The sequence below is a fragment of the Streptomyces sp. NPDC012935 genome (genome assembly GCF_042900345.1).
GTDB lineage: Bacteria > Actinomycetota > Actinomycetes > Streptomycetales > Streptomycetaceae > Streptomyces.
Genome location: NZ_JBIBBC010000014.1, coordinates 54,802 through 166,793, shown reverse-complemented (window position 1 = coordinate 166,793; position 111,992 = coordinate 54,802). Strand labels below are relative to the sequence as shown.

The following is a 111,992-nucleotide window of genomic DNA, read 5'->3' as shown; positions in this document are numbered from 1 at the left end:
TCTCACGGTCGTCGAAGGCCCCGTCGACCATCTCGACCATGCCTCCTACCAGCAGTTCTGGGGCGGCAAGGCGGGCATCGACGCGACGAAGAAGTGGCCCGAGGAGGGCTACACGCGCGACGGCGGCTGGCCCGACATGGTGGAGTCCGACCCCGAGACGGCGGCGAAGGTCGACCGCCGCTGGAAGGAGTACGGACTGTGAGCAGCGCCTCCGCCGCGATTCCGCAGCCAGGACGCACGAAGGCGTTCCTCCGCCTCGTGATGATCGAGCACTCGGTGTTCGCGCTGCCGTTCGCGTACATCGCCGCGCTCACCGCGATGTTCCAGTGGGACAAGAACATCCACTGGGGGCGGCTGCTCCTGGTGACGATCTGCATGGTGGGTCTGCGGACCTTCGCCATGGCGGTGAACCGGATCATCGACCGCGAGATCGACGCCCGTAATCCGCGCACTGCCCAGCGCGAGCTGGTGACGGGCGCGATGTCGGTCCGGCACGCCTGGACCGGCGCCCTGATCGCCCTGGTGATCTTCCTGGGCTCGGCGGCCCTGCTGAACCCGCTGTGCCTGGCCCTCGCCCCCATCGCGGTGATCCCGATGGTGGTCTACCCCTACGGCAAACGCTTCACGAACTTCCCCCAGGCCATCCTGGGTCTTGCCCAGGCGATGGGCCCGGTCGGCGGCTGGCTGGCGGTCACCGGCACCTGGTCCTGGGACGCGGTGATCCTGGGCCTCGCGGTGGGCATCTGGATCGGCGGCTTCGACCTGATCTACGCCTGCCAGGACGTCGACACCGACCGCGAGATCGGCGTCATGTCGGTCCCGGCCCGCTTCGGCATCCCGGCGGCGATCTGGGGCGCCCGCGCCTGCCACACGGTGACGACGGCGCTGTTCGTCTGGTACGCCCTCGCCACGGACGCGGGCACCTTCTTCTGGCTGGGCCTGCTGATCGTCGCCGGCGCGTTCGTCTACGAGCACTCGATCGTCCGCCCGCACGACTTGTCCCGCCTGAACCGGGCGTTCTTCAGCGTCAACGGGTTCATCGGGATCGCCCTGTTCGTGTGTGCGCTGCTGGATCTGTTGGTCCGGGGTCTGACGGTCTGAGTAGTCTCCGGCCATGTGAACAGCCTGCACGCTCAGCTCGCCCGGCTCGAGGACGCCTTCCCGGGCTTCCGGACGGAGATCGTTGAGGGCAACGTCGTGGCGTATCCGGTCAGGCCGTTCGACGGCGGCACCGTTCGCGCCATCTGGGCCGCCGTAGAGCCGCAGGTGGCCCCGGACTGGGCGCTGGTGAGCGATGTGGTGTTCCCTTTCGACGAAGGGAACGAGTTCTGCCCCGACCTCGCGGCGATCCCGGCCGCGGCGGCGGCCCGGAACCGGAGCGCCTACTCGCCCGACCTGATCGAGTTCGTCGCCGAAGTGGTGTCTCCGGAAAGCAGCCGTCGCGACTACGAGCTCAAACCCGCTGGTACGCCGACCGAGGCATCGCCAACTACCTGGTCCTCGACCCGATGAGAGGCCACGCCGTGACGATGTGGAACCCCGGCCCGGACGGCTACCGCGGCCGCGACACCATCCCCTACGGCCCCGACCTGACCATCGACTCCGCACTCGGCAAGCTGAAGATCCCCACCGCGAGCCTCCCTGCCGACCCTAAAGCGCGCCCCCGGCCCTGAGCCCGGCCCCATCCGCCCGCCGCCGCAGCACGAACGCCGCCGCGACCCCCGCCACCAGCCCCACCAGATGCCCCTGCCAGCTGACGCCGGACTGGGTCGGGGCGAGGCCCGCCAGTATCGAGGTGCCCCAGATCGCGGCCACCAGCAGGCCGGTCAGGATGCCGAGCGGGCGGCGCTCCACGAATCCGGTGACCAGGAGGTAGCCGAAGAGGCCGAAGATCAGGCCGGAGGCTCCCGCGGTGTTGGTGCCGGACGGGGATATCAGCCAGACACCGAGGCCGTCGGCGACGATGATCAGGGCGCAGACGGCGGCGAAACGGCGGATGCCGCCGAGGGCGGCCAGGAAGCCGAGGACCAGCAACGGCACGCTGTTCGCGGCGACGTGGGCGAAGCCGAAGTGGATGAAGGCGGCCGGGGCGACGTCGACCAGCTCGGACGGGGTGCGGGGGACGACGCCGAAGCCGTCCAGCGCGTGCCCGCTGAGCACGTCGGCCACTTCCAGCAGCCACAGCAGCGCCACCCAGACCAGCATCAGCTTGGCCGCGGTCCGCGCGCGGTTACCCCGCGACCACTCGCGTCGCTCCGCACCCCACGTGCCCGCCATACCCGACGTACCCGCCATGGCCACCCCACCGCCCAACTCGTCCCCTTGGGGAACGCCCGGCCCCCCTTGGTCGGTTCCCACCCCGTACGGCCGGATAGGCTCGGTGTCGTGAACCCAGTCAAGCCAGGAGAGACGCCGCGTACGCCTTGGATCGTAGGGGTGTCCGGCGCTTCCGGCACCCCATACGCCGCCGCGGTGCTGCGCGCGCTCCTCGCCGCGGGGGAGAGCGTCGACCTGGTCGTCAGCAGGGCGTCCCGGCTCACGCTCCTCGACGAGACCGGGATCTCCTTCCGCGACGCCCACTGGCAGGACGACCTGCGCGAGTGGCTCGCGCGCGGCGCCGACGGCAAGCCCGGGACCTTCGAGACGGACATCGAGGGCGTGCGGTACTGGAACGCCGGGGACCTCGCCGCAGGCCCGTCCTCGGGGTCGTACCCCACGAAGGGCATGCTGATCGTGCCCGCCTCCACCGCCTGCGTCGCCGGCGTCGCGCTGGGCCTGTCGAAGGACCTGCTCCAACGCGCGGCGGCCGTGGCCCTCAAGGAGGGGCGCAAGCTGGTCGTGGCCGTCAGGGAGACCCCGCTGAACGGCCAGACGCTGAGGCACCTGGTGACCCTGGACGACGTGGGCGCCACCGTCGTACCCGCCTCGCCCGCCTTCTACGCGGGGGCCACCCACATCCAGGACCTGGTCGATTTCGTCGCCGGACGCGTGCTCGACGCGGCGGGCGTCGAGCACCGGCTCTACCGCCGCTGGAAGGGCGAACTCGGCGGCGGAACCCGCACGACATGAACGCCATCTGAGCAAGTCGCAGTAACTCTCATCACTTCGGAACTCTTCACCGGAAGGCTTCGATCGCATGGACGCGGTGGACAGGCAGCTCATCCAGGCCCTGAGGGAGAACGGCCGGGCCTCCTACGCGGAGCTGGGACGCCTCGTCGGCCTGTCGGGACCCAGCGTCACCGACCGGATCAACCGGCTGGAGGCGGCCGGCGTCATCACCGGCTACCGCGCCACCGTCGACGCCGCCTCGCTCGGCCTCGGCGTCACCGCGCTGATCGGCATCTCGCTGTCCGACGCCACCGACCACGAGGACGTCGCGAGCCGATTGCGGGACCTCGGTGAGATCGAGGACTGCTGGTTCATCGCGGGCGACGACTCGTACATGCTCAAGGTCCGCGCGGCCGACGTGGACGGGCTGGAGAAGATCATCCGCCGGCTCAGCGGCACCAAGGGCGTCTCCCGGACCCGTACGACGATCGTGCTCTCCACCAAGTGGGAGAACCGGGTCGGACAGCTGCCCGAGGAAGAGGACGCGTAGCGCCTGATGGCGGTCACCCTGCCCGAAGGGGCGGGGAGTACGGTTTACGGAGTCTTTCCGAGAGAGGTGCACGCATGGACGTCGGGCTCAAGCGCGAGCTGGAGGAGAAGGTCCGCTCCGGCGAGCGGCTGTCCCGCGAGGACGGCATCGCGCTGTACGAGTCGGACGACCTGGCGTGGCTCGGCGGCCTCGCGCACGAGGTGCGCACGCGCAAGAACGGCGACGTCGTCCACTTCAACGTCAACCGTCACCTCAACATGACCAACGTCTGTACGGCCTCCTGCGCGTACTGCTCCTTCCAGCGCAAGCCGGGGGAGAAGGACGCGTACACGATGCGCATCGAGGAGGCCGTGAAGCTGGCCAAGTCGATGGAGGCGGAGAACCTCACGGAACTCCACATCGTCAACGGCCTGCACCCGAACCTCCCCTGGCGCTACTACCCGCGTTCCCTGCGCGAGCTGAAGGCCGCCCTGCCGAACGTCTCGCTGAAGGCCTTCACGGCCACGGAGATCCACCACTTCGAGACGATCAGCGGTCTGTCGGCGTCGGAGATCCTCGACGAGCTCATCGACGCCGGGCTGGAATCCCTCACCGGTGGTGGCGCGGAGATCTTCGACTGGGAGGTCCGGCAGCACATCGTGGACCACCGCACCCACTGGGAGGACTGGTCCCGGATCCACCGCCTGGCGCACGAGAAGGGTCTGAAGACCCCGAGCACCATGCTGTACGGCCACATCGAGGAGCCGCGGCACCGGGTGGACCACGTCCTGCGCCTGCGTGAGCTGCAGGACGAGACGGGCGGCTTCCAGGTCTTCATCCCCCTGCGCTACCAGCACGACTTCGTCGACATGAAGGACGGCAAGGTACGCAACCGCCTCCAGGCCAGGACCCAGATGGCGACCGGCGCGGAGGCCCTGAAGACCTTCGCGGTGTCCCGTCTGCTGTTCGACAACGTTCCGCACGTCAAGGTCTTCTGGGTCATGCACGGCGTCCAGACCGCCCAGCTGGCCCTCCAGCACGGCGCCGACGACATGGACGGCTCGGTCGTCGAGTACAAGATCACTCACGACGCGGACAACTACGGCACGCCGAACAAGCTGACCCGCGAGGACCTGCTGGACCTCATCCGGGACGCGGGCTTCCGCCCGGTCGAGCGGAACACTCGCTACGAGATCATCCGTGAGTACGACGGTCCGGACCCGGTGCGCCGCGAGTCCCCCCAGCCGATGCGGGTGTGATTCCGAGGGGCGGGGCCGTGGTACCCGTCCGCCATGGTGAGCACCAAGGCGCCCGAGGACGCCTACACCGCTGAACCCTTCCTCCCCGACCGTGGCGGCCTGCCCGCCCTGCGCCGCGCCGCCGCCGAATGCCGGGGCTGCCCGCTCCACCGGGACGCCACTCAGACCGTCTTCGGCGTCGGCGACCGGAACGCCCGCGTCATGCTCGTCGGCGAACAGCCCGGTGACCAGGAGGACCGGCAGGGCAAGCCCTTCGTCGGTCCCGCCGGGCGCCTGCTCGACAGGGCGCTGCAGGAAGCCGGCCTGGACCCGGCGGACGCGTACGTCACCAACGCGGTGAAGCACTTCAAGTTCACCCAGGCCGAACCCCGCAAGCGCCGGATCCACAAGGCGCCGACCCTGCGCGAGATGACCGCGTGCGGTCCCTGGCTGGCGGCCGAACTGGCCGTCGTGGAGCCCGAGCTGATCGTGCTGCTGGGCGCGAGTGCGGGCAAGGCGCTGCTGGGGTCGTCGTTCCGGGTCGGGGAGGTGCGCGGGACGCTGCTGGAGCGCGAGATCCACGGCCGCCCGGAGAAGCTGGTGGCGACGGTGCATCCGTCGTCGGTGCTGCGGGCCCAGGACGGCGCGGACCGGGAGGCGGCGTACGCGGGGCTGGTCTCGGACCTGAAAGTGGCGGCGCGGGCGTTGTCGTAATGGCTTTCGCCGCGCTCCGTGTAATGGCTACGATTGCGCCGTGTCCCTTACTTTCACGCTCGACCCGGCCGTCACGCCCGACCTCCGTGACGGCATCCTCGACCTGTGGACCGACGTCTCCAACGCGGGCGGAGCCGTGGGCTTCGTGCCGCCGGTGACACGGGAGGAGGTCCGGCCGGAGCTGGTGCGCCAGTTCGCCGGGATGGCCGACCGGAGCAGGCGGCTGCTCGTCGGACACGACGAGGACGGGCGGGTCGCCGCGACCGCATCCCTCACCTTCAACTCGCACCGGCTGATGACCCACTGGATCTGGCTCTACACGGTGATGGTGCACCCCCGCCACCAGGGCAAGGGCTACGGCCGCGACCTGCTGACCGCCGCAGAGCAGGCCGCCCGTACCTTCGACGGCATCGAGGCGATCCGCCTCACCTGCCGCGGCGGGCTCGGCCTGGAACACTTCTACGGCTCCTGCGGCTACAAGGAGGTCGGCCGGATCCCGGACGCCATCCGGGTCGCACCGGGCGACGACCGGGAAGACGTGATCATGCTGCTGCCGCTCGAGTGACCCACCCCGGCGACCCCCCTGCAAGATCGGCCCACCCGCGTGCTTCACTGGACAGTGGCCCTTTTTGGAATCGGAAGAGTGGATTGAGATGCTCCGCTACACACTGATGCGCCTCGGGATCTTCGCGGGCTGCCTCGTGGTCGTCTGGGGCCTCGTCTACTCCGGCCTCGTCCCGCGTGGCCTGGGCGACTCCAACGGCATGTGGATCGTCCTGCTCGCGCTGCTGCTCTCGGCGCCCATCAGCTTCGTCGTCCTGCGCAAGGAGCGCGACCGCGCCTCCGTCCAGATCGTGCAGAAGGTCGACCGCGTGAAGGCCAACCTGGAGGCGAACCGCAACCAGGAGGACGACGTGGTCGACGAGGCGGCTCGGACGCAGGGCCAGACCTCCTAGCTTGCCGCTTCCCGGCAGCGATACCGCTCGGTAGCTGCGCGGGCCCCGCCCTTACGCTTGTCCGGATCCATGGTGTGGGACGGCCGGATCCACGTCGGTGGAACGGCTGTTCGCACCGGAATTCGTGAACGTAAGGGGGAACCGTGGCACGAGCGCGCGCGCAGGCGAAGAAGAGCGCACGACGCGTTGCCGACGCCGTCGTCTCCGGAACCGATCCGAGGACGGCCGCGCAGGACGAACTGCGGCGGCAGATCGGCGGGCGGGGGACACGGGGAGACGGTGGCGAGGAGTACGACGCCCAGGGCCAGGGCATCGACCCGGCCGACTTCCCGGCCGCCCGGGAACAGGGCGGGTCCACCGCTACCGTGATGCGGCAGAAGACGGTGCCGCTGGACGAGGCCGGCGAGGCGCTCGGCCGCAGCGAGCAGGTGCGCGAGGGCACCGAGACGGTGCACGCCATCTGCCCGATGGTGATCCCCAAGGGCCGCTCGCTGATCTCCATGCTGCCCGTGCTGACGCTGCTCGTGCTGGGCGCGGTGGGTGCGGGAATCGTGGGCGCGTCCGGCGCCGACGTCCTGACCAACCCGCTGTTCGGCGTGCACTACTGGGTCATCTCGCTGTGCGCCGTCGCCTTCGTGTGGTGGCGCCAGGGCATGGTCATGGTGCCGGACGGATGCCAGGCGATGATCACCCGCTTCGGCAAGCTGGAGAGGGTCGTCGGCCCGGGCCGGATCGTGCTGCTGAGCCCGTGGAAGCGGGTGTCGTACATCGTCAACACCACGATCGAGTACCCCTTCAACGCTCCGGTGCGCGAGGCACCGACCAAGGGCGGCGTGAAGGCGTCGATCGACCTGTTCATCCAGTTCCGGATCAGCGATCCGACCGAGTTCGTCTACACGCTGGGCGCGGTGCGCGGCTTCGAGGAGAAGCTGAGCAACGCGGTGAGCGAGACGATCCGCACCCTCGTCTACGAACAGGAAGCCGCCGGTATCTACGACATGGTCGGCGAGGACACCGGCCGGCTGCTGGACCTGCTCAACCAGCAGTTCCGCCCGGCCGTCGAGCTGACCAACGCCAACATCACCCACGCCGAACCGTCCGACCAGCGCTACCGCATGGACCTGGCGGCCCCCGAGATGGTGCGGGTGGCCAAGGAGGCGTACACGCACGAGTACGCGCTCCAGCTCCGCAAGGAGCAGGACGAGGGCGACCTCACCCGCGAACTCGCCTCCAGCCACGAGACGCTCTCCGCGATCCAGGCCGACATCGCCCAGTACCAGGCGCAGATGGACACCGCCGTGGAGCGCGAGACCAACCGCGCCGAGGCGCTCGCCCGGCAGCGCTACGTCCAGGCCGAGTCCGAGGCGAAGGCCAACGCGGCCCTGCTGGAGGCGCAGGCCCTCGACATCCGCGCGGTGACCGCGGCGGAGGCGCCGGAGATCCTGGAGTACCGCTACCAGCAGCAGGTGCTGGACACGCTGGAACAGGTCGCCGACCACCTGCCCCGGCTGGTGCGCATCGGCGGCGCGACGGACGGCGGCGCCGGCATCGACTTCCTGGAGCTCGCCCGCGAGCTGGTCGGCGAGCGCGGCACGGAACTGTTCACCGACGAGGACATGGCAGCCGTACGGTCGCGTCTCGCCGAGGTGTCCGCGCGGATCGCCGCGCGCGAGACCGAGATCGGCGCGCTGCTGGCGGCCGAGCGGCCGACGGTGCCGCAGGTTCCCGAACAGCCCGAACCGACCGACCGTTACGAGAGCTCCGGGAGCTCCGAGAGCTCCGTCAGCTCTGACGTCTCCGAGGGGGCCGACCAGTGAGCACCGCCCGTTCCTCCCACCGCCGGTCGGTCATCTCCGAGAAGGTCGCCCCCTGGAGCGACATCGCGCGGCTGCTGCGCGGCGGCGAGGCCGACACCCTGATCCCGGTCATCATCCCCCGCCACCGGCGTCGCCTGTGGTGGATGCTGCCGCTGTGGCTCGGCGTCTACGCCCTGCTCATGGGCGTGATGCTGTCCCTGCAGGAGGCGGACTCCGAGTCCGTCGCCGGGGACCTCGCCTACGGCACCCTCGCCACCCTCTCCTACGTCGGCGGCGTCGTCCTGCTGCTGATCGGCGTGCTGTGGTGGTGGCGCTCCTCGATCGTCGAGATCGAGCAGGGCACCAACGGCGTGCTGACCCGCTACGGCGCCGTCATCCGCACCCTGGATGCCGGACGCCACTACCTGTGGCACCCGTGGTCCCGGGTCGACTTCGTCGTCGACACCGCCACCGAGATCCCCTACTCCGCGCCGGTGATGGCCTGCCCGACGCAGGAGAACGTGCCGCTGCGCTCCATCGAGTTCTTCCTGAAGTTCCGCATCACCGACGCCGTGCTGTTCGTCCGCACGATCGGCGCGGGCAACTTCGACCTGGTGCTCTCCAGCGCCGTACAGGACGCGATCCGGCAGCGGGCGCGCAAGATGCGCACAGAGCGGGCGTACGACCTGCGCGGTTCGGACGTGGCCGACATGCAGGAGCTGCTCAACCGTCAGCTGTCCGGCTACGGCGTGCGCATCACCGGCTCCAACATCCCGGACGTGCAGCTGCCGGCGCAGTACCAGCAGCACCTGGCCACCCGGGAGCGGGTCGCCAAGGAGCGCACGGCGTACGACCAGGAGTGGGGGCTGATCCGCAAGCGCCGCATCGACCAGCTGGGCATGGACATCGAGCGTGCCAAGAAGGTACGCGACGCCCGGATTGTCGAGGTCAAGGCCGCGCTGAACCGGGCCCGTGAAGAGGTCGCCCAGCTGCTGGAGGAGCAGGAGACCAACGCCCAGCGCGTGCGGTTCGAGATCGAGACGCGGGGCCGCAGCGGCCTGATCGCCGCCGAGAACGAGGCACGCGCCCAGCGCGCTCTGGCCAAGGCCTACCGCGACAACCGCGCGGTCCTGCAGTACGAACTCGCCCGGCGTCGCCTGGAGGTGGGCGCGAAGCTCGCCGGCAGGGCCCCGCAGCCGGTGGTCGTACGGACCGACGGCACCAGCGCCGACACCTCGGCCCTGTCCACCCTGCTCGCCGCGCAGTTGCTGCCGCGGCTGACGGCTCTGCCGCCCGTCGACGGGCAGTTGCTCACGGACCGGGTGGCACGCTTCGCCGACGAGCTGAACGACGACAAGTAGGACAGCTGTTCACAGCGGGCCGGGTGGGATCTCCCTCCCGGCCCGTACGCTAACGGCCATGGGTGCCGTGAAGACCAAACGGATGCCGCGGGCCGTCCGTGAGCAGCAGATGCTGGACGCCGCCGTGCGGACCTTCGGCAGGCGCGGGTACATGGCCGCGTCGATGGACGAGATAGCCGAACTGGCGGGTGTCTCGAAGCCGTTGGTCTATCTGTATCTGAACTCGAAGGAAGACCTCTTCACCGCCTGCATCCGGCGCGAGGCCGCCGCGCTCGTCGTCGCGGTGCGCTCCGGCGTACGGACCGAGCTGCCCGCCGACCGTCAGCTCTGGGACGGGCTGCGGGCGTTCTTCGCCCACACCTCGCACTACCCGGACGCCTGGTCCGTCCTGCACCTCCAGGCCCGCACCCATGGCGAACCCTTCGCCTCCGAGGTCGCCGCGATGCGCGCGGAGATCGTCGAGTTCGTGACGCAGCTGATCCTCGTGGCGGCGCGCGAGGCCCACCGCGACCCCGACCTCCCCGAGAGCGAGGTCGGCGGTCTCGCCGAGGCCCTGGTCGGCGCCGCCGAGTCCCTCGCGGACTGGGCCAACGCCACGCCGACCGTCACGGCACGGGAGGCGGCGGCCACGCTGATGAACTTCGCGTGGGCCGGCCTCGGCAACCTCATGGACGGGCGGCCCTGGTCGCCGCCGGACGCCCCTCACGAGGCGAGCGGGTAGACCTCCCCGGCCAGGTGGACGCGGTCCTCGCCGCCCCGCAGCTCGAACAGCCCGCCCTGCGCGGCGTACGTCACCGTCCCCGGCAGCAGCACCGGCGCCCGGAAGCCGGCCCGCACCCGCACCGCCTCCGGAGTGCCGTGCGCGGCGAGGCAGCGGGCCACCGTCCACATGCCGTGCGCGATGGCGCGCGGGAAGCCGAACAGGCGGGCGGTGAGGGGGTGGAGATGGATGGGGTTGCGGTCGCCGGAGGCGGAGCCGTAGCGGCGTCCGACGTCGGCGGCGAGCCGCCACTCGGCGACGGCGGGCAGCGGCTCGTGCTCCGGCACGTCCAGCGCGTCCAAGCCGTCCCGCACGCTCCGCTCATGTGCTGCCGCCCCACCGTCGGCGGGGCGGTGCCTGGCCAGATAGGTGCTCCGCGACTCCCACACGACCTCGTCGCCGGCCCGCAACTCGGTGATCACGGCCGCCTCCGTCCCGCGCCGGTGGGGCATCAATCCGTCGACGCGCACGGAGAGTTCGTACGCACCGGTGGCGGTGAGAGCACGGTGTCGGGTCACGGTGATCGACGTGTGGACGAGACCGAGCAGCGGCAGCGGGAAGTCCCGGCCGCTCATCAGCCGCATCGCCAGCGGGAAGCCGAGCACATGCGGATACGTCACCGGCAGGGCGTCGTCCCCGGTGGGGAACCCGCACACCCTCTCGTAGGCGGCCAGCCGGGCGAGGTCGACGCGAAGGTCCGGCAGGACGAGCCTCGTGCGCGGGAACTCCGCCTGCGGGTCCGGGCGTTTGAAGGGTGACAGCAGGGCGCCCCGGGCGAGCAGGGGCGCAAGCGAAGGAGGAGCGGTGAGGACCAGGGACATCACGCCCCCAGCAGGCTCTGGCCGCATACCCGGACGACCTGGCCGTTGACGCCTGAGGATCCCGGATCCGCCAGCCAGGCGGTCGTCTCGGCGACATCGATCGGCAGTCCACCCTGCGCGAGGGAGTTCATCCGGCGCCCCGCCTCCCGGATGAACAGGGGAATCGCGGCGGTCATCTTCGTCTCGACGAACCCGGGCGCGACCGCGTTCACCGTCACCCCGTGCTCGGCGAGGGCGCGTGGCGCGAGGGCTCGGACCAGCCCGACGACGCCCGCCTTGCTCGCGCCGTAGTTGGTCTGCCCGGCGTTCCCGGCCAGCCCCGCGATCGACGCCGTCGCCACGATCCGCCCGCCCCGCTTCAGCGTCCCGCTCTCCAGCAAGGCGTCCGTCGTGCGCAGCACGCTCGCGAGATTGACGTCGAGTACCGAACTCCAGCGTTCGGCGGGCATGTTGACCAGTCGCCGGTCGCGCGTGATCCCGGCGTTGTGCACCAGGACGTCCAGCCCGTCGGGCAGTGCGTCGGCGATGCGCGCGCCCGCGTCGGGGGCGGTGATGTCGAGCGCGAGCGCGGTGCCGCCGAGCCGGTCGGCCACGCGCCGGGCGTCCTGTTCGGCCTGCGGGACGTCCAGGACGACGACCCGGGCGCCGTCCCTGGCCAGCGTCTCGGCGACCGCCTCGCCGATGCCGCGCGCGGCGCCCGTGACCAGCGCGGTGCGGCCGGTGAGGGGGCGGTCGGGGTCGTGGGGTGCGGTGACGTCCGGCGGAGCCGAACCCACCTCGATCACCTGGCCGCTGATGTACGCCGACTTGGGGGAGAGGAGGAAGCGCAGGGTCGACTCGGCCGCACGCGTGTCCGTCAGCCGGACGAGGTTCACCGTCCTGCCCCGCCCGATCTCCTTGCCGAGCGAGCGCGTGAAGCCCTCCAGGGCCTGCTGCACGGCGGCCTGGTGATGGTCGGTGGGGTCGAGGGGCGCGCCGAGCACCACGACCCGGCCGCTCTCGGCGACCGACCGCACGACGGGGTGCAGAGCCGCGTGCACCTCGGCGAGCGTCTCGACGTCCCGCACGCCCGTGGCGTCCAGGACGACGGCGGCGGGCTTCCCGGAGGGGGCGGTCGTCAGGTCGAGGCCCAGGGCGGTACGGGCGCTGGCATCGGTACCGGCACCGGTACCGGCACCGGTACCGGCATCGGCGAGGCCGAGGTCCGACTTGCCGGCCGTCAGGAGCAGCCGGTCGCCCTTCAGCAAGGGCCGCTCCGGTGACCAGCGCTGGAGCGCGGCGGGCTGCGGCAGTCCGAGCCGGCGGGTGAGGAAGCGGCCGGGGGCCGTGCCGGTGAAGCTCAGATAGCGGTCGGCCATGTCCCACTCCCAGTGCGCGCTCCGGTGCTGACTCCGGAGTAAGGTTACCCGAGGTAAGTCGGTGGTGGACATGAGGAGTGGGTGGAGATGAGCTCTCTGTTGGCACCGGCGGTCCGGCGTGTGGCGATCATCGGCGGCACCCGTATCCCGTTCGCCCGCTCGGACGGCCCGTACGCCACGGCGTCCAACCAGGACATGCTCACGGCCGTGGTCGACGGTCTGGTCGAGCGCTACGAGCTGGGCGGCCCGGGCGCGGTCGGCGAGCTCGTCGCCGGGGCTGTCCTCAAGCACAGCCGGGACTTCAATCTCGCCCGCGAGACCGTCCTCGGCTCGAAGCTGGACGCGCGCACACCCGCGTACGACATCCAGCAGGCCTGCGGTACCGGTCTCCAGGCCGTCATCGCCGCCGCCAACAAGATCGCCCTCGGCCAGACCGAGTCGGCGATCGCCGGCGGCGCGGACACGGCGAGCGACGCGCCCCTCGGCGTCAACGACGAGCTGCGCCGCATCCTGCTGCAGGCCCGGCGGGCCAAGTCGCTCGGCGGCCGGCTCAGGGCACTGGCCGGTGTGCGGCCGTCCCACCTCGTACCCGACATCCCCCGCAATGCCGAACCTCGCACGAAGCTGTCCATGGGCGAGCACGCCGCCGTCACGGCACGAGCCTGGGGCATCTCCCGCGCGGCCCAGGACGAATGGGCGGCGACCAGTCACCAGCGGCTGGCTGCGGCGTACGAGCGGGGCTTCTTCGAGGATCTGGTCGTGCCCTTCCGGGGCCTGGACCGGGACCAGAACCTGCGCCCCGGTTCGACGCCGGAGAAACTCGCCGCGCTCAAGCCGGTGTTCGGCCTCGACCGGCCCGACCCGACGATGACGGCGGGCAATTCGACTCCGCTGACGGACGGTGCGGCGGTCGTGCTGCTGGCGAGCGAGGAGTGGGCCGAGCGCAGAGGGCTGGAACCGCTGGCGTACCTCACCGCTTATGAGACGGCGGCCGTGGACTTCGTGCGGGGCGATGTCGCGGGTGGCGAGGACGGGCTGCTGATGGCACCGGCGTACGCCGTCCCGCGGATGCTGGAGCGGGCCGGACTGTCCCTCCCCGACTTCGACCTCGTCGAGATCCACGAGGCCTTCGCGTCCCAGGTGCTGGCCACGCTGGCGGCGTGGGAGAAGCGGGGCCTCGCGCCCGTGGACCGGTCCCGGCTGAACGTGACCGGGTCCTCCCTGGCCACCGGTCACCCCTTCGCGGCGACCGGGGCGCGGATCGTGGCGACGCTGGCCAAGTCGCTCGCGCAGAAGGGCGGTTCGGGGCGTGGGCTGATCTCGGTGTGCGCGGCGGGCGGGCAGGGGGTGACGGCTGTCCTGGAGCGTAGGTAAGGGGACGGTGAGACGAAGCTGAGTGCCCCTCACATAACCCTCGACGTTGCACATACCCGGCTCCGGACCACCCCCGAACCCGCACAACCCCCACACGCCCGCGCCGTACGATCTCCTGCCTAACCAGCGGTAACCCGTTTCCGCAGGCCTCGGCAGGTGAACGCCACGGTGCGCGAGGCACGTACGTCATGCAGCAAGCAGTTTCATCGCTGCACGCCCGCCGCAGGAGCCGCCCGTGTCCACCCCCCTTCCCTCCTTCGCCGCCTCGGCCGCCTTCGACGACGCTCCGGGCCCGACCCTGGTGCAGCCCGAGACGCGACGACTGGACGGTGCCGTGCGGGAGGCGTACGTACCGCCGTTCGCGCCGCCGGTGACCCATGGGTCGCTCGGGGACCTGCCCTTCGACAACGCGGCCGCGGCGCCGGACGCGGTCGTTCTCAGCCGCAGGGGCGAGGACGGGCGGTGGTCCGACGTGACGGCCGCGCAGTTCGCCGAGCAGGTGCAGGCGGTGGCGAAGGGGCTGATCGCCGAGGGGCTGGAGCCGGGCGACCGGATCGCGATCATGGCGCGGACCACGTACGAGTGGACGCTCCTCGACTTCGGAGCGTGGGCGGCCGGCCTGGTCACGGTCCCCGTCTACCCCACCTCGTCCGTGTTCCAGACCCGCTGGATCCTCCAGGACTCGGGTGCGGTGGCCCTCGTCACGGAGACCGCCGCGCAGGCGGCCGCCCTGGGCCCCGAACTGGACCGGGTGCCCGATCTGCACCGCATGTGGGTGATGGAGAAGGGCCACGTGGAGCGGCTGGCCGAGCTGGGCGCGCAGCAACCGGACGGCGAAGTGGGCGTACGGCGGGGCATGCTGGTGCCGGACACGCTGGCGACGCTCATCTACACCTCGGGCACGACGGGCCGCCCCAAGGGCTGCGCCCTGACGCACGGCAATTTCTTCGCCGAGGTGGACAACGCGATCGAGCTGCTCTACCCGATCTTCAAGGCGCGCACGAGCGAAGAGGCGTCGGTGCTGCTCTTCCTCCCCATGTCGCACGTCTTCGGCCGCATGGTCGCGGTGGCCTGCATCCGGGCCAGGGTGCGCCTCGGCCACGCGCCGAGCCTGAAGGCGGAGGACCTGCTGCCGGACCTGGCGGCCTTCCGCCCGACGTGCCTGCTGACCATCCCCTACATGCTGGAGAAGATCTTCAACTCCGCCCGCGCCAAGGCCGAGGCGGGCGGCCGGGCGTCGTCCTTCGACCGCGCGGCGTCGGTGGCCGAGCGCTACGGCGAGGCGATGGAGGCCAGGGCCTCGGGGAAGGGCGGGGGCCCGGGCACGGCGCTCAAGACGGCCCGCGCCTTCTACGACCCCCTGGTCTACCGCCGTATCCGCAACGCGATGGGCGGCCGGGTGCGGTACGCGATCTGCGGCGGCTCACCGCTCGGCCGCCGCCTGGCCGCCTTCTATTCCGGCGCCGGCATCGAGATCTACGAGGGCTACGGCCTGACGGAGGTGACGGGCGCCGCGACCGTGACCCCGCCCTCCAAGCCCCGGCTGGGAACGGTGGGCTGGCCTCTGCCCGGCACCCGCATCCGTATCGCCGCTGACGGCGAGATTCTCATCTCCGGCGACCAGGTGCTGCGCGGCTACTGGGACCCGTCCGCGGGCGGCGTCGTCCCGGCTGCCGCCGACGGCTGGCTGACGACGGGGGACATCGGCGCACTGGACGACGAGGGCTATCTGACGATCACCGGCCGCAAGAAGGAACTCCTGATCACGGCGGGCGGCAAGAGCGTGGCCCCGGCGCCCCTGGAGAACTGGCTGCGCTCCCACCCCCTGATCTCCCAGTGCATGGTCGTGGGCGATCGGCGGCCTTTCGTGTCCGCCCTGATCACCCTGGACATGGACGGCGTGAGCCACTGGCGACGCATGAACGGCAAGCACCCCGTCCCCGCGGAACTCCTCGTCGACGACGCCGAGCTGAGGGCGATCCTGCAACGCGCGATCGACGAGGCCAACAAGCTGGTGTCACGCCCGGAGTCCATCCGCCGTTTCACGATCCTGCCGACGGACTTCACGGAGCTGGACGGCCACCTCACGCCGTCGATGAAGCTGCGACGGGATGCTGTCATGCGGGACTTCGCGGCGGAGGTCGAGGAGCTGTACACGAAATAGCGGCGGTTCGGGGCAACCCGCCAGGACCCGACATCACGACAAACGGTTGCCGTCTCGTTACGACAATTGCTTGACGTGACATGCCGTGGCCACGTTGGCTACCGCCACCGGGTAGCAAAGCCGCTCATCCGCTCGGAAGGCACCAGTAGTGAATGCTCGTACCCCCCACACGCCCGCTGCACGCCGCTTCGCCATAGCCCTCGCCGCGTCCGCCTCGGCGCTCTCGCTCGCCGCGTGCGGTGTGGTCGACGGCATCGGGGGCGGTGACAGCTCCGAGTCCCCGAACAAGGGCGACGACGTCACGGTGGGGCTCTTGCTGCCCGACACGGCCACGGCCCGTTTCGAGAAGTTCGACTACCCGCTCATCAAGAAGGAAGTCGCCTCCCTCACCCACGACAAGGGCAAGGTCGTCTACGCCAACGCCGAGTCGAGCACCGCCAAGCAGAGTCGGCAGTTCCAGCAGATGATCGCCGACGCCGTGGACGTGATCCTCGTGGACGCGCTGGACTCCAAGGGCATCGCGCCGGACGTGCAGAAGGCGAAGGACGCCGGAATCCCCGTCATCGCCTACGACCGGCTCGCCGAGGGGCCGATCGACGCGTACGTCTCCCACGACAACGAGCTCGTCGGCGAGGTGCAGGGCCGCGCTCTCGTCGAGGAACTCGGCGCGAAGGCCGCGACCAGCAAGGTCGTCATGATGAACGGCGACCCCGCCGACCCGAACACGGCCCGGTTCAAGAAGGGCGCGCTCGACGAGCTCGAGGGCGAGGTGAACATCGTCAAGCGATACGACACCGACAAGTGGGCGCCGGAGACGGCCAAGGCGAACATGCAGAAGGCGATCTCCGCGGTCGGGCTGGACAACATCGCCGCCGTCTACTCGGCGAACGACGGCATGGCGGGCGCCGTCATCGACGCGCTGAAGGAGTCCGGCGCGAGCAGGATCCCGCCGGTGACGGGGCAGGACGCCAACCTGGACGCGGTGCAGCGGATCGTCGCGGGCGAGCAGTACATGTCGGTGTACAAGTCGTTCCTGACGGAGGCGACCAACGCCGCGAAGATGGCCGTGTACAAGGCCCAGGGACGCGCGATCCAGTTCGACGCCCTGACCCAGGACTCGGTCGACAGCCCGACCCAGGACGACATCCCGGCCCAACTGGTATCGGTGGTCCCCCTGACGAAGAGCAACATCAAGCAGACGGTGATCCAGGACGGTGTCTACACCGTCAAGGAGATCTGCACCGCCGAGTACAAGGCGGACTGCGCGGCCATCGGACTGGAGTAGACGCCGAGGGGGCCTTGGGAGTGCCCGTCAGGCCCGGGTGGCCCGGCGGTGCGACTCCACCAGGTCAGCGAACGCCCGGGCCGGCGGGCTGAGCGAGTCCCAGCGGCGCACCGCCCAGCCCACGGGCAGGGGGCGCAGCTCGGGGAGGGGAATCAGGCGCAGTTCGCCCTCGCCGGGTACCGGCAGTCCCGGCAGTGCGGGCAGGACCGCCCGTCCGACCCCCAGCTCGGCCAGCAGCAGCGCGGTGTCCCAGTCGGCGACGCTCGTGTCGTGCGCGAACCGGATGCCCAGCTCGGCGCAGGCGGCGTCCAGATGGGCCGCCGAGGCGGAGTTCGGCGGCAGCCGGATCAGCCGTACGTCCCGCAGGTCGGTGCCGGCATCGACGTACGGCCGCGCCGCGAGCGGATCGTCGGACCGCACCGCCAGCACCCACGGCAGCTCCACCACGGGCCGCTGCTCGATACCGCGCACCTGCGGGCCGAGGGTGATCCAGGCCAGGTCGAGGGTGCCGTCGGCCAGCGCGTCGAAGCTGCCCCGGCCCGAACTGACCGTCCGGAACTCCAGGTTGACCCGAGGATGCCGCTGCCGGTACGCGACAACGGCCTCAGCCATGAAGTGCCGTACGGTCGTCGCGCCTGTCGCCACCCGGACGTACCCGCTCTCGCCGTCGACGAGATCCCGCAGTTGCCGTACGGCGAGGTCCAGCCCCGATATCCCCTCGGCGGCGGCCGCCTCCAGCACCCGGCCGGCCTGCGTCGGCACGACACCCCGGGGCTGGCGCTCCAGCAACGCGACCCCGGTCTCCCGCTCCAGCCGCTTCACATGCTGGCTCACCGCCGACTGGGTGCACCCCAGCTCCCGGGCCACCGAGCTGAGACTCCCGGCACGGCAGACGGCCACGAACACACGTAGGTCATCGAGGGTCATGACCTCCAAGTTAATGCTTGGGGGCAGCCACAAATCCCAAGGATTGACTGGGCTTTGCCCGATGGACGACGATCCTCGAAGGGCCCGGGCGGCAACCCGCTCCGCACCCTCGCCGGCGTCCGGACCAAGGCGGGGGAGGGAGCGGGTGCCGACCCAAAAGCACGACCGGACGGCAGTTTCAACGCTCCTGCGGTGCCCTTGACTTCACGAGGCATCCGCGTCACATTCGCATTCCTGACACACCCTCAGAAACGCGGTCGTCCAGGGCGGGAGCGGCTTCCATGACCAGCAGCGTGAACCCTTCGCGAAGACGCGTACTGGCCGCAGGTGCTGTCGGTGCCGCAGGCACGGCCCTCGGGGCCGCCGCCGTGGCGCAGCCCGCCGCCCACGCCGCCGACCTGCCCCTCCTGGGCACCTACGACGTCGTCGTCATCGGCTCCGGAGCCGCCGGCATGACCGCCGCGCTGACTGCCGCCAAGCACGGGCTGAGCTGTGTGGTCGTGGAGAAGGCGCCCACGTTCGGCGGGTCCGCCGCGCGGTCCGGGGCCGGGATCTGGATTCCGAACAACTCGGTGATCCTCGCGGCCGGTGTGCCGGACACGCCGGCGAAGGCGGCCGAGTATCTGGCCGCCGTCGTCGGGCCGGACGTTCCCGTCGAGCGGCAGCGGGCCTTTCTGGCGCACGGCCCGGCGATGCTGTCCTTCGTCATGGCCAACAGCCCGCTGCGATTCCGCTGGATGGAGGGGTACGCCGACTATTACCCCGAACTCCCCGGCGGCCTCCCGAACGGCCGCTCCATCGAGCCCGACCAGCTCGACGGCAACCTGCTGGGCCCAGAGCTCGCGCGGCTGAACCCGCCCTACATGGACGTGCCCCCCGGCATGGTCGTCTTCAGCGCGGACTACAAGTGGCTGGCCCTGGCGGCGGTGAACGTCAAGGGCGCCGCCGTGGCCGCGGCGTGTCTCGCGCGCGGTACGGCCGCGGCGCTGCGGGGTGAGAAGCCGCTGACCATGGGACAGTCACTGGCGGCCGGCCTGCGCCTGGGACTGCGGTCGGCCGGGGTCCCGGTGTGGCTCGATACCCCCCTCACCGACCTGTACGTCGAGAACGGCGCCGTGAGCGGCGCGGCCGTCACCCGGGACGGCGCCCCGGGCCTGGTGCGCGCCCGCCGTGGCGTGATCGTCGGCTCGGGCGGCTTCGAGCACAACGCGGCAATGCGCGAGCACTACCAGCGGCAGCCCATCGGCACGGACTGGACGGTCGGCGCGAAGGAGAACACCGGCGACGGCATCCGGGCCGGACACCGGCTCGGCGCCGCGCTCGGCCTCATGGACGACGCATGGTGGGGCCCGGCGATCCCGCTCCCCGGCCAGCCGTACTTCTGCCTCGCCGAACGCACCCTCCCCGGCGGCCTGCTGATCAACGCCGCCGGCGCCCGCTTCGTCAACGAGGCCGCCCCCTACAGCGACGTCGTCCACACGATGTACGACGTCCACGACTCGAGCCCGGCGATCCCGGCCTGGCTGATCGTCGACCAGAACTACCGCAACCGGTACCTCTTCAAGGACGTCCTCCCGGCCCTGCCCTTCCCTGCTGACTGGTACAGCTCGGGAGCCGCGCACAAGGCCTGGACCCTGGACGCGCTCGCGCGATCGATCGGCGTCCCGGCGCCGGCCCTGCGGACCACGGTCGACCGCTTCAACTCGCAGGCCCGGCAGGGCAGGGACCCCGACTTCAAGCGGGGCGACAGCGCCTACGACCACTACTACACGGACCCGTCCGTCCTGCCCAACTCCTGCCTCGCGCCCCTGTGGCTGCCCCCGTTCCACGCCTTCCGCATCGTCCCCGGCGACCTGGGCACCAAGGGCGGCCTCCTCACCGACGCCCGCGCCCGCGTGCTGCGCGAGGACGGCTCGGTGATCCGGGGGCTGTACGCCGCCGGCAACGCGAGCTCGGCCGTCATGGGGCACAGCTACGCGGGCGCGGGCTCGACGATCGGCCCGGCGATGACGTTCGGGTACATCGCGGCGCGGGACATCGCCGGGGGCCTCTAGCGCTCGGGCTTGCGGGCGATCAGGAACGCCTGCGGGGACGTCTCGTCCAGCGCCGGGTCGGCTTCGCGGACCGTGCGGGAGACGAGGGTGAAGCCGGCCGCCGTCAGCAGGTCGGCCATGTCCTCGGGCCGGCGGCGCTGGAAGGTCAGCGAGACCGGGTGACCGAAGGGCCGGTCGTGGTGCCGGTGTTCGTCACCGGCCTGGAACGCGACGAGCAGGGGCGCGCCGTGCGCCAGCACACGGTGGAACTCGGCGAAGAGGTCCGGGAGCCGGTCCACGGGCGTGTGGATGGAGGAGTAGAAGGACAGCGCACCGGCCAGAGCGCCGTCCGGCAGATCCAGCTCCAGCATCGAGCCCTGCTCGAACCGCAGCTCCGGGTTCTCGCGACGCGCGATCGCCAGCATCGACTCCGACAGGTCGAGCCCGAACACGGACAGCCCGAGTGAGGCGAGGCGGGCGGTGGTCCGGCCCGGTCCGCATCCCAGGTCGGCCACCGGCCCGTTTCCCTCGACGAGTTCGGCGAACACCCCCAGCAGGGCCCGCTCCAAGGGCCTGCCCGCGAGCTCGTCCCGGAAGAGGTCCGCGTAGTCCTCGGCGATGGCGTCGTAGAAGGTGCGGGTGGTGGTCAGGAAGTCGGAGTCGGTCATGGGCGGGGACCCTAGCGAACGCGACCGCTACTCGGCTCCGTCCGGTGCCTGCCCCGTTCCCATCCGGCCACTGCCGATCGCGACGCCGAGCGCGGTGCCGACGGCGAGGCCGAACCCGATCCCCAGAGCCAGCCCGAGCCCGAGGTTGTCGAAGGCGGTCAGGCCGAGCACGATGCCGATGCCCGTGCCGAAGGAGACACCGAGCGAAAGGCCCATCGCCAGCTTGTTGTTGGCGGCAGTGCCGCCGTCGTCCCCGTGGTTGTTCTCGTCCCCGTTGTTCACCCGGCGATTCTCCCACGGCCCGCTCAGGGCACCCCCGCCGCCCGCAGCACCGCGGTGGCGACCGCCGCTCCCAGCACCACCGCCGGGAACGGCGCCCGCTGCCATGCCAGTACGCCGCCCACCAGCACCCCGATCGGCCGCGCCCACCCCGCGAAGCCCCCGCCCTCCGTCAACGTCCCCGTCGCCAGCAGCGCCACGAGCAGCACCATCGCACCCGCCGCCAGCAGCTCCTGGACCCGCGCGGGCAGCGCGACCCGCCCGTGCAGCGCCGGGCCGACCAGACGGAAGGCGTACGTCCCCACCGCCAGCGCAAGGATCATGGCGACCGTTCCCGACGTGCCGGTCATGACGCGTCTTCCTTCCTGCCGGACGGGCGGTACGTGGCGAGTCCCGCCAGCGCCAGCAGCACGGGCACCCCCGCCGGGACGACCGGTACCGCGGCCAGCGCGAGGGCGGCGCCGAGGAGCGCGGCACGGCGTACGGCGGAGTCCTTGCGCAGGGTGGGCAGGACCAGTGCGACCAGTACGGCGGGGAAGGCGGCGTCCAGGCCGTACGTCGCCGTGTCGCCCAGTGCGGTTCCGGCGAGCGCGCCGGCGACGACGCCGCTGTTCCAGGCGACGAACAGGCCGAGCCCGTTCACCCAGAACGCCACCCGGCGCCGTACCCGATCAGGCTGGGCGAGGGCGAAGGCCACCGTCTCGTCGGAGACGAGGTGGGCGCCGAGGAGCCGGGCGAGGCGGCCCCGGCCGAGGATGTCCGCGACGGCCAGGCTGAAGGCGGCCGTGCGGGTGTTGAGGAGCAGCCCGGTGGCCGCCGCGGCGAACGGCCCGCCCCCGGCCAGCAGCACGCCGACCGCGCTGAACTGGGCCGAGCCCGCGTAGACGATCAGCGACATCACCACCGGCACCCACACCGGCAGCCCGCCGGCCACCGCGATCGCGCCGAAGGAGACGCCCACGACACCGCCGGCCAGCCAGATGAGGGCGCTGTCGCGTACCAGGGCTGTCATCGCGGGCGGCGGAAGAGGTGACATCATCGGTGTTCGGAGTAGCGAACGCATGTTTTCCAGAATGAACAGACCGACGCCTGTTCGTCAAGGCGAACGAGTGGACCGACACAGCGAACGACGGGAAGTGAACCGATGAGCGAGCCCCTGACGTGGATCGCCGCTTCGCTGCGGCGCGAGCGCACCCGGGCCGGGCTGTCCCTGTCCGAGCTGGCCAAACGGGCGGGGATCGCGAAGTCCACGCTCTCCCAGCTGGAGGCCGGTGGCGGTAATCCCAGCGTGGAGACGCTGTGGGCGCTGGGGGTCGCGCTCGGTGTGCCGTTCAGCGCACTGGTGGAACCGCCGTCGCCGGCGGTGCAGGTGATCCGGGCGGGGGAGGGGCCCACGGTCGCCTCCGAGCGGGCGGACTACGTGGCCACGCTGCTCTCGGCCAGTCCGCCCGGTGCTCGCCGCGACATCTATCACCTGCGCGCGGAACCCGGCCCGGCCCGGGAGTCGGAGCCGCACATTCCGGGGTCGGTGGAGCACCTGATCGTGAGTACGGGGCGGGTGAAGGCGGGGCCGCGGGGGGACGAGGCCGAGCTGGAGCCCGGCGACTACATGTCGTATCGCGGGGATGTGCCCCACTCGTACGAGGCGCTCGTCCCCGGGACGACGTTCGTGCTGGTCATGCAGCACATCTAGCCCTCGAAGGGGGAGGGGAGGTCAGGGGGGCGCGAAAGGCAGGAGCCCCGTTGCCTTGCGGCACGGGGCTCCTTGGGTACTGCTATCTGTTCCGGATCAAAGCACCAGGCTCCGAGACCGAATGATCAGACTGATCGGACTGATCAGACGGGGGTGACGTTCTCCGCCTGCGGGCCCTTCGGACCCTGGGTCACGTCGAAGGAGACCTGCTGGTTCTCCTCCAGCGAACGGAAGCCGCTCGCATTGATCGCGGAGTAGTGAACGAAGACGTCGGGGCCGCCGCCTTCCTGGGCGATGAAGCCAAAGCCCTTTTCGGCGTTGAACCACTTCACGGTTCCGGTAGCCATAAGCCCTCCTTGGGCCCAAAGGGTTGCCCTGCTCCAGAACCCTGCAAGTGTGAAAACAAAATGCCGCACAACTGCATACGTCTGAAAACGACGAGAGCCCGCGGTCACATGCTCCGCAGGCTCTGTACTGCAAGGGAAACCAAACTGCAACTTGCGGCGAGCCTAGCATGTGGGCAGCCGAAAGCAATAGAGGTCAAGATCACGTCACCCGGACGTTTGAACGCTCGTGTCGGGTTGACGGAGGCGCTGGTGATCTGAGCGTCACCGGGGAGTCGCCACCCTGAAGGGTGCACGCTACCCCATGGGGTCTAGTCTCGCGATGTGGACAATTCTCGCACCAGGCCGCGCGTAGGCCACATCCAGTTCCTGAACTGCCTGCCCCTGTACTGGGGGCTCGCGAGAACGGGCACACTCCTCGACTTCGAGCTGACCAAGGACACTCCCGAGAAGCTCAGCGAGCAGCTGGTGCGGGGCGACCTCGACATCGGGCCGATCACCCTCGTGGAGTTCCTGCGCAACGCCGACGACCTGGTCGCCTTCCCCGACATCGCGGTCGGCTGCGACGGCCCGGTGATGTCCTGCGTGATCGTCTCGCAGGTCCCCCTCGACCGGCTTGACGGTGCCCGGGTCGCCCTCGGCTCGACCTCGCGCACCTCGGTCCGGCTGGCCCAGCTGCTGCTCGCCGAGCGCTACGGCGTGCAGCCCGCCTACTACACGTGCCCGCCCGACCTCAGCCTGATGATGCAGGAGGCGGAGGCGGCCGTACTCATCGGAGACGCGGCGCTGCGGGCCAACCTCCTCGACGGCCCGCGCTACGGCCTCGAGGTGCACGACCTCGGCTCGCTCTGGAAGGAGTGGACCGGCCTGCCCTTCGTCTTCGCGGTGTGGGCGGCGCGCCGGGACTACCTGGAGCGCGAGCCGGCCATCACCCGCCAGGTCCACGAGGCCTTCCTGTCCTCCCGCAACCTCTCCCTGGACGAGGTCGGCAAGGTCGCCGAGCAGGCGGCCCGCTGGGAGGCCTTCGACGAGCGGGTCCTGGAGCAGTACTTCACGACCCTCGACTTCCGATTCGGCGGCCCGCAGCTGGAGGCGGTCGCGGAGTTCGCGCGGCGGGTGGGACCGACGACGGGCTTCGCCGCGGATGTGAAGGTGGATCTGCTTCAGCCGTGAGGGGCGGGGTCCGCGCGCACTAATCTTCTGGAAGTTCCAAGGGCGCAATGGGCCGTACGGGGGAGGGGTGGACGCCGATGCAGCCGCTCGGAGTTGACGAGCCCACGGTCGTCGGACCGTACCGGCTGCTCGGCCGGCTCGGCTCCGGCGGCATGGGGCGGGTGTATCTCGGCCGCAGCGCGGGCGGCCGTACGGTCGCCGTCAAGATCGTGCATCCGCACTTCGCGCTGGACGAGGAGTTCCGCGCCCGCTTCCGCCGGGAAGTGGACGCGGCGCGTCGGGTGGGCGGTGCGTGGACGGCGCCCGTGCTGGACGCGGATCCGCAGGCGGCGGTGCCCTGGGTGGCCACGGCCTATGCGGCGGGTCCGTCGCTGTCGGCCGCGGTCGCGGACTCGGGCGCGCTGCCCGCGCATTCGGTACGAGCGCTGGGCGCAGGGCTGGCCGAGGCGCTGGCGGCCGTACACGAACTGGGGCTGGTGCACCGGGACGTGAAGCCGTCGAACGTCCTGCTGACACTGGACGGCCCCCTGCTGATCGACTTCGGCATCGCGAGGGCCATGGACGGCACGGCGTCCCTGACGTCCACCGGCGTATCGATCGGCTCCCCCGGATACATGTCCCCCGAACAGATCGTGGGCAACGGCGCCACAGGGGCGGCGGACGTCTTCTCGCTGGGCGCGGTGCTGGCGTACGCGGCGACCGGGGCGCCCCCCTTCTCCGGGGACTCGTCGGCGGCGCTGCTCTACAAGGTCGTGCACGAGGAGCCCGAACTCGGCCCGCTGGACGGCGAGGTGCGGGAGCTGGTGGAGGCCTGCCTGGCCAAGGAACCGGGTGCCCGGCCCACGCCGGGTGAGGTGGCCCGGCGACTGGCGCCGGACGGGGCGGCCCGGCTGGTGACGGGCGGGTGGCTGCCGGGCGGGCTGGTCGAGCAGGTCAGCCGGAGTGCCGTGCGGCTGCTGAATCTGGAGCCGGGGGAGATCGGCGCGCCGGGGGAGACCCGCGCGCCGGGAGAGATCGGCGCGCCGGGAGGTGATGTCCCGTCGGGGCCAGTGGGATTCAGCCGGCGGGCGACGGTGGGGGAGTTCGGGCCGCCGCCGGTCATGCCCGGGCTGGGGGGCGCGGGCGCGTCCATGCCGTCCGCTTCCGCCTCCGTCCCCGAACCCCGCGATGCCCCGCCGCAGGACGCGACGCCCGCGTCCGACAGCCGCCCGGGCAAGCTCTCCCTCTCCGTCGCGGCTGCCTCGGCGCCGGGGGAGGGTGGTCGCGGCCGGAGGCTGAGCTGCACCGTCGCGCTCGCGGTGGCAGGGGCGTTGGCCGCGGTGACAGTGGGGTCCGTGGTCGTGTTCGACCTGCTGCCGGGCGGGGAGCGGGACCACAACGCGGGTTCGGACGCCGCCTCGTCCGCATCGCCGGGCAAGAGCACCCCCACCCGGGGCGAGGGCTCCGTGCCCGAACGCTATCTCGGCACCTGGGAGGGCCAGGCCACCGCCCTCGACGGCGCCCTGCCGTCGGGCACGTACCGGCTCACCGTGCACAAGGCCGACGTGGGCGAGGAGTTGGGCATACTCCGGCAGACGGACGTGCTCGGCCTCGTCTGCAACGACGTACTGACCCTGAAGAAGGTGACGGCGAAGGAGCTCGTCGTCACGTCCGTGGGCAGGAAGACCAACCACGGCGGCTGCAACCCGGCACCGCACACCGTCCGTATCTCACCTGCGGGCGACGACCTGGTGTTCCGCTCGGAGAGCGAAGCGGAGGGCAAGCCCGAGGCGCGGCTGTCGAAGGTCGAGCAGGGCTGAACACGTTGGGGCTGAACACGTGGGGGTGAGCACGCTCGTCCTGGTCGTCGCGGCCGCACTGTGGGGTGCCGCGGCGGGCACGCTGCTGCCCCGGCCCGCCCACCGGTTCTCCGTCACGGAGGAGCAGGGCTGGCGGGAGGGGTGTCCGGGCGGGCACCCGATCGGGGGGTGGTTCGGGTGGGCTCGGTGCCGGGAGTGCACCGACGCGCGGTCGTACGGGCCCAGTACACCCCTCATGGTCACCGTCACCGCCCTCGTCTGCGCCGCCCTCGCCGCCGCCACCGGCACCCGGCCCGAGCTGGGCGTCTGGCTGCTGCTGGCGCCCGTCGGCGTGCTGCTCACGGTCGTCGACCTGCGGGTGCGGCGGCTGCCCGACGTCCTGACCCTGCCGCTCGCGGGCGCCGCGCTGCTGCTGCTCGGTCTGGTCGCCCTCGTCCCCGAGCACGCCGGTGACTGGCCGACCGCCCTGTGGGCCGCCCTCGCGCTCGGCGCCGGCTACTTCGTGCTGTGGCTCATCAACCCCGGCGGCATGGGCTTCGGCGATGTGAAGCTCGCGCTCGGGGTGGGGGCCGCGCTGGGGTGGTACGGCTGGCCGACGGTCATGCTCGGCACCTTCGCCGGGTTCCTGTTCGGGGCTCTGTACGGCGGTGCGCTGGTCGTTCTGCGGCGGGCCGGCCGCAGGACGGCGATCCCGTTCGGGCCGTTCCTGCTCGGCGGGGCGCTCGTGGGCTTGCTGATCGGGGCGTACGCGGCCTGACGTCGGTCCCGTGAAGGGCCTGGCGTACGCTGGTTCGGTCCGTCCCCAACCGGACGGATCCGCCCACAACCCTTGACGAAAGGGACGCCCCGGTGACCGAGAAGGCCGACCTCCAGTCTGTGCTCGACCGTGCCGCAGCGGGCGGGCGGATCACCCCAGAGGAGGCGCTCGACCTCTACCGCGACGCCCCGCTGCACGCGCTGGGTGCCGCCGCCGACGCCGTACGCCGCCGCAGGTACGCGGGCACCGAGCACATCGCGACGTACATCATCGAGCGCAACATCAACTACACGAACGTGTGCGTCACGGCGTGCAAGTTCTGCGCCTTCTACGCCGCTCCCAAGGACACGGCCAAGGGCTGGACCCGCGACCTCGACGACATCCTGCGGCGCTGCGCCGAGACCGTCGAGCTCGGCGGTACGCAGATCATGTTCCAGGGCGGTCACCACCCGGACTACGGCGTGGAGTACTACGAGAAGCACTTCGCGGCCATCAAGAAGGAGTTCCCGCAGCTCGTCATCCACAGCCTGGGGGCGAGCGAGGTCGAGCACATGGCCCGGATCTCCAAGGTGAGCATCGAAGAGGCCATCACCCGCATCCACGAGGCCGGCCTCGACTCCTTCGCCGGTGCCGGTGCCGAGCTGCTGCCCGCCCGGCCGCGCAAGGCCATCGCCCCGCTGAAGGAGAGCGGTGAGCGCTGGCTGGAGATCATGGAGGCCGCGCACCGGCTGGGCGTCGAGTCCACGTCGACCATGCTGATGGGCACGGGCGAGACGAACGCCGAGCGCATCGAGCACCTGCGGATGATCCGTGACGTGCAGGACCGTACGGGCGGCTTCCGGGCCTTCATCCCGTACACCTACCAGCCGGAGAACAACCACCTGAAGGGCCGCACGCAGGCCACGATCTTCGAGTATCTGCGGATGATCGCCATCGGGCGGCTGTTCATGGACAACATCGCCCACATCCAGGGCTCCTGGCTGACCACCGGCAAGGAGATCGGTCAGCTGTCGCTGCACTACGGCGCCGACGACCTCGGCTCGATCATGCTGGAGGAGAACGTCGTCTCCTCCGCCGGTGCCAAGCACCGCTCCAACCGGATGGAGATCATCGACCTGATCCGCAAGGCGGGACGGGTTCCGGCCCAGCGGGCGACCACGTACGAGCACCTCGTCGTGCACGACGACCCGGCGAACGACCCCGTCGACGAGCGGGTGGCCTCGCACATCTCGTCCACGGCGATCGCGGGCGGCACCGCGCATCCCGAGCTGAAGATCCTCGCGTCCAACTAGGCCTGGCCGGGGCTCTCGTGCTGACGATCCACGCCGACTCCAGAGGCCATGCACTCGTCGTCAAGGGCGAGTTGATCGCTGACGCCGGGCAGCTGGCGGACCTGACCGCCGCCCATCCGCGGGCGCGGGTGCGACAGTGGCCGGGCATCCTGACGCCCGGACTGATCAATCTGCACGGCAATGAACTGCTGGAACAGGCGTACCACCCCGATCCGCGCGAGGCGGACCTGCTGGGCACCGCACCGCTGACCGGGACGGCGCTCGCGGCGCTGGACATGGACGACGCCCGCTGGGGTGCGAGCGCCCGGCGTGGCCTGCAGCGCATGCTGGCCCACGGCACGGTCCGGGTGGCCTGCGAGGAACTGCGCAACCCGGCGGTGCGGGACGCCCTGCACCGCTCCCGCCTGGCCATGGGCCGGCTCGGGCGCCCCGGTGGCACCCCGGCGCTCGACCCCTACGCCTCCGGGCTGCCGGTGGAGTTCGCGGAAACGAGGGAGCAGCACTCCGCCGCCCGGTTCGCCTTCTTCGACGTGCGGGACGAGGCCGAGCTCGCGGCGCGCGGCGCGGGCACGTGTGTGGCCACGGTCGTGGACGGGCGGCTGGTGTACCGGCGGCGGTAGCTCCCCCCCCGTACCGGATCAGCCCGTGAACGCCTTTGCGAACGCCCCGTCCTCCTGGTCGACCCCGCTGCAGTTCGTCAGCGGGTCGTCGGAGGAGGATCCGTCGGCACACTGCCGGTCCCGGAACGTCGCCCACATCGACACCCACCCGATCCCCTTCTCCTCGGCGAAGTCCCGCACCTGCGCCGCGTCGTCGAGCGTGAACGTCTCGTTGTCGACGTCGTTGACGCCGAGCATCGAGGTGAGTGCCATGGCCCGCCAGGCGGTCGCGTCGGACGTGCCGAAGAGCTCCTTTAGTTGCGTGTGGGCGGCTTTGGCGGAGGTGAGGGCGTAGTCGCCCATGTCGCCGGTGTACGACTCGCCGTAGTTCATCGTCATGAGGTTGACCGTGGAGACCTGTACGTCGTGCTGGTTGGCGGACTCCAGCAGCGCCACACCGTCGTCGTCGAGGCCGGACGGCATCACCGGCAGCGTGAAGGAGACGCGGAGGTCGCCGCGCTCCTGCTGCAGCAGTGCGATCGCCTGCGAACGCAGGTCCACCGAGTCGGAGTCGGTCAGCTCGTCGCCCTCGATGTCGAAGTCGGCCTGGGTGGAACCCGCCGCGTCCAGCGCCTTCCCGTACGCCGCCGCCAGGTCGGAGGCGTTGTCGCAACTCGCCGCCATTTCCTTGCCGGAGGCGCCGCCGAAGGAGACCCGGACGGTGGCGCCGCCCTGTTTGAGTTTCGCGATACGGGCCTTGACGGCCGAGTCGGAAATGGCGGTGGTGCCGTTCCATTTCGGGGTGCAGTTGCTGCCGTCCGAGATGACGAAAGCCAGGTTGTACGTCGCCGGGGAGCCGGCGGAGTCACCTTCGGAGGCTTCGGTGGCGCTGACGTAGGGGGCGTACGACGTGCTCGCGGCGGCCGTCCCGGTGGCCGACGGGGAGGCCGTTGCCGAGGACGAGGGGCTGGGCCGCTGGGGGTTCGGCGGAGCCGCGTCCGCCGCGCCGCCGGAGCCCGCGGAGCACCCCGTGGTCAGCGCGAGCAGGCAGGTGAGTCCGGCCGCCGATTTCCCTGAGTACGTTTGCATGCCGGAAATCTCTCATCCCTGAGGGGCCGTTGCCGAAAACTCTCAGGGAACGTACAGGTCAAGGTGTTTCTCATATGTGCCTCACATGGAGAGCGAGTTTGTGGCACATAAAGCCTCCGTAATCTCCGGGGAATGCATTCCGAGCCTGCCATCGAAAACCGCGCGGACGTCCCCCGGCGCAGTGACGCCCGCGGTCGCCGCCGCAAACGCGGCAACGGGTCCGCCGAAGGGCCCGTGTTCGTTGACAACTCCGGACGCCGCTCCAAGCTGCTGCGTCGCCTCGGCCTCCTGGTCGGCGTCGGCTGCCTCGGGTACGCGGTCGTCCTGGGCATGGCCTTCATGGACGTCGGCACCTCACTCACGCCGTCCCAACTGCTGCCCTTCGGGGGCGGCGGCCCTGCCGGTGCCCCGAACTCCGGTCCCGGCGGCGGCGCCCAGCCGCAGGGCGGCACCGGCACCCCGCCCGTGAAGCCCACCGGTGCCCCGCCGACAGGCACCGCGACCGGCGAGCCGCCCAGCGCCGCCCCGACCGTGTCCGCCTCCCCGGCCGCCGCCGACTGACCGGAACGCACCCGCACCCATGACCACGACGACTCCCTCACGCGGCCGCCGCCGCGCCCCCACACGGATCCAGCGGGCGGCGGGCAGGGCCGCGGCGCTGCAGAAACCGCGCGTCATCCTCGCCGGACTGCTCCTGCTCGCGCTGACCAGCGTCATGCTGCTGGACGGCTATCTGCGCGCCGAGGTCGGCGGCGACCAGCGCGTGCGTACCGGGGCCAGCTCCAGCAAGGTCCCCGACAAGGTCCTCGACGGCGGGCCGATCCTCACCTTCCGGGGCGGTCAGGCCACCACCGTCTCCGTCCCGGACAAGACGATCGCGCTCACCTTCGACGACGGTCCGAACCCCACCTGGACGCCCCAGATCCTGGCGATCCTGAAGAAGTACGACGTCCCCGCCACGTTCTTCCTGGTCGGCTCGATGGTCTCGCGTTACCCGGGGATCGTCGCGGACATGGTCGAGCAGGGCAACGAGGTGGGCATCCACACCTTCACCCACGTCGACCTCTCCTACCAGAGCGACGCCCGCGTCAACCGCGAGATGCAGCAGACCCAACTGGCCCTCGCGGGCGCGGCCGGCATCACGACGACACTGTTCCGGGCGCCGTACTCCTCGGAGACGGACGCCATCGACAACTACAGCTGGCCCGTCTACAAGAAGCTCGGCGAGCAGGGTTACACCAGCGTCTTCGTCGACACCGACAGCGACGACTGGAAGCGGCCCGGCGTCTCGAAGATCATCAAGTGGGCGACGCCGGACGACGGCGAGGGCGCGTCCGTCCTCTTCCACGACGCGGGCGGCGAGCGGTCACAGACGATCAAGGCGCTGCCGACGTACATCGAGAAGATGACGGCGAAGGGCTACACCTTCACGACGATCAGCGGCGCGATCCAGGAGGAGGAGTCGGCGGGCGGTCAGCAGGCGGCCGGTGCGGCGGGGTCCGGCTCCGCGGACTCCGGCCGGCAGGCCGGTGGCGCCGAGACGAGCGGTGAGCAGGCGGGTGGCGCTCAGACCGGCGGGCAGCAGCCCGCTGGTCAGGCGGCGCAGCAGGGGCCGAACGAGCAGGCCGGTGCGGGGGCTTCGCGCCTCCAGGCCGCCCACCGTGAGGCCACCGGCGCGACGCTGTACGAGGGCAGGGCCCTGATCGGGGCCGTGGCCGTCGCCGAATGGACGGTGCCTGTGCTGTCGGTCGGCCTCCTCGTCGTCGGCGTCGCCGTCATGGGCCGGTTCGGCATGATGCTGATCCTCGCCCGCCGCCACTACCGGCAGCGCAACAAACGCCGGTTCAGCTGGGGGCCCGCTGTCCATCAGCCGGTGAGCGTGATCGTCCCGGCGTACAACGAGAAGGAGTGCATCGCCAACACCCTCGAGTCGCTGGCGAAGAGCACCCACCCGATCGAGATCATCGTGGTCGACGACGGCTCGACGGACGGCACCTCGGAGATCGCCCGGAACGCGGCCCTCGAACTCGGCATGACCAACGTCCGCGTCATCCGCCAGGAGAACGCGGGCAAGCCGGCAGCGCTGAACAACGGTGTGCGCAGCGCCAGTTACGACATCGTCGTGATGATGGACGGCGACACGGTCTTCGAGCCGGACACCGTACGGCAGCTGGTGCAGCCCTTCGCCGACCCCGAGGTCGGCGCGGTCGCCGGCAACGCCAAGGTCGGCAACCGCAACACCGTCATCGGCGCCTGGCAGCACATCGAGTACGTGATGGGCTTCAACCTGGACCGCCGTATGTACGACCTGCTGCGCTGCATGCCCACCATCCCCGGCGCGATCGGCGCGTTCCGGCGGGAGGCGGTCCTCGAGGTCGGCGGCATGAGCGAGGACACCCTCGCCGAGGACACGGACATCACCATCGCCATGCACCGCGCGGGCTGGCGGGTCGTCTACCAGGAGCACGCGCGGGCGTGGACGGAGGCGCCGGGCTCCCTGAAGCAGCTGTGGTCGCAGCGCTACCGCTGGTCCTACGGCACCATGCAGGCGCTGTGGAAGCACCGCAGGTCCCTGACGGACAAGGGGCCTTCGGGCCGCTTCGGCCGGGTCGGCATGCCTCTCGTCGTCATCTTCCAGATCGTCACGCCGGTCTTCGCGCCGCTCATCGACGTCTTCACCGTCTACTCGATGATCTTCGTCGACTTCAAGGCGGCCCTGCTGGCCTGGCTGGCGGTGCTCGCCGTGCAGCTGGTCTGCGCCGCGTACGCCTTCCGCCTGGACCGCGAGCAGTACCGCTACCTGCTGATGATGCCCCTCCAGCAACTCGCCTACCGGCAGATGATGTACCTGGTCCTCATCCACTCCTGCATCACCGCCATGACGGGTGGCCGCCTGCGCTGGCAGAAACTGAAGCGCACCGGCGAGGTCGGAACGCCGGCGGGGGTGAGCTGAGGTGGGGGCGCACAGGAGAGGCGCACTCGCCGCGCCGGTCGCCCCGGCAACGGACTCCGGGGATCCCAGCCTCAATCCACGGCCTGAGCGCCCCGCCAGGGACCGTTACTTCGACACCCTCCGAGCCGTCGCCCTCATCCGCGTCGTCACCTACCACACCTTCGGCTGGGCCTGGGCGGGCATGGTCTTCCCCTCGATGGGAGTCATGTTCGCCCTGGCCGGCACCTTGATGGCGAAGTCCTTGGAGCGCCCGGCGCTCAAGGTGGTCCGCAGCCGGATGCGGCGGCTCCTGCCGCCCTTCTGGTTCTGGGGCGTCTTCGTGGTCGTGGCGATGCTGATCCACAACTGGATGCCGGGCTGGCAGATCGTCTACTGGATCGTCCCGCTCGGCGACCCGCCGGGCAACGCGTGGGCCGAGCAGGCCTGGGAGATCCTCTGGTACCTGCGCACGTACCTCTGGCTCGTCCTGCTCTCGCCGCTCCTGCTGCGCGTCTTCCGCCTGGCCCCGGTGGTCGTCCTGCTCCTGTCCCTGGCGCCGATCCTCGTCGTCCACTTCCTGTGGGAGCCCCCGGACAACCGCTTCGGCAGCGCGCTCACCGACCTGGCCACGTTCCTCTTCTGCTGGCTCCTCGGCTTCGCCCACCGCGACGGCGTCCTGCGCCGCCTCAAGCCCTTCGCGGTCGCCGTCCTGTCGCTCGCGGCGATCGCGTACGGCGGCTGGTACGCCTTCACGCACCAGGCCGAGACGGGCTCGTACGACCTCGACGACATCCCCCTCGCCCAGGCGTTGTGGTCGGCGGGCTATGTGACGCTGCTGATGTACGCGAAGGAGTACTTCCGCATCGACTTCGCCTGGCTGACCCGCGTCCGCCCCCTCGACCGCCTCGTCACGGTCTTCAACGCCCGCGCCGTGACGATCTACCTCTGGCACGAGATCGCCCTGATCCTCGCCGTCCCGCTGATCGACCAGTTCTGGAACGTGCCCGCGTTCGAGAAGTACCTGCCGCTGGAGAGCCAGTGGTTCATGTTCGGCATCGGCTGGATCCTGATCGCGGTGTTCGTGCTGCTGTGCGGCTGGGTGGAGGACGTGGCCGGGAAGAAGAAGCCGAAGCTGCTCCCTGAGGCAGTACTGCCACGGAGTGCGTGCGGCCGTACTGCCACAATGGGCCCGTGACCCGCGCATCCCTGGACAAGCAGCCGCACGAAGTCGCTTCGATGTTCGACAACGTGGCGGAACGGTACGACCTGACCAACGACGTGCTGTCGCTCGGCCAGGACCGCAGATGGCGCAAGGAGGTCGCCAGGGCCGTCGACGCCCGCCCGGCGCAGAAGATCCTGGACCTGGCCGCCGGTACGGCCACCTCCTCGCTGCCGTTCGCGCAGACCGGCGCGTACGTCGTCCCCTGCGACTTCTCCCTCGGGATGCTGCAGGTCGGCAAGCGCAAGCACACCTGGCTGCCGTTCACGGCGGGCGACGCGACGAAGCTGCCGTTCAAGGACGACACCTTCGACGCCGTGACGATCTCCTTCGGGCTGCGCAACGTCCAGGACTTCGACACCGCCCTGCGCGAGATGTACCGGGTGACGCGGCCCGGCGGCCGGGTGGTGATCTGCGAGTTCTCACACCCGACCTGGGCGCCCCTGCGCACCGTCTACACCGAGTACCTGATGCGCGCCCTGCCCCCGGTGGCGCGCGCGGTGTCCTCGAACCCCGACGCCTACGTCTATCTCGCCGAGTCCATCCGCGCCTGGCCCGACCAGCCCGCCCTCGCCGAGCGGCTGCGCAAGGCCGGCTGGTCGAAGGTCGCCTGGCGGAATCTGACGGGCGGGATCGTGACCCTGCACCGGGGCTTCAAGCAGAGCTGACGACGGGGTACGGATCCCCGGGCTCGTCGAGCTCGCGCTGGAGTCCGCCACCGGGCGGCCGTGGGATGCGTGGCTCGCGTACGCCTCCGCCGCCCTCCCCCTCGCCGAAGTCGAACCAGACGTAGACCATCGACTCCCGCGGCACCTCGGCACCGGGCTGGGGGTACTGGCGTACGACGTAGTCGACGACGACCAGGTGGAAGTCCGGCCGGTCCGGTGCGTTGAGGAGAAGGCCGTGCGACTTGGCTTCCTCGCGCGCGTCCATGGCCATCAGTCCGACGAGTTTCGGTACTCGCACCTCGGGCGTTTTGGGTGTTATGCGCACAGATGTCACCCCCAGCGGTACTGGAAGGGTAACCGCCGGGGGTACCGTCCGGAAGCGTCAAGTACCTTTCTGTAACAGTCCGTTACTCACGGTTATGAAACCGGAGTCCATCCATGCAGTTCCGGTGTCACAGATCGAGCCGGTAGCAGTGCCCCTTGTGCCGTGCGTCCGGCGTGGCGAACACCTCGGCCAGCCGCATCCCCAGCCGCCGCGTCACCGCGATCGACCGCTCGTTGCGGGCGTCGACCATCGCCACCACGCCCGGCACCCCGGCCGCCCGCACCCGGTCCAGCGTCAGCTGCGCGGCCGCGCTGACGTACCCCTTGCCCCAGTGCTCCCGGCCGAGCCGCCAGCCGATCTCGATCTCGCCCTTGGGGCCCCACTCCTTCTCCCACGGCTGGGCGCCCGTGAAGCCGATGACCTGCCCGTTCGAGTCGAGGACGGTCCACAGGCAGTACCCGCGCTCGGCGTCGTGCCGGCGCTGGCGGGCGGTGAGCTCCTCGTAGACGGACAGCTCCGCGGCCCTTCCGCCGTGGAACTCCATGACATCCGGGTGGGCGAAGATCCGGTGCCAGGCGACGGCGTCCTCGTCGGTGGGGACACGGAGCTGTACGACAGGGAGAGCTCGGTTCACGGAGGCAGCCCTTCAGCCGGGTGATCAATGCTGCTGAATAGACTGCCCATGTCCAGTGCCGGTCGGCACACAGATTTCGAACTTGGGGAGATCCCGCCGTGACCGTCGTGCCCGAGCCCCACTCCTCGCCCCTCTCCGAGAACACCGCCGATGTGATCGTCGTGGGCGCGGGGCCGGCCGGCTCTGCGACGGCGTACCACCTGGCCAGGTCCGGTCTCGATGTCCTGCTGCTGGAGAAGACCGAGTTCCCCAGGGAGAAGGTCTGCGGTGACGGCCTGACCCCGCGCGCGACCAAACAGCTCGTGGCCATGGGCATCGACATCTCCGAGGAAGCGGGCTGGCTGCGCAACAAGGGCCTGCGGATCATCGGCGGCGGCGTGCGCCTCCAGCTGGACTGGCCCGATCTCGCCTCCTTCCCCGACTACGGCCTCGTCCGCAAGCGCGACGACTTCGACGAGCAACTCGCCCGCCAGGCCCAGAAGGCAGGCGCCCGCCTCTACGAGCGCTGCAACGTCGGTGCCCCGATCATCGACGACCGCACCGGCCGGATCACCGGCGTCCACGCCAAACTCGGCGAGGAGAAGCGCGAGGTCACCTTCCACGCGCCGCTGGTCGTCGCCGCCGACGGCAACTCCACGCGCCTGTCGCTGGCGATGGGCCTGCACCGCCGCGAGGACCGCCCGATGGGCGTGGCCGTACGGACGTACTTCGAAAGCCCCCGCCACGAGGACGACTACCTGGAGTCCTGGCTGGAACTGTGGGACCGCCGCGGCCCCGGCGAGGACCGTCTCCTGCCCGGCTACGGCTGGATCTTCGGCATGGGCGACGGCACGTCGAACGTCGGCCTGGGCGTGCTCAACACCTCGGACTCCTTCAAGGAACTGGACTGGCGCGAGGTCCTGAAGGCCTGGTGCGCCTCCATGCCGGAGGACTGGGGCTACACCCCGGACAACATGACCGGCCCCATCCGCGGCGCCGCCCTCCCGATGGCCTTCAACCGCCAACCGCACTACACCAAGGGCCTGCTCCTGGTCGGCGACGCCGGCGGCCTGGTGAACCCGTTCAACGGCGAGGGCATCGCCTACGCCATGGAGTCCGGCCAGATCGCCGCCGACGTCATCGTCCAGGCCCACGCCCGCTCGACTCCCGCGGGGCGTGAAATGGCCCTCCAGCGCTACCCGCGTGTCCTGAAGGACACCTATGGCGGCTACTACACGCTGGGCCGAGCCTTCGTGAAGCTCATCGGCAACCCGAAGGTCATGAAGATCGCGGCCCAGCGCGGCCTGACACACCCCATGCTGATGAAGTTCACGCTGAAGCTGCTCGCGAACCTCACGGACCCGACCGGCGGCGACGCCATGGACCGCATCATCAACGGCCTCAGCAAGGTGGCACCGAAGGCCTGAGGGCGGCTAGGCCCTGCTGAGGGCCTCGATGTTGGCGGCCCGGCGCGCGAACACCTCGTCCCGCCGGTCCGCCACCTGCCGCAGTGCCTCCTTCCGCTCCCGCTCGGAGAGCCGGTCCACATAGACCTGCCCGTTGCAGTGATCGGTCTCGTGCGCGAGGCAACGCGCGAAGTACCCCGTGCCCTCGATCACGACCGGCTCGCCGTCCCTGTCCAGGCCACGCACCACGGCCCGGTCCGGACGCGGTACGTCCATCACCGCGCCGGGCACGGACAGGCACCCCTCACTGTCGTCGAGGAGCCTCCTGTGCGCCGCGTCGAGCGGTTCCAGCACCGGGTTGACGATGTGCCCGACGTGCCGGACCCCGTCGTCGTCCGGGCAGTCGTACACGAACAGCCGCAGATCGACACCGACTTGGTTCGCGGCGAGCCCCGCTCCGTCGGCGATGTACATCGTCAGGAACATGTCGTCGATGAGCGCGGCGAGATCGGGCCCGAACTCGGTCACGTCCCGGCACGGCTTGTGCAACACCTCGTCACCCATCTCGGTGATCCTGCGCACCGCCCCACGCCGGGCCTCGGGCGCGAGCGGCGGATACGAGTCGACGGGCCTGCCTTGCACAAAAACGCTGGGCATCGCATTTATCCCCTTCTGTCCTTCTGCTGTTGCGGGTTGTGAGAATGCTGTGGTCGGCCGGGAATCAGGCTTCCGACCTCCGCGGACCCTCCCTACCCTCCAAGCTTCATGACAACAGAACACACGCAGGAGCCCCAGGAGCAGACAGGTCACACGCGATCCGGCCACACCCGCAGACGCTTTCTGGCCGGTGCCGGCGGAGTGGCCGGCGCCCTCGCCTTATGGCCCGCGGGAACCGCGAAGGCTGCTTCCGGCAGGCGCGTCGCCGTCCTGGGCGGCGGAGTCTCCGGCCTGAGCGCCGCCCACGAACTCGCCGAACGCGGCTACGCCGTCACCGTCTACGAGTACTACGACGCCCTCGGCGGCAAGGCCCGCTCGATGCCCGTCCCCGGTACGGCGACCGGCGGCCGCGCGGACCTCCCCGCCGAGCACGGCTTCCGCTTCTTTCCCGGTTTCTACCGGAACCTGCCGGACACCATGCGCCGCATCCCCGTCCCCGGCAACGCGCACGGCGTCCACGACAACCTCGTCAGCGGCACCGAAGCCCTGTTCGCCCGCGCCGACGGCCGCCCCGATCTGCACTTCCCGCTCCGCGGCGTCACCACCCCGCCCCGCCCCGGCGACCTCACCCTCAGCTGGATCCGCGACCAGCTCCTGTCGGTCCTGGACCTCGGCACCCGCCTCCCCGCCCACGAGGTGGCCTACTTCGCCGACCGCCTCCTGGTCCACCTCACCAGCTGCGACGCCCGCCGTGAGGAGGTCTGGGAAAAGGTCGCGTGGTGGGACTTCATCCGCGCCGAGGAGATGAGCGAGGAGTACCGGACGCTTCTCGGCATCGGCCAGACCCGCAACCTCGTCGCCACGCGCGCGGAAGTGGCGTCCACCCGAACCGTCGGCCGCGTCATCATCGAGGCCCTGCTCCTGTGGGGCCTGCTCGGCCGCGGCATGGACGGCGACGCCGACATCGACCGCGTCCTCAACGCACCCACCAGCGAGGCCTGGATCGACCCGTGGGAGGCCCACCTGCGCTCCCTGGGCGTCGACTTCGCCCTCGGCACCCAGGTGCGCGAGGTCCACTACGACGGCGGCCGGGTGACCGGCGTCCGCGTCTCGGCCCGCGAGGGCGGCGACGAACGCACCGTCACCGCCGACCACTACATCTCCGCCCTGCCCGTCGAGCACGCCCGCGGGACGTGGGGCCCGGCCCTGCGCGCGGCCGACCCCCAGCTCGCCCGGTGCGACGCGCTGCAGACGGACTGGATGACCGGCGTGATGTTCTACCTGCGCACGCCCACCCCCGTCGTGCACGGCCACATCAACTGTCTCGACTCACCGTGGGCGGTCACCGGCGTCGGCCAGGCGCAGTTCTGGGCCGGCCGGGACTTCTCCCGCGACTACGGCGACGGGCGCGCCCACGACTGCCTCTCCGCGATCATCTCGGAGTGGGACAAGCCGGGCATCCTGTACGGCAAGACGGCCAAGGAGTGCACCAAGGAGGAGGTTGTCGCCGAGCTCTGGGCTCAGCTCAAGGACGGCCTCAACGACGCCGGTAAGACCACGCTCCGGGACGAGGACCGCCTCGGCTGGTTCATGGACCCGGCGGTGACGGGCCTGGGCGGCCCGAACCCGCAGAACCGCGAACAGCTCCTCATCCACCCCACGGGAACCCTCTACAACCGCCCCACGGCCCGCACGAAGGTCCCGAACTTCTTCCTCGCGGGCGACTACGTCCGTACCGACGTGGACCTGGCGTCGATGGAGGGCGCCAACGAATCGGCCCGCCTGGCCGTCAACGCCCTGCTGAAAGCGGACGATTCGGACGCCGAACGCTGCCGGACCTGGGAGCTGTACCGGCCTCCGGAGCTGGAGCCGCTGAAGCGGGTCGACGAAGTGCGCTACAAGCTGGGCCTGCCCAACACCTTCGACCTCGGATGAGGCGTAAGGGCCGCTGCCCCCGAGCGGCTGCGGCCCTTACGTTGACCTCCGCGAGCCGGATGCGACTCGGAGGCGCCTCAGTAGCGACTCAGAGGACGCGCACCGCACCCGACGCCGGGTACCCGGACAGGTCCTGGATGACGACGCCCTTGGACGGGTTGGCCGCGTCCAGGTACTGGCCGTCTCCGATGTAGACGCCCACGTGGTACGCGGACCCCTTGCCGCCCCAGTACAGGATGTCCCCGACCTGAAGGTTGGACAGCGACACGTCGGTGCCGACCATCGACTGGTCCTGCGACACCCGCGGCAGGTCGACGCCGACCTGCTTGAACGCGGCCTGGACCAGGCTGGAGCAGTCCCACGCGCTGGGGCCGGAGGCGCCCATGACGTACGCGTCTCCCAGCTGGGCCTTGAGGAAGGAGATGACCGTCCCGACGCTGCCACCGGCGGGAACGGACACGTCCGTGCTCGTGGAAGCGGACAGGGTGGTCCGCTCGGCGCTGCGCGAGGCGGCGGCCTCGGCGGCGGCCCGGCGGGCCTCCTCGGCCTTCTTCTTCGCCTCGGCCTTCTTCTTGGCCTCCGCGAGGTCCTTCTTGGCTTCCTTGGCCGCCGCAGCGGCGGCCGCGTCACGCTCGGCGTCGAGCTCGTAGTTCGCCGCCGCCAGCTGGGTGGCGTCCGCGGACTGGGCGAGCTGGTTCGCCAGGTCGCCCGTGAGGGCGGGCAGTTCGATGGTCTGCGTCACCGGCTCGGCGGCGTTCGCCGTAGCCGCAGCGCCTGCCGCTGCCATGCTGAGGACGCCACCGGTAACTCCGGCGCGCATCGCGATGGTCGTCGTCGCGCTGCGGCGGGGCTTCCGGTGGCTGCGTATGTGAGCGGTGTGGGACATGAGAACAACCGGTATCAGGGGCTCCTCCATACCTACAAGAAACGTGTGCTGCGCCACAGTTACTCAATGGCGGCCCCAAATTCCCTGCGCGACGCCCTTTATTGACGCCGTAACGGACATTGCGGACGCGTATCACTCGCCCCGTGATCACGGTCTTTCATCATTAAGTCCGAATTGCCCACCGCTTACCACTTGTTGAGACCGGTGGCCAAGCCCGGTTCTCAGGGCTCTCTCATGATGTGGTGGAGGTCACGCAACGGTCACGGCCTCGTGCGCGTCCTGTGCCCGGATCGCGCCCGCTGACGCTCGTGAACGCGTGCACGCGTCCACACCTCCCTCCGCGACTCCCTCTGACGTGTGAACGCGCTCCTCTATCAAGGCATGCCGTCCATCACCAATTTGCATGCAAGAGAAGTCTCTTGATATTGAGACGACCCCTCCGAGCTGCGGCGACGAGCGAAAATGTCACCTCTGGTGATCACTCGGACGCTTCTCGTGTGAAGATCACCGCTCATCCGGCTTCATGATCCTTCGTCAGGTGGTGGAGATCACAAAGCTTGTGCAATACCCCGTGTCGCAGATCACAGAGCGGCAGGCATAAGATGCGAGGCAGTTGGGCTTGTGACCTGCTTCACATGTTCTCGATCTTCGCCGGGACGAGCGTGGCTCGTGGGACCGGTGAGGCGGATGTGAGCCCAGTGCAACCGCCAGCAGTCAGTGCCGACTGAGAGGAGCGAGGAGCGGTGAACGCGTATGCGCCCATCCTCGTACTGGGAGCCCTCGGGGCAGGCTTTGCGATCTTCTCCGTGGTCATGGCCACGCTGATCGGTCCGAAGCGGTACAACCGGGCCAAGCTCGAAGCCTACGAGTGCGGCATCGAGCCGACCCCCACGCCGGCCGGCGGCGGGCGCTTCCCGATCAAGTACTACCTGACGGCGATGCTCTTCATCATCTTCGATATCGAGATCGTCTTCCTCTACCCCTGGGCCGTCACCTTCGACTCCCTGGGGATTTTCGGGCTCGTGGAGATGCTGCTCTTCGTGCTCACCGTCTTCGTCGCGTACGCGTACGTATGGCGGCGCGGCGGCCTGGAATGGGACTGAGGGGCCTTTAAAGACATGGGACTCGAAGAAAAGCTGCCGAGCGGATTCCTGCTGACCACCGTCGAGCAGGCCGCGGGCTGGGTGCGTAAGTCGTCCGTCTTCCCGGCCACCTTCGGCCTCGCCTGCTGTGCCATCGAGATGATGACCACCGGCGCCGGCCGCTACGACCTGGCGCGCTTCGGTATGGAGGTCTTCCGTGGCTCGCCGCGCCAGGCCGACCTGATGATCGTCGCCGGCCGGGTCAGCCAGAAGATGGCGCCGGTGCTCAGGCAGGTCTATGACCAGATGCCGAACCCCAAGTGGGTGATCTCCATGGGGGTCTGTGCCTCCTCGGGCGGCATGTTCAACAACTACGCGATCGTGCAGGGCGTCGACCACATCGTCCCGGTCGACATCTATCTCCCCGGCTGCCCGCCGCGGCCCGAGATGCTGATGGACGCCATCCTCAAGCTCCACCAGAAGATCCAGACCTCCAAGCTCGGCGTGAACGCCGAGGAGGCGGCCCGCGAGGCGGAGGAGGCGGCGCTCAAGGCCCTGCCGACGATCGAGATGAAGGGGCTGCTGCGGTGAGTGACGCGAACGGCACCAACGGCGCGAACGGGTCGAACGGGGTCAACCCCGAAAAGGACCTCTCCGCCTCCAACCTCCCCGGCCAGCGCGGCCAGGGCGGCGAGGAGATCCGCGTCCAGCGCGGCATGTTCGGCGCCAACAGCGGCGGCGACACCTCCGGCTACGGTGGCCTCGTGCGCTCGGTCCGGCTCCCGGGACCGGCGAGCCGCCCCTACGGAGGCTGGTTCGACGAGGTCGCCGACGAACTCGAGGGAGCGCTGGAGGAGCAGGGACTCCTCCCCGACAACGCCATCGAGAAGACGATCGTCGACCGCGGCGAACTCACCTTCCACATCGAACGCGAGCACCTGGTCCGCGTCGCCCGCACCTTGCGCGACGACCCGGCCCTGCGCTTCGAACTGTGCACGGGCGTCAGCGGGGTCCACTACCTCGGTGACGCGGGCCGTGAGCTGCACGCCGTGTACCACCTGCGCTCGATCACCCACAACCGGCTGATCCGCCTCGAAGTCAGCGCCCCCGACAGCGACCCGCACATCCCGTCGCTCGTCTCCGTGTATCCGACGAACGACTGGCACGAGCGCGAGACGTACGACTTCTTCGGAATCGTCTTCGACGGTCACCCCGCCCTGACGCGGATCATGATGCCGGACGACTGGCAGGGCCACCCGCAGCGCAAGGACTACCCCCTCGGCGGCATCCCCGTCGAGTACAAGGGCGCCCAGATCCCGGCTCCGGACCAGCGGAGGTCGTACTCGTGAGCACGCAGTCAGCATCCGCCCGTGAAACCACCGAGGGCACCGTATACACGGTCACCGGTGGCGACTGGGACGAGGTCGTCCAGGCCGCGGCCCGCGCCGACGACGAGCGCATCGTCCTCAACATGGGACCGCAGCACCCCTCCACCCATGGGGTGCTCCGCCTGATCCTGGAGATCGACGGCGAGACGGTCACCGAGGCCCGCTGCGGCATCGGCTATCTCCACACCGGCATCGAGAAGAACCTCGAGTACCGGACCTGGACGCAGGGCACCACGTTCGTGACGCGCATGGACTACCTGACGTCCTTCTTCAACGAGACCGCCTACTGTCTCGCCGTCGAGAAGCTCCTCGGTATCGAGGACCAGATCACCGAGCGCGCCAAGATCATTCGGGTGCTCCTGATGGAGCTGAACCGGCTCTCCTCCCACCTGGTGTGCATCGCCACCGGCGGCATGGAACTCGGCGCCACCACGATCATGATCTACGGATTCCGTGATCGTGAAATGATTCTCGACATCTACGAGCTCATCACGGGCCTGCGGATGAACCACGCGTACATCCGCCCCGGCGGACTCGCCCAGGACCTGCCGCCCGGCGCGGTGGACCACATCCGCGAGTTCGTGAAGAAGATGAAGAAGAACCTCCCGGAGTACGACAAGCTCGCCACCGGGAACCCCATCTTCAAGGCCCGCATGCAGGACATCGGCTATCTCGACCTGGCCGGCTGCATGGCCCTCGGTGCCACCGGCCCGATCCTGCGCTCCACCGGCCTGCCGCACGACCTGCGCAAGTCGCAGCCCTACTGCGACTACGAGACCTACGACTTCGAGATCCCGACCGCCGACACCTGCGACTCCTACGGTCGGTTCCTGATCCGTCTCGAAGAGATGCGCCAGTCGCTCGGGATCGTCGAGCAGTGCCTGGACCGGCTCCAGCCCGGCCCGGTCATGGTCGCCGACAAGAAGATCGCCTGGCCCGCCCAGCTCGCCCTGGGACCGGACGGGCTCGGCAACTCCCTCGACCACATCAAGAAGATCATGGGCACCTCCATGGAGGCCCTGATCCACCACTTCAAGCTGGTCACCGAGGGCTTCCGCGTCCCGCCGGGACAGGCGTACGCGGCCGTCGAGTCGCCCAAGGGCGAGCTCGGGGTGCATGCCGTCTCCGATGGCGGCACCCGCCCCTTCCGGGTCCACTTCCGTGACCCGTCCTTCACCAACCTGCAGGCCATGGCGGCGATGTGCGAGGGCGGCCAGGTCGCCGACGTCATCGTCGCCGTCGCGTCCATCGACCCCGTGATGGGAGGCGTCGACCGGTGACCACCTCTTCTTCGGAGCGGGGCGTAAGCCTGGGCATGCCCGCACTGCCCGCGCCCGGCTACCCGGACGACGTTCGAGCCCGGCTGGAGGCCGACGCGCGCGAGATCATCGCCCGCTACCCGGACTCACGGTCCGCCCTTCTGCCGTTGCTGCACCTCGTGCAGTCGGAGGAGGGCCACGTAACGCGCACCGGGATGCAGTTCTGTGCCGACGTGCTCGGCCTGACCACGGCCGAGGTCACCGCGGTCGCCACCTTCTACACGATGTACCGCCGCAAGCCCTCCGGCGACTACCAGGTGGGCGTCTGCACCAACACCCTGTGTGCGGTGATGGGCGGTGACGCGATCTTCGAGGAGCTCCAGGAGCACTTGGGCGTCGGCAACGGCGAGACCACCGACGACGGCAAGGTCACCCTGGAGCACATCGAGTGCAACGCGGCCTGCGACTTCGCGCCGGTCGTGATGGTCAACTGGGAGTTCTTCGACAACCAGAACCCCGCCAGCGCCAAGCGTCTCGTCGACGATCTGCGCGAGGGCAGGCCTGTGGAGCCGACGCGCGGGGCCCGGTTGTGCACCTTCAAGGAGACCGCGCGGATCCTGGCCGGCTTCCCCGACGAGCGGCCCGGGGCCGTCGAGGAGAGCGGCAGTGCCGGACCGGCGTCGCTGGTGGGCCTCCGCCTGGCCAGGGGAGAGGCCGCACCCGCGCGGGTGGTCCATCCACGGGACGGCGGCCCGCATCAGGAGCCGCAGGACAGGCCAGTGCACGAACCGTCGCCGGCTGAACACCTCAGCTCTCACGACGCGCCGCAGGATTCGTCCGCGTCCGACCCAGCCCACCCGGCAGGGCCTGTCGCCGAGGAGGGGGAGTGATGACGTTGGCACCCGAGCTGAAGGAAAACAGTCCCGAGAAGCTGCTCGCACCCGTGCTGTCGGCCTTCTGGGACGAGGACAGGTCCTGGACGCTGGACGTCTACCGAAGGCACGAGGGATACGAGGGCCTTCGCAAGGCGCTCGCCATGTCGCCGGACGACCTGATCGCGTACGTCAAGGACTCCGGTCTGCGCGGGCGCGGCGGCGCGGGATTCCCGACGGGAATGAAATGGCAGTTCATTCCCCAGGGTGATGGAAAACCGCACTATCTAGTTGTCAATGCCGACGAATCGGAGCCCGGAACCTGCAAGGACATTCCGCTCCTCTTCGCGAACCCGCATAGCCTCATCGAGGGCATGATCATCGCGTGTTATGCCATCAGGTCGTCGCATGCCTTCATCTATCTGCGCGGTGAAGTCGTCCCTGTGCTGCGGCGGTTGCACTCGGCCGTGAGCGAGGCCTATGCGGCCGGCTACCTCGGCGAGAACATCCTCGGTAGTGGCCTCGATCTCGAACTCACCGTGCACGCGGGCGCGGGCGCGTACATCTGCGGTGAGGAGACCGCACTGCTCGACTCGCTCGAAGGCCGCCGTGGTCAGCCGCGGCTCCGTCCCCCCTTCCCAGCGGTGGCAGGTCTCTACGCCTGCCCGACTGTTGTGAACAACGTCGAGTCGATCGCGTCGGTTCCCGCGATCGTGAACCGGGGCAAGGACTGGTTCCGGTCGATGGGCAGCGAGAAGTCCCCGGGCTTCACGCTCTACTCGCTCAGCGGCCATGTCTCCAACCCCGGCCAGTACGAGGCCCCGCTCGGGATCACGCTCCGCCAGCTGCTGGAGATGAGCGGTGGGATGCGGCCCGGGCACCGCCTGAAGTTCTGGACACCGGGCGGCTCCTCGACGCCGATGTTCACCGACGAGCACCTCGACGTCCCTCTTGACTACGAAGGAGTGGGCGCCGCGGGTTCCATGCTCGGTACGAAAGCTCTCCAGTGCTTCGACGAGACGACCTGTGTCGTGCGCGCCGTCACCCGCTGGACCGAGTTCTACGCCCACGAGTCCTGCGGCAAGTGCACGCCCTGCCGCGAAGGCACCTACTGGCTCGTGCAGTTGCTGCGTGACATCGAGGCCGGCAAGGGCGTCATGTCCGACCTCGACAAGCTGAACGACATCGCCGACAACATCAACGGCAAGTCCTTCTGCGCCCTCGGCGACGGTGCCGCCTCGCCGATCTTCTCCTCGCTGAAGTACTTCCGTGAGGAGTACGAGCAGCACATCACGGGCCGCGGCTGCCCGTTCGACCCGGCCAAGTCGACGGCCTGGGCCGACCACCGCACGGAGGTGAACGCATGACTGTGACCACCAGCGCTCCCTCCGGAGGGGGAGAGGCGGCGGTCCCGCCGGAAGATCTCGTGTCGCTGACGATCGACGGCGCCGAGATCAGCGTGCCGAAGGGCACCCTGGTCATCCGGGCCGCCGAGCAACTCGGCATCGAGATTCCGCGCTTCTGCGACCACCCCCTGCTCGACCCGGCCGGCGCCTGCCGGCAGTGCATCGTCGAGGTCGAGGGCCAGCGCAAGCCGATGGCTTCCTGCACGATCACGTGCACGGACGGCATGGTCGTGAAGACCCACCTGACCTCGCAGGCCGCGGAGAAGGCCCAGAAGGGTGTGATGGAGCTCCTGCTCATCAACCACCCGCTGGACTGCCCGGTCTGCGACAAGGGCGGCGAGTGCCCGCTGCAGAACCAGGCCATGTCGCACGGGCACGCCGAGTCCCGCTTCGAGGGCCGGAAGCGGACGTACGAGAAGCCCGTCCCGATCTCCACGCAGGTGCTGCTCGACCGCGAGCGGTGCGTGCTGTGCGCCCGCTGCACCCGGTTCTCCAACCAGGTCGCGGGCGACCCGATGATCGAGCTGATCGAGCGCGGCGCGCTCCAGCAGGTCGGCACCGGTGAGGGCGACCCCTTCGAGTCCTACTTCTCCGGCAACACCATCCAGATCTGCCCGGTCGGGGCGCTGACCTCGGCGGCGTACCGATTCCGCTCCCGCCCCTTCGACCTGGTGTCCTCGCCGAGTGTCTGCGAGCACTGCTCCGGCGGCTGCGCCACGCGCACCGACCACCGGCGCGGCAAGGTCATGCGGCGGCTGGCCGCCAACGACCCCGAGGTCAACGAGGAGTGGATCTGCGACAAGGGGCGGTTCGGGTTCCGGTACGCGCAGCAGCGCGACCGGCTCCAGACGCCTCTGGTGCGCAACGCCGAGGGTGACCTCGAGCCGGCTTCCTGGCCGGAGGCGCTGCAGATCGCGGCCCAGGGACTGCTCGCCTCCCGCGGCCGGACCGGCGTGCTGACCGGCGGCCGTCTCACCGTCGAGGACGCCTACGCGTACAGCAAGTTCGCGCGCGTGGCGCTCGACACCAACGACATCGACTTCCGCGCGCGCAGGCACAGCAGCGAGGAGGCCGACTTCCTCGCGGCGCGGGTCGCGGGTCACGGCCGCGACCTCGACGGTACGGGCGTCACGTACACCGCCGTGGAGAAGGCGCCGGCCGTCCTGCTGGCCGGGTTCGAGGCCGAGGAGGAGGCGCCCGGCATCTTCCTGCGGCTGCGCAAGGCCTGGCGCAAGCACGGCCAGAAGGTCTTCTCGCTCGCCACGCACGCCACGCGCGGACTGGAGAAGGCCGGCGGCACCCTGCTGCCCGCCGCCCCCGGCACCGAGACGGAGTGGCTGGACGCGCTCGCCGGCGGGGTCGGCCTGGACGAGGCCGGGGCGAAGGCCTCCGAGGCGCTGCGCACCGAGGGCGCGGTGATCGTCGTCGGCGAGCGGCTGGCCGGTGTGGCGGGCGGGCTCACCGCCGCCGTACGGGCCGCGTCCGCGACCGGTGCCCAGCTGGTGTGGATCCCGCGGCGGGCGGGGGAGCGCGCTGCCGTGGAGGTGGGCGCGCTGCCGTCGCTGCTGCCGGGCGGACGTCCCGCGACCGACCCACGCGCGCGTGAGGAGGTCGCTGCCGTCTGGGGAGTCGCCGAACTCCCACACCGCTACGGCCGCGACACCGGCCAGATCGTCGAGGCCGCCGCGACCGGCGAACTCCAGGCCCTGCTGGTCGCGGGCGTCGAGGTCGCCGACCTGCCCGACCCGGCACGCGCGCGTGAGGCGCTCGGCGAGGTCGGCTTCGTGGTGTCGCTGGAGCTGCGGCCCGGCGAGGTGACCGAGCTCGCCGATGTCGTGCTGCCGGTCGCGGCGGTCGCCGAGAAGGCCGGCACCTTCCTCAACTGGGAGGGCCGGGTGCGCTTCTTCGAGGCTGCGCTCAAGCCCGACCAGATGACCCGCCGCCTGGCCCCGACCGACGCGCGCGTGCTGCAGATGCTGGCGGACGCCATGGACGTACACCTGGGCCTGCCGGATCTGCGCACCACGCGCGCGGAGATCGACCGGCTCGGCGCCTGGGACGGACCGCGGGGCACCGACCCCCTGGAGATCGCGGCCCAGTTGCCCAGGCCGGCCGCCGGAGAGGCAGTTCTCGCCGGGCACCGGCTGCTGCTCGACCAAGGCCTTCTCCAGCAGGGCGACGAGGCACTCGCCGGCACCCGGCACGCCGCCCACGCGCGCCTGTCGGCCGCCACGGCCGCCGAGGCCGGCGTGAAGGACGGCGACGTCCTGGCCGTGACCGGGCCCGCCGGAGTCACCGAACTGCCGCTGCAGATCACGGAGATGCCCGACCGGGTGGTGTGGCTCCCGCTGAACTCCGTGGGGGCCGGCGTCGCCTCCGACACCGGGGCGCTGCCCGGCTCACTCGTCCGCATCGGCCCGGCGACGCTCGCGTCCGAGGCCCCCGAGGAGGTGGAGGCATGAGCCCTTTCCTCGCCGCTGAAGACCTCTCGATGTTCGGCCGCGACCCCTGGTGGCTGGTCGTCATCAAGGCGGTCTTCTGCTTCGCCTTCCTGATGGTGACCGTGCTGTTCTCCATCGTCTGGGAGCGCAAGGTCGTCGCCTGGATGCAGCTGCGCATCGGCCCCAACCGGCACGGCCCCTGGGGCATGCTCCAGTCGCTCGCCGACGGCATCAAGCTGATGCTCAAGGAAGACGTCATCGTCAAACGCGCGGACAAGGTCGTCTACGTCCTCGCACCGATCGTCGCGGCCATCCCGGCCTTCATGGCGATCGCGGTGATCCCCTTCGGCCCGGCCGGCAACGAGATCTCGATCTTCGGCCAGCGCACCACGATGCAGCTCACCGACCTGCCGATCGCGATGCTCTACATCCTCGCGGTCGCCTCGGTCGGCATCTACGGCATCGTCCTCGCGGGTTGGAGTTCCGGCTCCACCTACCCGCTGCTCGGTGGCCTGCGTTCCTGCGCGCAGATGATCTCGTACGAGATCGCGATGGGCGCGGCCTTCGCCTCGGTGTTCCTCTACTCCGGGTCGATGTCGACCTCGGCGATCGTCGAGGCGCAGCAGGACCGCTGGTACATCGTGCTGCTGCCGGTCTCGTTCCTGATCTACATCGTGACGATGGTCGGCGAGACCAACCGCGCCCCCTTCGACATGCCGGAGTCCGAGGGCGACCTGGTCGGCGGGTTCAACACCGAGTACTCGTCGATCAAGTTCGCGATGTTCATGCTCGCCGAGTACGTGAACATGGTGACGGTCTCGGCGGTGTCCGTGACGCTCTTCCTGGGCGGCTGGCGGGCCCCGTATCCGGTCAGCACCTTCTGGGAGGGCGCGAACCACGGCTGGTGGCCGCTCCTCTGGTTCGTGATCAAGGTCCAGTTGCTGCTCTTCTTCTTCATCTGGCTGCGCGGCACGCTGCCCCGCGTCCGCTACGACCAGTTGATGAAGCTCGGCTGGAAGGTCCTCATCCCGGTCTCCGTGGTCTGGCTGATGCTCGTCGCGACGGTGCGGACCCTCCGGAACGAGAACTACGACTTCGCCGACATCGCCCTCTACGTCGGCGGCGGCGTCCTCGCGCTGCTCCTGCTCTCCTTCGTCGCGGACATGTTCCGCGACCGGGCGAAGACGGCCGAGCGAACCGTCGAGGAACCCGCCGACTTCGACGCGATGGCGGGCGGATTCCCCGTACCGCCACTGCCCGGACAGGAAGTTCCGCCGGTGCCGCGGCGCCGCCCGCGCCGCGAGCGGGAGCTGATTGTCAGTGGTGGGCCCGATACTCAGAGTGATGGATCTCTGGATGGAAAGGAGGCGTCCGATGGCTGAGGAGCCCAAGGAGACCAAGCCCGGTTTCCAGAACCCCGTGGCCGGCTTCGGCGTGACCTTCAAGGCCATGTTCAAGAAGCGGCTGACCGAGCAGTACCCGGAGGAGCAGAAGACCACCGCTCCCCGCTTCCACGGACGGCACCAGCTCAACCGCCATCCGGACGGCCTGGAGAAGTGCGTCGGCTGCGAGCTGTGCGCCTGGGCCTGCCCCGCCGACGCCATCTATGTGGAGGGCGCCGACAACACCGACGAGGAGCGCTACTCGCCGGGCGAGCGGTACGGCCGCGTCTACCAGATCAACTACGCCCGCTGCATCCTGTGCGGCCTGTGCATCGAGGCGTGCCCCACGCGCGCGCTCACGATGACCAACGAGTTCGAGCTCGCGGACTCCAGCCGCGCCAACCTCATCTACACCAAGGAGCAGCTGCTCGCCGGACTCGAGGACGGCATGGTCGACAGCCCCCATGCCATCTACCCGGGCACGGACGAGCAGGACTACTACCGGGGTCTGGTGACGGAGGCCGCGCCGGGCACGACCCAGCAGGTCGCGCTCTCCAAGGGAGAGGTCCCGCAGGAGGCGGACTCGACCTTCGGCGAGGACGAACCGGCGTCCGAGAAGGTGATCGGGCGATGACCGAGCAACTCGCCGCCTACTCCACCTCCACCGGAGAGGCCTTCCAGTTCTGGGTCCTCGGCACCGTCGCCGTGATCGGCGCCCTGTGCACCGTCTTCATGAAGAAGGCCGTGCACAGCGCGCTCTGTCTCGCCGGGACCATGATCATCCTGGCGGTCTTCTACCTCGCCAACGGCGCCTACTTCCTGGGCATCGTGCAGATCGTCGTCTACACCGGCGCGATCATGATGCTGTTCCTGTTCGTGGTGATGCTGGTCGGCGTCACGGCTGCGGACTCCCTGAAGGAGACCATCAAGGGCCAGCGCTGGCTGGCCCTTCTGTGTGGCCTGGGCTTCGGCATCCTGCTGATCGGCGGTATCGGCAACGCCTCGATCACGGAGTTCAACGGTCTCGCCCAGGCGAACGCGAACGGCAATGTGGAGGGCCTCGCCGCCCTGATCTTCACCAAGTACGTCTTCGCCTTCGAGATCACCGGCGCCCTGCTGATCACGGCCGCCATCGGTGCCATGGTGCTCACGCACCGCGAGCGCACCGAGCGTGCCAAGACCCAGCGCGAGATGTCCGAGGAGCGCGTCCGCGAAGGCAAGCACGTCCCGCCGCTGCCGGCCCCCGGCGTGTACGCCCGCCACAACGCGGTCGACATCGCGGGCCTCCTGCCCGACGGCACGCCGTCCGACCTCACGGTCAGCAAGACGCTGCGCGAGCGCGGCCAGATCCGTGACGTGTCCACCGAGGCGCTCAACGACCTGCGGGCGCTTGAACAGCGCGCGGAGGAACGGCTGGAGCGGACCGCGATCGAGCCGTCGACCTTCAAGCGGCCCGAGGAGGCGTCGAAGTGAACCCGGTCAACTACCTCTACCTCGCCGCCCTGTTGTTCACGATCGGCGCCACCGGCGTACTGATCAGGCGCAACGCGATCGTCGTCTTCATGTGCATCGAGCTCATGCTCAACGCGTGCAACCTCACGCTCGTGGCCTTCTCACGGATGCACGGCAATCTCGACGGCCAGATCATCGCCTTCTTCACGATGGTCGTCGCCGCCGCGGAGGTTGTCGTCGGGCTCGCGATCATCGTGTCGCTGTTCCGTTCCCGCCACTCGGCCTCGGTCGACGACGCCAGCCTGATGAAGCTCTAAGGGGTCGGAAGAATCGTGGAGAACCTGATTGCGCTGCTGATCGCGGCGCCATTGCTCGGAGCGGCCCTCCTGTTGTGCGGCGGCCGGCGTCTCGACGCCGTCGGACAGTGGATCGGCACGCTCCTGTCGTTCGTCTCCTTCGTCTTCGGCGTCATCCTCTTCGCCGATCTGCTGGGCAAGGACGCCGAGAGCCGGACCGTCACCCAGCACCTGTACAGCTGGATCCCGGTCGAGGGCTTCCAGGCGGACGTAGCCTTCCGCCTCGATCAGCTGTCGATCACGTTCGTGCTGCTGATCACCGGCGTCGGCTCACTGATCCACCTGTACTCGGTCGGGTACATGGAGCACGACGAGCGGCGCCGCCGCTTCTTCGGCTATCTGAACCTGTTCCTCGCGGCGATGCTGCTGCTCGTCCTCGCCGACAACTACCTGCTGCTGTACGTCGGCTGGGAGGGCGTCGGTCTCGCCTCCTACCTGCTGATCGGCTTCTGGCAGCACAAGCCCAGCGCCGCCACGGCCGCGAAGAAGGCGTTCCTGGTCAACCGCGTCGGCGACATGGGCCTGTCGATCGCGATCATGCTGATGTTCCTCTGGTTCGGCACCTTCGCCTTCGGACCGGTGCTCGGCACCGGCGAGGAGGCGGGGCTCGCCGCCGACACCAGCGAGGGCAGGCTCACCGCCATCGGCCTGATGCTGCTGCTCGCCGCCTGCGGCAAGTCCGCCCAGGTGCCGCTGCAGTCCTGGCTCGGGGACGCGATGGAGGGCCCGACCCCGGTCTCGGCCCTCATCCACGCCGCGACGATGGTGACCGCGGGCGTCTACCTGATCGTCCGCTCGGGCGCCATCTTCAACGCGGCGCCCGATGCACAACTGGTCGTCACCATCGTCGGCGCCGTCACGCTCCTCTTCGGTGCGATCGTCGGTTGCGCGAAGGACGACATCAAGAAGGCGCTGGCCGGCTCGACCATGTCGCAGATCGGCTACATGGTCCTCGCCGCGGGCCTCGGCCCCATCGGCTACGTCTTCGCGATCATGCACCTGGTGACGCACGGCTTCTTCAAGGCCGGACTGTTCCTCGGCGCCGGTTCGGTCATGCACGGCATGAACGACGAGGTGGACATGCGCAAGTACGGCGCCCTGCGCAAGTACATGCCGGTCACCTTCGTCACCTTCGGCCTCGGCTACCTCGCGATCATCGGCTTCCCGGGCCTTTCCGGCTTCTTCTCCAAGGACAAGATCATCGAGGCGGCGTTCGCCAAGGGCGGCACCGAGGGCTGGATCCTCGGCGGCTGCGCACTGCTGGGCGCGGCCATCACGGCGTACTACATGACGCGCGTGATGCTGATGACGTTCTTCGGCGAGAAGCGCTGGCAGCCCGACGAGAAGGGCAACGAGCCGCACCCGCACGAGTCGCCCAAGGTCATGACGATCCCCATGATCGTGCTGGCCGTCGGGTCGGTGGCCGCCGGTGGGTTCTTCAGCATCGGCGAACGCTTCGTGCACTGGCTGGAGCCCATCACCGGGTTCGAACACGGCCACCCGCCGATCAGCGCGGGAGTCGTCACCGGCGCGACGGTCGCGTGCATGGTCATCGGCGTCGCCATCGCCTATGGCCAGTACGGCCGCCGGCCGGTCCCGGTCGTCGCCCCGCGCGGGTCGCTGCTCACCCGGGCCGCCCGGCGCGACCTGCTCCAGGACGACTTCAACCACGTCGTCCTCGTGCGCGGCGGCGAACACCTCACGCGCTCCCTGGTGTACGTCGACCACACCCTGGTCGACGGCGTCGTCAACGGCACGGCGGCCTCGGTCGGCGGTCTGTCCGGACGGATGCGCAAGCTCCAGAACGGCTTCGCGCGGTCGTACGCGGTCTCGATGTTCGGCGGTGCGGCGGTCCTCATCGCCGCGACCCTGCTGATGAGGGCGGTCTGATACCGATGTCCTTTCCTCTGCTGACAGCTACGGCGGCGCTCCCGGCGATCGGGGCGATCGCCACGGCCGCCGTACCGGCCGCCCGGCGCACCGCCGCCAAGTGGCTGGCGCTGCTCTTCTCGCTCGCCACACTCGCCCTCGCGATCACCGTCCTGGTTCGCTTCGACCCGGGCGGCGACCGCTACCAGCTCACTGAGTCCCACGCCTGGATCGCGGAGTTCGGGGTCCGCTACGAACTCGGTGTGGACGGCATCGCGGTGGCGCTGATCGCGCTGACGGCGCTACTGATGCCGTTCATCATCCTCGCGGGCTGGCACGACGCCGACCCGCTGGAGACCGGCAGCAGGCGCTGGCGGCCCACGCAGGGCTTCTTCGCCCTGATCCTGGCCGTCGAGGCGATGGTGATCCTCTCCTTCGAGGCCACCGACGTCTTCCTCTTCTACATCTTCTTCGAAGCCATGCTCATCCCGATGTACTTCCTCATCGGCGGCTTCGGGGACCGTGCCCACGAGCACGGCGAAAAGGTGGCGTCCACGCAACGGTCGTACGCCGCAGTGAAGTTCCTGCTCTACAACCTGGTCGGCGGTCTGATCATGCTGGCCGCGGTGATCGGCCTGTACGTGGTCGCCGGGAACTTCAGCCTCCAGGAGATCGCCGAGGCCCGCGCCAACGGCACGCTCGACATGGCGACGAACACCGAACGCTGGCTGTTCCTCGGCTTCTTCTTCGCCTTCGCGGTGAAGGCGCCGCTGTGGCCGCTGCACACCTGGCTGCCCAACGCGATGGGGGAGGCCACCGCACCGGTCGCCGTCCTCATCACCGCGGTGGTCGACAAGGTGGGCACCTTCGCGATGCTCCGCTTCTGCCTCCAGCTGTTCCCGGAGGCGAGCAAGTGGGCGACGCCGGCGATCCTCGTACTGGCGCTGATCAGCATCATCTACGGGGCCCTGCTCGCGGTCGGGCAGCGGGACATCAAGCGGCTGGTGGCCTACGCGTCGATCTCCCACTTCGGCTTCATCATCATGGGCATCTTCGCGATGACCAGCCAGGGCCAGTCCGGCGCGACGCTGTACATGGTCAACCACGGTATTTCCACGGCCGCGTTGATGCTGGTGGCCGGATTCCTGATCTCGCGGCGCGGGTCGCGGCTCATCGCCGACTACGGCGGTGTGCAGAAGGTGGCGCCGGTGCTGGCAGGCACCTTCCTGATCGGCAGTCTTGCAACCCTGTCGCTGCCGGGCCTTGCGCCCTTCGTCAGTGAATTCCTCGTCCTGGTCGGCACGTTCACGCGCTATCCGGTGATCGGAATCATCGCCACCTTCGGCATCGTGCTCGCCGCGCTCTACACGCTCGTCCTCTACCAGCGGACGATGACGGGCCCGGTGAAGGCGGAGGTCTCCACGATGCCCGACCTCAGGGTGCGCGAACTCGTGGTCGTCGCTCCGCTGGTCGCACTGCTGATCTTCCTGGGCGTCTACCCGAAGCCCGTCACGGACATCGTCAACCCGGCGGTCAAGCAGACCATGTCCGACGTACAGAAGAAGGACCCCCAGCCCGAGGTGGAGGCGGCCAAGTGAGCGCATCAGCTGTCCACAGCCTGTGGACAACCGCGGCCGATCCGATCTCGAAGATCGACCCGCCGAAGATCGAGTACGGACAATTGTCGCCTACCTTGATCATCGTCGGAGCGGCGATCGTCGGGGTACTGATCGAGGCGGTCGTCCCGCGCAAGTCCCGTTACTACGCGCAGGTGTTCGTCTGTGTCGTGGCGCTCGTCGCCGCCTTCGCCGCGGTCGTGGCGCTCGCGGCCGGCGGTTACGCCACGACCAAGGCGGGCATCGCCGCGATGGGCGCTATCGCCGTCGACGGACCGGCCCTCTTCCTGCAGGGCACGATCCTGCTGGCGGGCCTGGTCGGCCTGTTCACGTTCGCCGAGCGGCGACTCGACCCGGAGGCACACGGCAACCGGGTCGACTCCTTCGCCGCGCAGGCCGCGTCCGTGCCGGGCAGCGACAGCGAGAAGGCCGCGGTGAAGGCCGGGTTCACCACCACCGAGGTGTTCCCGCTGCTGATGTTCGCGGTCGCGGGCATGCTGATCTTCCCCGCGGCGAACGACCTGCTGACGCTGTTCATCGCGCTGGAGGTCCTCTCGCTCCCGCTGTACCTGATGTGCGCGCTGGCCCGCCGCAAGCGGCTCATGTCGCAGGAGGCCGCGGTCAAGTACTTCCTGCTGGGCGCCTTTGCGTCCGCGTTCACGCTGTTCGGCATCGCGCTGCTGTACGGATACGCGGGTTCCGTGTCGTACGCGACGATCGCGCAGGTCGTCGACGGTACGGTGCCGGACGTCACTCCGGCGCTCGCGGACACGATGGGCAACGACGCGCTGCTGCTCGTCGGCGCCGCGATGATCGTCATGGGCCTGCTGTTCAAGGTGGGCGCGGTGCCGTTCCACATGTGGACGCCCGACGTCTACCAGGGCGCACCGACGCCCGTGACCGGGTTCATGGCGGCGGCGACGAAGGTGGCGGCGTTCGGTGCGCTGCTCCGCATCCTCTACGTCGTGCTGCCCGGCCTGCGCTGGGACTGGCGGCCGGTCATGTGGGGCGTCGCGATCGTCACCATGCTGGGCGGTGCGATCGTCGCGATCACGCAGACCGACATCAAGCGGCTGCTGGCGTACTCGTCGATCGCGCACGCGGGCTTCATCCTCGCGGGTGTCATCGCGACCACGCCGGACGGGGTGTCGTCCGTCCTGTTCTACCTGGCGGCGTACTCGTTCGTGACGATCGGGGCGTTCGCGGTGGTGACGCTGGTACGCGACGCCGGCGGTGAGGCGACGCACCTGTCCAAGTGGGCCGGTCTGGGCCGTCGTTCACCCATGGTCGCGGCCGTGTTCGCGGTGTTCCTGCTGGCCTTCGCCGGTATCCCGCTGACCTCGGGCTTCGCCGGTAAGTTCGCCGTGTTCAAGGCGGCGGCGGAGGGCGGGGCGGGCCCGCTGGTCGTGGTCGGTGTGATCTCGTCCGCGATCGCGGCGTTCTTCTACATCCGCGTGATCGTCCTGATGTTCTTCAGCGAGCCGCACCCGGAGGGGCCGACGGTGGCCGTTCCGTCGCCCCTGACGATCACGGCGATCGGTGTGGGCGTGGCGGTCACGCTGGTACTGGGTGTGGCGCCGCAGTACTTCCTGGATCTGGCCGGCAACGCGGGGGTGTTCGTGCGCTGACCTGGCGCACGCCTGCACGGCGGTGGCCCGGCACCCCTCGGGGGGATGCCGGGCCACTGTGATGTGGTGGGGCGCGGGATGCGGTTGGGGCCCGGATGTGGTGGGGCCCGCGATCTGGTGGGTCCACCCTTGCCAATAGCTCTGAGCTATCGCTCGCTCACGTACGGGTGAACGGTGGGCCTGTGGATAACTCCGGCGCTGTCGGTGGCGACCCCTATCGTGGAGGCAGTGGTCGAGGGTCGACGTACGGGGGACATGGCGATGGGTGCGACGGGCGGGATCAGCGAGATGCCAAGGGTGAGCGAGGTGGCACAGGCCGGTGACGGCGAGGTGCTTGCCGCGCTGCAGCGGGTCTTCGGGTACGAGGCCTTCCGCGGCGAGCAGGAAGCCGTCATCGAGCATGTGGTGGCCGGCGGGGATGCCGTCGTGCTCATGCCGACCGGCGGGGGCAAGTCGCTGTGCTACCAGATCCCGTCCCTGGTCAGACCGGGCACCGGCATCGTCGTCTCCCCGCTCATCGCCCTGATGCAGGACCAGGTGGACGCGCTGCGGGCGCTCGGCGTGCGCGCCGGGTTCATCAACTCCACGCAGGACTTCGACGAGCGGCGCGTGGTGGAGGCGGAGTTCCTCGCGGGCGAGCTGGACCTGCTCTACCTGGCGCCGGAGCGGCTGCGGGTCGAGTCGACCCTGGACCTGCTGTCGCGCGGCAAGATCGCCGTGTTCGCCATCGACGAGGCGCACTGCGTGTCCCAGTGGGGGCATGACTTCCGCCCGGACTATCTGGCCCTGTCACTGCTGGGCGAGCGCTGGCCGGACGTCCCGCGCATCGCGCTGACAGCGACGGCCACGCACGCGACGCACCAGGAGATCACCCAGCGGCTGAACATGCCGAGTGCCCGGCACTTCGTGGCGAGCTTCGACCGGCCCAACATCCAGTACCGGATCGTGCCGAAGGCGGACCCGAAGAAGCAGCTGCTGAGCTTCCTGCGCGAGGAACACGCGGGTGACGCCGGCATCGTGTACTGCCTGTCGCGGAAGTCCGTGGAGGCGACGGCCGAGTTCCTGAGCCGCAACGGCATCGAGGCGGTGCCGTACCACGCCGGCCTGGACGCGGGCACGCGTGCGGCGCACCAGTCGCGGTTCCTGCGGGAGGAGGGGCTGGTCGTGGTGGCGACCATCGCCTTCGGGATGGGCATCGACAAGCCGGACGTCCGGTTCGTCGCCCACCTCGACCTGCCCAAGTCGGTCGAGGGCTACTACCAGGAGACGGGCCGCGCCGGCCGCGACGGACTCCCCTCCACGGCCTGGATGGCCTACGGCCTCAATGACGTCATACAACAGCGCAAGCTGATCCAGTCTGGCGAGGGCGACGAGGCGTTCCGGCGCCGGGCGGCCGCGCACCTGGACGCGATGCTGGCGCTCTGCGAGACCGCGCAGTGCCGACGTGGTCAGCTGCTCGCCTACTTCGGCCAGGACCCCGATCCGACGGGCTGCGGCAACTGCGATACCTGCCTGACGCCGCCGGAGACCTGGGACGGCACCATCGCGGCGCAGAAGGTGCTGTCGACAGTGGTACGGCTGCAGCGTGAGCGGGGGCAGAAGTTCGGGGCGCTGCAGATCGTCGACATTCTGCTGGGGCGGCGCACCGGCAAGGTGATCCAGTTCGATCACGACCAGCTGTCCGTTTTCGGTATCGGCGAGGAGCTGGGCGAGGGCGAATGGCGGGGCGTCATCCGCCAGTTGCTGGCACAGGGGCTGCTCGCGGTAGAGGGCGAGTACGGCACGCTCGTGCTGACCGAGGCGAGCGGGACGGTGCTGCGGCGGGAGCGGGAGGTGCCGCTGCGCAAGGAGCCCAAGAAGCCGGCGACTTCGCGGTCGGCGTCGGGTACCGCCGGGTCCGGGCGCGGAGAGCGCAAGGCGAAGGCCGCGGTGGCCGAGCTGCCGGAGGCGCTGGTGCCGGCCTTCGAGGCGCTGCGGGCCTGGCGTGCCGAGCAGGCTCGGGAGCAGGGGGTCCCGGCGTATGTGATCTTCCACGACGCGACGTTGCGGGAGATCGTGACCGTGTGGCCCGCGTCCGTGCGTGAGCTCGGGAGCGTCGGCGGAGTCGGTGAGAAGAAGCTGGCCACGTACGGAGAGGGCGTGCTCGAAGTGCTGACCTCGGTGCGCGAGTCCGGTGCGGGGGCGACGGCCGGGACGGCGGCCGGGGCGAATCCTGGTCCTGGGACCCATGACGGGGCGGACGACTGGCCCGAAATGGAGCCGGAGCCCGAGCCGGAGGACTGGGCCTAGGAAGGGCCACCAGCGAGTGTGAGCGCTCGCCGGGGGCGAATCGCCTGGCTGACGGTCAGCTCAACGCCGTCAGCCCTGGAGCGAACGTGATCAGAAGCGGGAGCAGGGGCACCAGCGCCGCCAGCGTCGTGGTGAGGGCCCGGTTGCGACGGTCCAGGCGTGGGGGTGGCTGCAGGAGGCGGTTGACGCGTTCGCCCAGGAGGCGGTTGGTGGACGCGCAGGACAGGACGCCCCGGTGCTGGTTGAGCTCGATCAGGGCGAGCGCCGTCGTCAGGTGACCGCAGCGGCGGGAGGCCGTGTCGTCGGCGGCCAGTTCGACCAGGCGGTGCGTCTGGTCGCAGAAGTGGGCGAACAACGGGATGTGGGGGAATCCGGTGGCAAGCGCGGTCGAGAGGTGCAGCAACCAGTCGTGGTGGGCCCGGGCGTGGCCACGCTCGTGGGTGAGGACGGCGTCCAGTTGGTGGTCGGTCAGTCGGTGCAGGGCGCCCGTGGTGATGATCAGCTGGGGCGGGCTGCCGGGCATCCACCAGGCGTCGGGGTACTCGTCCTCCAGCACCAGCAGCGGGCCCCGCGCCGCGCCGAGGCCGGCTGGCAGGTCGGGGGCGCGTTCGAGCAGGTGGGCCCTGGCCTGGCCGCGCCGCCGACGGGCCTCGACGAGCTCGCGCGCCAGCATCGCGGTCGTCCAGGCGGCACCGCCGGCCAGCAGCAGGGTGAGAGCCACCGCCCAGGTGGGCGCGGCCGAAAGGTCGTACGCCTCGGTCACCGACGGCGGCGCCGGAGCGAAGAGCTGGGCGCGTACCGTGCCGAAGACGGCGGCGGTGCCCAGGGCCAGGGCCGTCAGGCAGCACAGCAGGACCGTGGCGACCAGGCACTGCCACGCCCAGAGCGCGACCACGGGTTCCCGTTCGGGCCAGGAGGCCCGGGTCAGCGCCTGGGGGACGGGTACGGCGGCCGTCAGAGCGACGATGCTCAACAGGAGCAGGCAGACGGTCATGCCAAGGGCTCCGGATCCTGGTCAGGGAAGGTGCGGGGGCGGTAGTACGGGGCGGTGGGTTACGAACACCGGTTGCGGCTCGCTTCCCACCGCCAGTCAGTATGCCGGTGACCATCGCAGGAGTCAGGGGGAAAGACTCGCCCAATGCCCGGCACGGGGCCGCCCGGCGTCACTGCGCCCCGCCCCGCCCCCTCACGACGCCACGACCCGCCCCGCCACCTCTCCCAGACCGACCCGCACCCCACCAGGGCCCGGGGCCCAGGCGGACAGGGTCACCACATCGCCGTCCTCCAGGAACGCCCGCTTGCCGTCCGGGAGTTCGAGAGGGTCCCGGCCGTTCCAGGTCAGCTCCAGCAGTGAGCCGCGCTCACGTTCCGTCGGGCCGCTCACCGTGCCCGAGCCGTACAGGTCGCCGGTGCGCAGGGAGGCGCCGTTCACGGTCATGTGGGCCAGCTGCTGGGCGGCCGTCCAGTACATGGTGGAGAAGGGGGGCTCGGAGACGACGTGGCCGTTGATGGCCACGGAGATACGCAGGTCGTAGCCGCCGGGCTCGGCTTCGGGGCCGGAGTCGTCCAGGTACGGCAGCAGAGGGTGTGTCCGCTCCGGCGGTGCCACCCGCGCCTCCTCGAGCGCGTCCAGCGGGGTGATCCACGCCGACACCGACGTGGCGAAGGACTTGCCGAGGAACGGGCCGAGGGGGACGTACTCCCAGGCCTGGACATCACGTGCCGACCAGTCGTTGAGCAGGCACAGGCCGAAGACGTGCTCACGGAAGTCGCCCAGCGCCACCGGCTTGCCCATCTCCGAGGGCGTGCCGACCACGAAGCCGACCTCGGCCTCGATGTCGAGGCGGACCGAGGGGCCGAAGACCGGCTCCGAATCAGTGGGGGCCTTGCGCTGGCCGGACGGTCGTACGACGTCCGTTCCGGAGACCACCACCGTGCCGGAGCGGCCGTGGTAACCGATCGGCAGGTGCTTCCAGTTGGGGGTGAGGGAGTCCTCGGCGTCGGGGCGGAAGATCTGGCCGACGTTCCGGGCGTGGTTCTCGGAGGCGTAGAAGTCGACGTAGTCCGCGACCTCGAAGGGGAGGTGCAGGGTGACCGCGGACAGCGGGTGGAGGAGGTCCGCGATGGCCTCCTGGTGCGCCGGCACCGTCACCCACGCCGTCAGGGCGCGCCGTACGTCCGACCACGTGCGGTGGCCCGCGGCGAGCAGCGGGTTCAGTGAGTCCTGGGCGAGCAGGGGGGCGTACGGCGAGCCGAGCGCGTAGGCCGCCTTGCCCGCGTCGAGGACGTGGTCGCCGAGCCGGACGCCGACCCGTCGCGCGGAGTCCGAGCCGGGAAGGGAGAAGACGCCGTACGGAAGGTTGTGCGTGCCGAAGGGGTCGCCCTCGGGGAGATCGAAGGGGGGCATGGGGTGCTGCCTCACTCTCATACGCTCCGTGCCATGTGGTCGGGCCACACGTTACGGGTGAGGCGAGGGTCTTGGGCAGTACGGATCTCGCGTCGCGGGGGCCGGTGAATCAGCAGGTGGCCGTGGTGGGCCACATCGTCAAGACGGGCGTCGGTGCCGTCCAGGAGCCCTGTCGTCGCCCCGTGGGGGTGAAATCGCCACAAGCAAAAGGAAGTTGCCAGCCCGGAATCAGAACTGGAACCGGAACAGGTGTCAACGCATGTGAACACAGCAGCCGTCCGGTTCGAGTCGAGTCGATGGGGCTTCCTGTCCGTATTCTCTGATCATGGCCCGACCCATCGCATATTCACTCATCGCCACTGACCTGGACGGGACGCTGCTCCGAGGCGACGACACGCTCTCCGACCGTTCCCTCGAAGCGCTCGCGCAGGCGGCGGCGGCCGGTGCGCAGCACCTCGTCGTGACGGGGCGGCCGGCGCCCAGAGTGCGCCCGCTCCTCGATGTCCTGGGCAGCCGGGGGCTCGCGGTGTGCGGACAGGGCGCGCAGTTGTACGACGCCGGAGCGGACTGTCTGCTGTGGTCCATCACCCTGGACCGGGAGTTGGCGGAGACCGCGCTCGGCAAGATCGAGGCCGAGGTGGGGCAGGTGTACGCGGCTGTCGACCAGGACGGCGTGGACGGGCTCACGCTCATCGAGCCCGGGTATCTGATGCCGCACCCCACCCTGCCCGCCGTACGCGTCCGGCACCGCGACGACCTGTGGTGCGAGCCGATCAGCAAGGTGCTGCTGCGCCATCCCACCCTGTCCGACGACGAGTTGGCGACGACGGCGAGGTCGGTGGTCGGCTCCCTCGCGACGGTCACCATGTCGGGGCCCGGGACCGTCGAACTCCAGCCATGCGGCATCACGAAGGCGACCGGTCTCGCGCTCGCCGCCGAGCATCTCGGCCTCGGCGCGCGCGAGACGATCGCCTTCGGGGACATGCCCAACGACATCCCCATGTTCGACTGGGCCGCCCGCGGGGTGGCGATGGCCAACGCGCATCCCGAACTCAAGGCGGTCGCCGACGAGATCACCCTCTCGAACGAGGACGACGGCATCGCCGTCGTCCTCGAGAGGCTGTTCGCGGGGAGCCTGGCCGACTTCGCCCAGTAGGGCACGTCGTCGGCGGCCAGGCCCCCGTGCCCGGGCCTAGTAGGGGCCGTTCACGTTGTCGATCGAGCCGTAACGCGCGGCCGCGTAGTTGCACGCGGCCGTGATGTTCGCGACCGGGTCGAAGGGGTCGTACACCGTGCCCGGCACGTGGTACGACGCGAAGGTCGGGTCGATGACCTGCAGGAGGCCCTTGGAGGGGGTGCCCGCGGCGGCGTTGGAGTCCCAGTTGTTGATGGCCTGGGGGTTGCCGGACGACTCGCGCATGATGTTGCGCTGAATGCCCTCGTACGAACCCGGAATTCCGTTTTGCGCCATGATGTCCAGCGCGTTGCGAATCCAGCCGTCGAGGTTGTTCGGGTACGTCTTCACGGACGACTGGGTGGCCTTGGCGACGTTGGACTTCTTGGCGGGCGCGGACGCCTTGTCGGCCGACTTGCCCGGCGAGCTCGCCTTCTTCGTCGCCCGGACCTCCAGGTCGAGGCCGGGGTGGATCAGGCGGGGGTCGTCGCCGATCGCCTTGCGGTTGTCCTTGTAGAGCTGCTTCCAGCCGCCCTGCGCGTCGTACCGGTCGGCGATGCCGTAGAGCGTGTCGCCCTTCTTCGTGGTGTACGCGACGGTCTTGGCCTTCACGGCGGCCTGGGGAGCGGCCTGCGCGACGGTGGGGGACTGGGCCGGCTGTGCGGCGCTCGCGGTGGTCGCGCTCAGGAGCGGGATGGCGAGGGCGGCGGTACCGGTGCCGGCTGCGATGACGTGCCGGGTGAGCGGGTTGGTGCGGGGGCGGCGGTGCTTACCTCGGGGCATGGCGCTGTTCCTCTCCGGCGCCTGCGAGGTGAGCTGTCGGGTTCGGGCGGGAGATGCCCGGCCGCGCCGCCGTGCGGCGGCGCGACTTCACCCCGAGCCGGTTCGGTGCGCCATCAAGGCGTCCGGTCCGGCGACTTACCTGGGTCCCCCGCTCCTGCCGTGCGTGAGTGAGTTGCGTGGGTGGGTGACTCGGGCGGCGGCAGGATTAGGCGTCCGCCCGACTGAGCGGGAACGTATGCGAGAGCACATGCCCGGAACAAGTGCCGTGGTCACTGTCGTGCTGTTTGACCATGGTCTGGTGCGAATGGGGTGCTTGATCCTTTGCGGTTGCCAAGCCTCAACTTGCTTTGGAAGCAAGGGGAGACGCGGGTGCGCCGAGTTGGTTCCATGAATGGGTGTAAGTGACCCAATTCACTGGCGTCCACAAGAGCGGCAAATCGGGCAATGAATCCAACTCACCTTTAACCGGCTGTCCGTGGAGTCCGTTTCTCCCATGTCCGGTGGAAAAGTACCTCTTCGCCCTCCAGGCAGATCACCTCGTTGGAGGCGATGAAGTCATGCCGGTCGTAGCTGATCTCCGAGCGTCCGCACGCTTGCGTCCCACCCCGGCTCCGGGCGGTGCAGGCGGATCGACCGGTCCGAGCGGGTGCGGGCCGACAGGGGCCCCACTCGTTGATCGTGTACGTCTCCAGCGCGTCCTCGGTGAACTCCAGGCCGTCCGGGCAGACGCGCGTGCCGCCGTACCGGGGGTCGACCTCCAGGCGCCACTCGCCCTTGGCCACGTCCCGCATGACAAGGCGCTCGGGGCGGGGCTCGTCCGGCGTGATGAGGGAGTTCACGCCGAGCGGTTTCGCCTGCTCCGGTTCCTCGAAGGTGACCGCTGCCCCGTCCGCCGATTCGTCCAACGTACGCGCGCGTACCGGAAGTTCCAACACCGTGGCCGGGCGGTGCGAGTCACTGGCGTACGAGCGCAGCAGGGGCCCGGACATGACGCCGCTGTCCTCGTCCTTCAGCCAAGCCGATCGCGGGGCCCGGCGGCAGCCGCAGTCGGGGTACTGGTGCGACCAGGGGCCCATCAGGCCGCGCGCCCGGTCCGCCGGCAGGTGCTCGACGAGACGCAGGACGGTGTCGCGGTACGGGTCGTGCCGGCCGCCCACCGCCAGGACGGCGGCGTCGATCGCGCCGTAGTCCTCGCAGACGCTGCCGTGGCGCCAGTAGTCGTCGCGCGTCCGGTGGCCGAGCCACGTGTGCAGGAACGGTTCGACGGCCTCCAGCCGCTTGAGCCACATCTCCCGCCAGCCGTCCCCGGCATACTGCGGGTCCGGCGGGCGGGCGGCGAACGCGAGCATCGTCGAAGCCCAGGCGTGCATGTCGACGGCGAGGACGGAACCTCCTATGTAGTGCACGTCGTTGTCATAGCGATCGTCCGCGGAGCAGGCCGTGACGGTCGCCTTGAGCGGTTCGGGTGCGAGGGCCGCGATCTGGAGGAGTTGAAGCCGCGCCAGGAGATGCCGAACATGCCGACCCGGCCGTTGCACCAGGGCTGGGCCGTCAGCCAGTTGACCGCCTCGACCCCGTCGGCGAGCTCCGTCGCCGCGTACTCGTCCGTCGGCATGCCCTCGCTGTTGCCGCGCCCGCGGACGTCGACGCGCACGGAGGCGTAGCCGTGGTCGGCGTACCAGGGGTGGCGCTGGTGGTCGCGGGGTGCGGTCCAGCGGTCCAGTCGGTCAGGCGGTACGGCAGGTACTCGAGGAGTGCCGGTACGGGCTCGTCCGTCAGGGGGCGCCATACGCGCGCGTACAGCAGGGTCCCGTCCGGGAGCGGGATGCGGAGGTCGTGGTGAGTCGTCTCGTAGGGGAAGGGCGTACGGATGTGCATGAGCGGTATCCCCGTCAGGTCGGTGCGCCGGGTGCATCGTGCGGCGAAGCCGGCGTGCCGCGGCCATCACGGCGAGCCCCGCGGCCACCGCGATCGCGCCGTTGACGCCGAAGAGGGCGGGCTTGGAGACGTCGTCGTAGAGCTTCACCGTCTGGGCCTGGATGCCGTTGGCCAGGGCGAGGGACAGGAACCAGAGGGACCTGGCCTGGCCGGCGAACGCGGCCGGGGCGAGCTTGGTCGTGGCCGACATGCCGGAGGTCTCCAGGAGGACGTCGCCGAGGCCCAGCAGCAGGTGCGAACGCACGATCCACCAGACGGACATGAGGTAGTCGTCGGAGGAGTGCCCGGAGGCCGGCAGCACCATCAGCAGGAAGGACAGGCCACCGAGGACGACCCCGATCGCGATCTTGTCGGACGCGTGCGGCCGGCGGCGCCCCATGCGGACCCGCAGCGCGGCCACGACGGGGGCGAGTGCGGCCTCGAAGGCGCCGAGGGCGGAGGCGTACCAGCCGGCGGGGAAGCCGAAGCCGAGGATCGTCGTCTCGGTGTTCGTCGAGGCCAGCAGGATCATCGTCGAGTAGGCCTGGAAGAGGACGAAGTTGAAAACCGTCGAGGCGAGGAACAGGACGCTGTACGGACGGAGACGAACGCGTTCGTCGGGGGTCACGCGCGGGCCGGAGAACATCACCGCGAGGTCGACGGCCGGGGCGAGTACGGAGACGAGCGTGAGCAGGTCGATGAACCGGTCCATGGTGAGCCGGCCGGTGGCGGCGAACAGGACGGCGAACAGGACGGCGAACAGGACGGCGAACAGGACGGCGAACAGCGCGGTGACGACCAGGCCGGTGACGATCAGGCGGATCGTCCGGCGCATGGCCTCCGGGGCCGGCGCGAATTCGGCGGCGTGCTTCCGTCCGGACAGGTGACGGGGGCCGACGACGTACTTGATCAGGGCGAGCGTCATGCCGATCGCGGCGGCCGAGAAGGCCCGGTGCCAGCCCTTGTGGCCGCCGAGCCAGCCGGTGACGAGCGGGACTGCGAAGGCGCCGATGTTGATCGCCATGTAGTAGAGCGCGAAGGCGGCGTCACGGCGGTCGTCGTCGGTGCGGTAGAGCTTGCCGACCATGGTGGCGACGTTGGGCTCGAGGAGCCCCGTGCCGGCGCCGATCAGGCCGAGGCCCACCCAGGTCATGCCGGTGGTCGGCACCGCCATGGCGTAATGGCCACAGGCGATCGGGATGCCGCCCCACGGCGCCGCTCGGTACGAGCCGAGGATGCGGTCGGCGAGCCAGCCGCCGGCGACCGGGACCAGACAGACGAGGATGCCGTACGCGGCGGAGACGGAGGCCGCGGTTCCGGCCGACATGCCCATACCGGCGTGGGCCACCGTGTCGGCGCAGTACAGGACGAGGATGGCCTGCATGCCGAGGAACGAGAAGCGTTCCCGGACCTCCAGACCGGAGAGGGTGAGGAGGCCTTTCGGCTGGCCGAGGAAGGCATGGTCGTCGCGGGGCGGGGGCCTGCTCTCGGGCTCGACGTCGACGTCGGTTCGGGACGCGGGCCGCTACTTCCCTATAAGTGGATCGATATCCCGCCTTATCAGGTGATCAAAAACATACCGGTCGTGATCCGATACCGCCCGTGGTGGACGGGTGGGCGGCATCGGTGATCGAAACGTGACCGGATACGCTGACTTGAGTGATGGCAGCGACCTATCGACAAACCGTGTAACCGCCAGTAGACACCAGCAGACAGGAGACCCCTCGTGACCGTCGTCGGGCCGTTCGGGCTGAGCGTGCGGGACCAGGCTCTGGAAGCCGATGTCCAGGCCGGATTGGCGGCTGTCGAGGAGGGATTGCTCGAAGCCACCAAGAGTGAGGTCCCCTTCATCACCGAGGCCGCACAGCACCTGGTGCGGGCGGGTGGAAAGCGGTTCCGGCCGTTGCTCGTGATGCTCGCTGCCCAGTTCGGGGACCCGTATGCGCCGGGGGTCGTGCCGTCGGCGGTGGTGGTGGAGCTGACCCATCTGGCGACGCTTTACCACGACGACGTGATGGACGAGGCCGCGGTTCGGCGGGGTGTCGAGAGTGCCAACACCCGCTGGGGCAACTCGGTTGCCGTACTGACCGGCGATTTCCTCTTCGCGCGCGCCTCGCACACGCTCGCCGACCTCGGGCCCGAGGCGGTGCGGGTACAGGCCGAGGCGTTCGAGCGGCTGGTCACCGGACAGATCCTGGAGACGGCGGGGCCGCAGGACGGGCGCGATCCGGTGGAGCACTACCTGGATGTACTGAGCGGCAAGACCGGGTCGCTGGTCGCGGTGTCGTGCCGGTTCGGGGCGATGATGTCGGGCGCCGACGAGACGGTGGTCGACGTGCTCACCCAGTACGGGGAGCGGCTGGGGGTCGCCTTCCAGCTCGCGGACGACGTACTGGACATCGCGAGCGACTCCCACGAGTCCGGGAAGACGCCGGGGACGGATCTGCGGGAAGGGATTCCCACGCTGCCCGTGCTGCGGCTGCGGGAGCGGGCCGAGCGGTTGGGGCTGGCGGAGGATGTCGCCCTGTGCGAGCTGCTGGACTCCGATCTGACGGACGATGCTCGGCATGCGGAGGCGTTGGCCGCGCTGCGGGAGCATCCGGCGTTGGAGCAGGCTCGGCGGGACACGGTGCGGTACGCGGAGGATGCGCGGGCTGCGTTGGCGCCGTTGGCGGATATTGGGGCCAAGGCTGCGTTGATGGAGTTGTGCGACGCCGTTGTGCATCGGGCCGGGTAGGTTTCCTCGCCCTCGCCCTCGCCCTCGCCCTCGCCCCCGCCGCCCCTGCCCTTCCCGTCCTCCAGGGGCTGCCGCCCCTTCGACCCCGCCTCTGGGGGCTGCCGCCCCCAGATCCCCGCTTCGGCCTGAACGGCCTCGTCCTCAAACGCCGGACGGGCTGGATTGCCTGGGCCGGCGCTTGGCCTCAAACGCCGGACGGGCTGGAGTGCCTGGGCCGGCGCTTGGCCTCAAACGCCGGACGGGCTGGAGTGCCTGGGCCAGCGCTTGTACTGAGACGCCGGGCCAGCTGGAATGCCTAGGCCTGCATGGTGAAGCGACCCGTCTCGCACCCGAATGAGCCTTATGTGGCTGTGACGCACGTCACTAAGCTGGACTGAGTCCAAAGTGAGATCGGCTCCGTATGAATGCCCAGAAGCTGACGCAGGGGGCGTCAGCTGCAATACGGGGAGAAAACAGCATCATGGGCATGAACGCGACGTTCTCAAAGCGCCGTAAGAGCCTGATCGTCACCGCTGTCGCGGTGGCAGCCGCCGGTGGGGTCGCCGCCGCGGTGATTCCCGCCTTCGCCGCCGGAGGTGCCCGCGCCGACCACGCGGGTCACGCCGGAGGCGACGCGCAGGGGATCGTGAGTCAGAGTGGGACCGCCGCCGGCATCGGGGGTACGGTCCTCGCCGCGAGTCTTCGGGGGGCGAACGAGGTGCCGGTGGCGGGTGGGCCCGCCGTCGGGGACAAGGACGGCGCCGCCGTGCAGTTCGTGAAGGTCAAGGGCGACAAGGTGTCCGTCGCCGTCGCCTGGCGCGGCACCGGCAAGCCGACCGCCCTCCACATCCACCAGGGCGCCAAGGGCACCAACGGCGGCATCAAGGTCGACTTCGGGGGCCTGCTCGGCAAGGGCGACGGCAAGGGCGAGGGCGACGGTAAGAGCAGTCGGCACAGCCTCACCGGCACCGTCACCGTGAAGGACCGCGCCCTTCTCAACGCCCTCAAGACCGAGCCGAGTTCCTTCTACGCCAACCTCCACACGGCCCAGTTCCCGGGCGGTGCCGTCCGGGGCCAGCTGCACAAGGTCACCGTCGCCAAGTTCGACTTCCGCGACGCGCTCGACAACTTCCAGGCATCCGTCATCAAGGGCAAGCAGATCTACGAGTGCAAGCCGGCCGAGGGCGGCGGGTACGCCTTCGCCCAGCGGGACGTCAGTGCCGTACTCGGCGGCCGCATCGCACACTCCTTCGTCGCCCCCAACTCCGGGACGCCGCAGTGGATCGCGCGGGACGGCAGTGCGGTGACGGGGGCCGTCATCTCCAAGACGCCCAACGGCGCACGCAACATCCCCGAGCTGGACCTGAAGGCAACCCAGTCCGGCAAGCACCGCGGCCTGCTCGCCGGCACCGCCGAGATCCTGCGGCTGAACACTGTCGGCGGCGTCGCACCGGCCGGGTCCTGCGCGCCCGGCGCGATCGTCGGGGTGCCGTACCAGGCGGACTACGTGTTCATCAACGGCTGATCCGGCGCCTTCAGCGCGCACGCGCGGCGGCGTTCTCCACACCGACCCCTACGGGTCGGGGGAGGCGCCGCCTTCGTGCGTCATACCGGAGGTGTACGCGGAGTTGGCTCCGAAGGTTGACGTATCTCTGTGGCCGATTTGGTCAGATGGAGACCACGGACAACACCACTCCTCACCGATTCGGGTGAGAATGGCGGCTCAGGGGTGGAGCAGTGCGGGGTCGAAAGACCCGCGGGCGACGCACGAGAAGGACAGCCGCCGCCGACGACGGAGGTAAGGCAGACATGGCACCGTACGAATCCGACGACAGTACGACCGCAGCGGAGATCGACGACCGCCGCGCGGGGCGGCGCAAGGCCGCGCGGTACGTCGTCCCGGTCGCGGTCGTGGGCGTCGCGGCAGCGACCATCGGGCTCGTCCCTGCGCTCGCCGACTCCGGCGACCCGGACCTGCCGAAGATCACCGCAGAGCAACTCATCGAGAAGATCGCCCAGTCGGACGTACAGCAGCTGTCCGGCACCGTGAAGGTCAGCACCGACCTGGGGCTGCCGGACCTCGGCGGGCTGGAGTCCAGCTTCGCCTCCGGCGCCATGGCGTCGGGCTCGGACGGCGGATCGTCCGCCGACCCGTCCGCCAAGCTCACCGAGCTGGCGTCCGGCACGCACACCCTGCGCGTCGCCCTCGACGGCGAGGACAGGCAGAAGCTCTCCCTCCTGGAGAACGCCTCCGAGTACAGCCTCATTCACAACGGCAAGGACATCTGGGGCTACGACAGCAAGTCGAACGAGGTCTTCCACGGCACCGCCGAGGAGGCGAAGGACGGGCAGGAGAAGGAAGACGTTCCTGCCACGCCCAAGGACTTCGCCGAGGAGGCGCTCAAGTCGGTCGACGACACCACGTCCGTCACCGTCGACGGCACCGCACATGTCGCGGGCCGGGACGCCTACCGGCTGCTCATCAAGCCGAAGCAGTCCGGGACCACGGTCGGCTCGATCACCGTGGCCGTGGACGCCAAGACCGGCATGCCGCTGAAGTTCACGCTGACCCCCTCCAGCGGCGGCGCGGCAGTGATCGACGCCGGCTTCACCCAGGTCAGCTTCGCCAAGCCGGCCGCCTCCACCTTCGACTTCACCCCGCCCAAGGGTGCGAAGGTCACCGAGGAGGGCGAGCTGGAAGGCAAGGCCGGGGAGCACGGCGGCCCCAAGTCCGAGGACGAGCTGCGCAAGGAGCTCGACAAGGAACTCGGCGGGCTGAAGTCCGAGGACAAGCTCGGCAAGGCGTCCGGCGAGGGCCCCGAGGTCATCGGCGAGGGCTGGAACTCCGTGGCCGTCTTCGACAACGGCGGCGAGGGCGTCCCCTCCGGTGCCGAGGTCGGCGGCGACATGGGCGGCTTCCTCGACTCCCTGGGCGACAAGGTCACCGGCAAGTTCGGCTCGGGCACGGTCTTCAAGACCCGCCTGATCAACGCCCTGATCACGGACGACGGCAAGGTCTACGTCGGCGCGGTCGACAAGGACGCGCTCGTGAAGGCGGCCGACTCGGCGAAGTAGGCCCCAGCCGGAGCGGCGTGGGCGGCGTACCCGCGCCGCCGTGCGTCACGCGCCACGCAATGAGGTGCCGGAGGAGCCGAGGGAGCCCATGGAGGAACTGCCCGCCGCGGAGGGCCACGAGGTCGACAAGGCCGGCCAGGCGGATCGTGCTGTCCAGGTGGATCGTGCTGCCCAGGTGGACCGAGGTGCCCAAAAAAATCGGGGTGCCCAAATGGATCGGGCTGCCCAGATGGATCCGGTCGGCCAGGCCGATTACGTCGGCCCGGTCGGCCAGGGCGGTAGGACCGACCCTTCGGCCGCAGTCGACCACGTCGACGCGGTGATCGCCACCCGCGAGCTCACCAAACGCTTCCGCGGCGGGCAGCTCGCCGTGGACGGTCTCGATCTGACCGTCCCGGCGGGCAGCGTCTTCGGCTTCCTCGGCCCGAACGGCTCGGGCAAGACCACTACCATCCGCATGCTGATGGGCCTCATCCAGCCCACCTCCGGTACCGCGCGCGTGCTCGGGCAGCCCATGCCCCGGTCCGCGCGCGCAGTACTGCCACACGTCGGCGCCCTCATCGAGGGACCCGCCCTGTACGGCTTCCTTTCCGGCCGCGACAACCTCGTCCGGTACGACGCCGCCGACCCGACCGCCGATCCGCGCACCCGGCGTACTCGTGTCGCAGCCGCGCTGGACCGGGTGGGCCTCGCGGCCGCGTCCGGCAAGAAGGCCAGGGCGTACTCGCTCGGCATGAAGCAGCGGCTGGGACTCGCGGCCGCGCTGCTCCAGCCGCGCAGACTCCTCGTCCTCGACGAGCCGACCAACGGCCTCGATCCGCAGGGCATGCGTGAAATCCGGTCCCTTATCCGGGAGTTGGCCTCTGACGGCACGACCGTCTTCCTCTCCTCCCACCTTCTCGACGAGATCGAGCAGGTCTGCACGCATGCGGCCGTGATGGCCCAGGGCAGGCTGGTCACCCAGGGTGCGGTCGCGGAGCTGGCGGCGGGAATGCGCGGTCGGCTCGTCGTGACCACTCCCGACACCGGGGACGCGGCCCGGGTGCTGAAGGAGCAGGGCGCCGGTGACGTCGTCATCACCGACGACCGGGTGACCGCCGAGCCTCCGGACCGTGATCTCGCCCACGTCAACTCGGCGTTGGTCACCGCCGGAGTGCGCGTCCGGGGCTTCGGCGTCGAACGGGCCTCCCTGGAGGACGCGTTCGTGGCGCTCACGGGGGAGGGGTTCGATGTCGCAGGCTGAAGCGACGCGGCACGGCAGCGGGAACATGTGGCCGGGGGACGAGATCGCAGGCGCCCGAAAGGCCGGTCCGCTGTGGACCTTCGGTCTCCTCCGCAGCGAACTGCTCACCACGTTCCGGCGCTGGCGCACTCTCGCGCTGCTCGCCGTCCTGGCGGCCGTGCCGATCCTGGTCGGGATCGCCGTGAAGATCGAGACGAGCGGCGACGGGGCGACGGGAGGCGGTGGCCCGCAGGGCGGCGGGCCTGCCTTCATCTCGCAGATCACCAACAACGGCCTGTTCCTGGTCTTCACCGCGCTGGCCGCGACTCTCCCGTTCTTCCTGCCCATGGCGATCGGCGTCATCGCGGGCGACGCGATAGCCGGCGAGGCCGGCGCGGGCACCCTCCGCTATCTCCTTGTCGCCCCCGCCGGCCGCACCCGCCTGCTCCTGACCAAGTACGCCACCACGATGGCCTTCTGCCTGGTGGCCACCCTCGTGGTCGCCGTCTCGGCGCTCACGGTCGGTGCGTTGCTCTTCCCGCTGGGCGACCTGACGACGATCTCGGGCACACAGATCAGTTTCGCGGAGGGGCTGGGCCGCGCCCTGCTGATCGCCCTGGTCGTCGCCGCGTCCCTGATAGGCGTGGCGGCGCTCGGGCTGTTCGTCTCGACGCTGACCAACAGCGGCATCGCGGCGATGGCGACGACGGTGGGCCTGCTGATCACCGTCCAGATCCTCGACCAGATCCCCCAGCTCCACGCGATCCAGCCGTACTTCTTCTCCCACTACTGGTTGTCCTTCGCCGACCTCATGCGCGAACCCGTCTACTGGGACGACCTGGTCAAGAACCTGGGGATCCAGGCGCTGTACGCGGCGGTGTTCGGCTCGGCGGCGTGGGCGAGGTTCACGGCGAAGGACGTCACCGCGTAGGAGTCACGCCGTTTCTGCGGTGTGGGTGGGTGGCAGTCACTCCGTTTCGTACGGGAAGCGTGCGAGCGGCGCCTCCTGCGCGAAGAAGGTCTTCGCGCGCGCCAGGGCCTCGGCGTCGTTCAGCACGTCACCGGGCTTGCTGCCGTTGCCGAGCAGCACCCCGCCGAAGCGCATCCCCATGTACGCGGCGGAGTTGCTGAGCGTCCCGGCCAGCGGGTCGGCAACCTCCTGCTCCTCGTGCGCGAGCGCGGTGACGCCCCACAGGGTGCGCCCGGCCATGGTCGCCTTGAAGTCGATCCCGGGGGTGCGCAGCCAGCCCGACCAGTAGTCGAGGTAGCGCTTGACGTGGGCGGACACCGAGTACCAGTACAGGGGCGAGGCGATCACGATGTCGGTGGCCGCGAGGGTGGCGTCGAGCAGCAGCGCCACGTTCCCCTGCGTGGGGCGGACATGGTCACTGTCGTGCCGCAGATCCTCGAAGTCGGGCAGCGGGTGTGCGGCCAGGTCGATCCACTGCTGTTCGACACCCTCGGGCAACTGCTCGGCTGCCCGGCGGGCCAGCAACTCGGTGTTGCCGTCCGAGCGGCTGCTGCCGAGGACGAACAGGAAACGGCGGGTCATGGGTCCCCCAAACGGTCGGCCTGCCATCAGGCCATGGTCGGCGTACGACGACTAATCGCACGTGCATTATATGCATACGCATTCAGATGGCGTGGGCGGTCGGCCAAGGTCCGATATGTCTCTCGGCCACCCCTGCCACCGCGAGCAGCAGCGACTCCTCGCCATGCGCCGCCACCAACTGGAGCCCGACCGGGCACCCGTCCGGCCCGGGCCCGGCCGGGATGCTGATCGCCGGATGCCCGCTCAGGTTGAAGGCCCAGGTGAGCGCGGTGGAGTACCGGTCCCCGGGGCCGTCGTGGCCGTGCGGAGGAGTGGGGGCGGTAGGGGTCAGCAGCAGCCGGGCCTCGGTGAAGAGGTCGGCCAGTCGGTCGTCGTTGGCGGCCCGGATCCCGTGCGGGCCGGGGTTGGCGAGGGCGGGGTCGGGGGCGGAGGCAGGGCCGGTGCCCGGGGACCGTAGGGCGAGCCATGCCGGGGCCGGGTCGTCGAGACGGAGCGGAGTGCGCGGGCGTAGGAGCCGTATCGCCCCGGCCTCGGACAGCCGTACGGCCGCGGCGTGGGCAACGGCGACGACGTCCGGGTCGGGGGAGTCGAAGCCGAGGTCGGGCGACCATACGGCAGTCGGGGCGTCTGGCCGGTCGGCCGGCCTGTCGTGCGGGGTGGGATCGGGTGGTCCGGCGTGGCTGTCGTGCGGGGTGGGATCGGGTGGTCCGGCGTGGCTGTCGTGCGGGGTGGGATCGGCCGGTCCGGCGAGGCTGACGTACGGCCCGGCGTCGGCCGGTCCGGCGAGGCTGCCGTACCGACCGGAACCGGTTGCCCCATCCGCGTCCGCCTCTTCGCCCGACATCACGCCCCAGTACGCCGCCACATCCGCCACACACAGCGCGAGCACTCCCGGCGCCATGAGCCCCGTGCGATCGGTCGACGGCAGGCGACCGTTGCCGGCCTTGAGACCTACGACCCCGCACCACGCCGCCGGAATCCGCACCGATCCGGCGCCGTCGCTCCCGGTCGCGAGCGGCACCAGCCCCGCCGCCACCGCCGCCGCGGACCCGGCCGAGGAGCCGCCCGGCGTACGGTCGTGGCGCCAGGGGTTGGCGGTACGGCCGTGCCGGCCGAGTCCCCAGGTCTGCCAGGGGGTTCCGGGCCCCGGTACGGATGTCGCCCCCACCGGCACACACCCCGCCGCGAGCAGGGGCCCCGCCGTCCGCAGCCCCCGCCGCCCCTTCACCCCGATCGGCACCCCGGCCAACGGCAGCCGCTCGCCCGCCCCGACCCGCGCGTCCACCTCACCGGCCCGTCGGAGCGCCTCTTCGCCCCACACCTCGATGAAGGCGGACAGGACGGGGTCGGCCCGCTCGATCCTTTCCAGCGCCTCCGCGACCACGTCGACGGCGCGCAGGGTGCGCGAGCGTACGGCCGAGGCGATCTCTACGGCGGACAGGGCGGCAGGGGTGGGGCCGGAGCGGGGGCAGAGGGTGGGTGAGTGATCAGGGTCTGGGCCGGATGCGGGTGTCATGGGGTGATTCTCCGCGAGGTCCTCGCAAGGTCCCTGGGCTCAGTCGAGCTGAGCCACCGACTCCTTCGGCCTGAGCCACCGACCCCTTACGCTCGGTCGGCCCGTGCGCCGGTCCTTTGCACTGGGTCGGCCCGTGCGCCGGTCCTTTGCGCTGGGTCGGCCCGTGCGCCGGTCCTTTGCGCTGGGTCGGTCCGTACGCCGGCCCTTTACGCCCGGCCGGCCTGTGTCCCCGGCCCTTACGCCCGGCCGACCCATACCCCCGACCCCCGTACGCCCGACCGGACCGTACCCCCGGCCCGCCCGCCGCCCAGCCGACCTGAACCGCAGGGCCGAACGGTCCGCCTCAGTGAGAGCGCCCCGTCAACCGAGCCAACGCCGCCGCCTCCCGCGGCGCCTGTCCGTTCAGTTCCCCGAGCCGCCAGGCAGCCACCCACGGCACCCGGTACACGTCGATGACCGACTCGATCACCTTGACGCGTTCGACGAGCGGTCGCGGCAGCCGGCCCGGCGCGTCCGCGACCAGGACGACCGCATCGAGATCGAGCCCGTGCGGCGCCTCCCCGCGGCGGAAGACCTCGAGGGCGCCCAGGACCGCGGCCAGCCCGGCCGCATGCGTGCGGGCCACGAGCAGCACCGACGGGGGGTCGGCCGGTCCGGGCCAGTCGCGTCCGCAGTCATGTCCGCCGTAGACCGCGGCGAGCGTGGAGGCACCCGCTCCGCCGTGCACGCCGAGCCAGGAGAAGCGCCGGGGCGAGACGGCGGCAGGGGAGGGCGGGGGTTCCGCGGGCAGGGCCACCGGTCCGCGGAGCCAGATCTCCGGCCCCGGCTCGGGCCGCCCCTGCTGCACGTGCATGTCAGTCCGCATGCCCGTACTCCTCCCTCCCATGCGATTGATCTTGACGCCAGGCATGAGAACGCTGTGACGTGGCACAAGCTCCTGGAACGAGTCTGTGACGCCCCGGTGACGCCCGCGCCGGGCGCTACCGGAGAGACTCGACAGTACGGGTACGACGTGTCCGAAGTACGTGCGCGACGTGTCCGACCTGTACGACCGGATGTTGATGCCGGGGAAGCGGTACCCGACGGCGGGAGGGACCACCATGGAGCCCGAACGTGCTGTCGGCGAAACCCCCGACACATGCGAGTGAGGGAAGCGATGTCTCGACTGAGCCGCGCGATGAAGCGGGAACAGAAACGCGCCGCGGCCGGGGCGGCCCCCGTGGTCGCGCCGATCGACGTACGCGTCCCCGCCGGCGGTCCGGGCGCGGGCGGTGCGTCGATCGGCGGCGTGCCCGTCACGGCGGTTCCCGGTGAGGAGATCCAGCACACCGTTCTGACCCATCTCCAGCGCATCGCCGTCGCCGCGGGTCACTCCGTGCACGCCACGATCCACGACGAGCGGATCGGGTACGTCGTGCCGCTGCGGGTGGAGGCGGACGGCTCCAGCCACTTCACCGACGAGCCCGTGCGCACGCCTCCGGCCGCGCCGAGCGAGCCCCCGGTGCCGGCAGACGCCGTACGGCCTCCCGCGGACCCGCCCGCCCCACCCGCGCCACCGGCATCACAGCCTGGGCCGCTCGCCCCGCCCCCGCCCGCGCCACCGGCATCACAGCCCGCCCCGCCCGCCCCACAGCCCTTGCCACCCGCGCCGCCTGCGCAGCTCCCCTCGGACCAGGCTCCTTATCGGGACCGGCCCACGCACGTCCTACGACCGCTGCCGGGCACGGAACCGGAGGCCTCACCCACGTTCCGGCTGCGCGCGCTGCCCGAGCCGGTGGGGGACGCCGTACCCGGCACGGTCCCACCGCCGCTGGGGGAGTTCGGCCCACCGCCCTCCATGGACGTGTGGCCGGAGCCGGCGGACCTACCCGCCTCGCCCCCTGCCCCCGCCTCGCCCCCTGCCCCCCTCCCTACTCCTGCACCCGTCCCGACTCCTGCCGCCGCCCGGGTCCCCGACGCCGTCCTCGCCCCCGACCCCACCCCCAACCCCACCCCCGAGCTCGACCCCAAGCCCACCCCGCCCCGTGGGTTCGACGCCGTGGCCGAAGCGGTCCTCGGGGACGCGCCTCCGGCCACGACCGCCGACGCCTCGCCCTTCGCGCAGCAGCTGGCGCAGGTCAACGAGGCCGTGAAGGAAGGGCGGACGACGGAGGCGACGGCGCTCGCGGAGCGGACCGTGGTCCAGGCGTCGGCCGTGCTGGGGCTGGAGCACCCCGACGTGCTCGGGATGCGTGAACTGGCCGCGTACATCGCCTACCTGGCGGGGGACCCGGAGCGCGCTTTCGCGCTCGCCCTCGACGTGGCCCGAACGCATCACCGCACCCACGACGCGGAGGCGGCGTACGGCAGCCTCCACGGCGCGGCCACGGCCTGGCGGGCGGTAAGAGACCCGGCCCTGGGCCTGGCCCTGGGCCGGGACCTGCTCGCACTGTGGGACGAGCTCGTGGCGGAGGGCGGCCCGGCCGCCGAGGAGGCCGAGGAACTGGAGTCGGCCCACGCCCGCATGGACCGCCTCGCCGCCCGAGCCGCCAAGTCGGCCGAACCGCCCACCGGTTGAAGACCGAGGTGCCTTACTCCGACAGCTCCCACACCGCGTACGCGACGGCGTCACTGTTGCGGTTCAGAGCGGTGTCGTTGATGTTGGACGTGTTGTCGCAGGACGAGTGGTAGCAGCGGTCGAAGGACTGCCCCGACGTACCGCCCCACTTGGCCGCCTGCGCCGCGGTCTTCGTACGGCTGGCCCCCGTGAACAGCCCGCCCACCGGCACGCCCGCGCTCTTGAACGGCGCGTGGTCGGAGCGGCCGTCGCCCTCGGTCTCGATCTCGGTCGCGACGCCGAGGCCGGCGTAGTAGTCCTTGAAGGTCTTCTCGATCGCGGGGTCGTCGTCGTAGACGAAGTAGCCGGGGTTGGGCGAGCCGATCATGTCGAAGTTCAGATAGCCGCTGATCTTCGCGCGGTTGGCGGAGGAGAGGTTGTTGACGTAGTAGCGGGAGCCGACGAGCCCCAGCTCCTCAGCGCCCCACCAGGCGAAGCGCAGATGCTTGGTGGGCTGGTAGCCGGCCCGCGACACGGCGAGCGCGGTCTCCAGGACGGCCGCGGAGCCGGAGCCGTTGTCGTTGATGCCGGGGCCGGAGGAGACGCTGTCGAGATGCGAGCCGGCCATGACGACCTGGTTGGTGTCGCCGCCGGGCCAGTCGGCGATCAGGTTGTAGCCGGTACGGCCGGAGGCCGTGAACTGCTGGATGGCGGTGGTGAACCCAGCGGCGTCCAGCTTGGCCTTCACATAGTCGAGGGAGGCCTTGTAGCCGGGGCGGCCGTGGGCGCGGTTGCCGCCGTTGGCGGTGGCTATGGACTGGAGCTGGGTGAGGTGGGCCTTCACGCTCGCCACGGGTATGTCGGGCGCGGCGGCGACGGCGACGGCGGGCGCGGGTGCCGCGCCGGCTATGGATCCGCCGGTCAGCAGCAGGACGGCCGCGACGGTACCGGCCGTCATCGCGCGCCCGGAGACGGAGAGCTTCATGTGGGGGGCTCCGAATTCCAGGGGGCTCCCTGTGGGGTGGCCACAGGGGAGCCACAATGAATGAGGTTCCTGGATCGTGGAGCTAAGCCTGACTCTCCGTCAAGAGGGCTGTCGGCGCAGGAAGTTCGGGAACGGGAGGGGGTTTGGGGGCCGGTGTGCCTCACTGCACGCAGAACTCGTTCCCCTCCGGATCCGCCATCACCGCCCACTCCCCGCCCGGCTCCTTCACGTGCCGCAGCACGCTCGCCCCGAGCCCCTCCAGCCGCTGGACCTCGCTCTCGCGCTCCCCGGCCGCCGCGTGCAGATCGAGATGGAGCCGGTTCTTGACGGACTTCGCCTCCGGCACGCGCTGGAACAGCACCCGCCGCCCCAGCCCCGTGCCGCTGTCCTTGTCGAACGGGTCGTCCGGATGCCGTACGGCCACCAGGTCCCGGAAGGCGAGCCGCGCGTGGAACTCGACGACGGCCTCCCGCGGCAGCACGCCGAGCTCCAGCAGCCGCTCGATGAACGCGCCGTTGTCCTCGACCTCGTAGTGCAGGGCGGCGGCCCAGAAGTCGGCCTGGGACTGGGGGTTGGCGCTGTCGACGACGAGCTTCCAGTGGAGGGGGATGGGGGCGGAGGTGGATTTCGGTGCCTGTGTCATGCGACCACTCATATGGGGTGCGGGAGGGGGCCGCAATGAGAATCGCCGGGGCGGGGCGGTCTGGGCCGGTTCGGTGTCCGCGGGTGCGGCTCTGTCCGAGCCGGTTCTGTGTCCGCGGGTGCGGGCGGCCTTGGCCGGTTCGGTGTCCGCGGGTGCGGGGCTGTCCGAGCCGGTTCGGTGTCCGCCGGTACGTGCGGTCTGAGCTGGTCCGGTGTCCGCCGGTACGTGCGGTCTGAGCCGGTCCGGTGTCCGCCGGTACGTGCAGTCTCAGCCCGCCCGGCGTTTCAGGCGTCCACCGCGGCGGACGCCGGCTTCTCCACCAGCGGCACGCTGAGCCGGGCCACCCTGCCCCTGTGTGCGGAGCGCCACGCATCGGCCGTCAGCAAGGTCAACGCCAGCCACACCAGCGCGAACCCGGCCCACCGCTCGGCAGGCATCGCCTCATGGAAGTAGAGGATGCCGAGCAGGAACTGGAAGACCGGCGCCAGGTACTGCAGCAGCCCCAGCGTCGACAGCGGCACGCGTATCGCAGCCGCGCCGAAGCAGACGAGCGGCAGGGCGGTGACGACCCCGGTGGCCGCGAGCAGGGCCACATGGCCGGGCCCCTGCGAGGTGAACGTCGACTCCCCGCGCGCCGCCAGCCACGCCAGATACCCCACGGCAGGCAGGAACTGGATCGCGGTCTCCGCGGCCAGCGATTCGACGCCGCCGAGGTTGACCTTCTTCTTCACCAGACCGTAAGTGGCGAAGGAGAAGGCGAGGGTGAGAGAGATCCACGGCGGCCGCCCGTACCCGACGGTCAGCACGACCACGGCGGCGAGGCCGACCCCGACCGCCGCCCACTGCACCGGCCGCAGCCGCTCCTTCAGCAGCAGCACGCCCATCGCGATGGTGACGAGCGGATTGATGAAGTACCCGAGGGACGCCTCGACCACGTGTCCCGAGTTCACGGACCAGATGTAGACGCCCCAGTTGACGGTGATCACGGCCGCGGCAACGGTGACGAGCGCCAGCCGCCGCGGCTGCCGTATCAGCTCACCCGCCCAGGCCCAGCGCCGTACGAAGACCAGCGCGACCGCCACGAAGACAAGGGACCAGGCCATCCGGTGCGCGAGGATCTCGCCCGCGCCGGCGGGCTTCAGCAGAGGCCAGAAGAGGGGCACGAGCCCCCACATCCCGTACGCGGCGAAGCCGTTCAGCAGTCCTATACGCCGCTCTCCCTGCGACTTTCCGCTCACGGCCCCCTCCTTCGCGCACACACCGGACCGCGCCCATACGACGGTCTGCACGAAGGTAACGCCGAATGCCCCCGGCTGTCATGCCCGTATCGCCATACGGTCATGACAGGCGGGGGCGGAGCTCCCAAGATGCACTGGGGCAGTCGCGCCCAAGGTGCACCGGGGGAGTCAGCCCTTGGGGACTCGGTCCGCGGGAACCCGGTCCTCAGGCGCTCGGCCCTCGGGCACTCAGGCCTTGAGCCCGGCCGCGATCGCTTCGGCGAGCGGCGTGGTCGGACGGCCGGCCAGCCGGGACAGGTCCCCGCTGTCGACGACCAGCTCGCCCTTCTCGATGGAGGCGTCCACGCCCGCGAGGATCACAGCGAACTGCTCGGGCACCCCGGCGCCGGTCAGGATGCCGACGAGGGCGTCGGTGGAGACGGCGTTGTCGGCGATCTCCTTGCCGGTCTGCCGGCTCAGCTCGGCGGCGTACTCGGCGAGGCTCCAGGCGACGTCGCCGCCCAGCTCGTACGTCTGGTTCTCGTGCCCCTCGCCGGTCAGTACGGCGACGGCGGCGGCCGCGTAGTCGGCGCGGGCGGCGGAGGAGACGCGGCCCTCGCCGGCGGCGTGGGTGACCGCGTTGTACTGCAGGACCGGTGCGAGGTTCTCGGTGTAGTTCTCGTGGTACCAGCCGTTGCGCAGCAGCGCGTACGGCAGCCCGGACTCCAGGAGCACCTTCTCGGTGCCGCGGTGGTCGTCGGCGAGGGCGGCCGTGAGGCTGCCCGGGGCGCTGGTGTAGGCGAGCAGGGCGACACCGGCCGCCTTTGCGGCGTCGATGACGACCTTGTGCTGACCGACGCGGTCGTTGCCCACCTCGCTGCCGGATATGAGGAGCACCTTGTCGCCGGCGGCGAACACTCCGTCGAAGCTCCCGGGCGCGTTGTAGTCGGCGACGGCGATCTTCACGCCGCGCTCGGCGAAGTCGGCGCCCTTCTCGGGCGTGCGGACCACGGCAGTGATCTGGTCGGCCGGAACCTTCTCCAGCAACTGCTCCACGACGTGGCGGCCGAGATGTCCGGTGGCTCCGGTGACGACGATGCTCATGATCAGTACTCCTTGTGGGGTGCGTTCGCACTAACCCTAGGAGTGGCGCTAACTGAGCGAAAGTACCCACTTTGAAGTAAGGTACTGGCATGGCAGTAAGTAGCGTGGTGAGCGGGACGACGAGCAAGTACGACACCGGCGAGCAGATGTGCCCCCATCGCCTTGTCCTGGAGCACGTCACCAGCCGCTGGGGCGTGCTCGTCCTGATCGAACTCCTGGAGCGCCCCTACCGCTTCAGCGAACTGCGCCGGGCGATCGGCCGCGTCAGCGAGAAGATGCTGACCCAGACCCTCCAGACCCTGGAACGGGACGGCCTGATCCACCGCGACGCCCAGCCGGTGATCCCTCCGCGGGTCGACTACTCCCTGACCGACCTGGGACGCGAGGCGGCGGAACAGGTGCTGGGGCTGGCCCTGTGGACCAAGGAGCGGATGGGAGAGGTGCAGAAGGCGCGGGACGAGTACGACGCGCGCAAGAGCGGCTCCTGAAGGACACACCCACGGGTGAGCAGGACCAAGGGATGCGGTCAGCAGACCCGGTCAGCAGGACCCAGGACGGCAGGACCCAGGTCCCAGGACGGCAGGACCCAGGGCGGCAGGACCCCGGCCGGAGCGGCCGAGAGCCCGGATACCGTACGACACCCAGGCCCTCAACCCTCTTCGAACATCCCGGTCAGCCCACTACCGTCCAGGTGTCCCCACCGGCCAGCAGCGCGGCCAGGTCGCCCTTGCCGTTCTGCTCGATCGCCGTGTCCAGCTGGTCGGCCATCTGCGTGTCGTACACCGGACGCTCCACCGAGCGCAGCACGCCGATCGGGGTGTGGTGCAGGGTGTCCGGGTCGGCGAGGCGGGACAGGGCGAAGGCCGTGGTCGGGGATGCGCAGTGGGCATCGTGGATCAGGATCTGCGACTCGTTGTCCGGGGTGACGGTGACGACTCTCAGGTCGCCCGTCTGCGGATCCCGAACGACGCCGCGCGCGCCGTCGGCGCCGAAGCGGATCGGCTGCCCGTGCTCGAGGCGGATCACCGCCTCTTCGGCCTGCTGCTTGTCCTTGAGGACCTCGAAGGCGCCGTCGTTGAAGATGTTGCAGTTCTGGTAGATCTCGATCAGCGCCGTGCCACGGTGGGCGGCCGCCTCGCGCAGCACCTGGGTGAGGTGCTTGCGGTCGGAGTCCACGGTCCGCGCCACGAAGGACGCCTCCGCGCCGATGGCCAGGGACACCGGGTTGAAGGGCGCGTCCAGCGAGCCCATCGGCGTCGACTTGGTGACCTTGCCGACCTCGGAGGTCGGGGAGTACTGGCCCTTGGTCAGGCCGTAGATCCGGTTGTTGAACAGCAGGATCTTGAGGTTGACGTTGCGGCGCAGGGCGTGGATCAGATGGTTGCCGCCGATCGACAGCGCGTCACCGTCGCCCGTGACGACCCATACGCTCAGGTCCCGGCGCGACGTGGCCAGCCCGGTCGCGATCGCGGGGGCGCGGCCGTGGATGGAGTGCATGCCGTACGTGTTCATGTAGTACGGGAAGCGGGACGAGCAGCCGATGCCCGAGACGAAGACGATGTTCTCCTTCGCCAGGCCCAGCTCCGGCATGAAGCCCTGAACCGCGGCGAGGATCGCGTAGTCACCGCAGCCGGGGCACCAGCGCACTTCCTGATCGGACTTGAAGTCCTTCATGGACTGGCGTGCCTCGGCCTTGGGGATGAGCGAAAGTGCCTCGATCGTGCCCGTGCCTTCCGTGGACGTCTCAGGCATCGATGGCCTCCTTGAGAGCCTTGGCGAGCTGTTCCGCCTTGAACGGCATGCCGTTGACCTGGTTGTACGAGTGGGCATCCACCAGGTACCTCGCCCGGACCAGAGTGGCGAGCTGACCGAGGTTCATCTCGGGGATCACCACCTTCTCGTAGCGTCCGAGTACCACGCCCAGGTTGCGCGGGAACGGGTTCAGATGGCGCAGATGCGCCTGCGCGATCGACTCGCCGGCGGTGCGCAGCCGGCGGACCGCGGCCGTGATCGGGCCGTACGTCGATCCCCAGCCCAGCACCAGCGTCTTCGCCTCGTGCGGGTCGTCGACCTCCAGGTCGGGCACCTCGATGCCGTCGATCTTGGCCTGGCGGGTGCGGACCATGAAGTCGTGGTTGGCCGGGGCGTAGGAGATGTTCCCCGTGCCGTCCTCCTTCTCGATGCCGCCGATCCGGTGCTCCAGGCCCGGTGTGCCCGGGACGGCCCACGGCCGGGCAAGGGTCTGCGCATCGCGCTTGTACGGCCAGAAGACCTCGCTGCCGTCCTCCAGGGTGTGGTTCGGGCCCTGCGCGAACTGAACGGTCAGATCCGGCAGCTCCTCCAGCTCCGGGATCCGCCAGGGCTCCGAGCCGTTGGCGAGATAGCCGTCCGACAGCAGCATCACCGGCGTGCGGTACGTCAACGCGATCCGCGCCGCCTCCAGAGCGGCGTCGAAGCAGTCGGCCGGGGTGCACGGGGCGACGATCGGGACCGGCGCCTCGCCGTTGCGGCCGAACATCGCCTGCAACAGGTCCGCCTGCTCCGTCTTGGTCGGCAGCCCTGTCGATGGCCCGCCGCGCTGGATGTCGATCACCAGCAGCGGCAGCTCCAGCGACACCGCCAGCCCGATCGTCTCCGACTTCAGCGCCACACCGGGGCCGGACGTCGTGGTCACCGCCAGCGAACCGCCGAAGGCCGCGCCCAGCGCCGCGCCGATGCCCGCGATCTCGTCCTCGGCCTGGAAGGTCCGCACACCGAAGTTCTTGTGCCGGCTCAGCTCGTGCAGGATGTCCGAGGCCGGGGTGATCGGATACGAGCCCAGATACAACGGCAGGTCCGCCTGGCGGGACGCGGCGATCAGCCCGTAGGACAGGGCAAGGTTCCCGGAGATGTTGCGGTAGGTGCCGACCGGGAACGCGGTCGTCGCCGGGGCGATCTCGTAGGAGACGGCGAAGTCCTCCGTCGTCTCCCCGAAGTTCCAGCCCGCCCGGAACGCGGCGATGTTCGCCGCCGCGATGTCCGGCTTCTTGGCGAACTTCACCGTCAGGAACTTCTCGGTGCCCTCCGTCGGCCGGTGGTACATCCAGCTCAGCAACCCCAGCGCGAACATGTTCTTGCTGCGTTCGGCCTCCTTGCGGGTGAGGTCGAACTCCTTCAGCGCCTCGACCGTCAGCGTCGTCAGCGGCACGGGATGGAGGCTGTAGCCGTCGAGCGAGCCGTCCTCCAGGGGGCTGGTGTCATAGCCCACCTTCTGCATCGCCCGTTTGGTGAACTCGTCCGTGTTGACGATGATCTCCGCGCCGCGCGGAAGGTCGCCGATGTTGGCCTTCAGGGCCGCCGGGTTCATCGCCACCAGAACGTTCGGTGCGTCGCCCGGCGTCAGGATGTCGTGGTCGGCGAAATGCAGCTGAAAGGAGGACACGCCCGGCAGGGTGCCGGCGGGAGCGCGGATCTCGGCCGGGAAGTTCGGCAACGTCGACAGGTCGTTGCCGAAGGACGCCGTCTCCGAGGTGAAACGGTCACCGGTGAGCTGCATACCGTCACCGGAATCCCCCGCGAAACGAATGATCACCCGGTCCAGCCGGCGGACATCCTTCGTCCCTGCCGGTTTGCGCTGTTCTCCCACGACGGCTTCGTCGGCCTGCTCCGCTGGGCTACTGACCTGGCTGGTCACTGAACTGGACCTCCTTCGAGGCGGCTGTCTGCGCTGACCTTCCCGCAAGCCTTCCCAGGATCAACCCTACGTCCGCAAAGGTCGCCCTCCCTGGGCCATTCGCATGACGGACGTGGGTTTGAGCTGGTTCGCCACCCTGATTTGTCATGATTCACGCGCCCCCCGACGCTTCTTTTGAAGACGCTCCATGTTCTTGGTTCGGTTGCCGCGTTCGTGCTTGCCGGCCGGCCGGTTCGCTGGGCCCCGCACCAAACGGTTGCCCATGTGACCGACACGGTGTCAGTCCGTCAGGAGTTCAGATAGGTGAGGACCGCGAGAACGCGTCGGTGATCCCCGTCACTCTGGGACAGTCCGAGCTTGAGGAAGATGTTGCTGACGTGCTTCTCGACGGCACCGTCGCTCACCACCAGCTGCCGGGCGATCGCGGAATTGGTCCGCCCTTCCGCCATCAGCCCCAGGACCTCCCGCTCCCGCGGGGTCAGCCCCGCCAGTACGTCCTGCTTACGGCTGCGGCCCAGCAGCTGGGCGACGACCTCCGGGTCGAGGGCCGTACCCCCTTGGGCCACCCGCACGACGGCGTCCACGAACTCCCGAACCTCCGCCACGCGGTCCTTGAGCAGATAGCCGACTCCACGGCTGGAACCGGCCAGCAGTTCCGTGGCGTACCGCTCCTCCACATACTGCGACAGTACGAGTACCCCGAGTCCGGGGTGCGTCTTGCGCAGCTGCACGGCCGCCCGCACGCCTTCGTCGGTGTGCGTCGGCGGCATTCTGACGTCCGCCACCACCACATCCGGCAGCTCGCCCTGTGCGTCCAGCTCAGTGATGGTCTTGATCAACGCGTCGCCGTCCCCGACGCCGGCCACGACCTCGTGCCCACGGTCGGTCAACAGCCGGGTCAGCCCCTCCCTGAGCAGCACCGAATCCTCGGCGATGACCACCCGCACCCTGTCCTCCACGATCCCCGGCCCCCCGCGCCTCGGCATTCGGCATTCGGCCGAGCGTGCCCCGGCCCTGTCGTCCTCGTGACCTCAGTATCCCGCGATCTGCTCTCCGCCACTGGGCCTGTGGATAACCTGCCCGAGCCGGTTGGGATCGCTTGTGGACAAAGGAGGCGTCTTGGGGGGCGCGTGCCCGGGAGCACTCGCCTTCAAGAGACTCGAGGACGGCCGAGGGCCGAAGAAGGGCGTGGGGGGCGTGACGATGGCCTGGAGGCGGACGAGGTCCGCTCCAGGCCAATGACAATGGTCGAACTACACAGTTGACAATGGTCGAACTACACAGTGGGTCTACAAGGTGCGGCTACACGGTCCGCCAGGGAAGCTCCGCCGTAACCCGCGTAGGCCCACCGACCGGCGAGTCCACCACCAGGATCCCGTCCACCGCGTCCAGCCGCTCTGCCAGCCCGGCCAGCCCCGACCCTCCGGATATGTCGGCGCCACCGATCCCGTTGTCCACGACCTGCAGCATCAGCCGGTTCTCCACCCGCCACACATCCACCGCCGCCCATGTGGCCCGAGCATGCTTGCTGATGTTCTGCAGCAGCTCCGACACGGTGAAGTAGGCGATCCCCTCGATCGCCGGCACCGGTCGCTCGTCCACATCCACCTGGACCTCCACCGGCACCGTGCACCGCGAGGCCACCGCCGACAGGGCGGCGTCCAGCCCTCGGTCGGTCAGGACCGCCGGATGGATCCCGCGGGCCAGATCCCGCAGCTCCTGAAGTGCCGTCTTCACCTCACCGTGCGCCTCGTCGACCATCCGCGCCGCAGCCTGCGGGTCCTCCGTCAGCTTCTCCTTCGCCAGACCCAGATCCATGGCCAGAGCCACCAGGCGGGCCTGGGCACCGTCGTGCAGGTCGCGCTCGATGCGCCGCAGGTCGGCAGCGGCCGTATCGACCACGACGCCGCGGTCCGACTCCAGCTCCACCACGCGCGTGGCCAGCCGCGACGGCCCGAGCAGGCCATGCACCAGCAGCCGGTCCACCTGCGTCAGCGCCCGCACGATCCACGGCGTGGCCAGCGTGAACAGCAGGCCCACCAGCGCGGTGACCGTGATCTCGAAGGGGTTGTCGAGGTAGAACTGGTGCGTCTCGTCGCCGTACACCTGAAGGCCGTCCTGGCCGGCCCACATCGGGAACACCCAGAACCACAGCGGATACGTCAGCAGCGCCCAGCCGTACGCCCAGACATTCACGGCGACGACGAAGGAGAACACCGCCCACGGGAAGTGCAGCACCGCGTACAGCACGCTCCGCCACGACGTGCCGCTCTTCAGTACGGCGCCCACCCACGCCATGAACCCGCGCCGGCGCATCCGCAGCGGTTCCGGGTCGGCCACGTCCAGGTGCAGCAACGCACGCGCGCGTGCCCGCTCCAGCGCGCCGAAGGCACGGCAGCCGGCGAGCCCCGCCGCCAGCACCGGGATGCCGAGGAACGTGACCAGCAGGCCCGCGCCCAGCGACACCATCGTGATGGCGTAGACGAACAGCATGATGCTGATCGGCAGGCTCAGCAGCACATACCCGAACTCGCGCCAGCTGCGTGCCTCGAACGGCGCCCGAAGCCCGGCCGGCAGCCGGTGCCGTCGCTCGCCGCCGTGCTCGGGAAGGCCGTGCTCGGGGTAATCGAGCCCGTGCCCGTAGCCCTGTCCGTACTCCGTGGCCATCGGCGTCGTCCGTTCTTCTCGTCCCGTCAGCCCCGCCCGGGGCTGTGCCGTCGTATCTCCAACCCTGCTGCGCCGCAGGTCCACGGACCATGGAGGCCGTCGGCGTCTTGAACGGGGGGTTTTCCCTACCCCGCGCTACTCCTGCCCCGGTACGCGGTCGCGCCAGGGCAGCTCCGCCGTCACGGTCGTAGGGCCGCCCTGCGGTGACTCGATGACGAACAGGCCGTCCACGGCGTCCAGCCGGTCGGCGAGACCGCGCATGCCCGTGCCTCCGTCGAGGCGCGCGCCCCCGCGGCCGTCGTCCCCGACCTGGATGAGCAGGCGGTCGTCCGAACGCCACACATCGACCGACGCCGTCTTCGCGCCGCTGTGCTTGCTGATGTTCTGCAGCAGTTCGGAGACGGTGAAGTAGGCGATGCCCTCGATGGCCGCGGCCGGTCTGGACAGCAGGTCGACGGTCACCTTCACCGGCACCGTGCAGCGCGACGCGACAGCCGACAGGGCGGCATCGAGGCCGCGGTCGGTGAGGACGGCCGGGTGGATGCCGCGGGCGAGGTCCCGTAGCTCCTGAAGGGCCAGCTTCACCTCGCCGTGCGCCTCCGCGACCATCGACGCCGCCACGTCGGGGTCCTCCAGCAGCTTCTCCTTGGCCAGGCCCAGCCCCATGGCCAGGTTGACCAGACGGGCCTGGGCGCCGTCGTGCAGGTCGCGCTCGATGCGCCGCAGATCGGCCGCGGCCGTGTCCACCACGACGCCGCGGTCCGACTCCAGTTCCGCGATACGGCGTTCCAGCTCGTCGGAGGGAGACAGCAGGCCGCGCACCATCGCCCGGTCCGCGTTCGCCAGGCCACGCGCGATGAACGGCAGCACCGGCCACAGCACGAACAACGAGGTCAGCGTGATGACGAAGGTGAGGATGCCCCAGGGCAAGCGGATGAAGTCGTACAGGATCGTGCGCCAGCCGACGGGGTCCTTCAGCGCCAGCCACAGCTGCGGGAAGAAGCCGTCCTTGCCGCCGCGCAACGGCAGCGGACTCGGCTCGTCCACCCGCACCCCGAGCAACGCACGCGCGCGTGAGCGCTCCAGCTTGCCCAGCTGCCGCGCGCCCAGGAGGCCTGCGGCGAGCAGCGGGAACCCGATCACCGTCAGCGTCAGCAAGGCACCGGTGAACAGCACTGTCACGACGTAGACGAAGCCGAGCAGTGACAGCGGAAGGTTCGCCAGGAGGTGCGCGATCTCCTTCCAGGTGTGCCGGTCGTAGGCGAAACGGGCGGGCGGCAGCGGCTGCTGGTCACCCTCGGAACGCCGGGAGGCGTCCCACGAAGGGCTGGGGCTTTCGGTCATATGGGCTAGCGTGCCGCGCGGTGCCCCGCCGCGCCATGAGGCGGACCGGCGCGGTCTTGCGGGGGAAATCCCCACCCCCGTGTCCGCCCCCGTGCCCATCCTCGGATCGTCGGCCCGGGATCGGCCGCCGTACCCCGACGGCAGACGTGCCGCGTCCCGAGGCGAGTCTCGACGAGATCTCAACGTGTGACGGGCTGCTTACGCTGTCTTTAGCAGGGCCTAGACTCCCGTGCGTACAGATCGTCGAACAGCGGTGTTCACGAGGTCACAGGTCGCAGGACACTGGTAGGCAACGAGGTCAGGGAGCGAGGGGCGGACGTGTCGGAACAGACCGTCGTCGTCGCGGCGGATGTGCATTACGTCGTCGTCTCGGCGGACTACTTCCAGTCCTACTCGGTCGTCGGACTGCTGGCCGTCATCGGCGTGCTGTTCGTCGCCGTCGCCTTCGGGGCGGGCCGACTGCTGCGCCCCGTGGTCCCCACGCCCGAGAAGCTGCTGACGTACGAGTGCGGCGTCGACCCCGTCGGCGAGGGCTGGGCCCACACCCAGGTCCGCTACTACGTCTACGCCTTTCTCTACGTGATCTTCGCCATCGACTCGATCTTCCTGTTCCCCTGGGCGACGGTGTTCGCCGACCCGGGCTACGGCGCGGCCACCCTCGTGGAGATGTTCATCTTCCTCGGCTTCCTGGCCGTCGGCCTGCTCTACGCATACAAGAAGGGCGTCCTGGCATGGACGTGACGCCAGAAGTGAATTCGGCGGAGCGCGCGGAAGTGGATTCGCCGGAGCCCGTACTGCTCCCGGAGCCGAAGCGCCTGGGCGCGTTGGCCCGCCTCGCCCCGGAACCGATGAAGGTGATCCTGAACTGGGGCCGCCGCTACTCGCTCTGGGTCTTCAACTTCGGCCTCGCCTGCTGCGCGATCGAGTTCATCGCCGCGTCGATGGCCCGCCACGACTTCATCCGCCTCGGCGTGATCCCCTTCGCGCCCGGCCCCCGGCAGGCCGACCTCATGGTCGTCTCGGGCACGGTCACGGACAAGATGGCCCCGGCCGTGAAGCGCCTGTACGAACAGATGCCCGAGCCGAAGTACGTCATCTCCTTCGGCGCCTGCTCGAACTGCGGCGGCCCGTACTGGGACTCCTACTCCGTCACGAAGGGCGTCGACCAGATCATCCCCGTGGACGTGTACGTCCCCGGCTGCCCGCCACGCCCCGAGGCACTGCTCCAGGGCATCCTGAAGCTCCAGGAGAAGATCGCGCGGGAGTCGCTGGGGGAGCGGTACGGCACCGGAGCGGCTCGGCCGTCCACGGCAGCGTTGCAGAGTGGGCTGGTGCGCGGGCCGGAGGCGCCCGGTGCCGGCGGAACGGGCACCGACGGCGCGGGGGAGGCCGACCGATGACGACGACCGGCTGGCTGCCCGCCCCCGTCGAGGATCTCTTCGGCTCGGAGGCCACGGCCGAGGAGTCTTACGAGGTCCTGACGGTCGACGTCCCCCCGGCGTCCTGGATCCCGGCACTTACAGCGGCCCGCGACGAGCTGGGCTGCACCTACTTCGACTGGCTGAGTGCCGTCGACGAACCGGGCACGGGCTTCCTCGTCGCGGCCCACGTCGCCGTCCTGTCGCCAGTACGGCGCCTGCTGGTCCGCACGACGGTCCCGCACGAGGCACCGACCCTGCCCTCCGCGATCGGCGTCTACGCGGGAGCGGCCTGGCACGAACGCGAGACGCACGAAATGTTCGGCGTGACGTTCTCCGACCACCCCTCACTCGACCACCTGCTCCTCCCGGACAACTTCGAGGGCCACCCCCTCCGCAAGGACTTCGTCCTGGCAGCCCGCGTCGCCAAGGCCTGGCCCGGCGCCAAGGAACCCGGTGAGTCCGAACACGGCGGCCCGAAACGCCGCCAAATGCTGCCCCCCGGCGTCCCCGACCCGAACGAATGGGGCCCCCTGAAGGGCCAACTCCCCGCTGCCCCCACCCGCCCTGCCCGCGGAGCAGCACGCACGGCAGGGGAACGGCCTGCCCGCGCAGCGGGGGAGCGACCGGTCCGACGCGCACGCACGTCAGCGGAAGGCTCGGCGAGCCAGCCGGAGACGCCGAGTGCGGGTGAGGCTCCGACGGACGCCTCTGCGGCGGGTGCGGCGGGTGCGGCGCGGCGTGCCCGTACGGCCGCGGAGGGTTCGGCCAGCCAGGCGGAGACGCCGGCTGCGGGTGGGGCTTCTGCGGCGGGTGCGGGGCGGCGTGCCCGTACGGCGGCGGAGGGTTCGGCCAGCCAGGCGGAGACGCCGGCTGCGGGTGGGGCTCCGACGGACGCTCCTGCGGCAGGTGCGGCGCGGCGGTCGCGTACGGCCGCGGAGGGTTCGGCCAGCCAGGCGGAGGCCTCGCCTGGTGCAGAGCCCGCGACGGGTACGCCCCGGCGTGCGCGTACAGCAGCCGAAGGGTCGGTCAGTCAGCAGGAGACGGCTTCGGCAGCTGAGGCGGCCAGTGAGCCGGTCGCTACAGGCCCCGAGAACTTTACGGAGGCGGGTGCTCCCCCGGCCGGCACCGGGACGTGGGCAACCACGTCCGGCACTGCGACCCCGCCACGCGGCCCGCGAAGCGCAGGAGAGGGCTCGGCGAGCCAACGGGCCGAGGCGTCAACGGCAGCGGCGACCGAGGAAGCGGCCGGGCCGACGGACGGCGCGGACGCCACGGCCGACGCAGCGGACACCACGACCGACGCAGCGGACGCGACGGCCGACGCAGCAACGGACGCCCCGGCGCCGACCGCGACCGGTGCCCAGCCGACTCGGCGTGCGCGCAGCGCGAGCGAAGGCTCTGCATCGCAACGCCCCGGAACGGACGCCGCCCCGACCAGCCCCCGGCGATCGCGCAGCGCCTCGGCCGGCTCGGCAAGCCAGAGGGCGGCTTCCGATGCGGAGGCACCCCGCGAGGCGGCGTCGGACGCGGCTGACTCCGGCACTGCTACGTCCAAGGCGGCTGCGACGGAGGGGGGCTCGGCGGACACAGCCGACGAAGTCACCACCCCCTCCACCCCGTCGGCAACTCCCAAGCCCTCCTCGGCCCCCCGCAGCTCGGACGCCCCTTGGCACCACGCCCGCCCGGCTTTCGACGAACCAGCACGCAAGCAACGATCCGAGCCGGAGCCGGAGCCGGCGCCGGAGTCGGGGCCGGAGGCGGAGTTGGAGCCGGGGACCGAGCCCGAGCTCGGGCCGCAGACCGAAGCCGAGGCCCGGACCGAGGCCGAGTCACCGTCGGAGACCCCGGCCAAGTCGGGCCCGTCCGACCCCACAGCCACGCCCCAAGACACCGCAGACTCCACTGACGAAAACCCGAACCGTCCGAACCACCAGGACCACCCGGACCGCACAGACCCCTCAGACCCCTCAGGAGGCCCGCAGTGAACGACGCGCTCGACGTCACCCTGCGACTCCTGATCGTCTTCGTCGTGTTCCTGACGTTCCCCTTGCTCATCGGCCAGACCGAGCACAAGGTGATGGCCCACATGCAGGGCCGTCTCGGCCCGATGTACGCCGGCGGCTTCCACGGCTGGGCCCAACTCGTCGCCGACGGCGTGAAGTTCGCGCAGAAGGAGGACGTCGTCCCGGCCGGCGCGGACCGCCGTATCTTCCAGCTCGCCCCCGCAGTGGCCCTCCTCCCGTACCTGCTCGTCCTACTCGCCATCCCCATCGGCCCGAGCGAGGGCGCAGTCGGCGAGGTCATCGACGCGGGCATCTTCTTCGTCCTGGCGGTCATGGGCGTAGGCGTCCTCGGCTCGCTCATGGCCGGCTGGGCCTCCGCCAACAAGTTCTCCCTCCTCGGCGGCCTCCGCACCGCCGCTCAGCTCCTCGCCTACGAACTCCCGATGCTGCTCACCGCGGCCTCCGTGGCGATGGCTGCCGGAACCGTCTCCCTCCCCGGCATCCTCGACGCATTCGAGTGGTGGTGGCTGCCCTGGCAGATCGTCGGCGCGATCGTCTTCTTCGTCGCCGGCCTGGCCGAGCTGCAGCGACCACCCTTCGACATGCCCGTCGCCGACTCGGAGATCATCTTCGGCGCCTACACCGAGTACACAGGTCTCCGTTTCGCTCTCTTCCTCCTCGCCGAGTACGCCGGAATCGTCGTCCTGTGCGGCCTGACCACCGTCCTCTTCCTGGGCGGTTGGCACGGCCCCTGGGGCGCCGACGGCCTCGGCTGGGTCTGGACCCTGCTGAAGACGGCCGTCCTCGCCTTCATCGTGATCTGGCTCCGCGTCACCTACCCCCGTCTGCGCGAGGACCAGCTCCAGAAGCTCTCCTGGACCCTCCTCGTCCCCCTCTCCCTCGCCCAGATCGCCCTCACCGGCATCGTCAAGGTGGTGATCCAGTAACCATGGCCCCCATTCCCGGCAGTGGCCTGGCCAAGGGCCTGGCCGTCACCCTCCGCACGATGACGAGGAAGTCCGTCACCGCGCAGTACCCGGACACCCAGCCCGACCTCCCGCCCCGCACCCGCGGTGTGATCGGCCTGTTCGAGGAGAACTGCACGGTCTGCATGCTCTGCGCCCGCGAGTGCCCGGACTGGTGCATCTACATCGACTCCCACAAGGAGACGGTCCCGGCCGCGACACCCGGCGGCCGTGAACGCAGCCGCAACGTCCTCGACCGCTTCGCCATCGACTTCTCCCTGTGCATGTACTGCGGTATCTGCATCGAGGTCTGTCCTTTCGACGCCCTGTTCTGGTCCCCGGAGTTCGAGTACGCCGAGACCGACATCCGCGAACTCACCCACGAGCGCGACAAGCTCCGCGAGTGGATGTGGACCGTCCCGGCCCCGCCGGCCCTTGACCCCGGCGCGGAGGAGCCCAAGGAGATCGCCGCCGCCCGCAAGACCGCCGAGAAGCTGGCGGCCGCGCAGGCTGCGGAGGCCGAGCCGACCGAGTCGCAGGAGGGCGAGTCGTGAACCTCACCTCCGCCGCGCTGCCCTTGGCCGCCGACACGCACGGCTTCCTCTCCCCGACCGGCGTCGAGGTCGTTTTCCTCCTGGTCGGCCTGGTCACCTTCGGCGCCGCGCTGGTCACCGTCACCACCCGGCAGCTGGTGCACGCCGCCCTGTGGCTGGTGGTCACGCTGGGCGGCCTCGCCGTCGAGTACCTCCTGCTCACCGCCGAGTTCATCGCCTGGGTGCAGGTCCTCATCTACGTCGGTTCCGTCGTCGTCCTCCTCCTGTTCGGTCTGATGCTCACCAGGGCGCCCATCGGCCGCTCCCCGGACGCCGACTCCGGCAACCGCTGGGCCGCCCTCACCGTCGCCGTCGCCTCCGCAGCCACGCTGATCTGGGTGGTCGTGGACGCCTTCCGCACTACCTGGATCGACCTCGACGGCCCAGCCGCCGGCTCCACCAAGGCAACAGGCGAGAGCCTCTTCCAGAACTGGGTCCTCCCCTTCGAGGCCCTTTCCGTCCTCCTCCTAGCCGCTCTGGTCGGCGCGATCGTCCTGTCCCGCAAGGCGAAACCCCAGTCGGGCTCTCCCTCTGTGAACTCCCGTGCCGTGACCGGTGGTTCCCCATCCGCCCCGGATTCCCGTAATCACCCGGTCGGGCGAACCAAGCCGGTCGCGGGAACCGATCAGGTCGAGGGAACCGATCCGGTCGAGCAGGAAGGCGCCCGCTGATGCACCTCGCCTATCCCGCCGTACTCTCCGCCCTCCTCTTCTGCACCGGCCTGTACGGCGTGCTCGCCCGGCGCAACGCGATCCTGGTCCTGATGTCGGTCGAGCTGATGCTCAACGCCGTCAACCTCAACCTGGTCGCCTTCGACGTCTGGCTCAGCAAGGCAGCCGAGGAGACCCTGCACTCCGGCCAGGCCCTGACCCTGTTCACGATCACCATCGCCGCGGCCGAGATCGGTATCGGCCTGGCGATCGTCCTCGCCGTCCACCGCAACCGCGGCACCGCGGACATCGACAAGCTCCGCGACACCGCCGAGAGCCACGACACCGACAGCCCCGACCGCGACGCCTCCACGGCCCCGCAGGCCGAGAAGGCTGAGGCCACCGCGTGACCACGACCACCCTCGCCGTCCTCGTCCCCCTCCTTCCCTTCCTCGGCGCCGCGGCCGGCCTGCTCCTGGGCCGCACCGCGCCCGGCTTCGCCCGCCCGCTCGCCGTCCTGCCGACGCTGACGTCCCTCGTCCTCGCTGCGGTGATTGCCGTGCGCCAGGGCGGAGACCAGGCGATCAACGCCGCCACCGAGCTCACGCCCACCGGCTCGGTCCCGATCGAACTAGCCCTGTACATCGACGGCTTCGCCGCCCTTGTCGCCGTACTCGTCGGCGTCGTCGCCACCTGTGTGCAGATCTACTCCACGGGCTATCTGCGCGAGGACCCGCGCTACCCCTCGTACGCCGCTCTCGTCGCCCTGTTCACCTCGGCGATGCTGCTGGTCGTCTACTCCGGCGACCTGATGGTGCTGCTGGTCGGCTGGGAGATCATGGGCATCTGCTCGTACTTCCTGGTCGGCCACTACTGGGAGACCCCGGAGGCCCGCGCCGCCTCCATCAAGGCCTTCCTGGTGACCAAGCTCGGTGACGTCCCCTTCCTCATCGGCCTGTTCGCGCTGGCCACCGACGCCGGGTCCTTCCGCATCACGAAGATCCTCGGCACCGTCGCGAGCGGTGGCCTCGACCACCCGACACTGATCGCCCTGCTGCTCCTCGCGGGCGTGGCGGGCAAGTCGGCGCAGTTCCCGCTGCACACCTGGCTCCCTGACGCGATGGCGGGCCCGACCCCCGTCTCCGCGCTGATCCACGCCGCGACGATGGTCGCCGCAGGTGTCTACTTCGTTGCCCGTCTCCTCCCGGTCTTCGAGGCCTCCCAGGCTGCGATGATCGTCCTCGCCGTGATGGCCGCCGTCACGATGGTCGGCTCGGGAATCGCCGCGCTCGCCCAGGACGACATCAAGCGCGTGCTCGCCTACTCGACGATCGGTCAGCTCGGCTACATGACCGGCGCCCTGGCCGTCGCAGACCGCGGGGCCGCCGTCTTCCACCTCCTCTCCCACGGGGCCTTCAAGGCGCTGCTCTTCCTCGCGGCCGGCGTGATCATCCACGCAGCGGGCACCAACTCCCTGGCCGCCATGTCCCGCATGGCCCACCTGCGCAACCGCGTCCCGGACGCCTTCTGGACGATGACTGTGGCGCTCCTCGCGCTCGCCGCGATCCCGCCGTTCAGCGGTTTCTTCTCCAAGGAGTCCGTCCTCGGTGCCGCCGAGCACGTCGCCACCGGCCACACCGAGCACGCCCCCGGTGCAGCGGGCTGGATCGTCCTCGTCACCGGCCTGCTCACGGCCCTGCTCACCGCCGCCTACGCGATGCGACTGTGGCTGCTGGCCTTCCGCGGCCACGGCGCCGAGGCTCCCGACCACGGCAGGCAGCCGTTGACGATGACCGTGGTGCTGTGGGTGCTCGCCCTCCCGTCCCTCGCCCTCGGCGCCTTCGCCTACCGCGTGCTCCCCGACTGGTTCGACGGCCGTGACCTCGCCCCGACCCTCGCCACCTCGGTCCTGGGCACGGGTGTGGCCCTGGTCGGCGGCATCGTCACCTACGCGGCCTGGCGCCACCTCACGGCCGTGGCGGCACGCGTCCCGCTGGGTGCGGTCGCGGCCCACCCCGAGGGCGACGCCGCCCAGGTCGAGGCCGAGGCCATCGCCAGCCACGCGCCCGTGTACGGAGGCGTGGCCTACGCGCCCGACCCGGCGGACCCGGGCCGGCTGCTGCTCGGCCCGCTGCACCGCCATGCCGCAGTCGGCTTCCACCTCGACGCGGTGTACCGGGCGCTGTTCGTCCGCCCGGTACAGGCCGGCGCGAGTCTCGTCCGGTTCCTCGACCGCGAGGTCGTCGACACCTACGTGCATGGCGCGGGTGCTCTACCCCGCTGGCTCGGCACTGCCGTACGGCGCGCCCAGACCGGCAATGTGCAGACCTATGTGAGCGCGCTGCTCGCCGGCACCGTCGTCCTGGCGGTCGCCGCCGTCCTCGTCGCCACGGGAGCGTGAGCAGGCGTGATCGATATCAACGAGTCCGTGATGCAGGTCCTTCTGGCGTTCATGGTCGTCGGCCCACTCCTCGGCGCTGCCGCCGCTCTCCTGCCCGCCCCGCCCGGGCTGAAAGGGAAGTCACCCGAGCAGGCCGTGCTCCGGCACGGCGTGACCGTCACCGGCGCGGTCCTCATCGCCGCGATCGTGCTCGCGCTCGGCTTCGACCACGACCAGCCGTCGAAGATGCAGGCCGGCACGGACATCAGCTGGATCCCCGCACTCGATGTGCGCCTCCACCTCGGCGTCGACGGCATCTCCCTCCCCCTTCTGGTCCTGACCGCGCTGCTGACCTTCCTCTGCGCGCTCTACTCGTACTTCAAGATGCCTGCGGGCCCGACCCCGAAGGCCTTCGTCGCACTTGTGCTCGTCCTGGAGTCCGGCACCCTCGCCACCTTCGCCGTCCTCGACCTGCTGCTCTTCTTCCTCGCCTTCGAGATGGTCCTGATCCCGATGTACTTCCTCATCGCCCGCTGGGGCGGCGAGGGCCGGGCCGCGGCCGCCTGGAAGTTCATCCTCTACACGCTGCTCGGCTCCGTGGTCATGCTGCTCGGCCTGCTCCTGATCGGAATCAAGGCGGGCACATTCGACATGGTGGCACTCGCCACTGACAACGGCCGGTCGCTGACGGCATCCGTGCAGGTCATCGCCGTTTTGTCGATCGGGATCGGGCTCGCGGTCAAGACGCCGATGTGGCCCCTGCACAGCTGGCTGCCCGACGCCCACACCGCCGCCCCGACCGTCGGCTCGGTCCTGCTGGCCGGCGTCCTGCTGAAGATGGGCACGTACGGGTTCGTCCGCATTCTCCTGCCGATCACCCCCGACGGCTTCGCCGACTTCGCGCCATACCTCGCCGCCTTCGCCGTCGTCGGGATCATCTACGGATCCCTGGCCTGCCTCGCCCTCGCCAAGCGGGGCGCGAAGGGCGACCTCAAGCGCCTCATCGCCTACTCCTCCGTCGGCCACATGGGATTCGTCCTGCTCGGCATCGCCACGATGACCCCGACCGGCGTGAACGGCGCCCTCTTCGCCAACATCGCCCACGGCCTCATCACCGGCCTCCTATTCTTCCTCGTCGGAGCGCTGAAGGACCGTACGGGGACCACCGACCTCGACACCCTCGCCGACAAGACCGGCGCGGCCCTCTATGCCAAGACGCCCCGCCTCGGCGGCCTGCTCGCGTTCGCCGCAGTCGCCTCGCTCGGGCTGCCGGGCCTCGCCGGGTTCTGGGGCGAGATGCTCACGCTGTTCGGCGCATTCGAGCCCGCCGCCCAACTCAGCCGGCCGGCCTTCCTCACCTTCATGGCGATCGGCGCCTTCGGCACCCTGCTCACCGCCGCATACCTGCTCGTCGTGGTCCGCCGCGTCTGCATGGGCGCCGCGCAGCAGGAAGCCCCGAAGCTCGCCGACGTCCAGGGCTACGAGTTCGCGGCCTGGACCCCGCTCGTCGCCCTCACCGTCGTCGCCGGACTGTGGCCGAAGACCCTCCTCGGCCTGACCGACCCGGCCGTGCAGCAGCTCCTCGCAGGAGGCACCCGATGAGCTCCCTGGCCCAGCCCCTGGCCGAGTCGGTGGTCCAGTCCGTCGACTGGCTCGCCATCGCGCCGCCGACCATCGCGGCGCTCGTCGGACTCGTGGTCCTCGTGGCCGACCTGTTCGTGGCGGAGAACAGAAAGGCGGTGCTCGGCTGGACATCCGTGGTCGGCCTGGCAGCCTCCATGGTCCTGCTGCTGCCCCTCCTGGACGGGGACCGCTCCACCTTCTGCCTGACCGGCGACGCCGCGGTCTGCAGCTATACGGCCGACCGATTCACCCTCGTGATCCAGTTCCTGGTTCTCGGCGGCGCTCTCCTCGCGGCGCTTCTGTCGGTTACCGCTCTCAAGGACGCCGACAAGGAACTCCCCGAAGGGGAGTACTGGTTCCTGCTGCTCTCCTCAGCCGCCGGCGCCGCCCTGCTGCCCGCCTCCCGGGACCTGGCGACCCTCATCGTCGCGCTCGAGGTCGCCTCTCTTCCCGCCTTCGCGCTGGTCGGCCTCCGCTTCGGTGACCGCAAGTCCTCCGAAGCGGCCCTGAAGTTCTTCCTGTCCTCGGTCACGGCGACCGCGGTCAGCCTCATGGGCATCAGCTTCGTGTACGCCTCCACCGGCACCCTCTACCTCACGCAGATCGCCGACCGGATCCAGAACGTCGACGGACAGCTCCAGACCCTGGCCCAGACAGGAGTTGTCCTCACCCTGGTCGGCTTCGCCTTCAAGACGGCCGCCGTGCCCTTCCACTTCTGGGTGCCAGACACGTACGTAGGGGCGCCGCTGCCGGTCGCCGCCTACCTGTCGGTCGTCGGCAAGGCGGTCGGCTTCACCGGCCTGATCCTCGTCACGGTCATCGCCCTCCCGTCGTACGCCGACGTCTGGGGCCCGGCTCTCGCGGCGCTGGCCGCCCTCACCATGACCGTCGGCAACGTCGGAGCCCTGCGCCAGCAGGCCACGCGCGCGTACAGCGCGGTACGCCTGCTCGCCTGGTCCTCCGTCGGCCAGGCCGGCTACCTCCTGGTGCCGATCGCGGCCGCCGCGTACTCCGGCGACGCCGAGCGCTCCATCGGCTCCACCGTGGCCTACGCGCTCATGTACGCCGCCGTGAACCTCGGCGCCTTCGCAGTGGCCGCCCTGGTGGGCCGTACGAAGTCCCTGAACCGCATCAGCGACTACCGCGGCCTGTACGCGCACAACCCCCTCACCGCTCTGATCCTCGCCTTCTTCCTGCTCTGCCTGGCCGGCCTCCCGCCGGGCATCATCGGTCTCTTTGCCAAGGTCACGGTCTTCTCCGCTGCCGTCGACGCGGGCTTGGGCTGGCTGGCCGTGGTCATGGCCGTCAACGTGGTGATCGCACTGTTCTACTACCTCCAGTGGACGGCCCTGCTGTTCCGTGCGCCCGAGGGCGAGGCAGGGAGGCACCTCCTCCCTGCGCCGCTCACGGCCGCGATGGCCCTCACCGGCGTGGTCGGCATCGCCCTGTCCGGAGCTCCTCAGCTGATCCTTCGCTTCGCCGACACCGGGCTCTTCTGAGTCTCTGGCCCACTTCCTGTACGCGCGCGTGGATCGTTCGGCCCCCACGCGCGCGTAGCCGTGCGCGGGCGCCTTCACCCGGACGGCCCACGCCCGCCGCCCCGCGCACAAGGGAACCCGTGGCCCTCGCCTGGCGTTGACCAGTACAGAAGGGTCCACTGGACGTGAGACCACGGCACCAGTGGCATCGGAGATCGAGCAGCAAAGGGTTCCCCTGCCGCACCACTTGGAGGGCGTACCGTGCACCGCCGGCACAACGGGCTCAGGACGGCAGTCCTCCTCGGGGGACTGTCCGCACTCATCATCGTCATCGGCAGTTTCTTCGGCCGGATGGGGCTCGTCATTGCGGTCCTGATTGCGCTGGCCACCAACGCGTACGCGTACTGGAACAGCGACAAGCTGGCGCTGCGTGCGATGCGCGCCCGCCCGGTCAGCGAATTCGAGGCCCCGGCCCTGTACCGCATGGTCCGCGAGCTCTCCACCCAGGCCCGCCAGCCCATGCCCCGCCTCTACATCTCCCCGACAGAGGCGCCGAACGCGTTCGCGACGGGCCGTAACCCGCGAAACGCGGCTGTGTGCTGCACCGAAGGAATCCTGCGCCTCCTCGACGAGCGCGAGCTGCGTGGCGTCATCGGTCATGAGCTCAGCCACGTCTACAACCGGGATATCCTGATCTCATCGGTCGCCGGCGCTCTCGCCTCGGTGATCATGTTCCTGGTCAACTTCGCCTGGCTCATCCCGATCGGGCGCTCCGATGACGACGACGGCCCCGGCATCCTCGGCATCCTGCTGATCATGATCCTCGGACCGCTCGCCGCCACGCTCATCCAACTGGCGATCAGCCGCTCCAGGGAGTACGAGGCCGACGCGTCCGGCGCGCAGCTCACCGGCGACCCGCTCGCCCTCGCCAGCGCCCTGCACAAGCTCGAACTCGGCACCAAGCAGCTCCCGCTGCCCCCCGAGCCCCGCATCGAGACGGCCAGTCACATGATGATCGCGAACCCTTTCCGCCCAGGTCAGGGGTTCGCCAAGATGTTCTCCACCCACCCACCCATGGCGGAGCGAATCGCCCGACTCCAAAAGATGGCAGGACCCCGATGAAGACCATCCTGAACGTCATCTGGCTCGTCCTGAGCGGCTTCTGGCTGTTCATCGCCTACCTGGCCGCGGGCCTGCTGCTGTGCATCACCATCATCGGTATCCCGTTCGGCATCGCGGCCTTCCGCATCGGCGTCTACGCGCTGTGGCCCTTCGGATACACGACGATCGAACGCCGCGACGTCGGAGCCCCCTCGTGCGTCGGCAACGTCCTGTGGCTGCTCCTCGCGGGCTGGTGGCTGGCTCTCGGCCACATCGCCACGGGCCTCGTGCTGTGCGTCACGATCATCGGCATCCCGTTCGGCATCGCCAACTTCAAACTGATCCCGGTGTCGCTGTTCCCGCTGGGCCGCGAAATCGTGCCGACGGACCAGCCGTTCGCTCAGGGCTGGTAGCGGAGCCGAGCGGGCAGGGGGGGAGTTGGCGGGGTAGTTGGTCGGGCAAACCGGGCCGAGTGAGGGGGCGAACAGCGCCCCGCGAAAGCGCCGGTTTTCCACAACCCCGTAGTTATCCACAGGCTGGCTCGATTGTCAGTGGCGGCTTGCATCATGAACGCATGACCGAGAACGAGCAGTTGCTGACGAGGGTGGCGGACAAGGCCCGCAACACCCGCCCGTGGGGCTGGACTTCGCTGCCCGAGCCCGTGGACGCGGCCACCGTGGCCCGCGCCGAGGCCGCCCTCGGCTTCCGCCTGTCCCCGCTGCTCGCCCACCTCTACCTGCACATAGGAGACGGCGGATTCGGTCCGGAGTACGGGCTGTTGCCCCTGCTCGACAGCGCTCCGGCCGGCGAACCCGCAGCCGTCACGCAGTACCTCGCCAACCGCGAGAGCGGCCGCAAGGACCCCGACTGGCCCTGGCCCGAGGGCGTCCTGCCGATATCCCACTGGGGCTGCGCGATGTACGCGTGCGTGGACTGCCGCAGCCCACACGCCACCGTCCTCCTCTTCGAACCGAACGCCGACGACGCCGATCAGGCGTGGTACGTGGACGCCCCAAGCCTCACGGACTGGCTGCGCGCCTGGGTCGACGGCAAGGGCTGGTACGAGGAGATGAACGAAGGGCTGGAGATGGCCCCTTGGACCGACTTCCGCATACGAACGGCTGAGGCAGGGGCGTCATGAGGAGACGCGGATCGGCGGCCCTCTGATGGACCGACGGGCCGGTCGAGGTGCTCGACCGAGGGAGCGGAGCGACGACCGGCGCGCACTCCGAGGGCGCTGAGCAGGCCGTTCTCACCGAGAGGGACGACGTCCCTCGAGTGGGCCGAGGGCTGCGGGCATCGTCACCTGGCGGCAGGCTACGGCCACTGAGCAACAGGGCCAAGGCCCCCGGCGGCCTGCTGCGGGTGCTGATCGGCCGGCGTCCCCGCCTCAGCCGAGACCGCTCGCGCCGCGCGGTTCGTTAGCCGCCTGCTCCGTCGCCCGGCCCCTCAAGGCAGGCCCCCAACAGCAACACATTCGCGTCCGTCGGCCTACCGCCCCAGATCACGCGACCGCCGCGCCGCCCACCGCCGTCCCCCGTATACGACCACACCAACCGCCAGCACACCCGCGCCGACAGCCACCGAGATCCCCGGAAGGGAGAACGCCAGGACTACGCACCCGACGAGCCCCACCGCCGGCACGACTCGCGAAATCGCTGCCGCGTCGAGAGTCCAGGCCGAGGCATTGGCCACCGCGTAGTAGACCAGCACACCGAAGGAGGAGAACCCGATCGCGCCTCGCACGTCCACCGTCGCGGCCAGGACAGCGACCACCGCGCCCACGGCCAGTTCGGCCCGGTGCGGCACCTGAAAGCGCGGATGCACGGCGGCCAGGGCGCCGGGCAGATGCCGGTCGCGGGCCATGGCCAGCGTCGTCCGCGAGACGCCCAGGAACAGAGCGAGCAGCGAGCCCAGCGCGGCGACGGCCGCGCCCACTCTCACCACAGGCGCCAGGCCCGGCACCCCGGCCGCCCGCACCGCGTCGGCCAGCGGCGCTCCGGCCTGCCCGAGAGCCTGCGACCCCAGCACGGAAAGGACAGCCACCGACACACAGACGTACACGGCCAGAGCGATGCCCAGGGCCAGCGGAATCGCCCGGGGGATGGTGCGCGCCGGGTCCCGCACCTCCTCACCCAGGGTCGCGATCCGCGCGTACCCGGCGAACGCGAAGAAGAGCAGTCCTGCCGCCTGCAGCACACCGTCCACGCCGCCCGAGGCCCCGACGTCCAGACGACCGGCCTGGGACTGCCCGGACCCCAGGCACACGACCACCACACAAGCGAGGACAGCCAGGACCACTGCCACGATCACCCGCGTCAGCCAGGCGGACTTCTGGACACCGCCGTAGTTCACCGCGGTCAGCGCCACCACGGCCGCGACCGCCACCGCATGCGCCTGCCCCGGCCAGACGTATGCGCCCACGGTGAGCGCCATCGCCGCACAGGAGGCCGTCTTACCGACCACGAACGACCAGCCCGCGAGATATCCCCAGAACTCTCCGAGCCGCTTGCGCCCGTACACATACGTGCCGCCCGATGCCGGATACAGGGCGGCCAGTCGCGCCGACGACGTGGCGTTGCAGTAGGCGACCACGGCCGCGACCGCGAGCCCGAGCAGCAGTGCGGACCCGGCCGCGCGTGCCGCCGGCGCGAGGGCGGCGAAGATCCCGGCCCCGACCATCGAGCCGAGTCCGATGACCACGGCGTCGCTGACACCGAGGGTGCGCCGCAGCTCGGACGAAGGGGAGCTGGACCGTGTCATGGCCCGAACCTTACTGACCGCTGCAACCGAGGGGCGCCCCCGTGACGTCCTGCTCATCAACAGAGCACGAACAAGCGCGCCCGAAATCACAGTGTCCGGAGAGTGCGGGCACAGCGCGGAAGGGCAGGTTCACGGCATGACGATCATCAGCTGGATCATTCTCGGGCTGTTGGCCGGGGCCATCGCCAAGGTTCTGTTGCCGGGTCGTGACCCGGGCGGCTTCATCGGCACGACGCTCATCGGTGTCGCGGGCGCGTTCATCGGTGGCTGGATCTCGGCTCGCTGGCTGGACCACCCGATCACCAAGGACTTCTACGACGGCGCCACCTGGGCCTCCGCGATCGGTGGCTCCCTGGCGCTCCTGATCGCCTACCGCCTCCTGTTCGGCCACTCGCGCAACTGAGCGAGGCGAGCACACTCCGGACCGCGGCCAGCAGGCGAGAAGGGTGGGCACCTGAGGTGCCCACCCTTCCTCGTACGGCAGCGAAGCCGTAGCCGATGTCGAAGCCGAGCCGATGTCGGCATCGGATCAGCTGTTCACCGGTAGTTCACGAACTGCAGCGCGAAGTCGAAGTCCTTGCCCTTCAGCAGGGAGATCACGGCCTGCAGGTCGTCCCGGCTCTTGGAGCTGACACGCAGCTCGTCGCCCTGCACCTGGGCCTTCACGCCCTTCGGACCCTCGTCGCGAATGATCTTCGCTACCTTCTTCGCGTTGTCCTGCGAGATGCCCTCCTCGATCGACGCGAAGATCTTGTACTCCTTGCCCGAGAGCTGGGGCTCGCCCGCGTCCAGGGCCTTCAGTGAGATCCCGCGCTTGATCAGCTTGGACTGGAAGACGTCGAGGACAGCGTTCACCCGGTCCTCGGAGTTCGCCTCCATCAGGATCTTTTCACCGGACCACGAGATCGAGGCGCCCACGCCCTTGAAGTCGTAGCGCTGCGAGATCTCCTTGGCGGCCTGGTTGAGGGCGTTGTCGACCTCCTGCCGCTCGACCTTCGAGACGATGTCGAAACTGGAGTCGGCCATGTCCTGTGGCTCCTTGTATCGAGGTGCGTATGGGGTGCGTATCGGCGGGTGTGGGGGTGGCCGCCGAGCCCGGGGCAACCCGGGACCGCATCCGGACAAGCCTAGCCACCCCGTGTCCCCCGGGAGGCGATCAATCGGGTGGCGAAGCACCCCTCCACATCGGGTATTGTTTACGTCGTTGCCAGCGAGCTCCGCCGAAAAGCGGTTCGAAAGGCAGCGACCCAGGCGGTGTGCCCGAGCGGCCAAAGGGAGCAGACTGTAAATCTGCCGGCTCAGCCTTCCCAGGTTCGAATCCTGGCGCCGCCACACTGGGGAAACCCCTCCGATCTGCGGAAACGTAGAGCGGAGGGGTTTTCGCGTTCCTGAGTCACGGCCGGGGCACACTGACCCCATGGCCACGCCCCGCAGAAGCTGTCCCGAGTGTCGTCGTGAGATCGCCGTCGTCGCCGGTCGGTACGCGCGGCATGATCCGCCCGGAGCACGGGAGAACGGCGGACTCGTGTCGTGCCCCGGGTCACGGCGACTGGCGCAACTCGGTGCCGCGCAGCCCGCATTGGACGGGTACGTCGTGCCCGAGTTCCCCGGGCAGCTTCCACTGTTCTGAAGGCCCCGCCGACGCCTGCTCGAGGGCTCCGCTGATGTTTGCCCAAGGTCCTGTCGACGGCCCTGCCCAAGGTCCCGTCGACGGCGACATCGCGCCATGCCCCGACCTCACACGGCCGCCCCGGCTCACCGGTTCCTGAGCGTCACTCCGCCGGCGGATGCCGGTCGCCTGCCGGCGCATCCACAGCACCGTCTCGCCACCCGCGTCCGGCCGGAGTCGATCCAACTTAAGGCGAACCAGCTGTGCGGAAATCAGCGGTACGCGACACCAGCGGTACGCGACACCAGCGATACACGATGCAGCAGTACGCGAACCAGCCCCACGAGAACAGGCCCGGCAGTGAACTGCCGCGCCCAGTAGGCGCGTACCGCCGCGCGGCCGCGCGGCCGCGCAGCCGGGCTCCGTTCCGGCCGAACGTGGTGCACGACGGGAGCCCCCTTCGGGCCCACCTTCAGTTCCCTGCCACCGACTTCACCGCCACCGACACCGGGGCCGAGCCGCTAATCAGTTCAAGGGTCAGGCCGGCTGTGGCCGGAGTGTCGAGCAACTCCGCGAGTACGGCGGCCACGTCATCGCGCGGGACCGGGCCGCGGCCGGTATGGGCCTCCAGGCGCACCAGGCCGGTTCCGGCGTCGTTCGTCAGCGCGCCGGGGCGCAGGATCGTCCAGTCCAGGGCGCCCAGACCGCGGACGTATTCGTCGGCCTCGCCCTTGGCCCGCAGGTAGACGTCGAAGATCTCGTCGCCCTCGTGCCCCGGGTCCGCGCCCATGGAGGACACGATCACGAAGCGCCGTACGCCCGCCTGGACCGCCGCGTCCGCGAACAGGACCGCTGCGCCCTTGTCCACCGTGTCCTTGCGGCTCGTGCTGCTGCCCGGCCCTGCGCCGGCGGCGAACACTGCCGCGTCCGCGCCTCGCAGTTGTGCCGCGACCTCCTCGACCGAGGCCGACTCCAGGTCCAGTACGACGGGTTCGGCGCCGGCCTCCCGCAGATCGTCGCCCTGTTCGGCCTTGCGGATGATTCCCGCGACCTCGTTCCCGCGCGCGGAGAGCAGTCGCTCCAGCCGCAGCGCGATCTGACCATGACCACCAGCGATGACAATGCGCATGTCTTCGACCGTACGCCCGGACAGCCGCATTCGCCGCACGACTTCAGCCACGACTCACGTCACCACAGGCACATCCCTCACGTCCCCGTGCCGGGCGCACGCCTCACGCGTGGGCGCCGGTCACCAGCCGCCCGCTCACCAGCCACCCGTGCACCCCCGGGCGTGCACCAGCCACCCGTGCACCCCGGGCGCGCACCCACACCCCTCACGACACCTCGCCCCGCCCCTGCCGCGGCAGCCCCAACTCCGCGGCCACGGCCGAGTTGCAGTACTCCCGCACCGCGCTCGTCCGCGCCACAACGCGCCCCCGGTGCACCACGATGCGGCTGTACGCCAGGGACAGCGCCCCCGCCAGCCGGTCCCCGCGCACCGCCAGCAACTCGGCCGGGAAGCCCGCCTCCACGCGCACCTCGGGCAGCCCCAGCACCGCACGCGCCGACGAGCTCACGGCGTCGTATGCGTCCTCGGGGCGCAGCCCGTGACGTGAGGACAGCAGGTAGGCGGCTTCGAGTGGGTCCCCGCGTCCCACCGGGTTGGACACGTCCCTCAGGGCGCCGCTGCCTGCGGCGACGCGTACGCCGGCAGCGCGTAGTAGCCGTACGGGCGCTGTGCTCCGCCCTTCCGCGCCCCCGCAGCCGCCCTGCGGCAGGCACACCACCGTCACGCCGGCCGCCGCGAGCTGGTCCGCGGTGCGGGAAGCCGCCTGGGCGGGCAGGCGTCCCAGGCCGCCGCACGGGCCGAGGGTCACACCGGGGCGCAGCCCTCCGGCCATGGCGGCGAGCCGGGCCAGGCGTGCCGGGTCGGTGGCGTCGGTGTGCAGATCGACGGGGCAGCCGTGCTCCGAGGCGACCTCGAGGACCGCCTCCACGTAACCCGTCGGATCCGGGTCCAGGTCGGGGCAGCCGCCGACCACCGACGCGCCCATCTTCAGCGCGTCCCGCAGCATCGCCAGTCCCTCGGCGCCGGCCACTCCGGTCAGCAGGCGTGGCATCGCCACCGTCGTCAACTCGGTGAGCCCGCGCAGGGAACGCCGTGCCTGCAGGACCGCCTCCAGCGCGCCCAGCCCTTGAACGTCGCCCACGCGCACATGTGCCCGCAGCGCGGTCGCCCCGTGCCCGAGTTGGAGCAGGGCGGCCTCGGTGGCCCGGCGCTGGACTTCCTGGGGCTCGTACGAGACGGGCCCGCCCGCGTCGGCCGAGAGTGCGGTGTCGCCGTGGGCGTGCGGTTCGGCCGGGGCTGGCAGGAGCAGATAGCCGCCGAGGTCCACACGCGCGCCGCACGCGTGCGTGCCGTCCCCCGCCAGGCTCCCGGCCGTGCCGACCGCCTCGATGCGCCCGCCGCCCAGCCGTACGTCCACGCTCCGGCCGTCGGTCAGCCGCGCCCCGCACAGCAGCAGAGCACCCGGGTCCGCAGGTCCGGACGAGCTCGACGAGGACGACGAGTGCGGCGGCTGGGGGTGACTGTCGGGCATCGCGCTCCAGAGGCTCGGGCTGCGCAGGGGGCTGCGGGCACGGGGCCGGGGGCTGCGCCGGGCCCGCAAGATCACGCAGAGTGAGTCGAGCCTAGGGTGGCGATACGGCCCGGGCGCGCAGGAGCGCAATAGTCGTACCGGTGTGGTCGGCCGAACGGAGCTGCCCGGCGCGGTACCGCAGGGGCCTGCGAGACGCCTGCGAGGCGCCTGCGCGGTGCGCCGTTCGGCCCCCGGGAGGTGCCGCGAAACGGATTTGGGTGAACGGCTGCCGAGCGTGTAATGTCTTCATCGCTCGCCCCAATAGCTCAGTCGGCAGAGCGTCTCCATGGTAAGGAGAAGGTCAACGGTTCGATTCCGTTTTGGGGCTCTGGTGTGTGAGGTTCCCGTCGCAAGGCGGGGCCCGATCGCATCACAGCGGTGTAGCTCAGTCGGTAGAGCAAGCGGCTCATAATCGCTGTGTCACCGGTTCAAGTCCGGTCACCGCTACTGACAGTAGCCGATTGCGGGGTCGGTCCTTCGATCGGCTACTCTTTCTTGCGTTAGTTCATTCCATCCGTTCGTCAAGGAGCACTCACGTGGCTGCCACCGACGTCCGCCCGAAGATCACGCTGGCCTGCGTGGAGTGCAAGGAGCGGAACTACATCACCAAGAAGAACCGGCGTAACAACCCGGATCGTCTTGAGATGAAGAAGCACTGCCCGCGTTGCAATGCGCACACCGCGCATCGCGAGACGCGATAAATCAGGCTCGTACGCGAGGCCGTCCCCGATCGTGGGGGCGGCCTCGCGTCGTTTCCGCCCCGGTTACCGGTCGGTTCGGCCGAACCCGGTGAACCAGCAGGTCAACGGCAGCAGACAGCAGGAGGTGCCGAGCCATGGCGCTCGACCAGTCCTTCGTGGGGCGGAGTTACCCGCCCACCGAGCCCTATGAGGTGGGCCGCGAGAAGATCCGTGAGTTCGCGGAGGCGGTGGGGGACGCCAATCCGGCGTACACGGACCCGGAGGCCGCCAAGGCGCTCGGCCACCCCGATGTGATCGCCCCGCCGACCTTCGTGTTCTCGATCACCTTCAAGGCCGCCGGACAGGTCCTCGAGGACCCGCAGCTGGGCCTGGACTACAGCCGTGTCGTGCACGGCGACCAGAAGTTCGCCTACACCCGCCCGGTGCGCGCCGGCGACCGGCTGGCCGTCACGTCGACCATCGAGGCCATCAAGTCCATGGCCGGCAACGAGATCCTGGACATCCGCGGCGAGGTCCACGACGAGGCCGGGGAGCACATCGTGACCGCCTGGACCAAGCTCGTGGCCCGTGGCGCGGACGCCGAAGAAGGGGAGGGCTGAGACCCATGACGGCGAAGATCGCGTACGGCGATGTCGAGGTCGGCACCGAACTGCCGCCCCAGAGCTTCCCCGTGACCCGCGCCACGCTCGTCCAGTACGCGGGCGCCTCGGGTGACTTCAACCCGATCCACTGGAACGAGAAGTTCGCCAAGGAGGTCGGGCTGCCGGACGTCATCGCGCACGGCATGTTCACCATGGCCGAGGCGATCCGTGTCGTGACCGACTGGACCGGCGACCCCGGCGCGGTCGTCGAGTACGGCGTCCGGTTCACCAAGCCCGTCGTCGTACCGAACGACGACCAGGGCGCCACGATCGAGGTCAGCGGCAAGGTCGCGGTCAAGCTCGACGACAACAAGGTCCGCGTGGACCTCACCGTGAAGAGCGCCGAGCAGAAGGTGCTCGGGATGTCCCGGGCCGTCGTACAGCTGGCGTGACGGCACGCGCGTGCCGTGAGGTAACACGCGAGAGCAGTGAAGTAAGGGGCGTCCTCCATTGCGGGGCGCCCCTTACACATTCTCGGGACGTCCCGCTTGCTCGGTTAGTGATTGAGTACTAACTTGGGTCCATGGCCAGGATGAGCGCAGAAGAGAGGCGTGAGAGCGTCATCCGCGCGGCGATGAACGAGTTCGCCCGCGGTGGCTACCACGGCACGTCGACCGAGGCGATCGCCAAGCGGGTCGGCGTCTCGCAGCCGTATCTCTTCCGGCTCTTCCCGGGCAAGAAGGCGATCTTCCTCGCCGCGGCCGAACGCTGCGTGGAGGACACCATCCGGATGTTCGCGGAGGCTTCCGACGGGCTGGAGGGTGAAGAGGCTCACCGCGCCATGGGGGCCGCGTACCGCAAGGTCGTCTCCGACCAGCCGGAACGGCTGATGATGCAGATGCAGATGTACCTCGCCGTCGCCGCCGCCGAGCAGGAGGGCGACCGTGAGTTCGGCGAGGCCGTGCGCGCCGGCTGGATGCGGCTGTGGGACACCGTCCATCTGCCGCTGGGGGCGGACGTCCACGAGACGACGACCTTCATGGCGTACGGGATGCTCATCAACTGCCTCGTCACCATGGGCTTCCCTGCCGACCACCGAGTCTGGGCGGGGATGGAACTGCCGAAGCGGGCTGGGGAGCAGCACTCGTAGAAGAAGGGTGAGGTGACTCACCTCAACTCTTCATGATCCCTGAAGTTAGTGACCAATAACTATCTG

104 protein-coding genes, 3 tRNA genes, 2 pseudogenes and 1 riboswitch (1 of these 110 running past the window's edge) are annotated in these 111,992 nt (G+C 70.1%); of the genes and pseudogenes, 74 read left to right on the top strand and 35 right to left on the bottom strand.

The genetic code is table 11. The annotated features are described in order from the left end of the window. The 4 genes in view from ACFY5C_RS29610 to ACFY5C_RS29595 are tightly spaced (at most 15 nt apart) and all read left to right on the top strand, a layout consistent with a single transcriptional unit that may run on beyond the window. Nucleotides 1-202, top strand: the 3' end of a protein-coding gene (locus ACFY5C_RS29610) for a menaquinone biosynthesis decarboxylase (RefSeq protein WP_389449553.1). The gene continues 1,256 nt to the left of window position 1, outside the view; only the last 202 of its 1,458 coding nucleotides appear in the window; its start codon lies beyond the left edge, outside the window; its stop codon occupies nt 200-202. Beyond that, on the top strand, nt 199-1,101 hold the full coding sequence (mqnP, locus tag ACFY5C_RS29605) for a menaquinone biosynthesis prenyltransferase MqnP (RefSeq protein WP_389449550.1): 903 nt from the start codon (nt 199-201) through the stop codon (nt 1,099-1,101). Before ACFY5C_RS29610 ends, mqnP begins: the two co-directional genes overlap by 4 nt. Before the next feature lie 15 nt (nt 1,102-1,116). Further along, a complete protein-coding gene (locus ACFY5C_RS29600) occupies nt 1,117-1,512 on the top strand; it encodes a Uma2 family endonuclease (RefSeq protein WP_389449547.1) in 396 nt (131 codons plus the stop codon). Further along, nucleotides 1,509-1,673, top strand: a complete 165-nt coding sequence (locus ACFY5C_RS29595; protein ID WP_389449544.1) for a hypothetical protein — start codon at nt 1,509-1,511, stop codon at nt 1,671-1,673. Before ACFY5C_RS29600 ends, ACFY5C_RS29595 begins: the two co-directional genes overlap by 4 nt. Here the strand turns inward: ACFY5C_RS29595 and ACFY5C_RS29590 are convergent. Next, nucleotides 1,651-2,295, bottom strand: a complete 645-nt coding sequence (locus ACFY5C_RS29590) for a rhomboid family intramembrane serine protease (protein WP_389449541.1) — start codon at nt 2,293-2,295, stop codon at nt 1,651-1,653. The genes ACFY5C_RS29595 and ACFY5C_RS29590 overlap by 23 nt on opposite strands. A 90-nt stretch (nt 2,296-2,385) precedes the next feature. On the opposite strand from ACFY5C_RS29590, the gene ACFY5C_RS29585 reads away from it, so the two are divergent. The 9 genes from ACFY5C_RS29585 (at nt 2,386) to ACFY5C_RS29545 (ending at nt 10,363) form a co-directional block, all read left to right on the top strand. After that, the gene (locus tag ACFY5C_RS29585) at nt 2,386-3,069 is read left to right on the top strand and encodes a UbiX family flavin prenyltransferase (RefSeq protein WP_389449539.1); all 684 of its coding nucleotides are present in this window, start codon (nt 2,386-2,388) and stop codon (nt 3,067-3,069) included. Between the two features lie 67 nt (nt 3,070-3,136). Then, nucleotides 3,137-3,598 (top strand): Lrp/AsnC family transcriptional regulator, encoded by a 462-nt coding sequence (locus ACFY5C_RS29580; protein ID WP_389449536.1) that lies wholly within the window; start codon nt 3,137-3,139, stop codon nt 3,596-3,598. A 74-nt stretch (nt 3,599-3,672) separates the two neighbouring features. Then, the gene (mqnE, locus tag ACFY5C_RS29575) at nt 3,673-4,836 is read left to right on the top strand and encodes an aminofutalosine synthase MqnE (protein WP_389449533.1); all 1,164 of its coding nucleotides are present in this window, start codon (nt 3,673-3,675) and stop codon (nt 4,834-4,836) included. Nucleotides 4,837-4,869: 33 nt separating this feature from the next. After that, the gene (locus ACFY5C_RS29570) at nt 4,870-5,529 is read left to right on the top strand and encodes a UdgX family uracil-DNA binding protein (protein ID WP_389449530.1); all 660 of its coding nucleotides are present in this window, start codon (nt 4,870-4,872) and stop codon (nt 5,527-5,529) included. A 40-nt stretch (nt 5,530-5,569) separates the two neighbouring features. Beyond that, a complete protein-coding gene (locus tag ACFY5C_RS29565) occupies nt 5,570-6,094 on the top strand; it encodes a GNAT family N-acetyltransferase (RefSeq protein ID WP_389449527.1) in 525 nt (174 codons plus the stop codon). An 88-nt stretch (nt 6,095-6,182) separates the two neighbouring features. Next, complete coding sequence (locus tag ACFY5C_RS29560; RefSeq protein ID WP_389449525.1) at nt 6,183-6,485, top strand: DUF4229 domain-containing protein; 303 nt, start codon at nt 6,183-6,185, stop codon at nt 6,483-6,485. Nucleotides 6,486-6,628: 143 nt separating this feature from the next. Continuing rightward, a complete protein-coding gene (locus tag ACFY5C_RS29555; protein WP_389449522.1) occupies nt 6,629-8,302 on the top strand; it encodes an SPFH domain-containing protein in 1,674 nt (557 codons plus the stop codon). Further along, the gene (locus tag ACFY5C_RS29550) at nt 8,299-9,642 is read left to right on the top strand and encodes an SPFH domain-containing protein (RefSeq protein WP_389449519.1); all 1,344 of its coding nucleotides are present in this window, start codon (nt 8,299-8,301) and stop codon (nt 9,640-9,642) included. The genes ACFY5C_RS29555 and ACFY5C_RS29550 overlap by 4 nt, the downstream gene beginning before the upstream one ends. Before the next feature lie 58 nt (nt 9,643-9,700). Continuing rightward, nucleotides 9,701-10,363: a TetR/AcrR family transcriptional regulator gene (locus ACFY5C_RS29545; RefSeq protein WP_389449516.1), complete on the top strand. Its 663-nt coding sequence runs from the start codon at nt 9,701-9,703 to the stop codon at nt 10,361-10,363. Here the strand turns inward: ACFY5C_RS29545 and ACFY5C_RS29540 are convergent. Together ACFY5C_RS29540 and ACFY5C_RS29535 are read right to left on the bottom strand one after the other, a co-directional pair. Beyond that, nucleotides 10,345-11,223 carry a MaoC family dehydratase gene (locus ACFY5C_RS29540; protein ID WP_389449514.1) on the bottom strand — a complete coding sequence of 293 codons (879 nt, stop codon included), beginning with the start codon at nt 11,221-11,223 and terminating at the stop codon, nt 10,345-10,347. The two genes, ACFY5C_RS29545 and ACFY5C_RS29540, sit on opposite strands and share 19 nt — an antisense overlap. Then, complete coding sequence (locus ACFY5C_RS29535; RefSeq protein WP_389449511.1) at nt 11,223-12,581, bottom strand: 3-oxoacyl-ACP reductase; 1,359 nt, start codon at nt 12,579-12,581, stop codon at nt 11,223-11,225. The genes ACFY5C_RS29540 and ACFY5C_RS29535 overlap by 1 nt, the downstream gene beginning before the upstream one ends. Before the next feature lie 87 nt (nt 12,582-12,668). Between ACFY5C_RS29535 and ACFY5C_RS29530 the strand changes: the two genes are divergently transcribed. The 3 genes from ACFY5C_RS29530 to ACFY5C_RS29520 all read left to right on the top strand — a co-directional run bounded on the left by ACFY5C_RS29530 (nt 12,669) and on the right by ACFY5C_RS29520 (nt 17,404). After that, nucleotides 12,669-13,955: an acetyl-CoA C-acetyltransferase gene (locus ACFY5C_RS29530; protein ID WP_389449508.1), complete on the top strand. Its 1,287-nt coding sequence runs from the start codon at nt 12,669-12,671 to the stop codon at nt 13,953-13,955. 235 nt (nt 13,956-14,190) lie between these two features. Next, a complete protein-coding gene (locus ACFY5C_RS29525) occupies nt 14,191-16,119 on the top strand; it encodes an AMP-dependent synthetase/ligase (RefSeq protein WP_389449505.1) in 1,929 nt (642 codons plus the stop codon). A gap of 148 nt (nt 16,120-16,267) precedes the next feature. Beyond that, nucleotides 16,268-17,404: a sugar ABC transporter substrate-binding protein gene (locus ACFY5C_RS29520; protein WP_389449502.1), complete on the top strand. Its 1,137-nt coding sequence runs from the start codon at nt 16,268-16,270 to the stop codon at nt 17,402-17,404. Nucleotides 17,405-17,431: 27 nt separating this feature from the next. Here the strand turns inward: ACFY5C_RS29520 and ACFY5C_RS29515 are convergent, their stop codons facing one another. Next, the gene (locus ACFY5C_RS29515) at nt 17,432-18,331 is read right to left on the bottom strand and encodes a LysR family transcriptional regulator (protein WP_389449499.1); all 900 of its coding nucleotides are present in this window, start codon (nt 18,329-18,331) and stop codon (nt 17,432-17,434) included. 281 nt (nt 18,332-18,612) lie between these two features. On the opposite strand from ACFY5C_RS29515, the gene kstD reads away from it, so the two are divergent. After that, nucleotides 18,613-20,385 carry a 3-oxosteroid 1-dehydrogenase gene (gene kstD / locus ACFY5C_RS29510; protein WP_389449496.1) on the top strand — a complete coding sequence of 591 codons (1,773 nt, stop codon included), beginning with the start codon at nt 18,613-18,615 and terminating at the stop codon, nt 20,383-20,385. Here the strand turns inward: kstD and ACFY5C_RS29505 are convergent. The 4 genes from ACFY5C_RS29505 to ACFY5C_RS29490 are packed head-to-tail and all read right to left on the bottom strand — an operon-like array spanning nt 20,382 to nt 22,323. Further along, a complete protein-coding gene (locus ACFY5C_RS29505; RefSeq protein ID WP_389449493.1) occupies nt 20,382-21,032 on the bottom strand; it encodes a class I SAM-dependent DNA methyltransferase in 651 nt (216 codons plus the stop codon). The genes kstD and ACFY5C_RS29505 overlap by 4 nt on opposite strands. 27 nt (nt 21,033-21,059) lie before the next feature. Continuing rightward, nucleotides 21,060-21,314: a hypothetical protein gene (locus ACFY5C_RS29500; protein ID WP_389449490.1), complete on the bottom strand. Its 255-nt coding sequence runs from the start codon at nt 21,312-21,314 to the stop codon at nt 21,060-21,062. 23 nt (nt 21,315-21,337) lie between these two features. Next, nucleotides 21,338-21,661 (bottom strand): AzlD domain-containing protein, encoded by a 324-nt coding sequence (locus tag ACFY5C_RS29495; protein ID WP_389449487.1) that lies wholly within the window; start codon nt 21,659-21,661, stop codon nt 21,338-21,340. Continuing rightward, nucleotides 21,658-22,323 carry an AzlC family ABC transporter permease gene (locus tag ACFY5C_RS29490; protein WP_389449484.1) on the bottom strand — a complete coding sequence of 222 codons (666 nt, stop codon included), beginning with the start codon at nt 22,321-22,323 and terminating at the stop codon, nt 21,658-21,660. The genes ACFY5C_RS29495 and ACFY5C_RS29490 overlap by 4 nt, the downstream gene beginning before the upstream one ends. A 132-nt stretch (nt 22,324-22,455) precedes the next feature. Here ACFY5C_RS29490 and ACFY5C_RS29485 point away from each other — a divergent pair, with 132 nt between their 5' ends. Beyond that, on the top strand, nt 22,456-23,004 hold the full coding sequence (locus ACFY5C_RS29485) for a helix-turn-helix domain-containing protein (RefSeq protein ID WP_389449481.1): 549 nt from the start codon (nt 22,456-22,458) through the stop codon (nt 23,002-23,004). A gap of 143 nt (nt 23,005-23,147) precedes the next feature. Here ACFY5C_RS29485 and ACFY5C_RS29480 read toward each other — a convergent pair whose 3' ends face one another. Then, complete coding sequence (locus tag ACFY5C_RS29480; RefSeq protein WP_003992177.1) at nt 23,148-23,351, bottom strand: cold-shock protein; 204 nt, start codon at nt 23,349-23,351, stop codon at nt 23,148-23,150. Nucleotides 23,352-23,672: 321 nt separating this feature from the next. Between ACFY5C_RS29480 and ACFY5C_RS29475 the strand changes: the two genes are divergently transcribed. The 5 genes from ACFY5C_RS29475 (at nt 23,673) to ACFY5C_RS29455 (ending at nt 28,989) form a co-directional block, all read left to right on the top strand. Continuing rightward, nucleotides 23,673-24,521, top strand: a complete 849-nt coding sequence (locus ACFY5C_RS29475) for a menaquinone biosynthetic enzyme MqnA/MqnD family protein (protein ID WP_389449478.1) — start codon at nt 23,673-23,675, stop codon at nt 24,519-24,521. A gap of 77 nt (nt 24,522-24,598) precedes the next feature. Next, nucleotides 24,599-26,320 (top strand): serine/threonine-protein kinase, encoded by a 1,722-nt coding sequence (locus ACFY5C_RS29470; RefSeq protein WP_389449475.1) that lies wholly within the window; start codon nt 24,599-24,601, stop codon nt 26,318-26,320. 25 nt (nt 26,321-26,345) lie between these two features. Beyond that, entirely contained in the window at nt 26,346-27,077 is a 732-nt protein-coding gene (locus ACFY5C_RS29465; protein WP_389449472.1) for a prepilin peptidase, read from the top strand. Nucleotides 27,078-27,169: 92 nt separating this feature from the next. Continuing rightward, nucleotides 27,170-28,369 (top strand): cyclic dehypoxanthinyl futalosine synthase, encoded by a 1,200-nt coding sequence (mqnC, locus tag ACFY5C_RS29460; protein WP_389449469.1) that lies wholly within the window; start codon nt 27,170-27,172, stop codon nt 28,367-28,369. Nucleotides 28,370-28,386: 17 nt separating this feature from the next. After that, nucleotides 28,387-28,989, top strand: coding sequence for a hypothetical protein (locus ACFY5C_RS29455; RefSeq protein ID WP_389449466.1), 603 nt, complete (start codon nt 28,387-28,389; stop codon nt 28,987-28,989). An 18-nt stretch (nt 28,990-29,007) separates the two neighbouring features. Here ACFY5C_RS29455 and ACFY5C_RS29450 read toward each other — a convergent pair whose 3' ends face one another. Further along, entirely contained in the window at nt 29,008-30,057 is a 1,050-nt protein-coding gene (locus ACFY5C_RS29450; protein WP_389449463.1) for a chitinase, read from the bottom strand. Between the two features lie 132 nt (nt 30,058-30,189). Here ACFY5C_RS29450 and ACFY5C_RS29445 point away from each other — a divergent pair, with 132 nt between their 5' ends. The 4 genes from ACFY5C_RS29445 to ACFY5C_RS29430 are packed head-to-tail and all read left to right on the top strand — an operon-like array spanning nt 30,190 to nt 34,876. Next, the gene (locus ACFY5C_RS29445) at nt 30,190-30,618 is read left to right on the top strand and encodes a hypothetical protein (protein WP_389449461.1); all 429 of its coding nucleotides are present in this window, start codon (nt 30,190-30,192) and stop codon (nt 30,616-30,618) included. Nucleotides 30,619-30,637: 19 nt separating this feature from the next. Further along, nucleotides 30,638-33,010 (top strand): bifunctional polysaccharide deacetylase/glycosyltransferase family 2 protein, encoded by a 2,373-nt coding sequence (locus tag ACFY5C_RS29440; protein ID WP_389449459.1) that lies wholly within the window; start codon nt 30,638-30,640, stop codon nt 33,008-33,010. Nucleotide 33,011: 1 nt separating this feature from the next. Then, complete coding sequence (locus ACFY5C_RS29435; RefSeq protein WP_389449456.1) at nt 33,012-34,184, top strand: acyltransferase; 1,173 nt, start codon at nt 33,012-33,014, stop codon at nt 34,182-34,184. Next, the gene (locus ACFY5C_RS29430; RefSeq protein ID WP_328424800.1) at nt 34,181-34,876 is read left to right on the top strand and encodes a demethylmenaquinone methyltransferase; all 696 of its coding nucleotides are present in this window, start codon (nt 34,181-34,183) and stop codon (nt 34,874-34,876) included. The genes ACFY5C_RS29435 and ACFY5C_RS29430 overlap by 4 nt, the downstream gene beginning before the upstream one ends. On the opposite strand, the gene ACFY5C_RS29425 is transcribed toward ACFY5C_RS29430, so the two are convergent. Next, nucleotides 34,863-35,174, bottom strand: coding sequence for a PASTA domain-containing protein (locus tag ACFY5C_RS29425; protein WP_365063776.1), 312 nt, complete (start codon nt 35,172-35,174; stop codon nt 34,863-34,865). The two genes, ACFY5C_RS29430 and ACFY5C_RS29425, sit on opposite strands and share 14 nt — an antisense overlap. A 154-nt stretch (nt 35,175-35,328) precedes the next feature. After that, a complete protein-coding gene (locus ACFY5C_RS29420; protein ID WP_389449454.1) occupies nt 35,329-35,835 on the bottom strand; it encodes a GNAT family N-acetyltransferase in 507 nt (168 codons plus the stop codon). Between the two features lie 98 nt (nt 35,836-35,933). On the opposite strand from ACFY5C_RS29420, the gene ACFY5C_RS29415 reads away from it, so the two are divergent. Further along, on the top strand, nt 35,934-37,241 hold the full coding sequence (locus ACFY5C_RS29415) for a geranylgeranyl reductase family protein (RefSeq protein WP_389449451.1): 1,308 nt from the start codon (nt 35,934-35,936) through the stop codon (nt 37,239-37,241). A 6-nt stretch (nt 37,242-37,247) separates the two neighbouring features. On the opposite strand, the gene def is transcribed toward ACFY5C_RS29415, so the two are convergent. Next, nucleotides 37,248-37,877 (bottom strand): peptide deformylase, encoded by a 630-nt coding sequence (gene def / locus ACFY5C_RS29410; RefSeq protein ID WP_389449448.1) that lies wholly within the window; start codon nt 37,875-37,877, stop codon nt 37,248-37,250. Nucleotides 37,878-37,985: 108 nt separating this feature from the next. Here def and ACFY5C_RS29405 point away from each other — a divergent pair, with 108 nt between their 5' ends. Then, a complete protein-coding gene (locus tag ACFY5C_RS29405; RefSeq protein WP_389449445.1) occupies nt 37,986-39,812 on the top strand; it encodes an FAD-dependent oxidoreductase in 1,827 nt (608 codons plus the stop codon). 88 nt (nt 39,813-39,900) lie between these two features. Here the strand turns inward: ACFY5C_RS29405 and ACFY5C_RS29400 are convergent, their stop codons facing one another. Further along, on the bottom strand, nt 39,901-40,728 hold the full coding sequence (locus tag ACFY5C_RS29400; RefSeq protein WP_389449442.1) for a C40 family peptidase: 828 nt from the start codon (nt 40,726-40,728) through the stop codon (nt 39,901-39,903). Nucleotides 40,729-41,441: 713 nt separating this feature from the next. On the opposite strand from ACFY5C_RS29400, the gene ACFY5C_RS29395 reads away from it, so the two are divergent. The 15 genes from ACFY5C_RS29395 (at nt 41,442) to recQ (ending at nt 59,738) form a co-directional block, all read left to right on the top strand. Continuing rightward, nucleotides 41,442-41,801, top strand: coding sequence for an NADH-quinone oxidoreductase subunit A (locus ACFY5C_RS29395; RefSeq protein WP_030950624.1), 360 nt, complete (start codon nt 41,442-41,444; stop codon nt 41,799-41,801). 15 nt (nt 41,802-41,816) lie between these two features. Then, nucleotides 41,817-42,371 carry an NADH-quinone oxidoreductase subunit B family protein gene (locus ACFY5C_RS29390; protein ID WP_010041554.1) on the top strand — a complete coding sequence of 185 codons (555 nt, stop codon included), beginning with the start codon at nt 41,817-41,819 and terminating at the stop codon, nt 42,369-42,371. Beyond that, entirely contained in the window at nt 42,368-43,129 is a 762-nt protein-coding gene (locus ACFY5C_RS29385; RefSeq protein WP_389449439.1) for an NADH-quinone oxidoreductase subunit C, read from the top strand. The genes ACFY5C_RS29390 and ACFY5C_RS29385 overlap by 4 nt, the downstream gene beginning before the upstream one ends. Next, nucleotides 43,126-44,448 carry an NADH-quinone oxidoreductase subunit D gene (locus ACFY5C_RS29380; RefSeq protein ID WP_328879997.1) on the top strand — a complete coding sequence of 441 codons (1,323 nt, stop codon included), beginning with the start codon at nt 43,126-43,128 and terminating at the stop codon, nt 44,446-44,448. The genes ACFY5C_RS29385 and ACFY5C_RS29380 overlap by 4 nt, the downstream gene beginning before the upstream one ends. Then, nucleotides 44,445-45,317: an NADH-quinone oxidoreductase subunit NuoE gene (gene nuoE, locus ACFY5C_RS29375; protein WP_389449436.1), complete on the top strand. Its 873-nt coding sequence runs from the start codon at nt 44,445-44,447 to the stop codon at nt 45,315-45,317. The genes ACFY5C_RS29380 and nuoE overlap by 4 nt, the downstream gene beginning before the upstream one ends. Continuing rightward, nucleotides 45,317-46,666 (top strand): NADH-quinone oxidoreductase subunit NuoF, encoded by a 1,350-nt coding sequence (gene nuoF / locus ACFY5C_RS29370; RefSeq protein ID WP_389449433.1) that lies wholly within the window; start codon nt 45,317-45,319, stop codon nt 46,664-46,666. The genes nuoE and nuoF overlap by 1 nt, the downstream gene beginning before the upstream one ends. After that, a complete protein-coding gene (locus ACFY5C_RS29365) occupies nt 46,663-49,167 on the top strand; it encodes an NADH-quinone oxidoreductase subunit G (protein ID WP_389449430.1) in 2,505 nt (834 codons plus the stop codon). Before nuoF ends, ACFY5C_RS29365 begins: the two co-directional genes overlap by 4 nt. Beyond that, nucleotides 49,164-50,528 (top strand): NADH-quinone oxidoreductase subunit NuoH, encoded by a 1,365-nt coding sequence (gene nuoH / locus ACFY5C_RS29360; protein WP_389449427.1) that lies wholly within the window; start codon nt 49,164-49,166, stop codon nt 50,526-50,528. Before ACFY5C_RS29365 ends, nuoH begins: the two co-directional genes overlap by 4 nt. Then, nucleotides 50,521-51,162 carry an NADH-quinone oxidoreductase subunit NuoI gene (gene nuoI / locus ACFY5C_RS29355; RefSeq protein WP_389449425.1) on the top strand — a complete coding sequence of 214 codons (642 nt, stop codon included), beginning with the start codon at nt 50,521-50,523 and terminating at the stop codon, nt 51,160-51,162. The genes nuoH and nuoI overlap by 8 nt, the downstream gene beginning before the upstream one ends. Continuing rightward, nucleotides 51,159-52,001: an NADH-quinone oxidoreductase subunit J gene (locus tag ACFY5C_RS29350; protein WP_369272783.1), complete on the top strand. Its 843-nt coding sequence runs from the start codon at nt 51,159-51,161 to the stop codon at nt 51,999-52,001. The genes nuoI and ACFY5C_RS29350 overlap by 4 nt, the downstream gene beginning before the upstream one ends. Then, a complete protein-coding gene (gene nuoK, locus ACFY5C_RS29345; protein ID WP_003998919.1) occupies nt 51,998-52,297 on the top strand; it encodes an NADH-quinone oxidoreductase subunit NuoK in 300 nt (99 codons plus the stop codon). The genes ACFY5C_RS29350 and nuoK (ACFY5C_RS29345) overlap by 4 nt, the downstream gene beginning before the upstream one ends. 15 nt (nt 52,298-52,312) lie before the next feature. Then, a complete protein-coding gene (gene nuoL, locus ACFY5C_RS29340) occupies nt 52,313-54,226 on the top strand; it encodes an NADH-quinone oxidoreductase subunit L (RefSeq protein WP_389449422.1) in 1,914 nt (637 codons plus the stop codon). A gap of 5 nt (nt 54,227-54,231) precedes the next feature. Beyond that, nucleotides 54,232-55,803 (top strand): NADH-quinone oxidoreductase subunit M, encoded by a 1,572-nt coding sequence (locus tag ACFY5C_RS29335; RefSeq protein WP_389449419.1) that lies wholly within the window; start codon nt 54,232-54,234, stop codon nt 55,801-55,803. After that, nucleotides 55,800-57,449, top strand: coding sequence for an NADH-quinone oxidoreductase subunit NuoN (gene nuoN, locus ACFY5C_RS29330; RefSeq protein ID WP_389449416.1), 1,650 nt, complete (start codon nt 55,800-55,802; stop codon nt 57,447-57,449). The genes ACFY5C_RS29335 and nuoN overlap by 4 nt, the downstream gene beginning before the upstream one ends. A gap of 261 nt (nt 57,450-57,710) precedes the next feature. After that, nucleotides 57,711-59,738 (top strand): DNA helicase RecQ, encoded by a 2,028-nt coding sequence (recQ, locus tag ACFY5C_RS29325; RefSeq protein ID WP_389449753.1) that lies wholly within the window; start codon nt 57,711-57,713, stop codon nt 59,736-59,738. A 55-nt stretch (nt 59,739-59,793) separates the two neighbouring features. On the opposite strand, the gene ACFY5C_RS29320 is transcribed toward recQ, so the two are convergent. Both ACFY5C_RS29320 and fahA read right to left on the bottom strand, forming a co-directional pair. After that, nucleotides 59,794-60,732: a M56 family metallopeptidase gene (locus ACFY5C_RS29320; RefSeq protein ID WP_389449413.1), complete on the bottom strand. Its 939-nt coding sequence runs from the start codon at nt 60,730-60,732 to the stop codon at nt 59,794-59,796. 192 nt (nt 60,733-60,924) lie between these two features. Next, entirely contained in the window at nt 60,925-62,145 is a 1,221-nt protein-coding gene (gene fahA / locus ACFY5C_RS29315) for a fumarylacetoacetase (protein WP_389449410.1), read from the bottom strand. 325 nt (nt 62,146-62,470) lie between these two features. Here fahA and ACFY5C_RS29310 point away from each other — a divergent pair, with 325 nt between their 5' ends. Continuing rightward, nucleotides 62,471-63,301, top strand: coding sequence for an HAD family hydrolase (locus tag ACFY5C_RS29310; protein WP_389449407.1), 831 nt, complete (start codon nt 62,471-62,473; stop codon nt 63,299-63,301). A gap of 36 nt (nt 63,302-63,337) precedes the next feature. Here the strand turns inward: ACFY5C_RS29310 and ACFY5C_RS29305 are convergent, their stop codons facing one another. From ACFY5C_RS29305 to ACFY5C_RS29295, 3 genes and pseudogenes are all read right to left on the bottom strand, one after another. Then, nucleotides 63,338-64,102: a transglycosylase SLT domain-containing protein gene (locus ACFY5C_RS29305; RefSeq protein WP_389449404.1), complete on the bottom strand. Its 765-nt coding sequence runs from the start codon at nt 64,100-64,102 to the stop codon at nt 63,338-63,340. Between the two features lie 5 nt (nt 64,103-64,107). Further along, nucleotides 64,108-64,282, bottom strand: a riboswitch (cyclic di-AMP (ydaO/yuaA leader). 281 nt (nt 64,283-64,563) lie between these two features. Continuing rightward, nucleotides 64,564-65,980 (bottom strand): annotated as a pseudogene (locus ACFY5C_RS29300) (CocE/NonD family hydrolase). A gap of 22 nt (nt 65,981-66,002) precedes the next feature. Further along, nucleotides 66,003-67,436 (bottom strand): annotated as a pseudogene (locus ACFY5C_RS29295) (peptide MFS transporter); the annotation flags it as partial. A gap of 309 nt (nt 67,437-67,745) precedes the next feature. On the opposite strand from ACFY5C_RS29295, the gene ACFY5C_RS29290 reads away from it, so the two are divergent. The 5 genes from ACFY5C_RS29290 to ACFY5C_RS29270 all read left to right on the top strand — a co-directional run bounded on the left by ACFY5C_RS29290 (nt 67,746) and on the right by ACFY5C_RS29270 (nt 73,963). Next, on the top strand, nt 67,746-68,756 hold the full coding sequence (locus tag ACFY5C_RS29290) for a polyprenyl synthetase family protein (protein WP_389449402.1): 1,011 nt from the start codon (nt 67,746-67,748) through the stop codon (nt 68,754-68,756). A 466-nt stretch (nt 68,757-69,222) separates the two neighbouring features. Continuing rightward, on the top strand, nt 69,223-70,260 hold the full coding sequence (locus ACFY5C_RS29285; RefSeq protein WP_389449399.1) for a CHRD domain-containing protein: 1,038 nt from the start codon (nt 69,223-69,225) through the stop codon (nt 70,258-70,260). 284 nt (nt 70,261-70,544) lie between these two features. Continuing rightward, complete coding sequence (locus tag ACFY5C_RS29280) at nt 70,545-71,810, top strand: outer membrane lipoprotein carrier protein LolA (protein WP_389449396.1); 1,266 nt, start codon at nt 70,545-70,547, stop codon at nt 71,808-71,810. Between the two features lie 229 nt (nt 71,811-72,039). Continuing rightward, a complete protein-coding gene (locus ACFY5C_RS29275) occupies nt 72,040-73,053 on the top strand; it encodes an ABC transporter ATP-binding protein (protein ID WP_389449750.1) in 1,014 nt (337 codons plus the stop codon). After that, nucleotides 73,040-73,963 (top strand): ABC transporter permease, encoded by a 924-nt coding sequence (locus tag ACFY5C_RS29270; protein ID WP_389449393.1) that lies wholly within the window; start codon nt 73,040-73,042, stop codon nt 73,961-73,963. Before ACFY5C_RS29275 ends, ACFY5C_RS29270 begins: the two co-directional genes overlap by 14 nt. 36 nt (nt 73,964-73,999) lie before the next feature. On the opposite strand, the gene ACFY5C_RS29265 is transcribed toward ACFY5C_RS29270, so the two are convergent. From ACFY5C_RS29265 to ACFY5C_RS29255, 3 genes are all read right to left on the bottom strand, one after another. Next, the gene (locus tag ACFY5C_RS29265) at nt 74,000-74,584 is read right to left on the bottom strand and encodes a flavodoxin family protein (protein WP_389449390.1); all 585 of its coding nucleotides are present in this window, start codon (nt 74,582-74,584) and stop codon (nt 74,000-74,002) included. 82 nt (nt 74,585-74,666) lie between these two features. Next, the gene (locus ACFY5C_RS29260; protein ID WP_389449388.1) at nt 74,667-76,100 is read right to left on the bottom strand and encodes an amidase; all 1,434 of its coding nucleotides are present in this window, start codon (nt 76,098-76,100) and stop codon (nt 74,667-74,669) included. A gap of 343 nt (nt 76,101-76,443) precedes the next feature. After that, nucleotides 76,444-76,965, bottom strand: coding sequence for a DUF6668 family protein (locus ACFY5C_RS29255; protein ID WP_389449386.1), 522 nt, complete (start codon nt 76,963-76,965; stop codon nt 76,444-76,446). A gap of 291 nt (nt 76,966-77,256) precedes the next feature. Here ACFY5C_RS29255 and ACFY5C_RS29250 point away from each other — a divergent pair, with 291 nt between their 5' ends. Further along, the gene (locus tag ACFY5C_RS29250; protein WP_389449383.1) at nt 77,257-78,657 is read left to right on the top strand and encodes a tetratricopeptide repeat protein; all 1,401 of its coding nucleotides are present in this window, start codon (nt 77,257-77,259) and stop codon (nt 78,655-78,657) included. A 13-nt stretch (nt 78,658-78,670) separates the two neighbouring features. Here the strand turns inward: ACFY5C_RS29250 and ACFY5C_RS29245 are convergent, their stop codons facing one another. The 4 genes from ACFY5C_RS29245 to ACFY5C_RS29230 all read right to left on the bottom strand — a co-directional run bounded on the left by ACFY5C_RS29245 (nt 78,671) and on the right by ACFY5C_RS29230 (nt 82,585). Beyond that, nucleotides 78,671-79,621 (bottom strand): M28 family metallopeptidase, encoded by a 951-nt coding sequence (locus tag ACFY5C_RS29245; RefSeq protein ID WP_389449380.1) that lies wholly within the window; start codon nt 79,619-79,621, stop codon nt 78,671-78,673. A 160-nt stretch (nt 79,622-79,781) separates the two neighbouring features. Continuing rightward, the gene (locus ACFY5C_RS29240) at nt 79,782-80,264 is read right to left on the bottom strand and encodes a VOC family protein (protein ID WP_389449377.1); all 483 of its coding nucleotides are present in this window, start codon (nt 80,262-80,264) and stop codon (nt 79,782-79,784) included. 284 nt (nt 80,265-80,548) lie between these two features. Beyond that, nucleotides 80,549-81,502: an EamA family transporter RarD gene (rarD, locus tag ACFY5C_RS29235; protein WP_389449374.1), complete on the bottom strand. Its 954-nt coding sequence runs from the start codon at nt 81,500-81,502 to the stop codon at nt 80,549-80,551. Between the two features lie 228 nt (nt 81,503-81,730). Continuing rightward, on the bottom strand, nt 81,731-82,585 hold the full coding sequence (locus tag ACFY5C_RS29230; RefSeq protein WP_389449371.1) for an SDR family oxidoreductase: 855 nt from the start codon (nt 82,583-82,585) through the stop codon (nt 81,731-81,733). An 89-nt stretch (nt 82,586-82,674) separates the two neighbouring features. Between ACFY5C_RS29230 and ACFY5C_RS29225 the strand changes: the two genes are divergently transcribed. After that, on the top strand, nt 82,675-83,073 hold the full coding sequence (locus tag ACFY5C_RS29225; protein WP_389449368.1) for a winged helix-turn-helix transcriptional regulator: 399 nt from the start codon (nt 82,675-82,677) through the stop codon (nt 83,071-83,073). A 184-nt stretch (nt 83,074-83,257) separates the two neighbouring features. On the opposite strand, the gene ACFY5C_RS29220 is transcribed toward ACFY5C_RS29225, so the two are convergent. From ACFY5C_RS29220 to ACFY5C_RS29200, 5 genes are all read right to left on the bottom strand, one after another. Further along, nucleotides 83,258-84,337 (bottom strand): 2-oxoacid:ferredoxin oxidoreductase subunit beta, encoded by a 1,080-nt coding sequence (locus ACFY5C_RS29220; RefSeq protein WP_389449365.1) that lies wholly within the window; start codon nt 84,335-84,337, stop codon nt 83,258-83,260. Then, nucleotides 84,330-86,258, bottom strand: coding sequence for a 2-oxoacid:acceptor oxidoreductase subunit alpha (locus ACFY5C_RS29215; RefSeq protein WP_389449363.1), 1,929 nt, complete (start codon nt 86,256-86,258; stop codon nt 84,330-84,332). Before ACFY5C_RS29215 ends, ACFY5C_RS29220 begins: the two co-directional genes overlap by 8 nt. Before the next feature lie 287 nt (nt 86,259-86,545). Further along, nucleotides 86,546-87,244, bottom strand: a complete 699-nt coding sequence (locus tag ACFY5C_RS29210; RefSeq protein ID WP_389449360.1) for a LuxR C-terminal-related transcriptional regulator — start codon at nt 87,242-87,244, stop codon at nt 86,546-86,548. 316 nt (nt 87,245-87,560) lie between these two features. Continuing rightward, nucleotides 87,561-88,925, bottom strand: coding sequence for a sensor histidine kinase (locus ACFY5C_RS29205; protein WP_389449358.1), 1,365 nt, complete (start codon nt 88,923-88,925; stop codon nt 87,561-87,563). A gap of 135 nt (nt 88,926-89,060) precedes the next feature. Beyond that, nucleotides 89,061-90,269 (bottom strand): sensor histidine kinase, encoded by a 1,209-nt coding sequence (locus ACFY5C_RS29200; protein WP_389449355.1) that lies wholly within the window; start codon nt 90,267-90,269, stop codon nt 89,061-89,063. Nucleotides 90,270-90,587: 318 nt separating this feature from the next. Between ACFY5C_RS29200 and ACFY5C_RS29195 the strand changes: the two genes are divergently transcribed. The 13 genes from ACFY5C_RS29195 to ACFY5C_RS29135 all read left to right on the top strand — a co-directional run bounded on the left by ACFY5C_RS29195 (nt 90,588) and on the right by ACFY5C_RS29135 (nt 103,624). Further along, the gene (locus ACFY5C_RS29195; RefSeq protein WP_389449352.1) at nt 90,588-91,010 is read left to right on the top strand and encodes an NADH-quinone oxidoreductase subunit A; all 423 of its coding nucleotides are present in this window, start codon (nt 90,588-90,590) and stop codon (nt 91,008-91,010) included. Then, nucleotides 91,001-91,669, top strand: coding sequence for an NADH-quinone oxidoreductase subunit B (locus ACFY5C_RS29190; protein WP_389449349.1), 669 nt, complete (start codon nt 91,001-91,003; stop codon nt 91,667-91,669). The genes ACFY5C_RS29195 and ACFY5C_RS29190 overlap by 10 nt, the downstream gene beginning before the upstream one ends. After that, entirely contained in the window at nt 91,666-93,675 is a 2,010-nt protein-coding gene (locus ACFY5C_RS29185) for an NADH-quinone oxidoreductase subunit C (protein WP_389449346.1), read from the top strand. Before ACFY5C_RS29190 ends, ACFY5C_RS29185 begins: the two co-directional genes overlap by 4 nt. After that, nucleotides 93,672-94,640 carry an NADH-quinone oxidoreductase subunit H gene (locus ACFY5C_RS29180; RefSeq protein ID WP_369272809.1) on the top strand — a complete coding sequence of 323 codons (969 nt, stop codon included), beginning with the start codon at nt 93,672-93,674 and terminating at the stop codon, nt 94,638-94,640. Before ACFY5C_RS29185 ends, ACFY5C_RS29180 begins: the two co-directional genes overlap by 4 nt. A gap of 2 nt (nt 94,641-94,642) precedes the next feature. Continuing rightward, nucleotides 94,643-95,212: a NuoI/complex I 23 kDa subunit family protein gene (locus ACFY5C_RS29175; RefSeq protein WP_389449343.1), complete on the top strand. Its 570-nt coding sequence runs from the start codon at nt 94,643-94,645 to the stop codon at nt 95,210-95,212. Then, the gene (locus ACFY5C_RS29170) at nt 95,209-95,922 is read left to right on the top strand and encodes an NADH-quinone oxidoreductase subunit J (protein WP_389449341.1); all 714 of its coding nucleotides are present in this window, start codon (nt 95,209-95,211) and stop codon (nt 95,920-95,922) included. Before ACFY5C_RS29175 ends, ACFY5C_RS29170 begins: the two co-directional genes overlap by 4 nt. Continuing rightward, nucleotides 95,922-96,311, top strand: a complete 390-nt coding sequence (gene nuoK, locus ACFY5C_RS29165; RefSeq protein ID WP_389449338.1) for an NADH-quinone oxidoreductase subunit NuoK — start codon at nt 95,922-95,924, stop codon at nt 96,309-96,311. Before ACFY5C_RS29170 ends, nuoK (ACFY5C_RS29165) begins: the two co-directional genes overlap by 1 nt. Beyond that, complete coding sequence (locus tag ACFY5C_RS29160) at nt 96,308-98,302, top strand: NADH-quinone oxidoreductase subunit L (RefSeq protein WP_389449335.1); 1,995 nt, start codon at nt 96,308-96,310, stop codon at nt 98,300-98,302. Before nuoK (ACFY5C_RS29165) ends, ACFY5C_RS29160 begins: the two co-directional genes overlap by 4 nt. 6 nt (nt 98,303-98,308) lie before the next feature. Continuing rightward, nucleotides 98,309-99,883 carry a NuoM family protein gene (locus tag ACFY5C_RS29155; protein ID WP_389449333.1) on the top strand — a complete coding sequence of 525 codons (1,575 nt, stop codon included), beginning with the start codon at nt 98,309-98,311 and terminating at the stop codon, nt 99,881-99,883. After that, nucleotides 99,880-101,403, top strand: coding sequence for an NADH-quinone oxidoreductase subunit N (locus tag ACFY5C_RS29150; RefSeq protein WP_389449330.1), 1,524 nt, complete (start codon nt 99,880-99,882; stop codon nt 101,401-101,403). The genes ACFY5C_RS29155 and ACFY5C_RS29150 overlap by 4 nt, the downstream gene beginning before the upstream one ends. 240 nt (nt 101,404-101,643) lie before the next feature. Beyond that, the gene (gene htpX, locus ACFY5C_RS29145) at nt 101,644-102,504 is read left to right on the top strand and encodes a zinc metalloprotease HtpX (protein ID WP_389449327.1); all 861 of its coding nucleotides are present in this window, start codon (nt 101,644-101,646) and stop codon (nt 102,502-102,504) included. Next, the gene (locus ACFY5C_RS29140; RefSeq protein WP_389449324.1) at nt 102,501-102,896 is read left to right on the top strand and encodes a YccF domain-containing protein; all 396 of its coding nucleotides are present in this window, start codon (nt 102,501-102,503) and stop codon (nt 102,894-102,896) included. Before htpX ends, ACFY5C_RS29140 begins: the two co-directional genes overlap by 4 nt. Nucleotides 102,897-103,057: 161 nt before the next feature. Beyond that, nucleotides 103,058-103,624: an SMI1/KNR4 family protein gene (locus ACFY5C_RS29135; RefSeq protein ID WP_389449321.1), complete on the top strand. Its 567-nt coding sequence runs from the start codon at nt 103,058-103,060 to the stop codon at nt 103,622-103,624. 350 nt (nt 103,625-103,974) lie between these two features. On the opposite strand, the gene ACFY5C_RS29130 is transcribed toward ACFY5C_RS29135, so the two are convergent. Further along, nucleotides 103,975-105,246: an APC family permease gene (locus tag ACFY5C_RS29130; RefSeq protein ID WP_389449318.1), complete on the bottom strand. Its 1,272-nt coding sequence runs from the start codon at nt 105,244-105,246 to the stop codon at nt 103,975-103,977. 136 nt (nt 105,247-105,382) lie between these two features. Between ACFY5C_RS29130 and ACFY5C_RS29125 the strand changes: the two genes are divergently transcribed. Next, nucleotides 105,383-105,649 (top strand): GlsB/YeaQ/YmgE family stress response membrane protein, encoded by a 267-nt coding sequence (locus ACFY5C_RS29125; RefSeq protein WP_389449315.1) that lies wholly within the window; start codon nt 105,383-105,385, stop codon nt 105,647-105,649. A gap of 134 nt (nt 105,650-105,783) precedes the next feature. Here the strand turns inward: ACFY5C_RS29125 and ACFY5C_RS29120 are convergent, their stop codons facing one another. Beyond that, nucleotides 105,784-106,272, bottom strand: a complete 489-nt coding sequence (locus tag ACFY5C_RS29120) for a YajQ family cyclic di-GMP-binding protein (protein ID WP_389449313.1) — start codon at nt 106,270-106,272, stop codon at nt 105,784-105,786. A 224-nt stretch (nt 106,273-106,496) separates the two neighbouring features. On the opposite strand from ACFY5C_RS29120, the gene ACFY5C_RS29115 reads away from it, so the two are divergent. Together ACFY5C_RS29115 and ACFY5C_RS29110 are read left to right on the top strand one after the other, a co-directional pair. Further along, nucleotides 106,497-106,578, top strand: a tRNA-Tyr gene (locus ACFY5C_RS29115). A gap of 85 nt (nt 106,579-106,663) precedes the next feature. Next, on the top strand, nt 106,664-106,876 hold the full coding sequence (locus ACFY5C_RS29110) for a hypothetical protein (protein WP_389449310.1): 213 nt from the start codon (nt 106,664-106,666) through the stop codon (nt 106,874-106,876). Nucleotides 106,877-107,327: 451 nt separating this feature from the next. On the opposite strand, the gene ACFY5C_RS29105 is transcribed toward ACFY5C_RS29110, so the two are convergent. After that, nucleotides 107,328-107,984 (bottom strand): SDR family oxidoreductase, encoded by a 657-nt coding sequence (locus ACFY5C_RS29105; protein ID WP_389449307.1) that lies wholly within the window; start codon nt 107,982-107,984, stop codon nt 107,328-107,330. Nucleotides 107,985-108,189: 205 nt separating this feature from the next. Continuing rightward, on the bottom strand, nt 108,190-109,455 hold the full coding sequence (locus ACFY5C_RS29100; RefSeq protein ID WP_389449304.1) for an amidohydrolase family protein: 1,266 nt from the start codon (nt 109,453-109,455) through the stop codon (nt 108,190-108,192). 294 nt (nt 109,456-109,749) lie between these two features. Here ACFY5C_RS29100 and ACFY5C_RS29095 point away from each other — a divergent pair. The 6 genes from ACFY5C_RS29095 to ACFY5C_RS29070 all read left to right on the top strand — a co-directional run bounded on the left by ACFY5C_RS29095 (nt 109,750) and on the right by ACFY5C_RS29070 (nt 111,926). Next, nucleotides 109,750-109,822: transfer RNA gene (locus ACFY5C_RS29095), tRNA-Thr, on the top strand. A 46-nt stretch (nt 109,823-109,868) separates the two neighbouring features. After that, nucleotides 109,869-109,941: transfer RNA gene (locus tag ACFY5C_RS29090), tRNA-Met, on the top strand. Nucleotides 109,942-110,030: 89 nt separating this feature from the next. Then, a complete protein-coding gene (rpmG, locus tag ACFY5C_RS29085) occupies nt 110,031-110,195 on the top strand; it encodes a 50S ribosomal protein L33 (protein ID WP_003948671.1) in 165 nt (54 codons plus the stop codon). A gap of 134 nt (nt 110,196-110,329) precedes the next feature. Further along, complete coding sequence (locus tag ACFY5C_RS29080; protein ID WP_389449301.1) at nt 110,330-110,794, top strand: MaoC family dehydratase N-terminal domain-containing protein; 465 nt, start codon at nt 110,330-110,332, stop codon at nt 110,792-110,794. Nucleotides 110,795-110,799: 5 nt separating this feature from the next. After that, a complete protein-coding gene (locus ACFY5C_RS29075; protein ID WP_383610003.1) occupies nt 110,800-111,228 on the top strand; it encodes a MaoC family dehydratase in 429 nt (142 codons plus the stop codon). A 131-nt stretch (nt 111,229-111,359) separates the two neighbouring features. Then, entirely contained in the window at nt 111,360-111,926 is a 567-nt protein-coding gene (locus tag ACFY5C_RS29070) for a TetR/AcrR family transcriptional regulator (RefSeq protein WP_389449298.1), read from the top strand. The last annotated feature ends 66 nt before the right edge of the window (nt 111,927-111,992 follow it).

What these genes read in the sequence shown, in the direction of transcription:
- ACFY5C_RS29260 (WP_389449388.1), bottom strand. Translation starts at nt 76,100, where the DNA reads ATGACACCCGCATCCGGCCCAGACCCTGATCACTCACCCACCCTCTGC.
- ACFY5C_RS29310 (WP_389449407.1), top strand. Translation starts at nt 62,471, where the DNA reads ATGGCCCGACCCATCGCATATTCACTCATCGCCACTGACCTGGACGGG.
- ACFY5C_RS29405 (WP_389449445.1), top strand. Translation starts at nt 37,986, where the DNA reads ATGACAACAGAACACACGCAGGAGCCCCAGGAGCAGACAGGTCACACG.
- ACFY5C_RS29445 (WP_389449461.1), top strand. Translation starts at nt 30,190, where the DNA reads ATGCATTCCGAGCCTGCCATCGAAAACCGCGCGGACGTCCCCCGGCGC.
- ACFY5C_RS29245 (WP_389449380.1), bottom strand. Translation starts at nt 79,621, where the DNA reads ATGAAGCTCTCCGTCTCCGGGCGCGCGATGACGGCCGGTACCGTCGCG.
- ACFY5C_RS29080 (WP_389449301.1), top strand. Translation starts at nt 110,330, where the DNA reads ATGGCGCTCGACCAGTCCTTCGTGGGGCGGAGTTACCCGCCCACCGAG.
- nuoH (WP_389449427.1), top strand. Translation starts at nt 49,164, where the DNA reads ATGAGCCCTTTCCTCGCCGCTGAAGACCTCTCGATGTTCGGCCGCGAC.
- ACFY5C_RS29320 (WP_389449413.1), bottom strand. Translation starts at nt 60,732, where the DNA reads ATGACCGTCTGCCTGCTCCTGTTGAGCATCGTCGCTCTGACGGCCGCC.
- ACFY5C_RS29400 (WP_389449442.1), bottom strand. Translation starts at nt 40,728, where the DNA reads ATGGAGGAGCCCCTGATACCGGTTGTTCTCATGTCCCACACCGCTCAC.
- ACFY5C_RS29100 (WP_389449304.1), bottom strand. Translation starts at nt 109,455, where the DNA reads ATGCCCGACAGTCACCCCCAGCCGCCGCACTCGTCGTCCTCGTCGAGC.
- ACFY5C_RS29335 (WP_389449419.1), top strand. Translation starts at nt 54,232, where the DNA reads ATGTCCTTTCCTCTGCTGACAGCTACGGCGGCGCTCCCGGCGATCGGG.
- nuoK (WP_389449338.1), top strand. Translation starts at nt 95,922, where the DNA reads ATGCACCTCGCCTATCCCGCCGTACTCTCCGCCCTCCTCTTCTGCACC.
- ACFY5C_RS29120 (WP_389449313.1), bottom strand. Translation starts at nt 106,272, where the DNA reads ATGGCCGACTCCAGTTTCGACATCGTCTCGAAGGTCGAGCGGCAGGAG.
- ACFY5C_RS29190 (WP_389449349.1), top strand. Translation starts at nt 91,001, where the DNA reads ATGGACGTGACGCCAGAAGTGAATTCGGCGGAGCGCGCGGAAGTGGAT.
- ACFY5C_RS29285 (WP_389449399.1), top strand. Translation starts at nt 69,223, where the DNA reads ATGAACGCGACGTTCTCAAAGCGCCGTAAGAGCCTGATCGTCACCGCT.
- ACFY5C_RS29540 (WP_389449514.1), bottom strand. Translation starts at nt 11,223, where the DNA reads ATGTCCCTGGTCCTCACCGCTCCTCCTTCGCTTGCGCCCCTGCTCGCC.
- ACFY5C_RS29130 (WP_389449318.1), bottom strand. Translation starts at nt 105,246, where the DNA reads ATGACACGGTCCAGCTCCCCTTCGTCCGAGCTGCGGCGCACCCTCGGT.
- ACFY5C_RS29485 (WP_389449481.1), top strand. Translation starts at nt 22,456, where the DNA reads ATGAGCGAGCCCCTGACGTGGATCGCCGCTTCGCTGCGGCGCGAGCGC.
- ACFY5C_RS29495 (WP_389449487.1), bottom strand. Translation starts at nt 21,661, where the DNA reads ATGACCGGCACGTCGGGAACGGTCGCCATGATCCTTGCGCTGGCGGTG.
- ACFY5C_RS29480 (WP_003992177.1), bottom strand. Translation starts at nt 23,351, where the DNA reads ATGGCTACCGGAACCGTGAAGTGGTTCAACGCCGAAAAGGGCTTTGGC.
- ACFY5C_RS29140 (WP_389449324.1), top strand. Translation starts at nt 102,501, where the DNA reads ATGAAGACCATCCTGAACGTCATCTGGCTCGTCCTGAGCGGCTTCTGG.
- fahA (WP_389449410.1), bottom strand. Translation starts at nt 62,145, where the DNA reads ATGCCCCCCTTCGATCTCCCCGAGGGCGACCCCTTCGGCACGCACAAC.
- ACFY5C_RS29110 (WP_389449310.1), top strand. Translation starts at nt 106,664, where the DNA reads ATGGCCACGCCCCGCAGAAGCTGTCCCGAGTGTCGTCGTGAGATCGCC.
- ACFY5C_RS29590 (WP_389449541.1), bottom strand. Translation starts at nt 2,295, where the DNA reads ATGGCGGGTACGTCGGGTATGGCGGGCACGTGGGGTGCGGAGCGACGC.
- ACFY5C_RS29515 (WP_389449499.1), bottom strand. Translation starts at nt 18,331, where the DNA reads ATGACCCTCGATGACCTACGTGTGTTCGTGGCCGTCTGCCGTGCCGGG.
- kstD (WP_389449496.1), top strand. Translation starts at nt 18,613, where the DNA reads ATGACCAGCAGCGTGAACCCTTCGCGAAGACGCGTACTGGCCGCAGGT.
- ACFY5C_RS29535 (WP_389449511.1), bottom strand. Translation starts at nt 12,581, where the DNA reads ATGGCCGACCGCTATCTGAGCTTCACCGGCACGGCCCCCGGCCGCTTC.
- ACFY5C_RS29450 (WP_389449463.1), bottom strand. Translation starts at nt 30,057, where the DNA reads ATGCAAACGTACTCAGGGAAATCGGCGGCCGGACTCACCTGCCTGCTC.
- ACFY5C_RS29200 (WP_389449355.1), bottom strand. Translation starts at nt 90,269, where the DNA reads ATGACCGAAAGCCCCAGCCCTTCGTGGGACGCCTCCCGGCGTTCCGAG.
- ACFY5C_RS29350 (WP_369272783.1), top strand. Translation starts at nt 51,159, where the DNA reads ATGACCGAGCAACTCGCCGCCTACTCCACCTCCACCGGAGAGGCCTTC.
- ACFY5C_RS29570 (WP_389449530.1), top strand. Translation starts at nt 4,870, where the DNA reads ATGGTGAGCACCAAGGCGCCCGAGGACGCCTACACCGCTGAACCCTTC.
- ACFY5C_RS29225 (WP_389449368.1), top strand. Translation starts at nt 82,675, where the DNA reads ATGGCAGTAAGTAGCGTGGTGAGCGGGACGACGAGCAAGTACGACACC.
- ACFY5C_RS29365 (WP_389449430.1), top strand. Translation starts at nt 46,663, where the DNA reads ATGACTGTGACCACCAGCGCTCCCTCCGGAGGGGGAGAGGCGGCGGTC.
- mqnE (WP_389449533.1), top strand. Translation starts at nt 3,673, where the DNA reads ATGGACGTCGGGCTCAAGCGCGAGCTGGAGGAGAAGGTCCGCTCCGGC.
- ACFY5C_RS29250 (WP_389449383.1), top strand. Translation starts at nt 77,257, where the DNA reads ATGTCTCGACTGAGCCGCGCGATGAAGCGGGAACAGAAACGCGCCGCG.
- ACFY5C_RS29265 (WP_389449390.1), bottom strand. Translation starts at nt 74,584, where the DNA reads ATGACCCGCCGTTTCCTGTTCGTCCTCGGCAGCAGCCGCTCGGACGGC.
- ACFY5C_RS29240 (WP_389449377.1), bottom strand. Translation starts at nt 80,264, where the DNA reads ATGACACAGGCACCGAAATCCACCTCCGCCCCCATCCCCCTCCACTGG.
- ACFY5C_RS29305 (WP_389449404.1), bottom strand. Translation starts at nt 64,102, where the DNA reads ATGCCCCGAGGTAAGCACCGCCGCCCCCGCACCAACCCGCTCACCCGG.
- recQ (WP_389449753.1), top strand. Translation starts at nt 57,711, where the DNA reads ATGGGTGCGACGGGCGGGATCAGCGAGATGCCAAGGGTGAGCGAGGTG.
- ACFY5C_RS29150 (WP_389449330.1), top strand. Translation starts at nt 99,880, where the DNA reads ATGAGCTCCCTGGCCCAGCCCCTGGCCGAGTCGGTGGTCCAGTCCGTC.
- ACFY5C_RS29075 (WP_383610003.1), top strand. Translation starts at nt 110,800, where the DNA reads ATGACGGCGAAGATCGCGTACGGCGATGTCGAGGTCGGCACCGAACTG.
- ACFY5C_RS29175 (WP_389449343.1), top strand. Translation starts at nt 94,643, where the DNA reads ATGGCCCCCATTCCCGGCAGTGGCCTGGCCAAGGGCCTGGCCGTCACC.
- ACFY5C_RS29490 (WP_389449484.1), bottom strand. Translation starts at nt 22,323, where the DNA reads ATGACAGCCCTGGTACGCGACAGCGCCCTCATCTGGCTGGCCGGCGGT.
- ACFY5C_RS29255 (WP_389449386.1), bottom strand. Translation starts at nt 76,965, where the DNA reads ATGCGGACTGACATGCACGTGCAGCAGGGGCGGCCCGAGCCGGGGCCG.
- ACFY5C_RS29440 (WP_389449459.1), top strand. Translation starts at nt 30,638, where the DNA reads ATGACCACGACGACTCCCTCACGCGGCCGCCGCCGCGCCCCCACACGG.
- ACFY5C_RS29580 (WP_389449536.1), top strand. Translation starts at nt 3,137, where the DNA reads ATGGACGCGGTGGACAGGCAGCTCATCCAGGCCCTGAGGGAGAACGGC.
- ACFY5C_RS29230 (WP_389449371.1), bottom strand. Translation starts at nt 82,585, where the DNA reads ATGAGCATCGTCGTCACCGGAGCCACCGGACATCTCGGCCGCCACGTC.
- ACFY5C_RS29470 (WP_389449475.1), top strand. Translation starts at nt 24,599, where the DNA reads ATGCAGCCGCTCGGAGTTGACGAGCCCACGGTCGTCGGACCGTACCGG.
- ACFY5C_RS29210 (WP_389449360.1), bottom strand. Translation starts at nt 87,244, where the DNA reads ATGCCGAGGCGCGGGGGGCCGGGGATCGTGGAGGACAGGGTGCGGGTG.
- def (WP_389449448.1), bottom strand. Translation starts at nt 37,877, where the DNA reads ATGCCCAGCGTTTTTGTGCAAGGCAGGCCCGTCGACTCGTATCCGCCG.
- ACFY5C_RS29270 (WP_389449393.1), top strand. Translation starts at nt 73,040, where the DNA reads ATGTCGCAGGCTGAAGCGACGCGGCACGGCAGCGGGAACATGTGGCCG.
- nuoI (WP_389449425.1), top strand. Translation starts at nt 50,521, where the DNA reads ATGGCTGAGGAGCCCAAGGAGACCAAGCCCGGTTTCCAGAACCCCGTG.
- ACFY5C_RS29185 (WP_389449346.1), top strand. Translation starts at nt 91,666, where the DNA reads ATGACGACGACCGGCTGGCTGCCCGCCCCCGTCGAGGATCTCTTCGGC.
- ACFY5C_RS29220 (WP_389449365.1), bottom strand. Translation starts at nt 84,337, where the DNA reads ATGCCTGAGACGTCCACGGAAGGCACGGGCACGATCGAGGCACTTTCG.
- ACFY5C_RS29135 (WP_389449321.1), top strand. Translation starts at nt 103,058, where the DNA reads ATGACCGAGAACGAGCAGTTGCTGACGAGGGTGGCGGACAAGGCCCGC.
- ACFY5C_RS29205 (WP_389449358.1), bottom strand. Translation starts at nt 88,925, where the DNA reads ATGGCCACGGAGTACGGACAGGGCTACGGGCACGGGCTCGATTACCCC.
- ACFY5C_RS29530 (WP_389449508.1), top strand. Translation starts at nt 12,669, where the DNA reads ATGAGCTCTCTGTTGGCACCGGCGGTCCGGCGTGTGGCGATCATCGGC.
- ACFY5C_RS29390 (WP_010041554.1), top strand. Translation starts at nt 41,817, where the DNA reads ATGGGACTCGAAGAAAAGCTGCCGAGCGGATTCCTGCTGACCACCGTC.
- ACFY5C_RS29505 (WP_389449493.1), bottom strand. Translation starts at nt 21,032, where the DNA reads ATGACCGACTCCGACTTCCTGACCACCACCCGCACCTTCTACGACGCC.
- ACFY5C_RS29560 (WP_389449525.1), top strand. Translation starts at nt 6,183, where the DNA reads ATGCTCCGCTACACACTGATGCGCCTCGGGATCTTCGCGGGCTGCCTC.
- ACFY5C_RS29595 (WP_389449544.1), top strand. Translation starts at nt 1,509, where the DNA reads ATGAGAGGCCACGCCGTGACGATGTGGAACCCCGGCCCGGACGGCTAC.
- ACFY5C_RS29280 (WP_389449396.1), top strand. Translation starts at nt 70,545, where the DNA reads ATGGCACCGTACGAATCCGACGACAGTACGACCGCAGCGGAGATCGAC.
- ACFY5C_RS29275 (WP_389449750.1), top strand. Translation starts at nt 72,040, where the DNA reads ATGGATCCGGTCGGCCAGGCCGATTACGTCGGCCCGGTCGGCCAGGGC.
- nuoF (WP_389449433.1), top strand. Translation starts at nt 45,317, where the DNA reads ATGACGTTGGCACCCGAGCTGAAGGAAAACAGTCCCGAGAAGCTGCTC.
- ACFY5C_RS29070 (WP_389449298.1), top strand. Translation starts at nt 111,360, where the DNA reads ATGGCCAGGATGAGCGCAGAAGAGAGGCGTGAGAGCGTCATCCGCGCG.
- ACFY5C_RS29125 (WP_389449315.1), top strand. Translation starts at nt 105,383, where the DNA reads ATGACGATCATCAGCTGGATCATTCTCGGGCTGTTGGCCGGGGCCATC.
- ACFY5C_RS29545 (WP_389449516.1), top strand. Translation starts at nt 9,701, where the DNA reads ATGGGTGCCGTGAAGACCAAACGGATGCCGCGGGCCGTCCGTGAGCAG.
- ACFY5C_RS29105 (WP_389449307.1), bottom strand. Translation starts at nt 107,984, where the DNA reads ATGCGCATTGTCATCGCTGGTGGTCATGGTCAGATCGCGCTGCGGCTG.